Source organism: Limimaricola sp. AA108-03 (genome assembly GCF_050847355.1).
In the GTDB taxonomy this organism is placed as follows: Bacteria; Pseudomonadota; Alphaproteobacteria; order Rhodobacterales; family Rhodobacteraceae; genus Limimaricola.
In genome coordinates this window covers 1,096,386-1,206,477 of record NZ_CP193755.1, presented here as the reverse complement: position 1 = coordinate 1,206,477, position 110,092 = coordinate 1,096,386, and the positions used below count along the sequence as shown (strand labels likewise).

Annotated in this window: 108 protein-coding genes (2 of these 108 only partly in view); 37 read left to right on the top strand and 71 right to left on the bottom strand. The window is 67.8% G+C overall.

The window, feature by feature from the left end; all coding sequences use genetic code 11:
• The 8 genes from ACRAQ3_RS05915 to ACRAQ3_RS05880 form a co-directional block, all read right to left on the bottom strand.
• On the bottom strand, nt 1–278 hold the 5' portion of the coding sequence (locus tag ACRAQ3_RS05915) for an NADH:ubiquinone oxidoreductase subunit NDUFA12 (protein ID WP_432255997.1). Its footprint begins 106 nt before the window's first position; 278 of the gene's 384 nt are visible here — the first part of the coding sequence; its start codon is at nt 276–278; its stop codon lies beyond the left edge, outside the window.
• Between the two features lie 67 nt (nt 279–345).
• A complete protein-coding gene (locus ACRAQ3_RS05910) occupies nt 346–723 on the bottom strand; it encodes a RidA family protein (RefSeq protein WP_432255996.1) in 378 nt (125 codons plus the stop codon).
• 4 nt (nt 724–727) lie between these two features.
• Entirely contained in the window at nt 728–1,993 is a 1,266-nt protein-coding gene (gene clpX, locus ACRAQ3_RS05905) for an ATP-dependent Clp protease ATP-binding subunit ClpX (RefSeq protein ID WP_269397939.1), read from the bottom strand.
• A gap of 148 nt (nt 1,994–2,141) precedes the next feature.
• Nucleotides 2,142–2,783, bottom strand: a complete 642-nt coding sequence (locus tag ACRAQ3_RS05900; protein ID WP_085894854.1) for an ATP-dependent Clp protease proteolytic subunit — start codon at nt 2,781–2,783, stop codon at nt 2,142–2,144.
• Between the two features lie 424 nt (nt 2,784–3,207).
• Complete coding sequence (locus tag ACRAQ3_RS05895; RefSeq protein ID WP_432255995.1) at nt 3,208–4,875, bottom strand: hypothetical protein; 1,668 nt, start codon at nt 4,873–4,875, stop codon at nt 3,208–3,210.
• A gap of 11 nt (nt 4,876–4,886) precedes the next feature.
• Complete coding sequence (locus tag ACRAQ3_RS05890; RefSeq protein ID WP_432255994.1) at nt 4,887–6,644, bottom strand: sensor histidine kinase; 1,758 nt, start codon at nt 6,642–6,644, stop codon at nt 4,887–4,889.
• Nucleotides 6,641–7,198 (bottom strand): RNA polymerase sigma factor, encoded by a 558-nt coding sequence (locus tag ACRAQ3_RS05885; protein ID WP_085894851.1) that lies wholly within the window; start codon nt 7,196–7,198, stop codon nt 6,641–6,643. Before ACRAQ3_RS05885 ends, ACRAQ3_RS05890 begins: the two co-directional genes overlap by 4 nt.
• Nucleotide 7,199: 1 nt before the next feature.
• On the bottom strand, nt 7,200–7,415 hold the full coding sequence (locus tag ACRAQ3_RS05880; RefSeq protein WP_432255993.1) for a NepR family anti-sigma factor: 216 nt from the start codon (nt 7,413–7,415) through the stop codon (nt 7,200–7,202).
• Between the two features lie 117 nt (nt 7,416–7,532).
• Between ACRAQ3_RS05880 and ACRAQ3_RS05875 the strand changes: the two genes are divergently transcribed.
• Nucleotides 7,533–8,345 carry a response regulator gene (locus tag ACRAQ3_RS05875; protein WP_085894849.1) on the top strand — a complete coding sequence of 271 codons (813 nt, stop codon included), beginning with the start codon at nt 7,533–7,535 and terminating at the stop codon, nt 8,343–8,345.
• Between the two features lie 271 nt (nt 8,346–8,616).
• On the opposite strand, the gene ACRAQ3_RS05870 is transcribed toward ACRAQ3_RS05875, so the two are convergent.
• From ACRAQ3_RS05870 to ACRAQ3_RS05855, 4 genes are all read right to left on the bottom strand, one after another.
• Nucleotides 8,617–9,522, bottom strand: a complete 906-nt coding sequence (locus ACRAQ3_RS05870; RefSeq protein ID WP_269397935.1) for a YihY/virulence factor BrkB family protein — start codon at nt 9,520–9,522, stop codon at nt 8,617–8,619.
• Between the two features lie 237 nt (nt 9,523–9,759).
• Complete coding sequence (locus ACRAQ3_RS05865; RefSeq protein ID WP_432255992.1) at nt 9,760–11,139, bottom strand: alpha,alpha-trehalose-phosphate synthase (UDP-forming); 1,380 nt, start codon at nt 11,137–11,139, stop codon at nt 9,760–9,762.
• Between the two features lie 2 nt (nt 11,140–11,141).
• Nucleotides 11,142–11,924, bottom strand: coding sequence for a trehalose-phosphatase (gene otsB, locus ACRAQ3_RS05860; RefSeq protein ID WP_432255991.1), 783 nt, complete (start codon nt 11,922–11,924; stop codon nt 11,142–11,144).
• A 225-nt stretch (nt 11,925–12,149) separates the two neighbouring features.
• Nucleotides 12,150–13,349 carry an ROK family transcriptional regulator gene (locus ACRAQ3_RS05855; protein ID WP_269397932.1) on the bottom strand — a complete coding sequence of 400 codons (1,200 nt, stop codon included), beginning with the start codon at nt 13,347–13,349 and terminating at the stop codon, nt 12,150–12,152.
• Between the two features lie 150 nt (nt 13,350–13,499).
• On the opposite strand from ACRAQ3_RS05855, the gene ACRAQ3_RS05850 reads away from it, so the two are divergent.
• From ACRAQ3_RS05850 to ACRAQ3_RS05815, 8 genes are all read left to right on the top strand, one after another.
• Nucleotides 13,500–14,522, top strand: coding sequence for a sugar ABC transporter substrate-binding protein (locus ACRAQ3_RS05850; protein ID WP_432255990.1), 1,023 nt, complete (start codon nt 13,500–13,502; stop codon nt 14,520–14,522).
• Between the two features lie 139 nt (nt 14,523–14,661).
• Complete coding sequence (locus tag ACRAQ3_RS05845) at nt 14,662–15,729, top strand: ABC transporter permease (RefSeq protein WP_432255989.1); 1,068 nt, start codon at nt 14,662–14,664, stop codon at nt 15,727–15,729.
• Nucleotides 15,726–16,520, top strand: coding sequence for an ATP-binding cassette domain-containing protein (locus tag ACRAQ3_RS05840; RefSeq protein WP_432255988.1), 795 nt, complete (start codon nt 15,726–15,728; stop codon nt 16,518–16,520). The genes ACRAQ3_RS05845 and ACRAQ3_RS05840 overlap by 4 nt, the downstream gene beginning before the upstream one ends.
• A 25-nt stretch (nt 16,521–16,545) precedes the next feature.
• Nucleotides 16,546–17,214: a nucleoside/nucleotide kinase family protein gene (locus ACRAQ3_RS05835; RefSeq protein ID WP_269397929.1), complete on the top strand. Its 669-nt coding sequence runs from the start codon at nt 16,546–16,548 to the stop codon at nt 17,212–17,214.
• A gap of 217 nt (nt 17,215–17,431) precedes the next feature.
• Nucleotides 17,432–18,694 carry a glucose-1-phosphate adenylyltransferase gene (glgC, locus tag ACRAQ3_RS05830; protein ID WP_373568040.1) on the top strand — a complete coding sequence of 421 codons (1,263 nt, stop codon included), beginning with the start codon at nt 17,432–17,434 and terminating at the stop codon, nt 18,692–18,694.
• Complete coding sequence (glgA, locus tag ACRAQ3_RS05825) at nt 18,694–20,133, top strand: glycogen synthase GlgA (RefSeq protein ID WP_269397927.1); 1,440 nt, start codon at nt 18,694–18,696, stop codon at nt 20,131–20,133. Before glgC ends, glgA begins: the two co-directional genes overlap by 1 nt.
• Nucleotides 20,130–22,244, top strand: coding sequence for a glycogen debranching protein GlgX (gene glgX, locus ACRAQ3_RS05820; RefSeq protein WP_269397926.1), 2,115 nt, complete (start codon nt 20,130–20,132; stop codon nt 22,242–22,244). The genes glgA and glgX overlap by 4 nt, the downstream gene beginning before the upstream one ends.
• Before the next feature lie 4 nt (nt 22,245–22,248).
• Nucleotides 22,249–23,880 carry an alpha-D-glucose phosphate-specific phosphoglucomutase gene (locus ACRAQ3_RS05815; protein ID WP_432255987.1) on the top strand — a complete coding sequence of 544 codons (1,632 nt, stop codon included), beginning with the start codon at nt 22,249–22,251 and terminating at the stop codon, nt 23,878–23,880.
• A 54-nt stretch (nt 23,881–23,934) separates the two neighbouring features.
• On the opposite strand, the gene ACRAQ3_RS05810 is transcribed toward ACRAQ3_RS05815, so the two are convergent.
• The 8 genes from ACRAQ3_RS05810 to ACRAQ3_RS05775 form a co-directional block, all read right to left on the bottom strand.
• The gene (locus tag ACRAQ3_RS05810) at nt 23,935–24,894 is read right to left on the bottom strand and encodes a magnesium transporter CorA family protein (RefSeq protein WP_432255986.1); all 960 of its coding nucleotides are present in this window, start codon (nt 24,892–24,894) and stop codon (nt 23,935–23,937) included.
• Nucleotides 24,895–24,955: 61 nt separating this feature from the next.
• A complete protein-coding gene (iolB, locus tag ACRAQ3_RS05805) occupies nt 24,956–25,747 on the bottom strand; it encodes a 5-deoxy-glucuronate isomerase (RefSeq protein WP_432255985.1) in 792 nt (263 codons plus the stop codon).
• Nucleotides 25,748–25,750: 3 nt separating this feature from the next.
• Nucleotides 25,751–25,960, bottom strand: coding sequence for a hypothetical protein (locus ACRAQ3_RS05800; RefSeq protein ID WP_269397922.1), 210 nt, complete (start codon nt 25,958–25,960; stop codon nt 25,751–25,753).
• A gap of 119 nt (nt 25,961–26,079) precedes the next feature.
• Nucleotides 26,080–26,646 (bottom strand): PqiC family protein, encoded by a 567-nt coding sequence (locus ACRAQ3_RS05795; protein ID WP_432255984.1) that lies wholly within the window; start codon nt 26,644–26,646, stop codon nt 26,080–26,082.
• 3 nt (nt 26,647–26,649) lie between these two features.
• Nucleotides 26,650–29,655, bottom strand: coding sequence for an MlaD family protein (locus ACRAQ3_RS05790; protein WP_432255983.1), 3,006 nt, complete (start codon nt 29,653–29,655; stop codon nt 26,650–26,652).
• Nucleotides 29,652–30,284: a paraquat-inducible protein A gene (locus ACRAQ3_RS05785; protein ID WP_432255982.1), complete on the bottom strand. Its 633-nt coding sequence runs from the start codon at nt 30,282–30,284 to the stop codon at nt 29,652–29,654. Before ACRAQ3_RS05785 ends, ACRAQ3_RS05790 begins: the two co-directional genes overlap by 4 nt.
• Nucleotides 30,281–30,943, bottom strand: a complete 663-nt coding sequence (locus tag ACRAQ3_RS05780; RefSeq protein WP_432255981.1) for a paraquat-inducible protein A — start codon at nt 30,941–30,943, stop codon at nt 30,281–30,283. The genes ACRAQ3_RS05785 and ACRAQ3_RS05780 overlap by 4 nt, the downstream gene beginning before the upstream one ends.
• A gap of 195 nt (nt 30,944–31,138) precedes the next feature.
• Nucleotides 31,139–34,726, bottom strand: a complete 3,588-nt coding sequence (locus tag ACRAQ3_RS05775) for a hydantoinase B/oxoprolinase family protein (RefSeq protein ID WP_432255980.1) — start codon at nt 34,724–34,726, stop codon at nt 31,139–31,141.
• 163 nt (nt 34,727–34,889) lie between these two features.
• Between ACRAQ3_RS05775 and ACRAQ3_RS05770 the strand changes: the two genes are divergently transcribed.
• Both ACRAQ3_RS05770 and ACRAQ3_RS05765 read left to right on the top strand, forming a co-directional pair.
• Nucleotides 34,890–35,570 (top strand): HAD family hydrolase, encoded by a 681-nt coding sequence (locus ACRAQ3_RS05770; RefSeq protein ID WP_432255979.1) that lies wholly within the window; start codon nt 34,890–34,892, stop codon nt 35,568–35,570.
• Nucleotides 35,567–36,526 carry a sugar-binding transcriptional regulator gene (locus tag ACRAQ3_RS05765; RefSeq protein ID WP_269397915.1) on the top strand — a complete coding sequence of 320 codons (960 nt, stop codon included), beginning with the start codon at nt 35,567–35,569 and terminating at the stop codon, nt 36,524–36,526. Before ACRAQ3_RS05770 ends, ACRAQ3_RS05765 begins: the two co-directional genes overlap by 4 nt.
• Nucleotides 36,527–36,547: 21 nt before the next feature.
• On the opposite strand, the gene ACRAQ3_RS05760 is transcribed toward ACRAQ3_RS05765, so the two are convergent.
• From ACRAQ3_RS05760 to ACRAQ3_RS05735, 6 genes are all read right to left on the bottom strand, one after another.
• A complete protein-coding gene (locus ACRAQ3_RS05760; RefSeq protein WP_432255978.1) occupies nt 36,548–38,017 on the bottom strand; it encodes a mannitol dehydrogenase family protein in 1,470 nt (489 codons plus the stop codon).
• A gap of 31 nt (nt 38,018–38,048) precedes the next feature.
• A complete protein-coding gene (locus tag ACRAQ3_RS05755) occupies nt 38,049–38,822 on the bottom strand; it encodes an L-iditol 2-dehydrogenase (protein WP_269397913.1) in 774 nt (257 codons plus the stop codon).
• On the bottom strand, nt 38,819–39,823 hold the full coding sequence (locus ACRAQ3_RS05750; RefSeq protein WP_432255977.1) for an ABC transporter ATP-binding protein: 1,005 nt from the start codon (nt 39,821–39,823) through the stop codon (nt 38,819–38,821). Before ACRAQ3_RS05750 ends, ACRAQ3_RS05755 begins: the two co-directional genes overlap by 4 nt.
• Nucleotides 39,824–39,834: 11 nt before the next feature.
• Nucleotides 39,835–40,665, bottom strand: a complete 831-nt coding sequence (locus ACRAQ3_RS05745) for a carbohydrate ABC transporter permease (RefSeq protein WP_269397911.1) — start codon at nt 40,663–40,665, stop codon at nt 39,835–39,837.
• 71 nt (nt 40,666–40,736) lie between these two features.
• Nucleotides 40,737–41,609, bottom strand: coding sequence for a carbohydrate ABC transporter permease (locus tag ACRAQ3_RS05740; RefSeq protein ID WP_269397910.1), 873 nt, complete (start codon nt 41,607–41,609; stop codon nt 40,737–40,739).
• 154 nt (nt 41,610–41,763) lie between these two features.
• Complete coding sequence (locus ACRAQ3_RS05735) at nt 41,764–43,077, bottom strand: ABC transporter substrate-binding protein (RefSeq protein WP_432255976.1); 1,314 nt, start codon at nt 43,075–43,077, stop codon at nt 41,764–41,766.
• A 209-nt stretch (nt 43,078–43,286) separates the two neighbouring features.
• Between ACRAQ3_RS05735 and ACRAQ3_RS05730 the strand changes: the two genes are divergently transcribed.
• From ACRAQ3_RS05730 to ACRAQ3_RS05705, 6 genes are all read left to right on the top strand, one after another.
• Nucleotides 43,287–44,582 carry a hypothetical protein gene (locus tag ACRAQ3_RS05730; protein WP_432255975.1) on the top strand — a complete coding sequence of 432 codons (1,296 nt, stop codon included), beginning with the start codon at nt 43,287–43,289 and terminating at the stop codon, nt 44,580–44,582.
• Nucleotides 44,579–45,334 (top strand): hypothetical protein, encoded by a 756-nt coding sequence (locus tag ACRAQ3_RS05725; protein ID WP_432255974.1) that lies wholly within the window; start codon nt 44,579–44,581, stop codon nt 45,332–45,334. Before ACRAQ3_RS05730 ends, ACRAQ3_RS05725 begins: the two co-directional genes overlap by 4 nt.
• A 58-nt stretch (nt 45,335–45,392) precedes the next feature.
• Nucleotides 45,393–46,430, top strand: coding sequence for an alanine racemase (gene alr, locus ACRAQ3_RS05720; RefSeq protein WP_432255973.1), 1,038 nt, complete (start codon nt 45,393–45,395; stop codon nt 46,428–46,430).
• A gap of 138 nt (nt 46,431–46,568) precedes the next feature.
• Entirely contained in the window at nt 46,569–47,351 is a 783-nt protein-coding gene (locus ACRAQ3_RS05715; protein ID WP_432255972.1) for a DNA repair protein, read from the top strand.
• Nucleotides 47,352–47,460: 109 nt separating this feature from the next.
• Nucleotides 47,461–48,852, top strand: coding sequence for a DNA repair protein RadA (gene radA / locus ACRAQ3_RS05710; protein ID WP_432255971.1), 1,392 nt, complete (start codon nt 47,461–47,463; stop codon nt 48,850–48,852).
• A gap of 8 nt (nt 48,853–48,860) precedes the next feature.
• Nucleotides 48,861–49,421: a CvpA family protein gene (locus ACRAQ3_RS05705; protein WP_085894817.1), complete on the top strand. Its 561-nt coding sequence runs from the start codon at nt 48,861–48,863 to the stop codon at nt 49,419–49,421.
• Between the two features lie 3 nt (nt 49,422–49,424).
• Here the strand turns inward: ACRAQ3_RS05705 and ACRAQ3_RS05700 are convergent, their stop codons facing one another.
• From ACRAQ3_RS05700 to ACRAQ3_RS05690, 3 genes are read right to left on the bottom strand one after another with little or no spacing between them, the layout of a single operon-like run.
• Nucleotides 49,425–49,520: a DUF2474 family protein gene (locus ACRAQ3_RS05700; RefSeq protein WP_432255970.1), complete on the bottom strand. Its 96-nt coding sequence runs from the start codon at nt 49,518–49,520 to the stop codon at nt 49,425–49,427.
• The gene (cydB, locus tag ACRAQ3_RS05695) at nt 49,520–50,539 is read right to left on the bottom strand and encodes a cytochrome d ubiquinol oxidase subunit II (protein ID WP_269397904.1); all 1,020 of its coding nucleotides are present in this window, start codon (nt 50,537–50,539) and stop codon (nt 49,520–49,522) included. The genes ACRAQ3_RS05700 and cydB overlap by 1 nt, the downstream gene beginning before the upstream one ends.
• On the bottom strand, nt 50,539–51,975 hold the full coding sequence (locus tag ACRAQ3_RS05690; RefSeq protein WP_432255969.1) for a cytochrome ubiquinol oxidase subunit I: 1,437 nt from the start codon (nt 51,973–51,975) through the stop codon (nt 50,539–50,541). Before ACRAQ3_RS05690 ends, cydB begins: the two co-directional genes overlap by 1 nt.
• Before the next feature lie 292 nt (nt 51,976–52,267).
• On the opposite strand from ACRAQ3_RS05690, the gene purF reads away from it, so the two are divergent.
• Nucleotides 52,268–53,731 (top strand): amidophosphoribosyltransferase, encoded by a 1,464-nt coding sequence (gene purF / locus ACRAQ3_RS05685; RefSeq protein ID WP_269397902.1) that lies wholly within the window; start codon nt 52,268–52,270, stop codon nt 53,729–53,731.
• A 43-nt stretch (nt 53,732–53,774) separates the two neighbouring features.
• On the opposite strand, the gene ACRAQ3_RS05680 is transcribed toward purF, so the two are convergent.
• Nucleotides 53,775–54,257 carry a VOC family protein gene (locus ACRAQ3_RS05680; RefSeq protein ID WP_432255968.1) on the bottom strand — a complete coding sequence of 161 codons (483 nt, stop codon included), beginning with the start codon at nt 54,255–54,257 and terminating at the stop codon, nt 53,775–53,777.
• A 329-nt stretch (nt 54,258–54,586) separates the two neighbouring features.
• Here ACRAQ3_RS05680 and ACRAQ3_RS05675 point away from each other — a divergent pair, with 329 nt between their 5' ends.
• From ACRAQ3_RS05675 to ACRAQ3_RS05660, 4 genes are all read left to right on the top strand, one after another.
• On the top strand, nt 54,587–55,240 hold the full coding sequence (locus ACRAQ3_RS05675; protein WP_269397900.1) for an SDR family NAD(P)-dependent oxidoreductase: 654 nt from the start codon (nt 54,587–54,589) through the stop codon (nt 55,238–55,240).
• A 136-nt stretch (nt 55,241–55,376) separates the two neighbouring features.
• Nucleotides 55,377–56,177, top strand: a complete 801-nt coding sequence (gene surE, locus ACRAQ3_RS05670; RefSeq protein WP_432255967.1) for a 5'/3'-nucleotidase SurE — start codon at nt 55,377–55,379, stop codon at nt 56,175–56,177.
• The gene (locus ACRAQ3_RS05665) at nt 56,174–56,815 is read left to right on the top strand and encodes a protein-L-isoaspartate(D-aspartate) O-methyltransferase (protein ID WP_269397898.1); all 642 of its coding nucleotides are present in this window, start codon (nt 56,174–56,176) and stop codon (nt 56,813–56,815) included. Before surE ends, ACRAQ3_RS05665 begins: the two co-directional genes overlap by 4 nt.
• Nucleotides 56,816–56,892: 77 nt before the next feature.
• On the top strand, nt 56,893–58,176 hold the full coding sequence (locus tag ACRAQ3_RS05660; RefSeq protein WP_432255966.1) for a peptidoglycan DD-metalloendopeptidase family protein: 1,284 nt from the start codon (nt 56,893–56,895) through the stop codon (nt 58,174–58,176).
• 71 nt (nt 58,177–58,247) lie between these two features.
• Here ACRAQ3_RS05660 and ACRAQ3_RS05655 read toward each other — a convergent pair whose 3' ends face one another.
• The 4 genes from ACRAQ3_RS05655 to ACRAQ3_RS05640 are packed head-to-tail and all read right to left on the bottom strand — an operon-like array spanning nt 58,248 to nt 60,701.
• Nucleotides 58,248–59,090 carry an ATP-binding protein gene (locus ACRAQ3_RS05655; protein WP_269397896.1) on the bottom strand — a complete coding sequence of 281 codons (843 nt, stop codon included), beginning with the start codon at nt 59,088–59,090 and terminating at the stop codon, nt 58,248–58,250.
• Nucleotides 59,087–59,938 carry a twin-arginine translocase subunit TatC gene (gene tatC / locus ACRAQ3_RS05650; protein WP_432255965.1) on the bottom strand — a complete coding sequence of 284 codons (852 nt, stop codon included), beginning with the start codon at nt 59,936–59,938 and terminating at the stop codon, nt 59,087–59,089. Before tatC ends, ACRAQ3_RS05655 begins: the two co-directional genes overlap by 4 nt.
• The gene (tatB, locus tag ACRAQ3_RS05645; RefSeq protein WP_269397894.1) at nt 59,935–60,447 is read right to left on the bottom strand and encodes a Sec-independent protein translocase protein TatB; all 513 of its coding nucleotides are present in this window, start codon (nt 60,445–60,447) and stop codon (nt 59,935–59,937) included. The genes tatC and tatB overlap by 4 nt, the downstream gene beginning before the upstream one ends.
• Nucleotides 60,448–60,470: 23 nt before the next feature.
• Nucleotides 60,471–60,701, bottom strand: a complete 231-nt coding sequence (locus tag ACRAQ3_RS05640; RefSeq protein ID WP_085894805.1) for a twin-arginine translocase TatA/TatE family subunit — start codon at nt 60,699–60,701, stop codon at nt 60,471–60,473.
• Between the two features lie 172 nt (nt 60,702–60,873).
• Here ACRAQ3_RS05640 and ACRAQ3_RS05635 point away from each other — a divergent pair, with 172 nt between their 5' ends.
• A complete protein-coding gene (locus ACRAQ3_RS05635) occupies nt 60,874–61,545 on the top strand; it encodes a helix-turn-helix transcriptional regulator (protein ID WP_432255964.1) in 672 nt (223 codons plus the stop codon).
• Between the two features lie 81 nt (nt 61,546–61,626).
• Here ACRAQ3_RS05635 and ACRAQ3_RS05630 read toward each other — a convergent pair whose 3' ends face one another.
• Nucleotides 61,627–62,751, bottom strand: coding sequence for an ABC transporter ATP-binding protein (locus ACRAQ3_RS05630; RefSeq protein WP_432255963.1), 1,125 nt, complete (start codon nt 62,749–62,751; stop codon nt 61,627–61,629).
• A 61-nt stretch (nt 62,752–62,812) separates the two neighbouring features.
• Nucleotides 62,813–63,592 (bottom strand): SDR family oxidoreductase, encoded by a 780-nt coding sequence (locus tag ACRAQ3_RS05625; RefSeq protein ID WP_432255962.1) that lies wholly within the window; start codon nt 63,590–63,592, stop codon nt 62,813–62,815.
• Nucleotides 63,593–63,684: 92 nt separating this feature from the next.
• Here ACRAQ3_RS05625 and ACRAQ3_RS05620 point away from each other — a divergent pair, with 92 nt between their 5' ends.
• A complete protein-coding gene (locus ACRAQ3_RS05620; RefSeq protein ID WP_432255961.1) occupies nt 63,685–64,662 on the top strand; it encodes a Hint domain-containing protein in 978 nt (325 codons plus the stop codon).
• A gap of 51 nt (nt 64,663–64,713) precedes the next feature.
• Here ACRAQ3_RS05620 and ACRAQ3_RS05615 read toward each other — a convergent pair whose 3' ends face one another.
• Complete coding sequence (locus ACRAQ3_RS05615; protein ID WP_432255960.1) at nt 64,714–65,559, bottom strand: hypothetical protein; 846 nt, start codon at nt 65,557–65,559, stop codon at nt 64,714–64,716.
• A gap of 248 nt (nt 65,560–65,807) precedes the next feature.
• Here ACRAQ3_RS05615 and ACRAQ3_RS05610 point away from each other — a divergent pair, with 248 nt between their 5' ends.
• Complete coding sequence (locus ACRAQ3_RS05610; RefSeq protein WP_269397888.1) at nt 65,808–67,403, top strand: peptide chain release factor 3; 1,596 nt, start codon at nt 65,808–65,810, stop codon at nt 67,401–67,403.
• 61 nt (nt 67,404–67,464) lie between these two features.
• Here the strand turns inward: ACRAQ3_RS05610 and ACRAQ3_RS05605 are convergent, their stop codons facing one another.
• The gene (locus ACRAQ3_RS05605; protein ID WP_269397887.1) at nt 67,465–67,893 is read right to left on the bottom strand and encodes an OsmC family peroxiredoxin; all 429 of its coding nucleotides are present in this window, start codon (nt 67,891–67,893) and stop codon (nt 67,465–67,467) included.
• Nucleotides 67,894–68,090: 197 nt separating this feature from the next.
• On the opposite strand from ACRAQ3_RS05605, the gene ACRAQ3_RS05600 reads away from it, so the two are divergent.
• Together ACRAQ3_RS05600 and ACRAQ3_RS05595 are read left to right on the top strand one after the other, a co-directional pair.
• Complete coding sequence (locus ACRAQ3_RS05600; protein WP_432255959.1) at nt 68,091–69,635, top strand: DEAD/DEAH box helicase; 1,545 nt, start codon at nt 68,091–68,093, stop codon at nt 69,633–69,635.
• Nucleotides 69,636–69,649: 14 nt separating this feature from the next.
• A complete protein-coding gene (locus ACRAQ3_RS05595) occupies nt 69,650–70,288 on the top strand; it encodes a hypothetical protein (protein ID WP_432255958.1) in 639 nt (212 codons plus the stop codon).
• A 36-nt stretch (nt 70,289–70,324) separates the two neighbouring features.
• Here the strand turns inward: ACRAQ3_RS05595 and ACRAQ3_RS05590 are convergent, their stop codons facing one another.
• From ACRAQ3_RS05590 to ACRAQ3_RS05465, 26 genes are all read right to left on the bottom strand, one after another.
• Nucleotides 70,325–70,807 carry a GNAT family N-acetyltransferase gene (locus ACRAQ3_RS05590; protein WP_432255957.1) on the bottom strand — a complete coding sequence of 161 codons (483 nt, stop codon included), beginning with the start codon at nt 70,805–70,807 and terminating at the stop codon, nt 70,325–70,327.
• 90 nt (nt 70,808–70,897) lie between these two features.
• Nucleotides 70,898–72,565, bottom strand: coding sequence for a ribonuclease J (locus tag ACRAQ3_RS05585; protein ID WP_432255956.1), 1,668 nt, complete (start codon nt 72,563–72,565; stop codon nt 70,898–70,900).
• Nucleotides 72,562–73,335, bottom strand: coding sequence for a type III pantothenate kinase (locus tag ACRAQ3_RS05580; RefSeq protein ID WP_085894795.1), 774 nt, complete (start codon nt 73,333–73,335; stop codon nt 72,562–72,564). Before ACRAQ3_RS05580 ends, ACRAQ3_RS05585 begins: the two co-directional genes overlap by 4 nt.
• Before the next feature lie 10 nt (nt 73,336–73,345).
• A complete protein-coding gene (locus tag ACRAQ3_RS05575; protein ID WP_432255955.1) occupies nt 73,346–74,056 on the bottom strand; it encodes a biotin--[acetyl-CoA-carboxylase] ligase in 711 nt (236 codons plus the stop codon).
• A 43-nt stretch (nt 74,057–74,099) separates the two neighbouring features.
• Entirely contained in the window at nt 74,100–75,533 is a 1,434-nt protein-coding gene (gene nuoN, locus ACRAQ3_RS05570; protein ID WP_269397881.1) for an NADH-quinone oxidoreductase subunit NuoN, read from the bottom strand.
• A gap of 12 nt (nt 75,534–75,545) precedes the next feature.
• The gene (locus ACRAQ3_RS05565) at nt 75,546–77,111 is read right to left on the bottom strand and encodes an NADH-quinone oxidoreductase subunit M (RefSeq protein WP_432255954.1); all 1,566 of its coding nucleotides are present in this window, start codon (nt 77,109–77,111) and stop codon (nt 75,546–75,548) included.
• Nucleotides 77,112–77,114: 3 nt separating this feature from the next.
• On the bottom strand, nt 77,115–79,259 hold the full coding sequence (gene nuoL / locus ACRAQ3_RS05560; protein WP_432255953.1) for an NADH-quinone oxidoreductase subunit L: 2,145 nt from the start codon (nt 79,257–79,259) through the stop codon (nt 77,115–77,117).
• A 7-nt stretch (nt 79,260–79,266) separates the two neighbouring features.
• Entirely contained in the window at nt 79,267–79,596 is a 330-nt protein-coding gene (gene nuoK, locus ACRAQ3_RS05555; RefSeq protein ID WP_021693273.1) for an NADH-quinone oxidoreductase subunit NuoK, read from the bottom strand.
• Nucleotides 79,597–79,632: 36 nt separating this feature from the next.
• Entirely contained in the window at nt 79,633–80,241 is a 609-nt protein-coding gene (locus tag ACRAQ3_RS05550) for an NADH-quinone oxidoreductase subunit J (protein WP_085894789.1), read from the bottom strand.
• Nucleotides 80,238–80,648, bottom strand: coding sequence for a carboxymuconolactone decarboxylase family protein (locus ACRAQ3_RS05545; protein WP_085894788.1), 411 nt, complete (start codon nt 80,646–80,648; stop codon nt 80,238–80,240). The genes ACRAQ3_RS05550 and ACRAQ3_RS05545 overlap by 4 nt, the downstream gene beginning before the upstream one ends.
• Before the next feature lie 10 nt (nt 80,649–80,658).
• Entirely contained in the window at nt 80,659–81,153 is a 495-nt protein-coding gene (gene nuoI, locus ACRAQ3_RS05540; protein ID WP_432255952.1) for an NADH-quinone oxidoreductase subunit NuoI, read from the bottom strand.
• Between the two features lie 2 nt (nt 81,154–81,155).
• Nucleotides 81,156–82,196, bottom strand: coding sequence for an NADH-quinone oxidoreductase subunit NuoH (gene nuoH / locus ACRAQ3_RS05535; RefSeq protein ID WP_085894786.1), 1,041 nt, complete (start codon nt 82,194–82,196; stop codon nt 81,156–81,158).
• Nucleotides 82,197–82,206: 10 nt separating this feature from the next.
• Nucleotides 82,207–82,602, bottom strand: a complete 396-nt coding sequence (locus tag ACRAQ3_RS05530; RefSeq protein WP_085894785.1) for a hypothetical protein — start codon at nt 82,600–82,602, stop codon at nt 82,207–82,209.
• A gap of 2 nt (nt 82,603–82,604) precedes the next feature.
• Complete coding sequence (gene nuoG / locus ACRAQ3_RS05525) at nt 82,605–84,629, bottom strand: NADH-quinone oxidoreductase subunit NuoG (protein ID WP_432255951.1); 2,025 nt, start codon at nt 84,627–84,629, stop codon at nt 82,605–82,607.
• A 191-nt stretch (nt 84,630–84,820) separates the two neighbouring features.
• A complete protein-coding gene (locus ACRAQ3_RS05520; RefSeq protein ID WP_085894783.1) occupies nt 84,821–85,231 on the bottom strand; it encodes a DUF5333 domain-containing protein in 411 nt (136 codons plus the stop codon).
• 142 nt (nt 85,232–85,373) lie between these two features.
• On the bottom strand, nt 85,374–85,643 hold the full coding sequence (locus tag ACRAQ3_RS05515) for a hypothetical protein (RefSeq protein WP_432255950.1): 270 nt from the start codon (nt 85,641–85,643) through the stop codon (nt 85,374–85,376).
• Nucleotides 85,640–86,929 carry an NADH-quinone oxidoreductase subunit NuoF gene (gene nuoF, locus ACRAQ3_RS05510; RefSeq protein WP_432255949.1) on the bottom strand — a complete coding sequence of 430 codons (1,290 nt, stop codon included), beginning with the start codon at nt 86,927–86,929 and terminating at the stop codon, nt 85,640–85,642. The genes ACRAQ3_RS05515 and nuoF overlap by 4 nt, the downstream gene beginning before the upstream one ends.
• Before the next feature lie 4 nt (nt 86,930–86,933).
• Nucleotides 86,934–87,137 carry a DUF5337 domain-containing protein gene (locus ACRAQ3_RS05505; RefSeq protein ID WP_269397876.1) on the bottom strand — a complete coding sequence of 68 codons (204 nt, stop codon included), beginning with the start codon at nt 87,135–87,137 and terminating at the stop codon, nt 86,934–86,936.
• Complete coding sequence (locus tag ACRAQ3_RS05500) at nt 87,134–87,895, bottom strand: hypothetical protein (protein WP_432255948.1); 762 nt, start codon at nt 87,893–87,895, stop codon at nt 87,134–87,136. Before ACRAQ3_RS05500 ends, ACRAQ3_RS05505 begins: the two co-directional genes overlap by 4 nt.
• A gap of 133 nt (nt 87,896–88,028) precedes the next feature.
• Nucleotides 88,029–89,105 (bottom strand): NADH-quinone oxidoreductase subunit NuoE, encoded by a 1,077-nt coding sequence (gene nuoE, locus ACRAQ3_RS05495; RefSeq protein WP_432255947.1) that lies wholly within the window; start codon nt 89,103–89,105, stop codon nt 88,029–88,031.
• A gap of 68 nt (nt 89,106–89,173) precedes the next feature.
• Nucleotides 89,174–89,512, bottom strand: coding sequence for a hypothetical protein (locus tag ACRAQ3_RS05490; RefSeq protein ID WP_106535105.1), 339 nt, complete (start codon nt 89,510–89,512; stop codon nt 89,174–89,176).
• A 68-nt stretch (nt 89,513–89,580) separates the two neighbouring features.
• Nucleotides 89,581–90,807, bottom strand: a complete 1,227-nt coding sequence (locus ACRAQ3_RS05485) for an NADH-quinone oxidoreductase subunit D (protein ID WP_085894777.1) — start codon at nt 90,805–90,807, stop codon at nt 89,581–89,583.
• Nucleotides 90,808–90,810: 3 nt separating this feature from the next.
• Entirely contained in the window at nt 90,811–91,428 is a 618-nt protein-coding gene (locus ACRAQ3_RS05480; protein ID WP_269397873.1) for an NADH-quinone oxidoreductase subunit C, read from the bottom strand.
• A gap of 55 nt (nt 91,429–91,483) precedes the next feature.
• Complete coding sequence (locus tag ACRAQ3_RS05475) at nt 91,484–92,008, bottom strand: NuoB/complex I 20 kDa subunit family protein (RefSeq protein ID WP_085894775.1); 525 nt, start codon at nt 92,006–92,008, stop codon at nt 91,484–91,486.
• On the bottom strand, nt 92,008–92,373 hold the full coding sequence (locus tag ACRAQ3_RS05470) for an NADH-quinone oxidoreductase subunit A (RefSeq protein WP_269397872.1): 366 nt from the start codon (nt 92,371–92,373) through the stop codon (nt 92,008–92,010). The genes ACRAQ3_RS05475 and ACRAQ3_RS05470 overlap by 1 nt, the downstream gene beginning before the upstream one ends.
• 124 nt (nt 92,374–92,497) lie before the next feature.
• The gene (locus ACRAQ3_RS05465; protein WP_432255946.1) at nt 92,498–92,911 is read right to left on the bottom strand and encodes a DUF1622 domain-containing protein; all 414 of its coding nucleotides are present in this window, start codon (nt 92,909–92,911) and stop codon (nt 92,498–92,500) included.
• 94 nt (nt 92,912–93,005) lie between these two features.
• Here ACRAQ3_RS05465 and ACRAQ3_RS05460 point away from each other — a divergent pair, with 94 nt between their 5' ends.
• Entirely contained in the window at nt 93,006–93,473 is a 468-nt protein-coding gene (locus ACRAQ3_RS05460; RefSeq protein WP_432255945.1) for a CreA family protein, read from the top strand.
• Nucleotides 93,474–93,588: 115 nt separating this feature from the next.
• Here ACRAQ3_RS05460 and ACRAQ3_RS05455 read toward each other — a convergent pair whose 3' ends face one another.
• Nucleotides 93,589–94,248, bottom strand: coding sequence for an HAD-IA family hydrolase (locus tag ACRAQ3_RS05455; RefSeq protein WP_085894772.1), 660 nt, complete (start codon nt 94,246–94,248; stop codon nt 93,589–93,591).
• Nucleotides 94,249–94,362: 114 nt separating this feature from the next.
• On the opposite strand from ACRAQ3_RS05455, the gene glmU reads away from it, so the two are divergent.
• Together glmU and glmS are read left to right on the top strand one after the other, a co-directional pair.
• Nucleotides 94,363–95,715, top strand: a complete 1,353-nt coding sequence (gene glmU / locus ACRAQ3_RS05450) for a bifunctional UDP-N-acetylglucosamine diphosphorylase/glucosamine-1-phosphate N-acetyltransferase GlmU (protein ID WP_432255944.1) — start codon at nt 94,363–94,365, stop codon at nt 95,713–95,715.
• 1 nt (nt 95,716) lies between these two features.
• Entirely contained in the window at nt 95,717–97,537 is a 1,821-nt protein-coding gene (gene glmS / locus ACRAQ3_RS05445; RefSeq protein WP_432255943.1) for a glutamine--fructose-6-phosphate transaminase (isomerizing), read from the top strand.
• Between the two features lie 31 nt (nt 97,538–97,568).
• Here the strand turns inward: glmS and ACRAQ3_RS05440 are convergent, their stop codons facing one another.
• Complete coding sequence (locus ACRAQ3_RS05440) at nt 97,569–98,492, bottom strand: transposase (RefSeq protein ID WP_162620613.1); 924 nt, start codon at nt 98,490–98,492, stop codon at nt 97,569–97,571.
• 240 nt (nt 98,493–98,732) lie between these two features.
• Nucleotides 98,733–99,221, bottom strand: a complete 489-nt coding sequence (locus ACRAQ3_RS05435; RefSeq protein WP_432255942.1) for a D-galactarate dehydratase — start codon at nt 99,219–99,221, stop codon at nt 98,733–98,735.
• A gap of 105 nt (nt 99,222–99,326) precedes the next feature.
• Between ACRAQ3_RS05435 and moaA the strand changes: the two genes are divergently transcribed.
• The 4 genes from moaA to ACRAQ3_RS05415 are packed head-to-tail and all read left to right on the top strand — an operon-like array spanning nt 99,327 to nt 103,235.
• Complete coding sequence (gene moaA / locus ACRAQ3_RS05430) at nt 99,327–100,355, top strand: GTP 3',8-cyclase MoaA (RefSeq protein ID WP_432255941.1); 1,029 nt, start codon at nt 99,327–99,329, stop codon at nt 100,353–100,355.
• Nucleotides 100,352–101,638, top strand: a complete 1,287-nt coding sequence (locus ACRAQ3_RS05425; RefSeq protein ID WP_432255940.1) for a 3-deoxy-D-manno-octulosonic acid transferase — start codon at nt 100,352–100,354, stop codon at nt 101,636–101,638. Before moaA ends, ACRAQ3_RS05425 begins: the two co-directional genes overlap by 4 nt.
• Nucleotides 101,635–102,624 (top strand): polysaccharide pyruvyl transferase family protein, encoded by a 990-nt coding sequence (locus ACRAQ3_RS05420; protein ID WP_432255939.1) that lies wholly within the window; start codon nt 101,635–101,637, stop codon nt 102,622–102,624. The genes ACRAQ3_RS05425 and ACRAQ3_RS05420 overlap by 4 nt, the downstream gene beginning before the upstream one ends.
• Entirely contained in the window at nt 102,621–103,235 is a 615-nt protein-coding gene (locus ACRAQ3_RS05415) for a glycosyltransferase family 29 protein (protein ID WP_432255938.1), read from the top strand. The genes ACRAQ3_RS05420 and ACRAQ3_RS05415 overlap by 4 nt, the downstream gene beginning before the upstream one ends.
• 15 nt (nt 103,236–103,250) lie before the next feature.
• Here the strand turns inward: ACRAQ3_RS05415 and ACRAQ3_RS05410 are convergent, their stop codons facing one another.
• Together ACRAQ3_RS05410 and ACRAQ3_RS05405 are read right to left on the bottom strand one after the other, a co-directional pair.
• The gene (locus tag ACRAQ3_RS05410; protein ID WP_269398758.1) at nt 103,251–104,414 is read right to left on the bottom strand and encodes a M20 aminoacylase family protein; all 1,164 of its coding nucleotides are present in this window, start codon (nt 104,412–104,414) and stop codon (nt 103,251–103,253) included.
• Nucleotides 104,415–104,515: 101 nt separating this feature from the next.
• Entirely contained in the window at nt 104,516–105,319 is an 804-nt protein-coding gene (locus ACRAQ3_RS05405; RefSeq protein ID WP_432255937.1) for a glycosyl transferase, read from the bottom strand.
• 101 nt (nt 105,320–105,420) lie between these two features.
• On the opposite strand from ACRAQ3_RS05405, the gene ACRAQ3_RS05400 reads away from it, so the two are divergent.
• Complete coding sequence (locus ACRAQ3_RS05400; RefSeq protein WP_432255936.1) at nt 105,421–106,062, top strand: DUF1684 domain-containing protein; 642 nt, start codon at nt 105,421–105,423, stop codon at nt 106,060–106,062.
• Here the strand turns inward: ACRAQ3_RS05400 and ACRAQ3_RS05395 are convergent.
• Nucleotides 106,043–107,314: a DUF3422 family protein gene (locus ACRAQ3_RS05395; RefSeq protein WP_269398761.1), complete on the bottom strand. Its 1,272-nt coding sequence runs from the start codon at nt 107,312–107,314 to the stop codon at nt 106,043–106,045. The two genes, ACRAQ3_RS05400 and ACRAQ3_RS05395, sit on opposite strands and share 20 nt — an antisense overlap.
• 185 nt (nt 107,315–107,499) lie before the next feature.
• On the opposite strand from ACRAQ3_RS05395, the gene ACRAQ3_RS05390 reads away from it, so the two are divergent.
• Entirely contained in the window at nt 107,500–108,504 is a 1,005-nt protein-coding gene (locus ACRAQ3_RS05390; protein ID WP_432255935.1) for an LLM class flavin-dependent oxidoreductase, read from the top strand.
• 82 nt (nt 108,505–108,586) lie between these two features.
• Here the strand turns inward: ACRAQ3_RS05390 and ACRAQ3_RS05385 are convergent, their stop codons facing one another.
• Nucleotides 108,587–109,756, bottom strand: a complete 1,170-nt coding sequence (locus ACRAQ3_RS05385; protein ID WP_432255934.1) for a type III PLP-dependent enzyme — start codon at nt 109,754–109,756, stop codon at nt 108,587–108,589.
• 286 nt (nt 109,757–110,042) lie between these two features.
• Between ACRAQ3_RS05385 and ACRAQ3_RS05380 the strand changes: the two genes are divergently transcribed.
• A protein-coding gene (locus ACRAQ3_RS05380; RefSeq protein ID WP_269398763.1) for a pseudouridine synthase crosses the window boundary here: on the top strand, nt 110,043–110,092 show its 5' portion. The gene runs 499 nt beyond the window's last position; 50 of the gene's 549 nt are visible here — the first part of the coding sequence; the start codon lies at nt 110,043–110,045; its stop codon lies beyond the right edge, outside the window.

Sequence of the window (110,092 nt, the reverse complement as noted above, 5' to 3'; positions counted from 1 at the left end):
TGCGGCTTTTCCCAAGGACGGTGCACCAGCGGCCGCTCGGTCGGCGGCTGATCCCAGATCCGGTGCAGCCAGCCATGCCATTCGGGATCGATACGGCTCGCTTCGACTTCGCCGTTGAAGATGACCCAGCGCCTCGAATCGTCGGCGGTGCGATAGAAGATGTTGCCCTGCCGGTCCTCGCCCACCTTCTGGCCATTGCGCCAGGTGAAGAGCTGGGTGCCGAAGGTCTGCCCGTTCCACCAGGTGAAGAAGCGCTTGAGGGTGCTGCCAAAGCTCATGACCGGTCTCCTGTCCTGCGCCCCGTCATGCCGCAAACGGCGACCGAGGTCCAGTGGTGAGCGCGGCTCAGAGGGCCCGCGCGGTGGCCTCGATCTCGATCCGCATCTGGAGCTCCATCAGCCCGCATTCGATCATCGTCGCGGCCGGTGGCGCATCGCCCCAGGCGGCGCGCAGCACCGGCCAGCAGGCGGGGAAATCGCTCCGGTCGGGCAGCATGTAGGTGACGCGCACCACATGCCCCATGTCGGAGCCCGCAGCCTTCAGCGCCGTTTCGAGATTGGCAAGCGCCTGTTTGCACTGCGCCTCGACGCCGTCGGGCAGCGTCATCGTGGCGTAGTCGTAGCCGGTGGTGCCGGAAACGAAGACCCACCCATCGCAAAGGACGGACCGGCTGTAGCCGATCCGTCCCTCGAACTCCGATCCGGAGGTAAAGCAGCGCTGCACGGCCTCAGCCGGCCGAGGCGGCCTCTTTCTTGGCGCCGTCGGCATGGATCATCAGCGGCTTGCCATCGCTCACCGCCTCTTCGTTGACCACGACCTCGGTGACGCTCGACAGGCTCGGCAGCTCGAACATCGTATCGAGCAGGATGCCTTCCATGATCGAGCGCAGGCCACGCGCGCCGGTCTTGCGCTCGATCGCCTTGCGGGCGATCGCGGTGAGCGCATCCTCGGTGAAGGTCAGCTTGGTGTCCTCGATGTCGAACAGCCGCTGGTACTGCTTGACCAGCGCGTTCTTCGGCTGGGTCAGGATCGTGACGAGGGCCTCCTCGTCGAGATCGGTCAGCGTCGCGATCACCGGCAGACGACCGACGAATTCGGGGATCAGGCCGAACTTCAGCAGGTCCTCGGGCTCGAGATCGCCGAAGATCTCGCCGATGCCGCGGTCGTCCTGCCCGCGCACGTCGGCGCCGAAGCCCATGGCCGAGCCCTTGCCGCGCTGCGCGATGATCTTGTCCAGACCGGCGAAGGCGCCGCCGCAGATGAACAGGATGTTGGTGGTGTCGACCTGCAGGAACTCCTGCTGCGGATGCTTGCGCCCGCCCTGCGGCGGCACGGAGGCGACGGTGCCTTCCATGATCTTCAGAAGCGCCTGCTGCACGCCTTCGCCCGAAACATCGCGGGTGATCGACGGGTTGTCGGACTTGCGGGTAATCTTGTCGACCTCGTCGATATAGACGATGCCGCGCTGCGCCCGCTCGACATTGTACTCGGAGGCCTGAAGCAGCTTGAGGATGATGTTCTCGACATCCTCGCCGACATAGCCGGCCTCGGTCAGCGTCGTGGCGTCCGCCATGGTGAAGGGCACGTCGAGGATGCGGGCCAGCGTCTGCGCCAGCAGCGTCTTGCCGCAACCGGTCGGGCCGATCAGCATGATGTTGGATTTCGAAAGCTCGATGTCCGAGGACTTGGCCGCGTGGTTGAGCCGCTTGTAGTGGTTATGGACCGCGACCGAGAGCACGCGCTTGGCATGCATCTGACCGATCACGTAATCATCGAGCACGTCGCAGATCTCGCGCGGGGTCGGCACCCCTTCGGAGGATTTCAGGCCGGAACCCTTGGTCTCCTCGCGGATGATGTCCATGCACAGCTCGACGCATTCGTCGCAGATGAACACGGTCGGTCCCGCGATGAGCTTGCGCACCTCGTGCTGGCTCTTGCCGCAGAAGCTGCAGTAGAGCGTGTTCTTGCTGTCGCCGCCGGACGTGCTTGCCATATCGAACCCCCGGGCCATCGGCCCTGCTTTATCTCTCTCGGACTGCCCTTGATCAGACGATAAGGCAGCCATTTCGCGGCCACAACGCCAAAATCCCGGCGCGGTATCGGCGATCACCCCGGTTTGACGGGGGTGATCGCCCGCCGGATCAACCGGCGGTGTTGGGCGTCTTGTCCTCGCCCTGATCGCGGCTGGTCAGGATCTCGTCGATCAGGCCCCAGTCGCGCGCCTCCTCGGGCGACATGAAGTTGTCGCGCTCGAGCGCCGCCTCGACCTTTTCCAACGGCTGGCCGGTATGGTGGACGTAGATCTCGTTGAGCCGGTTCTTGAGCTTCTGGGTCTCGGCGGCGTGGATCATGATGTCCGTGGCCTGACCCTGATAGCCGCCCGAGGGCTGGTGTACCATGACGCGGGAGTTCGGCAGCGAGAAGCGCATGCCCTTCTCGCCCGCGGTCAGCAGCAGCGAACCCATCGAGGCAGCCTGGCCGATCACGAGTGTCGAGACCTTGGGCCGGATGTACTGCATGGTGTCGTAGATCGACAGGCCGGAGGTGACGACACCGCCGGGGCTGTTGATGTACATCGAGATTTCTTTCTTCGGGTTCTCGGCCTCGAGGTGCAGAAGCTGCGCGACGATGAGCTGGCTCATGCCGTCATGCACCGGGCCATTGACGAAGATCACGCGCTCTTTCAGCAGGCGCGAGAAGATGTCGTAGGCGCGCTCGCCGCGGCTGGTCTGCTCGACCACCATCGGGACGAGGTTCATGTAGGTCTCAACGGGATCGTGCATCTGCTCTGCCTTTTCGGGAACGCTTGCGTCTCGTGCGGATCTTGTCCTTCGAGAGTCTTAGTGGTCTGCCCGGGGGGTTTCAACTGCACCCCGGCGCGAGCGCGGGGTCAGCGGGCGCGGCATCGGGCCTCGGACCGGTGAACGAAGGCTGGAGATCGAGGCGGGGGACCGGGTCGCCTGCCGTACCCAAGCAGTACGGGCGCGACAGGCGACACCGGGTGACCGTCCGGCAGCGAAACGGCCATGGTGCTCCCCACCTTCCATCAGTCGTCTCCGCCCGTAAGCAGGAAGATCAGGAACGCAACCACCACCAGACCCGCAAGGGCGGCCACCATCGTTGCGATGGTCATGGCGTCCTCCTGGTCGTGTCGGGGCCAACGCGGAGTGCGGCCGGCGGTTCCGCCGCGCCGCGGCGCGGCGCCGCTCAGACCATCGCCTCTGGGATCCCCGGCAGGTTGCGCCCGAGCCGCCAGGCGGGGCGCAGCGGATAAGGCAGGAGCAGCCCCTCGCGCAGCTCCGGCACGCGGGCGCTGTCGGCCCGCACCATGCCGCGCCACCGCGCCACGAGTTCGCGGCCGCTTTCGCCCGGTCGCTGCGGCCCGGCCTCGCCCATCCAGTGACGCATGCAGGCGTCGCGCAACGGCTCCACCGCCGCCCTGCCCGCAAGCCGCACCCCGGCCTCGGTGTCCCAATGCATCGAGCGGCCGTTCAAATTGGCCGAGGACACCAGAGCGTCGACATCATCGGCGATCGCGATCTTGGCGTGGACATAGATGATCGGCGCACGCCACATGCGGGCCCGTGGTCCGACGTCCTTCTGGCCGGCGCGGCGCGGCGCGGCCGGTGACAGGATCAGGGCCCGATCCCCGAAGGCACGGCGGATCTTGCCGATGCAGCGCGCCTGCAGGTAATCGCCGTATCGCGCATCAATCCGCGCGCGGGCGAAGGCTGCATCCTCCGGCGCGGCCGGAAGCACCATGATGAGGCCGAGATCGGGGTTGGCTCGCGCCGCACGGACAAGGGACCGCGCGATGTCCCGGTCACGCATGAACTGGGTTTCGACATAGATCAGGTCGCGCCCCCCGGCAAAAAGGTCGCGATGCGCGTCGAACAGCTCCTCGACCTGCCGCTTGGGTGACATGCGCAGGATCGAGGGGGTACGATGCGCCGAGAGTGTGCGCAGGATCCGGCCCGTGGGCTCTGGCGTGGCGCCCGCGTTGATCCGCAGATAGCTGTCGAGATGCCGATGCGCATCGGCCACGGCCCCGCCGCCCATCAACAGTTGGACGTCGTGCCAGGTTTCCTGCGCGGGCCGGTCATGGCGCGGCGTGTCGAAACGACGATCGTCGAGATCGAGACCGCCGATATACAGCCATTTGTCGTCGAAGACCGCGAGCTTCTGGTGATGGGTCGCGAGATAGAGTTCCGGGATCGGCCAGGGCTTGGCCACGAGCCGGCCCCGGCGTTCGGTGATGTGATCCCTCAACCCGGGCCGCAGCTGCAGCATTTCGGCGCGGTCCTCGGGCGGCAGCCCACTCAGCTGGCAGGCCGTGCGATGCAACTCGCGCCAGGTCTTGTACCACAACAGAGCGCGCGGCACCGCGCCGACCCGCGCCGGATGCATCGCCGGTCGCAGCACCAGCCGCTCCGGGTGGCCCGAGGCCTCCCCCGCCGCAATCAGGCCGCGGATCGAATCCCATGTCATCGCGTGCATCGAGGTGACGGCGATCGGGTCGAAATCGGTGATCGCGATCTCGACCCGCAGCCCCTCGCGCAGCTTGTGGGCGATGAGGTCGAACCAGATTTCGCCGATCTTGCGGGCCGACACGGAATGCAGCTGGGTAAACGGGTCGAAGACGCGAAACGACATGCGCACCCGGTCGCGCGCCTCTAGGAAGCAGCGCTCGAACACCGGGTAGGCCTGTTCGGCGGTGATCAGGGGCAGCGGGATATCCGGGTCGTCGGGCAGCTCCGGATCGGGGAGTGCTGCACGGGCCCAACGGGCATGGGAGGGGTCGTTCTCGCCGCGATCTGTATCGGTGCGACCTGTGCCGCGCCGCTCGCGCAACGGAAAGCCCAACTCCTCATCCATGGCATCCAGCCTTAATAGTCCTGCGGATCATACTGCATTTCGCGCACCGGAAACCCGGTCGACAGGCGATATATACCTGCCTCGTGCAAGGTCTCGCTAGGTCCGCCGAGCTGCGCCGCGAAGGCCTGGATGAGGTTCATCCCCAGGCCCTGCGCCCGCGCTCCCTTGGAGGCCGTCTTCTGGTCGGGCATGGCGCTGGGCGCGGAGTTGGAAATCTCCAGCCGCACGGTCCCACCGTTTTCGCGCCGCAGCGACACCGAGACCCAAGTCGTGCCTTCGGCGTCCGGCGTGGCGTTGGCCATGGCATTGGCGAGCGCCTCGGAGGTCAGGAGCGACAGCGGTACCGCCTGATCCGGCAGCAACTCCAGATCCTCGAGGTCCAGCCGAGTGGTCATCTCGGGACGAGCGCCGGAGGCGCCGGATTGCTGCGCGACGATCTCGCGCAGCAGCCGCGCCGCGTTGACCCGACCGACATCTTCGCTCTCATAGAGGGTCCGGTGGATCGTGGCGAGGCCCAGCACCCTGTCCTGCAGGCGGCTCAGGATCTCGCGCGTGGCAGGATCCTGGGTCCGACGCATCTGCATCGACATGATCGAGGAGATGAGCTGCAGGTTGTTCTTGACCCGGTGGTGCACCTCCTTGAGCAGGATCCCGCGTTCGCGCAGCTGGTCCTCGAGCCGGGCTTCGTCCTGCAGGATGTTGCCGGCCATCTGCACGAATTCGCCCTCGATCTCGCGCAGCTCGCGCGACATGTCACCCGCCGTTCCCTGCGGCGGCAGCTGCCGGTTGGCACCGAAGCGGCGCATCGAGCGGCCCAGCCGACGCACATGGCGGATCACCAGCCGATGGATCGCGTAATAGGCCACCAGAAGGCTGGCCGCCCACATCAGGATCGGGAAGAGGTTCGTCAGCCAGGGCGTGGCGAAGCCTTCCGCAGCGGGCCAGATACCGAGCGCGAAGACCGCGCCCGTCACCAGCGGCGTCACCGCGTAGACCAGTCGTTCGCCGGAGGGCGCGCGGGCGGCGGAGGCAGTGGCGCGCAAGCCGGTCTGTTCGCTGAGATCGAACCCTTCCGGCAGCAGATCCTCGAGCGGTTTCCCGGCGTTCTGCACCGTCAGCACTTCGCCCAGCTCGTTATAGGTGACGAGCTGGATCGGTTTGCGGTCGGGCGAAACCGAGCTGACCGGTGACGCGATGCGACGCTGCGGGATCGCGAGCTGGACATAGCCCTTGAACCCGTTCCCGGTCTCGATCGGGCTGGCGACGTTGATCACCGGCTCGTCGGCGATCTCGGTGCGCTGGCTCAGCGTCACGATGGAGTTGGGCGAGACCGACATCTGCTCCCAGATGCGGGTCTCGCGCATGTCGAGCGGCGCGTCGAGCGACGAGCAGCGCAGGATGCCATCGGCATCGACCAAGCCGATCATCGCGTAGAGACGGCGCCCCTCGATGTAGCGGTCGAGATAGCTCGAACAGCTCTCGGCATCGTCGAGCTCGTCGATGACGACGCCCAGAGCCTCGGCCACGCCGAAGGCGCGCTCGATGGTCTGTTCCACCGGCGCGCCCGCCTGCGCCGTGAGCGCGAGCAGTGACAATTCGGACCGCCGCAGCGTTTCGCGCTGGAACTCGGCGGTCTGATAGATCGCGATAAGCCCGATCGGCATCAGCGCGATGGTCAGGAAGGCGACCACCCGCAACACCAGCCCATGCGCGCTGAACCAGCCGCCGGCCTGCGCCGCCCGGTTCCGCTCGCCCGTCGTTTCGGTCACAAGTGAGGCCCACCATGGGCCGCAAGAACGGCCATCGTTGCCTCATCCGTCATTCCCAGCCCGTCCTCGTCTTCGAGCTCCAGCAGCTCGGCGAGACGGACGCGCGCCCGGTTGGCACGGCTCTTGATGGTGCCGATCGCCACGCCGCACATGCCGGCCGCTTCCTCGTAGGAAAAGCCCGAAGCCCCGACGAGCGCCAGCGCCTCGCGCTGTTCGTCCGGTAGCTGCGCAAAGGCCCGCAGGAAATCGTTCATCTGCAGGCGACCGTCATGCGCTGGCTTTTCGGCCAGCGACGCGGTGAACACCCCGTCGACATCCGCCACCTCGCGCTGTGCCTTGCGACGCCCCGAGTAGAAGGTGTTGCGCAAAATGGTAAACAGCCAGGCCCGCAGATTAGTGCCGGGTTTGAACTTGTCGAAATTGGTCCACGCCTTGACCACGGTGTCCTGCACGAGGTCGTCGGCTTGGGCCCCATTGCGCGTCAGCGACAGCGCGAAGGCCCTCATGGCCGGGAGGTGCCCGACCAGCTCGTCTCTCGGATCTTGATGGCTCATTCTAGCCCCTGCCCACCTTGCCTGCATCCGCCGTTTCCCTGTCCGGCGTGGTCTGGTCGGCGTCGGACGATGCGGCAGCCGCATCCTCACCGGCCTTCAGCCGCGCCAGCAGATCGGTGAACCGGTCTGGCAAAGCCTCGTCGGTGAGCTGCTGGAAGGCGCGCTTCAAATGGGCGTCGATGTCTCCACGCGCGCTCCCCTGGTCCCTCTGTGTCATTCCCGCTTATACCCTCGTCATTGTCCGCAGCCTCGCTTAGCATGACCGCATCATGGAACCACAATGCAAGCGGCCGCGTTCGGTTCCAGAAAAAATGAATTTGGGGACTCTCAGCCGATGACGACAACCACCACCGCACCCGACCTCGCCACGGTGATCGGGCACGAGCTGCCCTATCTGCGCCGCTACGCGCGGGCGCTGACAGGAAGCCAGAACAGCGGTGATACCTACGCCGCGGCCACCCTTGAGGCGATCCTCGAGGACCGCTCCGTCTTTGACACGGACGCCTCGCCCCGCACGGCGCTGTTCCGCGTCTTCCACATGATCTGGATCAGCTCCGGCGCGCCCGTTTCGGGCGACGAGAGCGGTCTGGCCGCCGCCGCACAGGCGCATCTGTCGAAGCTGACCCCGAACACCCGCGAGGCGCTGCTGCTCAACACGATCGAGGATTTCTCGACCTCCGAGATCGCCGAGATCATGCAGACCGATCAGGAGGAAGTCGAGCATCTGGTCAAGATCGCCCGCCAGGAGATGGAAGACAGCATCTCGGGCCGCATCCTCGTGATCGAGGACGAGGCGATCATCGCCATGGATCTGCAGTCCATCGTCTCCGACATGGGTCACGCCATCACCGGCGTCGCACGCACCCGCGACGACGCGGTCAAGCTGGCCCAGCAGGAAAAGCCCGATCTGGTGCTGGCCGATATCCAGCTGGCCGACAACTCCTCGGGCATCGACGCGGTGCGCGACATCCTCGAAGCGCATGGCAGCCTTCCGGTGATCTTCATCACCGCCTTCCCCGAGCGGCTGCTCACCGGCGAACGCCCCGAGCCTGCCTTCCTGATCTCGAAGCCCTATGGCGAGGAGCAGGTCCGCTCGGCGGTCAGCCAGGCGATGTTCTTCTCCTCGACCGGCCCGCTGCACGGCTGAGGCCTAATGGATCGTTCCGGCTCCCGCTTGGGAGCCGGAACTCCTCGAACGCTGCCCGATGTGATTGGTAGCGTCTGATAAAAGCGACAAGGTCATGTCGCACTGTATTCAAGCCACACGGATCTCACGCCCCCCTTGATGGGCTCTGCATTTTTTCTCGTGCAGGCGGGATCAGGCCTAACCAGCACTCAGCTTCTGGAAGTCGAGCTGAGGTCATGCCAGCACCCAACAGCAATCGTGCAGACGTTCAGGCAAAATTACTGATAAGCCCTCAGCCGATTTCGCTCGGCCCGATATCCGGACGTATCTCGGCTGGCGCCTCCTCGGATCTGGCAATCCGGGCCCAGACGACATTGATCGCGGCGCCGAACAGCACCAGCCATGCCGAGATGAACAACCACATCAACAACGCCACCACGGCTCCGATCGAGCCGTAGACCTCGTTGTAGTTGCCGAAATTCGACAGGTAGTAGGAGAACCCCGCCGAGGCGGCGAGCCAGAACAGGATCACCAGAAAGGCCCCCGGCGTGACCCAACCGCCTCGGGCGCCACGCATGTTCGGCCCGAAACGATAGACCACGCCCAGCCCGGCCAGCACCACGCCGAAGGCCGCGATCCACCGGATGGCCTCGAGCACCCAACCGGTACGGCTGCCCAGAGGCAGTACCGTCAGGAGGATCGGTGCGATCACCACCACCAGCATCGCCAGCACGGCGATCGCGATCAGCGACAGCGTCAGAAGGATCGCCACGAAAATCTGCCGCACGCCGTTTCGGTTCGGTCGCCCGTAAATCTGGTTGAGCCCGAGGATCAGCGAAGCGACGCCGTTGCGGGCCGAGAACAATGCCACCAAGGTCGAAAGGAGCGTCGCGAAGCCGAGCGTTTCGGGCCGGGTCGACACCATCAGCGTCAACTGCTCTCGCAGGAGCCCGTAGGCCTCTACTGGGATGATCTCGCGCATCATCTCGAGCTGTGTCTCGAGCACCGCCGGATCCGCCAGCAGGCTGAAGATCGCGATGAGCGCGGCGATGGCGGGAAAGATCGCGAAAATCGAGTAGAAGGCGACTCCTGCCGCAATCAGGCCGAGCTGTACCTCGCTCGATAAAGTCCAGAGCCCGACCAGCAATCGCCAGAACCGTCGCGGAGTCAGACGCGGGCCGTACCTTCCTCGAGACATGCGCGCTCCACTCAACATGAGCGGATAGTCGCTCAACGGCAAGATTGCATGTCGATCGCAGGTTGTGAAGGCTTTGGAGGAAGGGGGGTGGCCGGCGGGGGATCTTCCCCGAGGGAATGATCAGGAAGGTCCGCCGCCGGCCTTTGGGGAATGAGAGAGGCGAGGGAACGGCGCCTCTTCATCCATCAAACCTGCGACGCCGGTGTTGGTTCCCGAAAAAAGCTGGCGTCCGATCGTTTAGTTGCCGGGACTCGCCAGCGGCTTTTGCAACGCAGCCAGATAGGTCCGCGTCCACCAGCCGATATCGGCCTCGCGAATGCTCTGCATCAGGCTCAGATGCCGCGCCTGCCGCTCATGGAGCGGCATCGACAGCGCCTGTTCGATGGCGCGCGCGGTTTCGCCCGGATCATAGGGGTTCACCATCAGCGCCGCCTCCATCTGCTCGGCGGCACCGGCGAAATGCGACAGGATCAGGACGCCCGGATCGGCCCCGTCCTGCGCCGCCACGAATTCCTTGGCCACGAGGTTCATCCCGTCGGCCAAGGGCGTCACCAGGCAGGCATCGGCCCGGCGATAGAGCCCGGCGAGGATCTTGCGACCGATGTTGCGACGGATGTAGCGGATCGGCGTCCAGTCGAGTTCGGCCATCTCGCCATTGACCCGGCCGGTGATGGTTTCGAGTTCCTGACGGATTTCGCGATAGGCTTCGACATCCTCTCGCGAAGGCGGCGCGATCTGCAGCAGCGTCGCACGGATCTGCGGATCGGGCCGATGCGACAGGTATTCACCGAAGGCCGCGAAGCGCTGCGGCAGCCCCTTGGAATAGTCGAGCCGGTCGACCCCCAGCACCAGCCGCTCGCCCGGCGACAGCCGCAGATGCTCGCCCGCATCGGCGTTCTCCTCGGCGGCCTGGATGAAGCCGTCGACATCGATGCCGATCGGGAAACTGGCAACCTCGAAGCGTCGGTCGCCCATCTTGAGCCTGCCGTTCAGCAGGATCTCGGCACCGCTGTCGCGCAGGAAATCGAGCGCGTTCGACACGTCGCGTCGGGTCTGCAGCCCGATCAGGTCGAAGGCCGAGAGCCAGCCCGGCATCAGCTTGCGCTCGGAAAGTGCCGGAAGATCGGAGGGATTGGGGAACGGGATGTGCAGGAAGAACCCGATACGGTTGCGCACGCCGCGCCGACGCAATGCCTCGGCGAGCGGGAGGAAGTGATAGTCATGCACCCAGATCGCGTCGCCGGGCTGCACCACCTCGGCGATCAGCCCCGCCACGCGCTCGTTCACCTCCCTGTAGATCCGCGCCTGATCGGGATCGACCGCGAGCAGGTCGGTGCGGTGATGGAACAGCGGCCAGAGCGTGGCATTGGCATAGCCGAGATAGAAGCCCTGATGCTCCTCCTCGGTCAGATCGAAGCTGTAGCGCTCATAGGGGGTCTCGGCGATGCGGGTCAGCCCCTTCGCTGTTTCCTCCGCATCGACACGCTTGCCCGAATTGCCGATCCACACGCCGCCGCGCTCCTTGAGCGCGTCGTGCAGCGCCACGACGAGACCGCCCGAAGGGGCGGCCTCCGTGGGGATGCGGTTCGAAACGACGATGAGACGGCCTTCGGACATGATTATGCCCCGACCCAGCGCCGCAGCGTCCTCCGCGCGGCCTCCGGATCGCCAAGCCGGCAACCGGCGGCGGTTTCGCCCTCGCCCACCTTGACGGCGATGCCGCCCTGCTCGGCCACCCAGTGCAGCGCCGGCTCGTCGGTGACGTCGTCGCCGAAGAAGATCGGCATCGTGCCCTTGAAGCCCTCGCCCTCCATCATGCGGCGCATCGAGACGTCCTTGCCGATCCCGGCGGGGCGCAACTCGTAGGCCATCTTGGAGTGATGCAGGTCGAAACCGTCATGGGTTTCCGACAGCGCCCGCAGAAATGCGTAGGCCTGCGCCGCGAGATCCTCGTTCTGGCGGAAATGCAGCACCACGCCGGTGGGCTTGCGCTCGCAGATCAGCCCCGGATGCGTCGCGGCGAAGGCGGTGGTCATCTCGCCCAGATACCTGACCGTCTCGGGGTCGGCCAACTCGTGGTTGCGGATCTCGCCGCCGACCCGCTCCTGCGCCCCGTGGCCGCCGATGATCGGGCCATCGAACCCCTTGAGATACTGGGTCACATCCTCGATCGCGCGGCCGGTGATGATCACGACGCGGCCCTGCGTCTTCTCCGACAGGCCGCGCAGCAGATCCTCCAGACCCTCGTCGACATGGATCGCGTCGGGGCGGTCCGCCAGTTCGACCAGGGTACCGTCGAAGTCGAGAAACAGGGTCGATCGATCCAGCTTCGGCTCGGGCACCCCGTCGACGGTGTGCTCGCTCTGGTGCTCCCCGTGAAATCCGATCATCTCGTAGTACATTCCCTGTCTCCAATTCGAGGGCTCGCGGCCCGTGGCCACCCGGAATCCGGACATCCGGATGGCTTCCGTTTTCAACCCCAGCGCGCCTGCGCGGGTTCCCGCCATCCCGTCATCCACGTCCTGCCGTGGCGGCAGGCCATACTCCATTTGTCGGAGATGGGCGGGCGGTTTACAAGCGCCCCATTGGGTCTGATCCAGCCGGGGGCTCGGAGCCTGATGCCCGCCTCAGCCGGTACTGACCCCCGAATGGGTGTTGAGCAGGAACTGCGCGAAGATCGGTGCGCAGGCGGCGCCGAGACCGCGCGCATTGCCACCCACCGCGCCCGCCTCGATCCGTGGTGGGATCAAGCCGCGCAGATCGACCCGGTCGAGCCCCGCCCGGACCCGTTCCACCAAGGATGCGCGCACCTGCTCGGGAAAGCCGCCATCGATCAGCACCGCCTCGAAGTCGATGACCGCACAGACCGTGGCGGCCGCGCGCGCCAGCTCCTCGCCCGCCTCGTCGAGCCATGGCTCGATCACGTCGCTCATGCCGGACCAGTCCTGCGGCAGGCTCCACAGCCGCGCCGGGTCGTGGCCGGCCGCCTCGAGCCGCCGCTCGAGCATGTGCAACGAGGCCGTGTCGATAAGCTGCGCCGGCCGACCGGCGGCGTCGCGCGTCGGCAACGACCCCATGGCCCCGGCATTGCCGCGCGCGCCCTCGAACACCGAATGGTTCAGCACCACGCCGCCGCCGATGAAGGAGCCCACGAAGAAATAGGCGTAGTCGCGAAACGCCCGCCCCCTTCCATAGACATGCTCGGCGCGGCAGGCGGCGGTGGTGTCGTTGTCGACAAAGACGGGCAAGGCCGAGAACCGGCCGATCTCGGCGGCGAAATCGAAGTCGCGCCAGCCGTCGAGCGCTGCTGGCGGCGCGCCGACCGTCTCCTGCCAGATCCAGAGCTCATGCGGTCGGGCAACGCCGATCCCGGCGACCCGGTCGCGCAGCCGCGTCGGCAGCCGTGCCAACAGATCCTCGATGCCCGCTTCGAGAAACCGCATGATGCCGGCGGGATCGGGATAGCGGTAGGTGTCGTGCAGCTGGCCACGTGGCTGGCCCAGCAAATCGACGATCAGCAGATCGGCGCTGCGACGTCCGATCTTGAGCCCGATCGAGAAGGCCCCGTCCGGATCGAGCCCCACTGGGACGCGCGGCTTGCCGACGCGCCCACGCTGCGGCGCGCCACGCAACACCATGCCATCCTCGTCGAGACGGCGCAGGATCACCGAGACGGTCTGGGGAGAGAGGCCCGAAAGCCGCGCCAGATCGCTGCCCGGCAGCGGCCCGTGCCGCTGCATCAGCGACAGCAGCAGCCGCTCGTTATGGTCGCGCAATCCACGCTGGTTGGCGCCGCCCGCGAGGCTGCGCACCTCGGAACTCTCCATCCGAATTCCTCCCTGCGAACAAGATGACTTCGGCCCGTTTAATAAATCAAGATGATTTATTTATTGACCAGCTCCGGGAATCGTCATTACCGTTGGGGCAATCCCGGATGTTGAGGAGCGTCCGGGGTCACATCTGGGAGGATATTGACGATGAAACGACTTTTCGCGGGGACCGCGCTTGCCTTGATCGCTGCGGGTGCGGCGCAGGCCGAAAGCCACATGCAGGACGTCTCGGCCTGCCTGATCACCAAGACCGACACCAACCCGTTCTTCGTGAAGATGCGCGAGGGCGCGCAGCAGGCCGCCGACGAGCTGGGCATCACGCTCAACTCCTACGCCGGCAATGTCGATGGCGACCATGAAACCCAGGTCGACGCGATCGAGACCTGCATCGCCAACGGCGCCTCGGGCATCCTGATCACCGCCTCCGACACCTCCGCCATCGTCTCGGCCGTGCAGCAGGCCCGCGACGCGGGCCTCTTGGTGATCGCGCTCGACACGCCGCTCAGCCCGATCGACGCCGCCGACGCCACCTTCGCCACCGACAACTTCCTCGCGGGCGAACTGATCGGCAAATGGGCCGCCGCCAAGCTGGGCGAAGAGGCCGCGAACGCCAAGATCGCGATGCTCGACCTCGGCGTCAGCCAGCCCTCGGTCGACGTGCTGCGCGATCAGGGCTTCCTGACCGGCTTCGGCATCGACACCAAGGATCCGAACAAGTGGGGCGACGAGGACGACCCGCGCATCGTCGGCAACGACGTGACCGCCGGCAACGAGGAAGGCGGCCGCACCGCGATGGAGAACCTTCTCGCCAAGGACCCCGAGATCAACGTCGTCTACACCATCAACGAGCCCGCTGCCGCGGGGGCCTACGAGGCGCTCAAGGCGATCGGCCGCGAGAACGACGTGCTGATCGTTTCGGTCGATGGCGGCTGCCCCGGTGTCCAGAACGTCGCCGACGGCATCATCGGCGCGACCTCGCAGCAATACCCGCTCGAGATGGCCAGGCTCGGCGTCGAGGCGATCGCCCAATATGCCGAGGACGGCACACTGCCCGAGAACACCGAAGGCAAGGACTTCTACGATACCGGCGTGAAGCTCGTCACCGACGAGCCAGTCGAGGGCGTCGAGTCGATCTCGGTCGCGGAAGGTCAGGAACTCTGCTGGGGCTGAGCCCCGCCGGGATCATTCCATCCTGTGCGTCTTCGGGCGGCGCAGGATGTCCCTGACGGGGCGGGCCCCGCGCCCGCCCCGATGACGAGGGGCCGCGCGAAAGGGCGCGCCCTGCCACACGCCACGGGAGGGGCGCGTCATGCCGACAGATACCGATCACTACGAATCTTCGGTGCGCGAGAGACGCGCCGAGACCGTCGCCGAATTCAAGAGTCACAAGGCCGGCCCGCTGCAACGGGTCCAGCATGCGCTGCACGTCACGCCGGCGCTGGTGCCGCTGATCGTGCTGCTGGTCTCGATCATCGTCTTCGGGCTGCTGCTGGGCTCGCGTTTCTTCTCACCCTTCGCGCTGACGCTGATCCTGCAGCAGGTGCAGATCGTCGGCATCGTCGCCGCCGCGCAGAGCCTCGTGATCCTGACCGCGGGCATCGACCTGTCGGTCGGCGCGATCATGGTGCTGAGCTCGGTGGTGATGGGCCAGTTCACCTTTCGCTACGGCATCCCCGCCCCCGTCGCCGTCGCCTGCGGCCTTGCCGTCGGCACGGCCTGCGGCTTCCTCAACGGCTGGCTCGTTTCGGTGATGCGGCTGCCGCCCTTCATCGTGACGCTGGGCAGCTGGCAGATCTTCCTCGCCACCAACTACCTCTATTCGGCCAACGAGACGATCCGCGCGCAGGAGATCGAGGCCGCCGCGCCGATCCTTCAGCTCTTCGGGGCCAAGTTCCAGATCGGCGGCGCGGTCTTTACCATCGGGGTGGTGTTCATGATCGCGCTGATCGTCGTGCTTGGCTGGACGCTCCGGCAGACCGCCTGGGGCCGGCACGTCTATGCGGTGGGCGACGACGCCGAGGCGGCGCAGCTTTCGGGCGTCAACGTCAAGCGCACGCTGATCTCGGTCTACATGCTGTCGGGGCTGATCTGCGCCTTCGCCGGTTGGGCCCTGATCGGGCGCATCGGTTCGGTGTCGCCGACTTCCGGCTACGATGCCAACATCGAGAGCATCACCGCCGTGGTGATCGGGGGCATCTCGCTCTTCGGCGGACGCGGCTCGATCATGGGTTCGCTGTTCGGCGCGCTGATCGTGGGCGTGTTCTCGCTCGGGCTGCGCCTGCTCGGGGCCGACGCGCAGTGGACCTATTTCTTCATCGGCGTGCTGATCATCGCCGCCGTGGCCGTGGACCAATGGATCAGGAAGGTGTCGGCATGAACATCGAACAGAAAGGCGAACCCATCCTCAAGGGCCGAAACCTCGTCAAGCGTTACGGCAAGGTGGTCGCCCTCGACCATTGCGACTTCGACCTCTACCCGGGCGAGATCCTCGCGGTGATCGGCGATAACGGGGCCGGCAAGTCGACGCTGATCAAGGCGCTTTCGGGCGCCGTCATCCCCGACGAGGGCGAGGTCTATCTCGACGGGAAGCAGGTCCATTTCCACTCGCCCAACGACGCGCGCCATGCCGGCATCGAGACGGTCTACCAGACGCTGGCGATGTCGCCCGCGCTCTCGATCACCGACAACATGTTCATGGGACGCGAACTGCGCAAACCCGGCTTTCGTGGCAAGTGGCTGCGCCAGCTCGACCGGGCCGGCATGGAGAAGTTCGCCCGAGACAAGCTCAACGATCTCGGGCTGATGACGATCCAGAACATCAACCAGGCGGTCGAGACGCTGTCGGGCGGGCAACGGCAGGGCGTGGCGGTGGCGCGCGCGGCGGCCTTCGGCTCCAAGGTGATCATCCTCGACGAACCCACCGCCGCGCTCGGCGTCAAGGAGAGCCGGCGGGTGCTGGAGCTGATCCTCGACGTGAAGTCGCGCGGCATCCCGATCATCCTGATCTCGCACAACATGCCACACGTGTTCGAGCTGGCGGACCGGATCCACGTGCATCGCCTGGGCCAGCGGCTTTGCGTCATCGACCCCAAGAATCATTCGATGTCCGACGCCGTTGCCTTTATGACTGGAGCCAAGGAACCCGAGACCGAGTTCGAAACTGCATAAATTCCAGACCCCCGTAGAGGCACGATTGCTCGACCTGACAGCCTACATCAATCCGCTGGCCGAAATGGTCCATGAGGCCGCGGCCAAGAAGCCCCGGGTCATCGTCGGCGTTGCCGGCGCGCCCGGAAGCGGCAAGTCGACATTGGCGACCGAACTGGCCCGGCGGCTCGAGCGTCAGAAGCTCAAGGCGCGCATCGTGCCGATGGATGGCTTTCATCTCGACAATGTCGTGCTGGACCAGCGCGGCCTGCGCACCCGCAAGGGCGCGCCGGAGACCTTCGACGCGCGCGGCTTCGTGCTTCTGGTCAAGCGTCTGGCGCGGGGCGAAGAGGTGGTGGCCCCGGTCTTCGACCGCGCCCGCGACATCGCCATCGCCGGGGCGCAGCTGGTCGAGGCCGACGCGCAGGTGGTGATCGTCGAAGGCAACTACCTGCTGTTCGACGAGGCGCCCTGGTCCGAACTGGCCCGGATCTGGGACGTCTCGGCCTATCTCGACGTGCCGTTGCCCGAGCTGCGGGCCCGGCTGATCGCGCGCTGGCTCGGACACGGGTTGAGCCGCACCGCCGCGACGCAGCGCGCGATGCATAACGACGTGCCCAACGCCCAGCGCGTGATCGATAGGGTCCTGCCCGCCGATCTGGTGCTGCGCCCCGCCTATGAGAGCGGTCCCGCGCAACAGCGCAGCGGCATCTGAAGACCGGCCACCCGTGTCACCGACCGCGCGCCCGGACCGCACGGCGCCGCGCGGGGGCCTTGCTGAAAAAATGCGTGAATTCCGTATCTTCCTGCACGGTTTTTAACATTGCGGCACCCCGATTCTGGCCTATGCTCGGCCTCGACGATCGCGGTCCGCGGAGGGAGCGGCGCGGCGGATCGGTTGACGAGTTCACGGGACAGGGAGGCCCATTACCATGCCACAGCCACATCGCAGACTATCCCAGCGTTCCATGGCCTTCGTCCTTGCGGGCGGACGCGGTTCGCGCCTGCGCGAGTTGACCGACCGACGCGTGAAACCGGCGGTCTATTTCGGCGGCAAGGCGCGGATCATCGATTTCGCGCTCTCGAACGCCATGAATTCCGGCATCCGCAAGATCGCGGTGGCGACCCAGTACAAGGCGCACAGCCTGATCCGCCACTGCCAGCGCGGCTGGAACTTCTTCCGCGCCGAGCGCAACGAGTTCCTCGACATCCTGCCCGCCTCGCAGCGCGTGGATGAAAGCATGTGGTATCGCGGCACTGCCGACGCGGTGACCCAGAACATCGACATCGTCGACGGCTACGACGTCGACTACGTCGTGATCCTCGCGGGCGATCACATCTACAAGATGGATTACGAGGTGATGCTGCAGCAGCACGTGGATTCGGGGGCGGATGTGACCGTCGGCTGTCTCACCGTGCCGCGCATGGAGGCGGTGGCCTTCGGCGTGATGCATGTCGACGAGAACAGCCGCATCACCTCCTTCCTCGAAAAGCCGAAGGATCCGCCTTCGATCCCGGGCCAGCCCGACAAGGCGCTCGCCTCGATGGGCATCTACGTCTTTTCTTGGAAATTCCTGCGCGAATTGCTGATCAAGGATGCCGAGGACGAGAACTCCAGCCATGACTTCGGCACCGATCTGATCCCCGACATCGTCAAGAACGGCAAGGCCATCGCGCATCGCTTCGACGATTCCTGCGTCCGTCCCGAAGGCCGCGAGGCCTATTGGCGCGACGTGGGCACGGTCGATGCCTTCTGGCAGGCCAATATCGACCTGACCAATTTCGACCCCGAGCTGAACCTTTGGGACCGCGACTGGCCGGTCTGGACCTACTCCGAAAGCGCACCGCCGGCGAAGTTCATCCACGACGAGAAGGACCGGCGCGGCTCCGCCGTCTCCTCGATGGTCTCGGGCGGCTGCATCATCTCGGGCACCGAGGTGCGCAATTCCCTGCTGTTCACGCAGGTGCACACCAATTCCTACTCGGTTCTAGACCACACGGTCGTGCTGCCCTACGTCAACGTCTCGCGCCACGCCCGTCTCAAGAACGCGGTGATCGACGCGGGCGTGATGATCCCCGAGGGCCTCGTCGTGGGCGAGGACCCTGAAGAGGACGCCAAGCATTTCCGCGTCTCGGAGGGCGGCGTTACCCTGATCACCCAGGCAATGCTCGACAAGCGCGCGGCGTCGCTCTGATGCGCGTCCTCTCGGTCGCCTCCGAATGCGCGCCGCTGGTCAAGACCGGCGGTCTCGCCGACGTGGCGGGCGCCCTGCCCGCCGCGCTGCGGGCCGAAGCGGTCGAGATGCGGACCATCCTGCCGGGCTACCCGGCGGTCATGGCCGCGCTCGCCGCGGACGCGGTGCAGGTGATGACCGAGCACGACCTGTTCGGCGGTCCCGCCCGGGTGCTTGCGGGACAGGCCGCCGGGCTCGATCTCTTCGTGATCGACGCGCCGCATCTCTATCGGCGCGAAGGGTCGATCTATCTCGGCCCCGACGGGCAGGACTGGCCCGACAATCCCGAACGCTTTGCCGCGCTGAGCCTCGTGGCGGCGCGGCTCGGCACCGAGGGCGTGACGCTGGACGGTCAGCTCTGGCAGCCGCAGCTCCTGCATTGCCATGATTGGCAGGCGGGTTTCGTCCCCGACTATCTGGCGCAGGCCGGCGGCGACTGCGCCACGGTACTGACGATCCACAACATCGCCTTTCAGGGGCTGACCGGTCACCACATGATCGAGCGGCTGCGCCTGCCCCGGTCGCGGTTTCACGCGGAAGGCTTCGAATATTACGGCAAGCTGTCGGCGCTCAAGGCCGGGCTGATGCGGGCGGACAGGCTGACCACCGTTTCACCCACCTACGCGGCCGAGCTGATGCGCCCCGAATTCGGCATGGGACTCGACGGGGTGATGCGGGCGCGCCGGCGCGATCTGTCCGGCATCCTCAACGGCATCGACGAGACCGCCTGGAACCCCGCCAACGATCCGCATGTCCCGGAGGGCTACCGCCACCCGGCGGGCAAGATCCCGAACCGCGATGCGCTGCGCGCCGAGATGGGCCTGCCGGATTCCGCCGGACCGCTATGCTGCGTGGTGTCGCGGCTGACCGAGCAGAAGGGTCTCGACCTGCTGCTCGAAGCCCTGCCGACGCTTCTGGATCGAGGTGGGCAGCTCGCGCTTCTGGGCTCGGGCGACAAGGCGCTGGAACAGGCGTTTCGCGACGCGGCGCGCGAGGATGGCGTGGCGGTGCGCATCGGCTATGACGAGGCGCTGTCGCACCGGCTCATCGCCGGGGCCGACGCGATCCTGGTGCCATCGCGCTTCGAGCCCTGCGGCCTGACCCAGCTCTACGGCCTGCGCTACGGCACGATCCCGGTGGTGGCGCTGACCGGTGGCCTCGCCGATACCGTGATCCACGCCTCGCCCGCCGCGCTCGACCGGGGGGTCGCGACCGGGATCCAGTTCCACCCCGTCGCGGCCGATCCGCTCGCCGTCGCGCTGGACCGGCTCTGCGATCTCCATGCGCAACCCGACATCTGGGCCCAGATGCAGGCCAACGCGATGCGCCAGCCGGTGGGCTGGGCGAGCTCGGCTAGGGCCTATGCGGCGCTGTACCGGGATGCTATCGCCACCGCATGAGCACCAGAACCCGGATCAGCGCCGGTCGGCCGCACCCGCTCGGCGCCACGCCCGATGCAGGCGGCGTCAACTTCGCCGTCTTCTCCCAGAACGCCACGCGCATGCAGCTGTGCCTGTTCGAGCGTTACGGCCGCGAAACCGCGCGGATCGACATGCCGGAACGCGAGGGCCATGTCTGGCACTGCTACATCCACGGGCTCAAGCCCGGCCAGCACTACGGATTTCGGGCGCACGGCCCCTACCGACCCGATGAGGGGCACCGCTTCAACCCCAACAAGCTGCTGCTCGACCCCTATGCGCGCCAGATCAGCGGCCACGCGATCTGGCACGATGCGTTGCACGGCTACGACACCCGCTCGAAGCTGCAGGATCTGAGCTACGACACCCGCGACAGCGCCCCCTACATGCCGCGCGCCGTGGTCACCGATACCTCGAAGCTGCTGCCCGCGCGGCATCCCGACCGCCCGATGGCCGATACGGTGATCTACGAGGCGCATGTGGCGGGGCTCACCGCCGATCGACCCGACATCGCCTGCCGGGGCCGGTTCCAGGGGCTCGCCTCCGACAAGATCATCGATCATCTCGGCCGGCTCGGGGTCACCGCGATCGAGCTGCTGCCGGTCCACGCCTTCGTCAATGACCGGTTTCTGGTGGAAAAGGGGCTGTCGAACTACTGGGGCTACCAGTCGATCGGCTTCTTCGCGCCGGAACCGCGCTATCTCGCGAGCCACGACATCGCCGAGTTCCGCGCCATGGTCGACCGGTTCCACGCGGCCGGGATCGAGGTGCTGCTCGACGTGGTCTACAACCACACCGGCGAGGGCAACCAGCTCGGTCCGACCCTGTGCTTCCGCGGTCTCGACAACGCCAGCTACTATCGGCTCGCCGAGAACCGACGCTACAATATCGACGACACCGGCACTGGAAACACCCTCAACATCGAGCATCCGATGGTGCTGCGCATGGTGATGGACAGCTTGCGCTACTGGGTGGAGGTGATGGGGGTCGACGGCTTCCGCTTCGATCTGTGCACCACGCTGGGTCGCAGAGCCCATGGTTTCGACCGCAACGCCCCGTTCTTCCAGGTGCTGCGTCAGGATCCGGTGCTGGGCCGGGTCAAGCTGATCGCGGAGCCGTGGGATATCGGCCCCGGCGGCTACCAGCTGGGCGCCTATCCCGCGCCATTCGCCGAGTGGAACGACAAGTTCCGCGACGAGGTGCGCGACTTCTGGCGCGGCACGCCCTCGATGATCGGCAAGCTCGCGGCCCGGATCTCCGGCTCGGCGCAGCAATTCGACCATGACAACCGCCCCGCGACCTCCTCGATCAACTTCCTGACCGCACATGACGGCTTCACGCTCATGGATGTCGTGTCCTACAACGAGAAGCACAACGAGGCCAATGGCGAGGACAACCGCGACGGCCACTCCGCCAATCACAGCGACAACATGGGGGTCGAGGGGCCGACCGACGACAGCAGCATCAACGCCGCCCGCGCCCGCAGACGCCGCAACATGCTGGCGACCCTGATGATCAGCCAGGGCACGCCGATGATCCTCGCCGGCGACGAGCTCGGCAATTCCCAGCAGGGCAACAACAACGCCTATTGCCAAAACAACGAGATCGGCTGGGTGAACTGGGACGCCACCGACCCCGAATTCCTCGGCTTCGTGCGCAAGCTCGTGGCGTTCCGGCGGCTGCACCCGATCCTGCGGCAGAAGCGGTTCCTGCATGCGCGCAGCCGCAAGATCGACAACCGCACCGACCTGTTCTGGCGCCGCGCCGATGGTCGCCCGATGACCGAGGCCGACTGGGAGGATCCCGAACGGCGGCTTCTGGCCTTCGAGCTTCGCACCGCTTCGGGCACGCCCGATTACGCGGCGCTCGAATACGCGCTCTTCGCCGTGATCAACAATGGCGGACCCTGCTCCGTCACCCTGCCGGCCCCGCCCGAGGGCCATGTCTGGGTGCGTCATATCGACAGCGCCCGCCCGCAGGCCGACCCCAGACCGCATGGCGGCCGGACCCGGGTCCGGGGCCGGTCGGTTGTGGTCATGGTGCTGGAGCCGTCGCAAGATGCCCCGAACGAACCCGCAAGCCGAGGAGATTGAACCAGTGGAACAGATCACGGTGAACACGAAGCCCATTCAGGGCCAGAAGCCCGGCACCAGCGGGCTGCGCAAGAAGACCCGCACCTTCATGGAGCCGCACTTCCTCGAAAACTACGTGCAGTCGATCTTCGACGGCATCGGCGGCATCGAGGGCAAGACACTCGTGCTCGGCGGCGACGGGCGCTACTTCAACGACCGCGCCAGCCAGGTGATCCTGCGCATGGCCGCCGCCAATGGCGCCGCCAAGGTGATCGTCGGGCAGGACGCGATCCTTTCAACCCCCGCCGCCTCGAACCTGATCCGCAAGCGCGGCACCGATGGCGGGCTGATCCTCTCGGCCAGCCACAACCCCGGCGGCCCGGACGAGGATTTCGGGTTGAAATACAACACCCCCAATGGCGGCCCGGCGCCCGAGAACATCACCGACAAGATTCACGCCGCGACGCAGGGGCTGACCCGATACCGCATCACCGAGGCGCAGGACATCGATCTCTCCTCGCCGGGCATCACCACGCTCGGGCAGATGGAGATCGAGGTGGTCGATCCGGTGGCGGACTACGCCATGCTGATGGAAGAGATCTTCGACTTCGACGCGATCCGTGAGCTGCTGGCGGGCGGCTTCCGCATCCGTTTCGATGCGATGCACGCCGTGACCGGCCCCTATGCGGTCGAGATCCTCGAGAACCGGCTCGGCGCGGCCTCGGGCTCGGTCGTCAATGCCACTCCCTCGCCCGATTTCGGCGGCGGCCACCCGGACCCGAACCCGATCTGGGCCAAGGATCTGGTGGACGCGATGATGTCGGACGATGCCCCCGATTTCGGCGCGGCCTCGGATGGCGACGGCGACCGCAACATGATCATGGGGCGCGGCGTCTACGTCACCCCCTCCGACAGCCTCGCGCTGCTGGCGGCCCACGCGCATCTCGCCCCGGCCTACAAGGGCGGGCTCAAGGGCGTCGCGCGATCCATGCCGACCTCCGCCGCGGTCGACCGCGTCGCGGAGAAGAAGGGCATCGCCTGCTACGAGACGCCCACTGGCTGGAAGTTCTTCGGCAATTTGCTCGATGCCGGGCGCGCGACGCTCTGCGGCGAGGAAAGCGCAGGCACCGGTTCGGACCATGTGCGCGAGAAGGATGGGCTCTGGGCTGTGCTGTTGTGGCTCAACATTCTCGCCGAAACAAAGAAGAGCGTGAAGGACCTGCTGTCGGAGCATTATGCCGAGTACGGGCGCAACTACTACTCGCGCCATGATTACGAGGATGTCGAGGCCGAGAAGGCCAACGCGCTGATGGACGGTCTCCGCGGCAGGCTGGGCGAGCTTCCCGGTCAGAGCTTCGGCGGCCTGACGGTGAAGACCGCCGACGAGTTCTCCTATGACGACCCGGTCGACGGCTCGCGCGCCACGGCGCAGGGGCTGCGCGTCGGCTTCGAGGATGGCGGTCGCGTCGTGTTCCGCCTCTCCGGCACCGGCACGGTGGGCGCGACGCTGCGGGTCTATCTCGAATCGCTCGAAACCGATCCCGCGAAGTGCGACCGCGACCCGCAGGAGGCTCTGGCGCCGATCATCGCGGCCGCCGACGAGATCGCCGGTATCAAGTCCCATACCGGGCGCGATGCGCCAAACGTCATCACCTGATCCTGCCCCCTGCGAGGCCCCGGCGCATATGCGCCGGGGCCTCGCGGCCAGCCCTCAAAGCCAGCCCTTGGCCTTGAACCAGATCCAGGTCCCCGCCGCCGAGGCCACCATCGCGCCGAGCGCGATGAAATAGGCGTTCTGGTTGTCCAGCTCCGGCATATGGGCGAAGTTCATCCCGTAGATCGAGGCGATCAGCGTCGGCGGCAGGAACAGCGCCGCGACGACCGACAGCGTGCGCACCACCGCGTTCTCGTCGAGATTGATCATGCCCAGCGTCGCGTCGGTCGCCAGCGCCACGCGGCTGTTGAGGAAATCCAAATGCACCTCGAGCGCGTTGATGTCGCGCATCTGCGCCTTGGCCAGCGTCGCGATCTGCGGGTCGCGGTGCTTCATCGTGCCGTTCCAGACGATGAAGGTCGAAAGCATCCGCTCCATGGTGAACAGGGCCAGCCGTACCTTGGCCGTCAGCTCCCCCTGCTGGCCGATGTCGCGCAGCGCCAGCCGCAGCCCCTCCACGTCGTTCATCTCCTCGCCGAACACCTCGCCCGCCACCCGGTCGAGCACCCGCCCCGTCGCTTCCAGCAGGTCGGCCTGTCGGGCGATGATCTCCTCGACGAGGCCAAGGAAGATGCGCACGGGGGTGCTGCTGCCGGAACTCGACCGCTCGGCGCGGCTGCCAAAGGTCTCGAACGGGCGTGGCGAGTGGTGGCGCACAGTGACGAGCCGCTCCGGCGTCAGCATGAAGGTGACGGGCGCCGAGAACTGCCGCCCCTCGGCGTCGCGGCCGGGCAGCATCACCGTCATCACCTGGCAGTCGCCTTCCCGGTGCAGCCGGTTGGAGATCTCGATCTCTTCCATGTCCTCGAGCGTGGGCACGCTCAGACCGAAGGCCTCGACCTTTTCGACCTCGGCCGCGTCGGGGGCGAAGAGATCGATCCAGAGCGCGTCACCGATATCCTTGGACGGTCCGAGCGGGGCGAGGCCCTTGCCCTCTGGATGATAGGCGGCGAGCATCGGCGGTCTCCTCTTTCCTGCGTCGAAAGAAGCAGATAGCGCCCTGTCGCCCCCGTCCAGTTCAGTCCTCGAATCTCGTGAAGGCCGGATCGGTCTCGACCCGGAGCGCGCGCAGCGGCCCCGCCATGACGATGAGCGAATAGAGTTCGACCCCGGGCGGCACCCCGCGCGGATGGTGGCCGCGTGGCACCAGCGTCACGTCGCCGTCGCGGATCGTCAGCGTCACGTCGAGCCCGTCGCCGTCGAAGATACGCTGCACCGCGAACCCGCCCTCCGGTGCGACCCGGTGATAGGAAATCTCCTCCAGCCGCGTGATACGGGGGAAATCATCCTCGTCATGCCGGTGGCCGGGCCATGAGGCCCAGGCGCCGCCCGGCGTGACCACCTCGCGCACCAGAAGCGTGTCGGCTCCCTCCTGCGCCTCCATCGCGATCTCGGTGACGCGGCGAGCGAGGATGCCCTCGCCCCGGCTTACCGGGTGCAGCCCCTTGGGTCCGAGGCAGCGCGCCGCATGGCCCGGCCGCGCGGGCGCGGAACAGACGGCGATGACGCAGTCGCTCGTGGCGCGCGCGCTCCAGTCGCTCTCGGCCGGCACGTAGAGCGCATGCGGCAGCCCCTTGAACGGGCTCGTCCGGTCGCCCATCTCGCCGAACCGTTCCTCGCCCGCCGACATCTCGGCCCGGCCCTCGATCAGCACGAGGATCGCTTCGCGGTCCTTGGTGGCGCGCGACAGCCCTTCGCCCTGCCTCAGCCGATGCACCGCGAGACCGGCATGGTCCCAGCCCGCGCTTTCCGGCGTGATGTCGTGAAGGGTTCCCGTGGCGGCCACGGGCCGACGCAGCAGATCCGTCATGGCTCAGCCCTCCCCGGCATCCTTTCGCGGCGGATCGAAGACGACGAAGAACTGGTAGGCACACCACATCCCCGCCGCGCCGAACAGCAGCGCCCATCCCGGCGCGCCATGGGTCAGCTCGACCAGCGCCCAGCCGAGCGCCAGCCCGACCACGAGCAACCGCCGCCACAACGGGATGAAGAACGGGCTCTGGACATCGAACAGCTTGCCCATGGGGTCTCCTCGCGGCTTTGCCTCGATCCCATCATGGCGCGCCCGGGGGGAGCCCTGCAAGGGCTGCGACGGGGGTGCCGAACGAAGCGACCCCTCTCTTTCCGTCGACCACGAGTTTCCTAGCGGAGGCCGGTCCTTGCGATGATCCCGGCCAACTCGGTCATCGCCGCGGCGCGCGCCGCGGCGAGGCCGCTGGCGCCGCTGCCTTGCGCGATCGGCACCGCGATCTCGAAGGTCTCGGCGCGGTCGCGGCCCAACGCATCGCGCGTCGCCACGAAATACTGTCCCGCCACGCGGAAGCGGCCCTGCGCGTCGGCGAGGAACTCCTCGACGCGCACCTCGACACGGGCCTCGGCGAAATCGTCGAAGGGCCAGGGTTCGGAGGCCACCCGCGCCCCGGTCGACAGTCTGAGCGCGCGGGCAAGCTCGAGCGTCGCCGCACGCACCGGATCATCGGCCCAGAGCAGGTCATCGGCCGGGGTGATCACCCCTTCGGGCGTCTCGACATAGATCTCCTCGAGCGCCGCGTAGGTCGGCAGGGTGATCTCGCGCAGTTCGACCGAACCGAAGGCGATCGCGACCTTCTCGGTCGGCACGACCTGCGGCACCGCGTAGCGCAGCTCCGGCCCGCCGCAAGCGGCGAGGCCGGTCATGAGGGCCATGGCGGGAAGGATGCGGTTCATCATGGCCTAGCGTCCTGTCAGAAGCGAGTTGGGGCGGCGTTCGATGGCGCGGGCAAGGGAACCCACGGCCTCGGCGGCCTTTGAGACGTCGCGCAGAGCCGCGCGCAGGTCGCGCAGCGCCGGCTCGGTGCCGCTGCCGATCGTGCCGATGGTGCCGTTCGAGGTCACCAGCAGCGCCTCGGCGCGGCTGACCAGCGACGGCAGCGTCCGCGCCGCTTCGGCCAGCCGGTCGGCGGCATTGGCGGCCGAGGCAAAGGTGGCGTTGGCGTTCTCGACCACGCCGCCCTCGCTCACCTGAGCGAGGATCACCCGCAGCTCGGACAGCGCGCCGTTCAGCTCGCCCGGCAGCGCCCGCGTCGTGTCCTGCTTGAGGATGCGGTCGGCGCTGTTGAGCAGGCTGTTGGCCTCCGCGACCAGCACCTCGAGCGGCAGGTCGGCGGCCTTGCCGGCAACCGCGTTCAGGCTGTCGATCAGCTGCGGCGCGCCCGCAAGAGAGCGGTCGAGGCTGTCGGCGGCGCGAGCGGCGCTGTCGATCGCGGCGACGAGGCTTTCGCCGCCACCACCCGCATTGACCTCGGCCAGGAGCGTCCGCGCTTCGGCCACGCCCAGCTCCAGCTCGCCCGCGAGCGTGCCGATCTGACCGGGCAGCGCCCGCGCCGCATCGGTGCCGATCAGGGCGCGCGCGTCCTGTGCGAGCCCCGACACGCGGTCGAGCAGAGCTTCCACCGGCAGGTCCTGCGCCATCGCCGCGACGGCATCGATCCGTTCCACGAGCTGCGGGACACCTTCGAGCGAGGCGTCGAGCGAGGCCGCCGCCGCGCCCGCCGCATCCACGGTCTCCAGAAGCCGCGCCACGCCCTGCTCCTCGTTGAGGCTGGCGATCAGGCTGCGCGCTTCGGCGGTGCCGCCCTCCAGCTCGGCCAGAAGCGCGTTGACGCGACCCGGCAGGGCCCGCGTTTCGTCGGTATCGATCAGACCGCGCGCCGCACCGGCCAGCCCCGACACCTCGGTCAGCAGCGTCTCGAGCGGCAGCTCGTTCGCGGTGGCGACGAGCGTGTCGATCCGGCTCACCAGCTGCGGCACGCCTGCGAGCGAGCGATCGAGCGTGGTGACGGCGGCATTCGCGGCATCGACCGTTTCGAGCAGTCGCGTCACCGCCTGCTGTTCGTTCAACCCGGCGATCAGGGTCCGGGCCTCGGCGGTGCCGCCCTCCAGCTCGGCCAGAAGCGTGTTGACGCGGCCCGGCAGCGCCTGCGTCTCCTCGGCTCCGACCAGCGCACGCGCCTCCTCGGCCAGCCCCGACACCTCGGTCAGAAGCGTCTCGAGCGGCAGCTCGGCCGCGGTTTCCGCAACGCGGTTGAGATTGCCGATCAGCTCCGGCACGCCGTCGAGCGCGGTGTCGAGATCGGCGGTCACGGCGGCGGCGCCGTCCACCGCCTCGAGCACCCGGCGCACCGCCTCGGCCTCGCGCACATCGTCGAGGATCAGCCGGACATCGTTCACCGCCAGCTCGATCTCGCTCATCACGGTGCCGATCTGCTCGGGAACCGCCTGCACCTCGTCGGAGCCGACAAGACCCCGAATGTCGCCCAGGAGCGCGCGCACGTCGCCCGGCGTCTGCTGCAGGTCCTCCGAACCGATGAGCCGGGCCGAGTTCTCGAGGAAGCTGGTGGCCGAGGCGAGCAGTTCCTCGATCGGCAGGTTGTTGATCCGGTCGAGCGTGCCTTGCGCCGTCGCCTGCACGTCGGAAATCTCGCTGTCGGTCACAGGGACCGAGGGATAGGGCAAGGCATCGACATTGAGCGCCGCAGGCTCGGCGCCCGGCACGTCGATCAGCTGCACCTTGAGACCGCCGGTGAGGATCGAGCCGGTCACAAGCCGGGCGCGCAGCCCGTCGGCCACCTCGTCGACGAAATACTCGAGCGCCTGCTCGACGCCGCCCTCATCCGCCATGCCAAGCCGCGAAGGCAGGATGTTGAGCACGGTCTGCAGCCGCACGCCGCGATCGCCGAAGCGTTCCTCGTCGACCAGACCGTTGAGCCCCGAGACGGAGCCGATGCGCACGCCGTCAAGCTCGACCGGCGCGCCCACGGCGAGACCCGAGACGTTGCCGTCGAACACGGCGACGAGGTTGAGCGAGGGCCCGTCGGGGGTGTTGAACACCGAGTTCCGCGCGGTCTCCTCGGCGTCGTAGACTTCGAAGGTCTGGCCGTCCTCGGCCAGCGTCGCGCCCGAGACGAAGGTGTCGAAGGCCAGCCCGCCCGCGAGCAGCGCCGCGACGCTGTCGAAGTCGATCTCGGCGCCGCCGGTGCCGATCTTGACCGAGAAACCGGAGGTGTCCCAGAACCGCGTGGTTTCGGTGACGAGGTTGTCATAGGGCGCGTAGATCACCGCCGGGGCCTCGACGTAGAAGCCGTCGGTCGAGACGCCCGCCGCGCCGATCCGGCCCGCCTCGACGCCCTTGTAGAGGATCGGGCTGTTGCCCGACAGCACGCCCTCGGTCGCGCGCAGCGTGATTTCGATGCCCTGCTGGTCGGGTCCCAGCAGCGGTGCCCGCGCCAGCCCCTCGAAACGGGTTTCGGCGGTCCCGGGGCGCCCGTCCCACTGGCCGCGGATATAGACGCCCGACAGCACCGTATCGAGACCGGTGACGCCTTCGGTGCTCACCTCGGGGCGAACGATCCAGAAATCGGATCCGGAATCGATGTAGGGCGCGACGTCCTTGTCCACCCGGATAGCGATGCGGACCTGGTCCAGCCCTGCGGTGAAGCCCACCTCCTCGACGACACCGACCGCGACGTCGCGAAACCGCAACTCGGTCTCGTTCGCCAGAACACCGCCCGCATCCTCGAAAAGCACCTCGATCAGGGGGCCCTGCTCGCTCCAGCTTTTCCAGCCGATGCCCAGCGCCACGGCGAGCGCCCCCACCGGCACCAGCCAGACGATGGAGACACGGCTGCGCAGGGAACGCTTCTCGCCTTCCACCGGGACCTCGGGCAGATCAGCGCTCACGCGCGGTCGCCCGTGTCGTTGTCGTCATCCGCGCGATCCCAGATCAGGCGCGGGTCGAAGGATTGGGCGGAGAGCATCGTGAAGATCACCGAGAGTGCGAAGGCGAGCGCCGCCGGGCCCGGCTTGATCGAGGCGGCGAGATTCAACTGCACCAGCGCCGTCAGGATCGCAACCACGAAGACGTCGATCATCGACCAGCGCCCGATATACTCCACGATTTCATAGAGCCTGTGGCGCGCATGCGGCGTCGCGACCGAGCCGCGGCGCACCGAGATGGCGAGCCAGGCGATGGCGGCGAACTTGCCGATCGGGATCGCCACGGATGCCACGAGGATGATCAGCGCGACGAAGGGCGCGCCATGCAGCGCCAGTTCTATCGCGCCGCCGACGATGGTGTCCTCGGAGACGGTGAACAGCACCTGCGTACGCAGCATCGGGTAGAGGTTGGCCGGGAAATAGCACATGAGCCCCGCGACCCACCACGCCCAGACCCGGCTCAGGCTGTGGGTGTCGCGCGACACCAGGGGCTTGCCGCAGCGACCGCAACGCTCCGTGCCCATCGGCCAGACGCGGGTGCAGCGGGTGCAGGCGACGAACCCCGCCTCGCGCGCGGTGACGGCGGCGCTCATGCCGGGACCTTCCGCTGCCGGGCGGTGTAGCCATGCTCCAGCGCCTCCCAGACCGACCAGCGGCACATCCAGCGATCATGGATCACAGTCAGAAAGACCAGCGCCGCGAACATCCAGAAGGCCGGGCCGAAGCTCAGATTCGCAAGATCCGCCACCTTGACCAGCGCCACGGCGCAGCCCAGCGCGAAGATCTCGGCCATCGACCAGGGTCTGAGCGCCTCGGCCAGGGCGAAGAGCCGCAGCGCGCCCGGAGGCGCGGGGCGGTCGAAGACCAGCGGGCCCAGCACGTAGATGGTGAGGATGGCGCGGGCCAGCGGCACCAGCACGATGAGAGCGGTCACCGCCAGCGACAGCACCAGAAGCGGCCCGCCCGTGAAGCTCAGCGCCGCATCGAGGAGTGTCGCCTCGTTGACGAAGCCCTGCCGGCTGATCTTGAGAAAGGGAAACCAGACCGCGCCCAGCACCAGCACCAGCGAGGCGGCGGAAAGCGCGATGATGATCATGCCGGCCCGTCTGCGGGGCGCGATCAGCACCGTGTGGCAGCGCGCGCAGACCGCGCGCTCGCCATGCGCGGGCATCTTCGCGCGATAGAGCGCGTCGCATTGCGGACAGGCGATCAGTTCGGCCGGGTCGGCGCGCGCGATATCGATGCGGGGCATGGGATCCGTCCGTCAGCCATCGTTCGCGCGGATGATAGGAGCCTGCGAAGGGAATGACCACGGGCGCCGGCGCACGCTGCCGTGACGCGGGAGCGTCACGACATTGTTGCCACCGGTCACCCACACGCGGCGCAGGTCAGGCCATCCACAGCGTAGGGAAGAGCAGCGCCCCCGCCCAGCTGCGCCTGCTCCGGCCTAGGCCTTGCCGATCCCGCCCGGCGTCGGTGTCACCACCGTCACCGCCTCGCCCGGCTTCAGCCGGGTCTGCGCGCAGGCGGGCAGCGTCTCGGTGGTGCCGTCCAGCCGCCGGATCTCGGTGCGCCCGACCTTGCCCGCGCCGCCGCCATCCAGCCCCTCCGGCGGGCGATGACGATGCGAGGACAGGATCGACAGGTCCATCTCCTCGAGAAAGCGCAGCGTCCGGCGGGTGCCGTCGCCACCCGGGAACGCGCCCGCGCCGCCCGAGCCCGGCCGAAGCGCGAAACTCTCCAGCAGCACCGGAAAGCGGGTCTCCAGCACCTCGGGATCGGTCAGGCGCGAATTGGTCATGTGGGTATGCACCCCCGACGTCCCGGCGAAGCCGCGCCCGTCATTCATCCGCCCCGCCGGGCTGCCCGAGCAGATCGTCTCGTAATACTGGTGCCGCGCATTGCCGAAGGTAAGGTTGTTCATCGTCCCCTGCGCATTGGCCAGGGCGCCCAGCGCCTGGAACAGCGCGTTCGTCACGTGCTGCGAGGTCTCGACATTGCCCGCGACCACGGCGCGCGGATAGGCGGGCCGCAGCATCGAGCCTTCTGGGATCACGATATCGATGGGGCGCAGACAGCCCGCGTTCATCGGGATCGGCTGCTCGCACATCACTCGGAACACGTAGAGCACGGCGGCGCGCGCCACCGGTTCGGGGGCGTTGAAGTTGTTCTCGCGCGCCTTCGAGGTGCCGGTGAAATCGACCTTCGCCCGCCGCGCCTCGCGGTCGACGGTGATCCGCACCCGGATCACCTGTCCGGTATCGGTCTCGTAGTCGCATTCGCAGTCCGAGAGCTGGCCCAGCAGCCGCGCCACCTCCTCGGCGGCATTGTCCTGCACGTGCCCCATATAGGCGCGCACCACGTCGAGACCGAACTCGGCCACCATGCGCCGCAACTCCGCCGCGCCGCGCGCATTGGCCGCGACCTGCGCCTTGAGATCGGCGATGTTCTGTTCGGGGTTGCGACAGGGCCAAGGGTGATCGGTCAGCAGGTGGCGCAGCGCCTCCTCGCGAAACTCTCCGCGATCCACGAGATGGAAGTTGTCGATCAGCACCCCCTCCTCGTCCACCGTGGTCGCCAGCGGCGTCATCGAGCCGGGTGCGGTGCCGCCGACATCGGCGTGGTGGCCTCGGCTGGCGGTCCAGAACAGGATCTCGCGGCCCGCCTCGTCGAAGACCGGCGAGACCACCGTGATGTCCGGCAGATGCGTGCCGCCATTGTAGGGCGCGTTCAGGGCAAAGACGTCGCCCGGGCGGATCACCTCGTTCTGCCGGATCACCGCCTCGACCGAGCGGTCCATGGAGCCCAGATGCACCGGCATGTGCGGCGCATTGGCGACCAGCGCGCCATCCTGGTCGAACACCGCGCAGGAGAAGTCGAGCCGCTCCTTGATGTTCACCGACTGCGCGGTGTTCTGAAGCGCCACGCCCATCTGCTCGGCGATGTTCATGAAGAGGTTGTTGAACACTTCGAGCAGGATCGGATCGGCCTCGGTCCCGGCGGCGAGCTGGCGCGGCGCGGCCTCGTGGCGCGCAAGCAGGATGTCGTCGCGCCCCGTGAGCCGCGCGGTCCAGCCCGGCTCGACCACGATGGTCTGGTTCGGCTCGATGATCAGCGCCGGTCCGCGCATCTCGTGGCCGGGCGCGATCCCCTCGCGCCGATGCACCATGGCCTCGTGCCATTCCCCACCGGAGAAGAAGCGCGCCGTCTCCGCCGGGTGCGCCTCGCCCCGATCGATCACGTCGCCACCGGTCTCGGCCAGCGCATGCGGCGGCTCCGTGCCTTCCACCTCGACCGCCTCGATCACCAGCCCCCGCTCGGGGCTAAGAAAGCCGAACTGCGCCTCGTGCGCGGCCTCGAACGCGGCGCGCGCCCGCGCCATGTCGCCCTCGAAGGGGATCTGCAGCGCGGTATCCGTGCCCTCGTACCGCAGGTGCAACCGCGTGGCGTAGCTCTCATCCGACACGCCCTGCCCGGCCAGATCGTCGCGCACCTGCGCCGTCAGATCCGCGATCACCGAGTCCAGCGCGGCGCGGCTGTCCTCGGCGAGCGGTCGCACCAATCCCTGCTGGCGGCTGGCCGAAACGGTGGCGAGGCCGATGCCATAGGCCGAGAGCAGACCCGAGAGCGGATGCACCAGCACCGCCTCCATGCCCAGCGCGTCGGCGACGAGACAGGCATGCTGCCCGCCCGCGCCACCGAAGGAATTGAGCAGGTAACGGGTCACGTCGTGACCGCGCTGGACGCTGATCTTCTTGATCGCGTTGGCCATGTTCTCGACCGCGATCCGCACGAAGCCTTCCGCCGCCTCTTCCGGGCTCCGATCGCCCGCGACCTCAGCGAAAGCCGCGCGTACGCCGTCCCTGTCGAGCTTCTGGTCCTGACCGGGGCCGAAGATCGCCGGAAAAAGCTCCGGGTCGAGCTTGCCCAGCATGACGTTGGCATCGGTCACGGTAAGCGGCCCGCCGCGCCGGTAGCAGAGCGGCCCGGGATCGGCGCCGGCGCTGTCGGGGCCGACGCGAAAGCGGCCGGGATCGGCGTGCAGCACCGAACCGCCCCCCGCCGCCACGGTATGGATGCGCATCATCGGCGCGCGGATGCGCACACCTGCCACCTCGGTGTCGAAAGCGCGTTCGTACTCGCCGGCGCAATGGGCCACGTCGGTGGAGGTGCCACCCATGTCGAAGCCGATCACCTTATCCCAACCGGCGGCACGGCCGGTCTCGACCATGCCGACGACACCGCCCGCCGGGCCGGACAGGATCGCGTCCTTGCCCTGGAACGCCTCGGCCGCGGTCATGCCGCCCGAGGACATCATGAATTGCAGCGTCGGCCCCGCCTCGCCCGGCGGCGTCGCGCCGAGGGCCTTGGCCACCCGTGCCACGTAGCGCCGCAGGATCGGCGAGAGATAGGCATCGACCACCGTGGTATCGCCCCGCCCCACGAGCTTCAGCAGCGGCGAGACCTCGTGGCTGACCGAGACCTGCCCGAACCCCATGCCACGCACCATTTCCGCGAGCCGTGCCTCATGCTCGGGCGCGTTCCACGAATGCATCAGCACGATGGCGACAGCGTCGATGCCATCTGCGCGCAGCCGCTCCAACTCCGGGCTTAGGGCCTCGGCGTCCAAGGGTGTCTCGATGGTGCCGTCCGCGTGCACCCGTTCCTCAACCTCGATCACCCGCTCGTAGAGCTGTTCGGGCAGCAGGATCTCCTTGGCGAAGATGTCGGGCCGCGCCTGATAGGCGATCCGGAGCGCATCGCGGAAGCCGCGCGTGATCAGCAGGGCGGTCCGGTCGCCCTTGCGTTCGAGCAGCGCGTTGGTGGCGACGGTGGTGCCCATCTTGACCGTGCCGATGCGCGCGGGCTCGACGGTGCCGCCCAACAGCCTGCGAATGCCCTCGATCGCGGCATCCTCGTAAGCCTCAGCGTTTTCGGACAAAAGCTTCAGCGGATGCAGCGTGCCATCCGGGGCTCGGCCGACCACGTCGGTAAAGGTGCCGCCACGATCCACCCAGAAATCCCAAACACTCATACTCCACCCCCTTGTGCTGTCCGCCAAGGGGTGCGCAATCCACCGGAAGCGGTCAAGACGTCTGACCGCCTCGCGCATAAGCTCAGGCTATGGGCAAATGCTCGCGATTGTGGCACTCTCCAGCCGGAGGAGACGAATTGTGGCGAACTGCAGGGAGGGCGGCATGACGCGCAACTGGGATCTGATCATATTCGACTGCGACGGCGTGCTGATCGACAGCGAGTTGCTCAGCGCCGAAGTTCTGATCGAGCTTCTCGCCGCAGACGGGGTGGAAATCGATTTCGATCACGTGCGTCGCAACTTCCTCGGCCGAAGCTTTCCGACCGTGGCGCGGCATATCCGCGAAGAGCTGGGCCATCCCCTCGCCCCGGATTTCGAAAGCCTCTATCGGGCGCGGCTCCTGAGGCGCTTCGAGGACGAGCTGAAGCCGATGCCGGGCATCGCCGAGGCCGTCGCGATGCTGACCGCGCGCGGCGTGCCGCTTTGCGTCGCCACCTCGTCCTCGCCACCGCGCGTCGCGCGATCGCTGGCCATCGCCGGCCTGGCCCAGGCGTTGCCGCATGTCTTCACCGCGAGCCAGGTGGCGCGGGGCAAGCCCGCCCCCGACCTGTTTCTTCTCGCGGCCGAGACCATGGGCGCGAAACCGGCACGCTGCCTCGTGATCGAGGACAGCCTTCCGGGGCTCGAGGCGGCGGCGGCGGCGGGAATGACCGCCGTGCGCTTTCTGGGCGGCAGCCATCTCGCCACCGCCACGCTGCGCCACGATCCCGCCCTACCACTCCTGCACCGCTGGACCGATCTGCCCGCGCTTCTCGACAGCCTGCCCGCGCCGGAGGTGGTATGAGCCAGTCGCGCTTTACTCCCGAGACGACCCGCCTCGACGATGCGGCCCGCGCGGGCTGGCTCTACTATGTCGCGGGCAACACGCAGGACGAGATCGCCAAGAAGCTCGGCGTCTCGCGCCAATCGGCGCAAAGGCTGGTATCGCTCGCCGTGTCGGAAAAGCTGGTCAAGGTCCGGCTCGATCACCCGATCGCGCGCTGCATGGATCTTTCCGGCGCGTTGTCGGAACGCTTCGGCCTGCGGGTGATCGAGGTGGTGCCCTCCGATCCGTCGGTCCCCGAGCTTCTCACCGGCATCGCCATCGCCGCCGCCGCGGTGCTGGAAAAGACCCTCAAGAGCCCCGATGAGAAGATCATCGCGCTGGGCACCGGCCGGGCGCTGCGAGCCTGCGTCGAACAGCTGCCGCGCATGGATTGTCCGCAGCACCGCATCGTCTCGCGGCTGGGCAACATGATGTCGGACGGCTCGGCCACCCCCTACAACGCGGTGATCCGCATGGCCGAGCGCGTCGGCGCACGGCATTACCCATACCCGCTCCCCGTGGTCGCGCGCGACGAGGAGGAGTTGCGGGTCATGCATGGCCAGGAGGCGGTGCGGCACACGATGGAGCTGTGCACCCGTGCCGATCTGACCCTGGTCGGGGTCGGCCAGATCGGCCTTAACGCGCCGCTGCGGGTCGACGGCTTCATGACCGCCGAGGAGATGGAGGCCCTCATGGCCGAAGGCGCGGCCGGCGAGATCACGAGCTGGGTCTACGACGCCGATGGCCGGGTCATGGATTGCGCCTTCAATCGCCGCGTGGCCTCGGCACCGCTGCCGGTGCCCGGCAGCGGTCCGGTGGTCGGTCTCGCGGTCGGGAAGGACAAGGCGGGGGCGATCCGTGCCGCCCTGCGCGGCCGGTTGATCAACGGGCTGATCACCGACGAGGCGACGGCCGAGCGGCTGCTGAAGCAGTAGCCGCCCGGCCCTCGAGGCGCCTCAGCCCCGCGCGTAGCGCTCGAGCGTGGCGGCGACGCCGTCGTTCCACAGGGAGGCCAGCTGGCCCGCGAAGGCGTCGGCGAAGGCAGGCTGCCGCCCCAGATCGCCGAACACGGTCTCGTTCGAGAGGAAGGCCGAAGGATCGTCCTTGGCGGCGAGCGCGCGGGTCTTCAGCTCTTCGGCATTGTCGTCATTCGGCGCGATCGCCTCGCCCGCATCATTGGTGCCGGCGCAATAGCGGCACCACAGGGCCACCTCGAGCGCGAGCCCCTCGACGTCACGACCCGCCGCGAGCGCGTCGCGGATCACCGGCAGCACGAATTTGGGCTGGCGGTTCCATCCGTCGAAACATAGCCGCGGGATCGTGTCGCCGATCTCGGGGTTGGAGAAGCGCTCCTCGACCTTGCGGCGATAGGCTTCGAAATCGACGCCCTCGATCGGCTCGAGCGTCGGGATGATCTCGCGCGTTTCCAGCGCCTCGAGCCAGGCGCGGATGCGGGGATCGGCCATGGCGTCATGGACGAAGTGATGCCCCAGAAGCGCCGAGGGATATGCGATGGCCGCGTGGCCGCCATTGAGGATGCGCAGCTTCATCAGCTCGTAGGGCGCGACGTCGGCGACGAACTCCGCCCCGACCGTCTCCAATGCCGGACGGCCCTGCGGGAAGTTGTCCTCGAGCACCCATTGCCGGAACGGCTCGCACACCACGGGGGCGGCGTCGGTGATGCCGAAACGATCCTTCACCAAGGCTCGCTCGCGATCCGAGGTGGCGGGCGTGATGCAGTCCACCATGGTGTTGGGGAATGCGACGTTCTCCGCGACCCAGTCGGCAAAGGCAGGGTCGGCAAGCTTGGCCAGCCCCACCACCGTCTGCTTCGCGACATGCCCGTTTTCGGGCAGGTTGTCGCAGGACATCACGGTGAAGGGCGCCTCTCCCGCGTCGCGGCGGCGACGCAGCGCGGCGAGGATCATGCCGAAGGCGGTTCTGGGCTGGTCCGGCTGCTCGGCGTCGTGGCGGATGTCCGGGTTCGAGGTGTCGAGGCCGCCGGTGCGCGCATCGACGAACCAGCCACCTTCGGTCACCGTGAGCGAGACGATGCGGATCGCGGGGTCCGACATCCGGGCCACGAGCTTCTGCGCGTCGATCTCGGTGAACTCGATCATCGCGCCGGTGACGCGGGCCGAAAGCCCGGCCGGGTCGAGCTCGACCACCGTGGTGAGGAAGTCCTGCTTCTCCAGCGCCTCGCGCATCTTCGCGTCGCCGGGCCGCACGCCGGCGCCGCTGATGGCCCAGTCGTGTTCGGCACCGGTGCCGAACAGCCGGTCGAGATAGACCGCCATATGCGCGCGATGAAAATTGCCGACGCCGATATGCACGATGCCGGCGGAGAGCTTCGCGCGGTCGTAATCGGGTCCGGCGACGCCTTCGGGAAGGCGGTCGAGAGCCGCGGCGTTGAGATCAATGGCCATCATCAGCCTCCTGTAGAATTGTAACGAGCCGTCAGCTCATCCATTGGCCGCCATCGACGTTGTACGTCTGCGACACGATGTAATCGGCCTCGTCCGAGGCCAGGAACACGGCCATGCCGGTCAGATCCTCGGGCGTGGCGAAGCGGCCGGCGGGCACGCCGGCGGCGACCTCGGCCTTCTTCTGGCCGGGCTGCTTGCCTTCGAGCTTGGCGAACATGCTGTCGACATGCTCCCAATGCGCGCCGTCGACGACGCCCGGGGCGATGGCGTTGACGTTGATGCCGTGCTTGATGAGGTTCAGCCCGGCCGACTGGGTCATCGAGATGACCGCCGCCTTGGTCGAGCAGTAAACCAGCACCAGCGGCTCGCCGCGGCGTCCGGCCTGACTCGCCATGTTGATGATCTTGCCGCCATGGCCTTGGGCGATCATCTGCCGCGCGGCGGCCTGCATGGTGAACAGCGTCCCCGCGACGTTGACGGCATAGAGCCGGTCGAAGCTTTCGCGGGTGATGTCGACGGTCTCGGCCGCGTCGAACAGCGCGGCGTTGTTGACGAGGATGTCGATCTTGCCCGCGCGCTCCACCACCGTGGCGATGGCGGCGTCGATGCTGTTCTGACGGGTCACGTCGATCTGTACCGCGTAGGCGCCCGCGCCGATCTCGGCCGCGGCGGCCTGCGCCGCGTCTAGATTGATGTCGGCGATCGCCACCGTCGCGCCTTCGCGCACGTAGCGCTCGGCGAAGGCGCGACCGATGCCGCGTGCGGCACCGGTGATCAGCGCGGATTTTCCCGCCAATCGGCTCATGCGATGCGCAGCCCCTGCGCGTCGAAGCGGTGGATCTTGTCGGCCTGCGGGGTCAGGAACACGGTGTCGCCGTGGCGCAGCCCGACCTCGCCGCTGGCGCGGATCGTGAGCGTCTCGGCCAGACCGGTGTCGTGCACGTGGAAGAAGGTGTCCGAGCCCAGATGCTCGGCGACGCCGATCCGGCCCTTCCAGGTGCCCTCGCTGGCCGAGACGTCGATATGCTCGGGCCGCACGCCGATCGTCTCGGCGCCGTGCTTCCTGGCCTCGGCGCCCTCGATCAGGTTCATCTTGGGCGAGCCGATGAAGCCCGCCACGAAGGTGTTGCGCGGGTTGCGGTAGAGCTCGAGCGGGCTGCCCACCTGCTCGATGTTGCCGGCGCGCAGCACCACGATCTTGTCGGCCATGGTCATCGCCTCGACCTGGTCGTGGGTGACGTAGATCATCGTGGTGTCGAGCCGCTTGTGCAGTTCCGAGATCTCCAGCCGCATGCCGACGCGGAGCGCCGCGTCGAGGTTCGACAGCGGCTCGTCGAACAGGAAGGCCGCCGGTTCGCGGACGATGGCGCGGCCGATCGCGACCCGCTGACGCTGGCCGCCCGAGAGCTGGCCGGGGCGCCGGTCGAGATAGTCGGTGAGGTTGAGCGCGCGCGCCGCGTTGTCGATGCGCCGCTTCTGCTCGTCCTCGGGCATGCCAGCCATCTTCATCGGGAAGGCGATGTTCTTGCGCACCGACATGTGCGGGTAGAGCGCGTAGCTCTGGAACACCATGGCCAGGCCGCGCTTGGCGGGCGGCAGGTCGGTGGCGGGTTGGCCGTCGATGCGGATCTCGCCGTCGGTGACGTCTTCGAGCCCGGCGATCAGCCGCAGCAGTGTGGACTTGCCGCAGCCCGAGGGGCCGACGAAGACCACGAACTCCCCGTCATCGATGGTCAGGTCGAGCGGCGGGATGACCTCCACGTCGCCGAATTTCTTGGTCACCTTGTCGAGCGTGATGCGTCCCATGGGTATATTCCTTATTTCACTGCGCCGAAGGTGAGCCCGCGGACGAGCTGCTTCTGGCTGAACCAGCCGAGGATGAGGATCGGCGCGATGGCCATGGTCGAGGCGGCCGAGAGCTTGGCGTAGAACAGGCCCTCGGGGCTCGAGTAGCTGGCGATGAAGGCGGTGAGCGGGGCGGCCTTGGCGGCCGTGAGGTTGAGCGTCCAGAACGCCTCGTTCCAGGCGAGGATGACGTTCAGGAGCAGCGTCGAGGCGATGCCCGGCACGGCCATCGGCGTCAGCACGTGGATGATCTCGTCGCGCAGGGAGGCGCCGTCCATCCGCGAGGCCTCGAGGATCTCGCCCGGGATCTCCTTGAAGTATGTGTAGAGCATCCAGACGATGATCGGCAGGTTGATCAGCGTCAGCACGATCACCAGGCCGGTCTTGGTGTCGAGCAGGCCGACGTCGCGGAAGATCAGGTAGATCGGGATCAGCACGCCGACCGGCGGCAGCATCTTGGTGGAAAGCATCCACATCAGCACGTTCTTGGTGTGCTTAGCCGGGACGAAGGCCATCGACCAGGCGGCGGGGATCGCGATGATCAGGCCCAGCACGGTCGAGCCCAGCGAGATCACCACCGAGTTCCAGAAGTGACGGAAGTAGTTCGAACGCTCCATGACGGTGGAGTAGTTCTCGGTGGTCCACTGGAAGAACAGGAACGAGGGCGGCGAGGAGATCGCCTCGGCCTCGGTCTTGAAGCTGGTCAGGATGGTCCAGAGGATCGGGAAGAAGATCGCGAGACCGATGATCCATGCGGCGATGGTATAGCCGACCTTGCGGCGGGTGGAGACGGCGCGGGCCATGTCAGGCGCTCCCTCTGTTCGGCGTGCGGGGCGGGCGCGGGGTCAGGCCCCGCGCGGCGAAGGTGATCTGCTCAGGCATCGAGGTTCTTTCCGATCATCCGCATCAGGAAGATCGCGACGATGTTGGCGAGGATGATCGCGACCACGCCGCCGGCCGAGCCGCCGCCCACGTCGAAGTTCAGGAGCGAACGGGCGTAGACGAGGTAGGTCAGGTTGGTCGAGGCGTTGCCCGGACCGCCATTGGTGGTCACCAGGATCTCGGCGAAGACCGACAGCAGGAAGATCGTCTGAATCAGGATCACCACGGTGATGGCACGCGACAGGTGCGGCAGGGTGATGTACCAGAACCGCGACAGCGGCGAGGCCCCGTCCATCTCGGCGGCTTCCATCTGCTCGCTATCGAGCGACTGGATCGCGGTGAGCAGGATCAGCGTCGCGAAGGGCAGCCACTGCCACGACACGATGCCGATGATCGAGGCCAAGGGCGCGTGGGTCAGGAAGTCGAAGGGTTGCAACCCGACCGCTTTTGAGAACTCCGCGAAGAGCCCCGAGACCGGGTTCATGAACATGTTCTTCCAGACCAGCGCCGAGACGGTCGGCATCACGAAGAACGGCGCGATGACGAGGATGCGCACGATCCCCTGCCCCCACATCGGCTGATCCAGCAGGATCGCGAGCAGCACGCCGCCCACCACCGTGACGATCAGCACGCCCCCGACCAGCAGCAGCGTGTTCAGCATCGCGGTCCAGAAGGCTGGGTTCTGGTAGAACAGCTTGTAATTGAGAAAGCCCACGAAGCGTTCGGTGCCGGGCATCAGCAGGTTGTAGCGCAACAGCGAGAAATACACCGTCAGCACCAGCGGCACGATCATCCAGGCGAGCAGCAGGACGACCGCTGGCGAGATCATGATCCGGGCGGCGGATCGGGAATGTTGGGTAGCCATCGGTCTCTCCGGTTGTCAGAACGGGCATCGCGTGGTCCGGCCAGCCGCGCGAAGGGCGGTTGGCGGAGGCGGCAGGCGAAGGCCCGCAGCGATGGGGTCGATCCAAAGGGGCGGGGCCGGCCGGGAGGGTCCGGCCCCGCCTGTCAGGCGCGGCTTACTGGATGTAGCCCGCCGCCTGCATCTCCTGCATGGTCAGGTCCTGCGCGGTCTGGAGCGCCTCCTCGGCCGACTTCTGTCCGGCGAGCGCCGCGGCGAACTGCTGGCCGACCGCGGTGCCGATCCCCTGGAACTCAGGGATCGCGACGAACTGGATGCCGGTATAGGGCACGGGATCGACAGTCGGATTCTGCGGATCGGCCGCATTGATGCTCTCAAGCGTCATTTCTGCGAAGGACGCCGCCTCGAGATAGGCGGGGTTCTCGTAGAGCGAGGTGCGGGTGCCCGGCGGCACGTTGGCCCAGCCCTCGTTCTCGGCGACGAGCTCGGCGTATTCCTTGGAGGTCGCCCAGGCCACGAAGGTCTTGGCGGCATCCTCGGCATCGGTGCCGGCCGGGATCCCGAGGCTCCAGGCCCAGAGCCAGTTGCCGCGCTTGCCCAGCCCGTTGTCGGGCGCCAGGGCAAAGCCGACCTTGTCGGCCACGGTCGAGTCGTCGGGGTTGGTCACGAAGGAGGCGGCGACGGTGGCGTCGATCCACATGCCGCACTTGCCCTGCTGGAACAGCGCGAGGTTCTCGTTGAAGCCGTTATTGGCCGAGCCCGGCGCGCCGTACTCGTTCTGCAGCATCAGGTAATCGCTGAAAGCGGTCTGCCAGGCCTCGCTGTCGAATTGCGGCATCCAGTTCTCGTCGAACCAGCGCGCGCCGTAGCTGTTGGCCATGGAGGTGATGAAGGCGGTGTTCTCGCCCCAGCCGGCCTTGCCGCGCATGCAGATGCCGTAGACCTCGTTCTCCTTGTCGGTCATCGCCGCGGCGGCTTCCTTGATGAAGTCCCAGGTCGGCGCCTCGGGAAACTCGATCCCCGCCGCTTCGGCCAGGTCGGTACGATACATCACCATCGAGCTCTCGCCGTAGAACGGCACCGCGTAGAGCGTGTCATCGACCGAAAGGCCGGCACGGATCGAGGGCAGCAAGTCGTCGACGTCATACTCCTCGGGCAGATCATCGAGCGGTACGAGCCAGCCCTGCGCGGCCCAGATCGGAACCTCGTAGGTGCCGATGGTCATCACGTCGTATTGGCCACCCTTGGTGGCGATGTCGGTGGTGACGCGCTGGCGCAGCACGTTCTCCTCGAGGGTCACCCAGTCGAGCTCGATGTCGGGGTTCTGCTCGGTGAAGGCCGAAGACAGCTCCTGCATGCGGATCATGTCGCCGTTGTTGACGGTGGCGATCGTCAGCGTCTCGGCCTGCGCGACGGCGGCCATGCCGCAAAGCGCGGTGGCCCCCATGAGGGCGCGGGTGGTCTTGGTCATGTCTCTCCTCCCATTCACTGCCAGGGCATTTGCCTAGCCGATGGGCAATTACTCACTCATTTGCCGAGTCGAGTCAAGGGCGGCGCATGACGGCATTGCGCTGGACGCATGGTTAACGCAGGGTTAATGGCCGGAACGTGATCCGGCCCGGCTTCGCAAGCCACGAGGTCGCCGTTAGGCTTTCCCGGCTGCAGCGAGGGGCATGACGGATGAACGAGAGCGGAACGACGAGCCGGGCGGAGGCCCGCGGGCTGCGCCAGTCGCGCGAAATCGAGGGCCATCTCGCCTGGCTCGACAGCTTCACCGGCACCGCGCTCGGCGTGCTCGCCGTGGCAAGCGGCATCTACACCTATCTCGGCGTGTCGTCGCTGCTCGACGACACCGGGGCGCTCTCGGTCTTCGCGGCGATGGCCTATTCGATCGCCGTCTCGGTCGGCATCTTCGTCTTCTGGTCCTACATGCTGCGGCTCCTGCCCGCCGTCCGCTCCGCCTCCTCGCGGATCGGCCTTCTGGCCTCGATGGGCTTAGGCTCGCTGGCGATCGTCGCCATGTCGTCATGGCTCAACGCCGCGGCACTGGCCGGCGCCGCCGCGGTGGAGCAGCACCTCGCGACGACGGTGCAGGACTACCAGGGCGCGCTCGAGCGGGCGAACACGATCGCGGTCTCGGCGCAGGGGCTCGGACGCGACGTGTCCCGGGTGCGCACGAGCTTCGAGGATCTGGGCGAACAGGAGGCGTCCGGCGGGCTGTCGGGCCTGGCCGGGCGCGGCGCGGTGTTCCGACTGCTGCGCCAGAAATCGGACGAGCTTTCGGCGCTCGAGGCGCAGATCGCCAGCCAGCAGCCGCTTCTCGACGCGGCCTTCGCCGAGGGCAACGCGATCCTGAGCCGGATGCGCGCGCTCACCGTCGCGCCCGGCCCGGTCGAGGCACGTTCCGTCGAGTTCTCGGAAGAGGCGGTGCGGCTTGCCGGCGTGATCACCACGCTGCGCCAGCTCTCGGTCGCGCCGCTGGTGGTGCGCGCGGCGAGCGATCTCTCCGCCTCGGTGGTGCTGCCGCAGCTCGATGGCGGCGACGACGCGGCCCGCTCGGGCCAGCAGGCGACCATCGAGTCGGTGCTGACCGTGCTGGGCCAGCGCGCCGAGACGCTGCGACAGGCCGCCGAGGCGGTGATCGCGATGCCGCCGCCCGCCGACACCACCTATACCCCGATTTCGGCCGCCGACGCCGTGATCCTCTATGCCCGCAACTTCGTGCCCTCCTGGGCCGGCGCGATCGCCATCGACCTGCTGCCGGCGGTGCTGGTGCTCATCGTCTCGGTGGCGCAGGCGGCGATCCGAACCGGGCGCGACGGCGTCGCGGTCGAGGACCAGATGACGCTGGCCGAGCTGCGCGGCGCGCTGATCGCGCTGCGAGAGATCGAGGCCGCCACCCCGGCCGAGGCGCCGCAGGAGCCAAACGCACCTGCCGCGCCGACCCCGGTCGACATCGCCCGGCCCGCCGAATGAGCACGCCGCGCCGCTGGCTCGTGGCCGTGCTGATGGCCGAGATCGCCATCGGCGCGCTGCTGTTCGGCGGCGATCTCGCGCGGGCCCTGCCGCGGATCGCCTGGCCTTCCAGCGCGCCGCAGATCACCGAACCGGTGCGCCCCGGCGACCAGACCCGCCGATTCCGCCCCGACCGCCTGCCCGCGCGCGAGCGTCCCGACGGCACGCCGATGCCGGATACCGGCGACATGCCCGACCGGCTCGCGATTGACCTGCGCGACGAGGCGCTGTTCCTTCGGGGGCGCATCGCGCACGGCGATGCCGCCCGTCTCACCGCCGCGCTCGATCTCGCCGAGACGACGCCGGGCACCGCCTGGCTCGACAGCCCCGGCGGCTCGGTCATCGACGCGCTGGAAATCGGGCGGCTACTGCGCGAGGCCGCGATCGACACGCGGATGAGCGCCGAGGCGATCTGTCTCTCGGCCTGCCCCTACATGCTGGCGGGCGGGATCGAGCGCCGCGTGGCCGAGGGCGCCTGGGTCGGCGTGCATCAGCACTATTTCGACCAGAACACCGCCCTGCCCGCGATCTTCGCGGTCGAGGACATCCAGCGCGGGCAGAGCGAGGTGATGGGCTACCTGATCGAGATGGGTGTCGATCCGGCACTGATGCGCCACGCGCTCGCCACGCCCCCCGACGAGATCTACATGCTGCTGCCCGAAGAGCTGGAACGGTACCGGCTGAGCCACGCCGCGCCCGATCCCGCCGGTTGAACGCCACCCCCGGCCCCTCCCTCTTGACGCCGCGCCTGCGCCTGTCACAAGGCGGGCCATGAGCACCGGCGCCCTTACCATCGATCTCGACGCGCTCGCCGCCAACTGGCGCGCGCTTGACGCCATGACCGCCTGCGAGACGGGGGCGGTCGTCAAGGCCGACGGCTACGGCCTCGGGGCCGGGCGCGTGGCCCGCAGGCTCGCCCATGAAGGCGCGCGGCGCTTCTTCGTGGCGGTGGCCGAAGAGGGTGCGGCGCTGCGCAAGGCGCTGGGCCCGGCGCCCGAGATCTACGTCTTCTCGGGGCACATGGAGGGGGATACGCGCCGCCTTGCCGGGGCCGCGCTGATCCCGATGCTCAATTCGATCGATCAGCTCGCGCGCCATCTCGAGGCGCTGCCGGGCCATGCCTTCGGCATCCAGCTCGACACCGGGATGAACCGGCTCGGCTTCGAATGGTCCGACTGGTCCGAGGCGGCCGGGATCGCGCTCGATCACGCGCCGGTCTGGCTGATGAGCCATCTCGCCTGCGCCGACGAGCCCGACCACGAGATGAACCCCTACCAGCTCGACATCTTCCGGCAGATGACCGACGGGCTCGGCGTGCCGCGCTCCCTCTCGGCCACCGGCGGCATCCTGCTTGGCCGCGATTATCATTTCGACATGACCCGCCCCGGCATCGGCCTTTACGGCGGGCTGCCCTTCGATGCGGCCCAGCCGGTGGTCCGGCTCGACCTGCCGGTGGTGCAATGTCGCGATCTCGTCGTGGGCGAAGTGGTGGGCTACGGCAATTCCTGGCAGGCCGATCGCTCCAGCCGCATCGCCACGATCTCCGGCGGCTATGCCGACGGGCTGATCCGGGCGATGTCGGGGCGCGCCACCTTCTGGCACGGCGACACGCCCTGCCCGCTCGTCGGGCGTGTCTCGATGGACCTGATCACCGTGGATGTCACCGATCTGGGCGAGGACCCCGAATATCTGACCCTGCTCGGACCGCATCAGGGCGTCGATTCGCTGGCCGAGGCCGCGGGCACGATCGGCTACGAAATCCTCACCTCGCTCGGCTCGCGCTACGCCAGGCTTGAAATTCCGGGGTGATGAAGGGCGTACAACCCGCATCGATTACGGTTTAGCGACAATACCGTCACAATTTTTGGTGATACGACGCTTTGAGGAACCGGCAAAGAGCCGCCGAGGTTAGAGTGGAAACTGACACATCCGTGCCGGAGACCGCTCGTGACCAAGTCCAGCCCCGCCGCCCTCGCCACCCGCGCCCTGCAGATGATCGCGATGACCGTGCTGGCGCTTGCTGCCGCCGCAGCCCTCGCCGCCACCATCGCCGCCACGCTGGGATACCTGCCATGGCTACAGCTGAGCGCCAGCTTCGGCGAGACCGCCCTGCCTTGGGCCGGCATGGCGCTGCAGATCTTCCTGACCGGCCTGCTGGTCACGCTGGTCTTCTTCCTGCCCTCTTCGGGACGTGTCCTGTCCCTCGAAAAGAGCCACCGCGATTTCCGCATCTCGATGGATGACGTGGCGCGGGCCTACCACGTGGCCCATACCGCCGACCGCGCCGGTGTCTTCACCATGTCCTCCGAATTCGACGCGGTGCGCGAGCGCCTCGCCTTCCTGCGCGACCACCCCGATCTGGGCCATCTCGAGCATGACGTGATGGAGGTCGCCGCGCAGATGGGCGAACAGGCGCGCAATCTGGCGGATATCTATTCCGACGAGAAGGTGGCCCGCGCCCGCAAGTTCCTCACCCAGCGCCAGGAGGATGCCGAGCGCCAGCAGGAACGCATCGTCGAGGCGCTGCATATCTGCCGCGAGCTGAAGCGCTGGTCCGATCAGGTCGAGCTCGAGGAAAGCGTGGTGGCGAGCCAGCTGGCACAGCTCGACGATCAACTTCGCACCATTCTGCCCGAGCTGGGCTACGACGCGACCAGGCGCGATGCCGAGGACGATCGGCCCTCGGACGACCTGCCCAAGGTCGTGAACATGAAGCCCGCCGCCGAATAACTCATGGCGCCGGTGGCGGCGCACGCCGTCAACGTAAGGTGAACACCAATGGCCCGGCGCATCGCGCCGGGCCATTGCTCGTATGACCGGGATCGGCGAAAAGAGCGGCATGGCCAAGGATCTCAATTTCGTCTGCACCGAATGCGGCGCGACCCATTCGAAATGGTCGGGGCGCTGCGACGCCTGCGGCGCATGGAACACCATTCAGGAAGAGGCGCCGCTGACCTCGGGTCCCGGCGCCAAGGCGCTGGGGGCGCAGCGCGGCCGCAAGATCACGCTCACCGATCTCGCCTCCACGCCCGAGGCGCCGCCGCGCACCATTTCCGGCGTGGCCGAGCTTGACCGGGTGCTTGGCGGCGGCCTCGTCGCGGCTTCGGCGCTGTTGGTCGGCGGCGATCCGGGCATCGGCAAATCCACGCTGCTGTTGCAGGCGGCGGCGCGCTTCGCCCGGGGCGGGCTCAAGGTGATCTACGTCACCGGCGAGGAATCGGCGGCGCAGGTGCAGATGCGCGCCCAGCGCCTCGGCCTGACCGAGAGCCCGGTGACGCTCGCCGCCGAGACCAACCTGCGCGACATCCTGACCACGCTGGATGCCGAGCGACCCGACCTCGTGATCATCGACTCGATCCAGACCATGTGGTCGGACAAGGTCGAAGCCGCGCCGGGATCGGTCAGCCAGGTGCGCACCGCCGCGCATGAGCTGACGACATTCGCCAAGACCCGCGGCATCGCGGTGATCATGGTCGGCCACGTCACCAAGGAGGGCACGCTCGCCGGCCCCCGCGTGGTGGAGCACATGGTCGATTGCGTGCTTTATTTCGAGGGCGAGCGCGGCCACCAGTTCCGCATCCTGCGCGCCCACAAGAACCGCTTCGGCCCGGCCGACGAGATCGGTGTGTTCGAGATGACCGGCAAGGGGCTGGCCGAGGTCAAGAATCCCTCGGCGCTGTTCCTCTCCGAGCGCGACACCGCGACGCCGGGCTCGGTGGTCTTCGCGGGCATCGAGGGCACGCGGCCGATCCTGTGCGAGATCCAGGCGCTGGTCTCCCCTGCCCAGCCCGGCCAGACCCGGCGCTCGGTGGTCGGCTGGGATGGCGGGCGGCTGGCGATGATCCTCGCGGTACTCGAGAGCCGCTGCGGCGTCTCCTTCGCCGGGCTCGACGTCTATCTCAACGTCGCGGGCGGGCTGCGCATCGGCGAGCCCGCCGCCGATCTCGCGGTGGCGGCCGCGCTGATCAGCGCCCGCGAGGACAGTGCGTTGCCGGTGGATTGCGCGATCTTCGGCGAGATTTCTCTCTCCGGCGCGGTGCGACCGGTGGCGCAGATGGAAAACAGGTTGAAAGAAGCCGCGAAACTTGGTTTCACGCAGGCCATCCTGCCGCAGCGCCCGAAGCGTCGCGCCGGGGCGGAAATGGCAGCCGGGCTCGACCTGCGCGAGATGCGCGACCTGCCGGGCTTCGTCGACACGGTGTTCGGACTGGCGCCCGGCGAACGGGAATAAGGGTTCTCATGGAAAGTTTCACGATCATCGACGGCATCGTCGCGCTCATCGTCGTGGTGTCGGCGCTTCTTGCCTATTCACGCGGATTGGTGCGCGAGGCACTGGCCATCGCGGGCTGGATCGGCGCAACGATCCTCGCCTTCATCTTCGCCGATCAGGTTCGGCCGCTGGTGCGGCAGATCCCGGTGGTGGGCGACTTCATCGGCGACAGCTGCGAGCTGTCCATCATCGCCGCCTTCGCGGTGGTCTTCGCCATCGCCCTCGTGCTGTTCTCGATCTTCACGCCGGTCTTCTCCGGCGCGGTACAGCGCTCGGCGCTGGGCGGCATCGACCAAGGTCTGGGCTTCCTGTTCGGCGTGGCACGCGGCATCCTGCTCGTGGCGGTGGGCTTCTTCGTCTACGAGGTGATCCTCTCGGCGCAGCAGATCCCGATGGTCGAGAACAGCCGCGCGGCAGCCGTGTTCAGCCAGATCACCGAGGGCTTCTCGACCGAGGAACCGCAGGCGGCGCTGGCCTGGGTGACGCTGCAATACGAGCAGCTCGTCGGCCTCTGCGCCGCCCCGGCCTGAGCCTCACAACAGAACGGCGCGGATGGCATAGGCCACCGCGCCGACCGCCGCGACCCCCGCGGCCCAGAGCACCACGAACCAGACCACCCGCCTCAGCATCAGTGATATCCCTTCTCGGGGTCGAGCTTGCCGCGAAAGACCCAGTAGGCGTAGCCGGTATAGGCGAGGATGATCGGCACCAGCACGATCGCGCCCACGAACATGAAAAGCTGGCTCTTGGCCGGCGCCGCCGCCTCCCAGATCGTGATCTCCTGCGGGATGGCCAGCGGCCAGATCGAGATCCCGAGTCCCAGGAAACACAGGGCGAAGAGCACCAGCCCGAGGATGAAGGGCAGCCGGTCGCGCGTCGGGTGGAACAGCGAACGCAGCAGCAGCAGCGCGATGCCGCCGATCAGGATCGGTACCGGCGCGGTCAGCGCGATCTGCGGCCAGCCGAACCAGCGCGCGGCATAGCCCGCCCCGAGGAACGGCGTGGCGAGGCTCACCGCGACGATGCCGATGATCGTCGCCACGAAGAAGGCCCGGGCCATGACCCGAACCCGGTGCTGGATCTCGCCTTCGAGCTTCATGTTGAGCCAGCAGGCGCCGAGGAAGGCGTAGCCCGCGACCACCGACACGCCGCACAGGATTGAGAACGGCGTGAGCCAGTCCCACCAGCCGCCCGCATAGGCGCGCCCCTCGACCTCGATCCCCTGCAGGAAGGCGCCGAGGATGATCCCCTGCGCCAACGCCGCCGTGACCGAGCCGCCGATGAAGGCCGCGTCCCAGGCCCGCTTGGACAGGCGCGAACTGGCGCGCCAGCGGTATTCGAACGCCACGCCGCGAAAGATCAGCGCCAGCAGCATCGCGATGATCGCCGGATACACGGCGGGCATGATGACCGCATAGGCCAGCGGAAAGGCGGCGAAGAGACCGCCGCCCCCCAGCACCAGCCATGTCTCGTTGCCGTCCCAGACCGGCGCGACCGAGTTCATCATGATGTCCCGGTCCGACTTCTCCCGGAAGAACGGGTAGAGGATGCCGATGCCCAGATCGAAACCGTCCAGCACGACATAGACGAAGACCGAAAAGGCCAGCAGCAGGGCCCATGCGACGGTGAGATCGATGGAATAGAACATCAGCTGGTCTCCGGTGCGATGTCATGGCCGCTTTCGCGCATCTGCCGATCGGGGTTGATGCCCGAGGTGCGGATCGGCCCGGGCTCCACCCGCACGCCGCGCTCGCCCAGCGCCGGGGCGTGATGCATGAGCTTGAGGATATAGGCCACGCCCGCGCCGAAGATCACGAAGTAGATCACCACGAAGGCGATGAGCGAGGTGCCGACCGCGCTGGCGCCCAGCGGCGAATGCGCTTCGGACGTCCTGAGCACGCCATAGACCACGTAGGGCTGGCGACCGACCTCGGTGGTGATCCATCCGGCGATGACCGCGACGAGCCCCGAGGGCCCCATCACCAGCGCCGCGCGATGCAGCCACTTGGCCTCGTAGAGCCGCCCGCGGAACCGCGCCCAGAGCGAGAACAGCCCCACCGCCAGCATCGCGAAACCCAGACCCACCATGACCCGAAAGCTCCAGAACACGATGGCGACGGGGGGCTGTTCATCGCGCGGGATCGTGTCGAGACCGGCCAGCGGCGCGTTCAGGTCGTGCTCGAGAATCAGCGAGGACAGCTTCGGGATGCCGATCGCGTATTTCAGCTCCTGCGCCTCCTGATCGGGAATGCCGAACAGGTAGAGCGGGGCGCCATGTTCGTGGCTTTCGAAATGCCCCTCCATCGCCATCACCTTGGCCGGCTGGTGCTCCAGCGTGTTGATGCCGTGCATGTCGCCGAGGAAGATCTGCAGCGGCGCGACGATGGCCGCCATCCACATCGCCATGGAGAACATGGTGCGCACGCCGGGGTTCTCGCGCTGCCCGCGCAGCAGATGCCATGCCCCGACGCCGCCGACGATGAAGGCGGTGGTCAGATAGGCCGCCGTGAGCGTGTGCGCGAGCCGGTAGGGGAAGGACGGGTTGAAGATGATCGCCCACCAGTCCTCGGGCAGGTACTGCCCGTTCTCGCCGATCGAGAAGCCCTGCGGCGTCTGCATCCACGAGTTCACAGAGAGGATCCATGTCGCCGAGATCGCGGTGCCGACCGCCACCATCAGGCAGGCGAACATGTGCAGCCCCGGCCCGACCTTGTCGCGCCCGAAGATCATGATCCCGAGGAAACCCGCCTCCAGAAAGAAGGCGGTCAGAACCTCGTAGGCCATGAGCGGCCCGATCACCGGTCCCGCGATGTCGGAAAACACCGACCAGTTGGTGCCGAACTGGTAGGACATGGTGATGCCCGAAACGACCCCCATGGCGAAGGTGATCGCGAAGATCTTCAGCCAGTACTTGAACAGCCGGAGATAGGCCTCGTTCCTGGTCCACAGATACAGCGCGTTGAGCACCGCGAGAAAGCTCGCCAGCCCGATCGAAACCGCCGGGAAGATGAAGTGGAAGGCCACGGTGAAGCCGAACTGCATCCGCGCCAGCGTGACCGCGTCGAAGCCAAGAAAGGTGTCCATGGGCGAAATCCTTCTGCCTTCTTCTGACTTAGGGACAGGGTGCGCAGAGGCAACGCGACATCCTGCCTCCAAGGGAGAAGGCGACATCGTGCCTCGTTGGGTGCCCGTGCGGCGGGCCATGATCGCCGGCGGGCGCGACAACATGACCTCGAAGCGCAGCCTTCGCCTTGCGTAACGGCGCGCGACAGGGCATTGGGCGACCCGACGGAAAGGATGATATGATCCTTTCGTGACACTCGGACGCGAAGGCCGTAAACGGTCCTCGCAACGCACCGTATTCGGAGCCAGCCAGATGCGCGATTTTCCCGCCCACCCCTTCGACGACGACAAGCTCAAGGAGGAATGCGGCGTATTCGGCGTCATCGGCGTCTCGGACGCCGCGAACTTTCTCGCGCTGGGCCTGCACGCGCTGCAGCATCGCGGACAGGAAGCCGCAGGCATGGTCACCCACGACCCCGAAGCGGGGTTCTGCTCGGCCCGCCGGATGGGCTATGTGCGCGACAACTTCACCTCCCGCGAGGTGCTCGAAACCCTGCCCGGCACGCTCGGGATCGGCCATGTCCGCTACTCGACCTCGGGCCACAAGGGTCAGACCGCGATCCGCGACGTGCAGCCCTTCTTCGGCGAATTCTCGATGGGCGGCGCCGCCGTCGCGCATAACGGCAACCTGACCAACGCCGCCGCGCTGCGCCGCGAGCTGATCGAACGCGGCTCGATCTTCCAGTCTTCTTCTGACACCGAATGCATCATCCACCTGATGGCGCGCTCGATGGGCCGGTCGATCCCCGACCGCATGGAAGAGGCGCTGCGCAAATGCGAGGGCGCCTTCTCGATCGTGGCGATGACCCGCACCAAGCTTCTGGGCTGCCGCGATCCGCTGGGCGTGCGGCCGCTGGTGCTGGGCCGGCTGGGCGATGGCTGGGTGCTGTCCTCGGAGACATGCGCGCTCGACATCGTCGGAGCCGAATTCGTACGCGAGATCGAGCCGGGCGAAATGGTGGTGATCACGCCCAAGGGCGTCGAAAGCAACTTCCCCTTCAAGAACCGCGCCTCGCGCTTCTGCATCTTCGAGCATGTCTATTTCTCGCGGCCCGACAGCATCCTCGGCGGCCGCTCGGTCTACGAGACCCGGCGCCAGATCGGCGTCGAGCTGGCGCGCGAGGCCCCGGTCGAGGCGGATCTCGTCTGCCCGGTGCCGGATTCGGGGACGCCAGCGGCGATCGGCTACAGCCATGAGAGCGGCATCCCCTATGGCATGGGGATCATCCGCAACCAGTATATGGGCCGGACCTTCATCGAGCCCTCCGAGCAGATCCGCAACATGGGCGTGCGCCTCAAGCTCAACGTCAACCGCGCCCTGATCCGCGGCAAGCGGGTGATCCTGGTCGACGACTCCGTGGTGCGCGGCACCACCTCGCGCAAGATCAAGGAAATGATCCTCGACGCGGGCGCCGCCGAGGTGCATTTCCGCATCGCGTCCCCGCCGACCGCCTGGCCCTGCTTCTACGGCGTCGACACGCCCGAGCGCGAGAAGCTGCTGGCCTCGCATATGAGCGAGGAGGAGATGCGCCGCCATCTCGATGTCGACAGCCTCAAGTTCATCTCGCTCGACGGGCTTTACCGTGCCGTGGGCGTGGCCGAGGGGCGTGACGCCAAGGCGCCGCGCTATTGCGACGCCTGCTTCTCGGGCGACTACCCGGTGGTGCCCGCCGACATGGTCGACAAGGGCTTCCAGCTCAAGACCGCGGCCGAATAGGCCCTTGGGCCCGCGCCGCTTCGGTGGCGCGACGGCCCTCGCGTCAAGCCTGATGCAGGCCGGTATCGTCGAAGGCGGCCTCGAGCTCGGCGATCTCGATCCGACCCATCTCCAGCAGGCGCTGCGCGACCCGCCCGGCGGCATCGCGATCCGCCTCGGCCAGCAGGCGCGGCAGCGCCTCGGGCAGAACCTGCCAGGGCAGACCGAAACGGTCGCGCAGCCAGCCGCAGCGCCCACCCTCGCCGCCTTCCGCGATCAGCGCGTTCCAAAGCCTGTCCGTCTCGGCCTGATCCCGGGTCAGGACCGAGATCGGCACCGCCTCGGTAAGCCGCAGATGCGGCCCGCCGTTGATGGCGAGATAGCCGATGCCGCCCAATCGGAACTCGACGATGTTGACGGTGCCGCTTGCGGGATCGCGCAGCACCCTTTCGATCCGGCTGTCCGGTAGCAGCGAGACGTAGAACCGCGCGGCCTGCTCGCCCTGTGTATAGAACCAAAGGCAGATCCGCTGTTGCGCTGGTGCCATCAACGCGCCTCCCCACCCGGTCAGGCTAGGGCTGGCGCGGGCCCCGCGCAACTGTCGCAAGGTCACGACGAGTTTGCGATAGCGGAGATCCGCCCAGCCACCGGGACCGTGAGGCGACGCGGCAGGTCGCGTCGATGCGATGCGCACCACCCTTGCCGCACGGCGCGATATGCTTCACATGCAGGGCGAATGAGCCAGCCGCACTCCCCTTCCCTTGCGCCCCATCGCCCCCGATCGTGTTCTCGTCTCGTGGACCGGGCGCTGCGGCTCGACGCCGCCCGTGCCGAACCGGCGCGCCGCCTCAACGCGATCCAAGGAGACCTTCCGGCATGACCGAGACTGCAAAGCCCATCCTGATCACCGGCGCCAGCCGTGGCCTCGGCGCCGCGATCGCCGAGGCGCTGGCGCCCGGACGCCACATCCTCGCCGTGGGCCGGACCACCGGCGCGCTCGAGGAACTCGATGACCGGATCCGCGCCGCGGGCGGTCAGGCGACGCTGGCGCCGATGGACATCACCGTGCCCGAGGCGATGCAGCAGCTCTGCCGCTCGATCCATGACCGCTGGGGCGGCATCGACATGTGGATCCACACAGCGATCCACGCGGGCCCGCTGGCCCCCGCGCCGCATCTCGCGGACAAGGATCTCGACCGCTCGATCGCGGTGAACCTGCGCGCCACGGCGCGACTGATCGCCTATGTCGCGCCGCTTCTGGGCCAGACCGGCCGCGCCGTCTTCTTCGACGACCCGCAGGGCGGCGAGAAGTTCTTCGGCCATTACGGGTCGACCAAGGCGGCGCAGATGGCGCTCGTGCGGTCCTGGCAGGCCGAGACCGTGAAGACCGGCCCCGAAATCCGCATCCTCGCGCCGCGTCCGATGCCCACCGCCACCCGCGCGCGGTTCTACCCGGGCGAGGACCGGAGCGATCTGACCGATATCCGGGCCGAGGCGGCGCGGCTGCTTCCCGAGCTACTCGAAGACTGAGAGGTTGACGGCCGCACGCCGCTCGCCGTCGTTTTCCGGGCGTTACCCGAGGCGATCCGCACGATCGCCTGCGCCCCGTCTTGCAATGCTTGCCGCCCCCCTGCCGCTCCCGTAACAAGGGGCCAAAGGGGGCCGCATGCGCATTCTCATCACCAATGACGACGGCATCAACGCACCGGGGCTGAAGGTGCTCGAGGAGATCGCGGCCGAGATCGCCGGTCCCTCGGGCGAGGTCTGGGTCGTCGCACCCGCCTTCGAGCAGTCCGGCGTGGCGCATTGCATCTCCTACACCCACCCCACGATGATCGCCGAGCTGGGCCCGCGCCGCTTCGCGGCCGAGGGCAGCCCCGCCGACTGCGTCATGGCCGGCCTGCATGACGTACTGGCCGACGGGCGCCCCGACCTCGTGCTCTCGGGCGTCAATCGCGGCAACAACGCCGCCGAGAACGCCATGTATTCGGGCACCATCGGCGGCGCCATGGAGGCGGCGCTGCACGGGCTGCCGGCGATCGCGTTGTCGCAGTTCTACGGGCCTGCCAACGTCTCGCTCGATGATCCCTTTGACGCGGCAAGGCGGCACGGCGCGCCCACGGTCAGGCGGCTGCTCGACCACGCCATCTGGGATTCCGAGGCCGATTACCGGCTGTTCTACAACGTCAATTTCCCGGCCCTGCCCGGCGCCGACGTGCGCGGGTTGCGGGTCGGACGGCAAGGGTTCCGGCGCGACACCTCATTCGGCGTCGAGCCGCATGTCTCGCCATCGGGCCGGCGGTTCCTGTGGGTGCGCGGCGGGCGGCAGGACGTGCCGACCGGACCCGGCACCGACGCGCAGGACAATCTCGACGGCTATATCTCGGTCGTGCCGATGCGCGCGGATCTGACCGCCCACGACGCGCTCGACGCGGTGACGGCCGCGCTGGGAGATGCCGTGGCATGAGCTTCGACGCCGACGCCAAGATGCGCTTTCTCTACGCCCTGCGCTCGCACGGGGTGACGGATGCGCGGGTGCTCGACGCGATGGAGAAGATCGACCGCGCGCGCTTTGTGAAGGGACTTTTCGCCGAGCGCGCCTATGCCGACATGCCGCTGCCGATCGCCTGCGGCCAGACCATTTCGCAGCCCTCGGTGGTCGGCCTGATGACGCAGGCGCTCGACGTGCAGCCGCGCGACAAGGTGCTCGAAGTGGGCTGCGGCTCGGGCTACCAGGCCGCGATCCTGAGCCAGCTCGGGCGCCGCATCTACACCATCGACCGGTTTCGCAGCCTCGTGGCCGATGCGCGCGCCGTGTTCGAGGCGATGGACCTGCCCAACATCACCGCGATCACCGCCGACGGCTCCTTCGGCCTGCCCGAGCAGGCACCGTTCGACCGAATCATCGTGACCGCCGCGGCCGAGGATCCGCCCGGCCCGCTCTTGGCGCAGCTCAGGGTGGGCGGTATCATGGTGCTTCCCGTCGGCCAGTCCGACACGGTGCAAAGCCTGATCCGGGTGACCCGCAAGGATACGGGCTTCGACTACGAGGAATTGCGCGCGGTGCGCTTCGTGCCCCTGGTCGAAGGGCTGGGACAGGACTGAGACGGAGCGGGGCGGCGCGCCTCGCATATACGAACCCCCGGAGAACAGGGGGGCAGAAGGGATACGAGGACAGATCGATGCAGAACACATCTCTCCGCCGGGCCTGGCGCCTGCTGTCTTGCACCACGGCGCTGGCGTTGCTGGCGGCCTGTGCCGAACCGTTCGACCCCGACCTGCGCGACATGGGCAACGGCTTCGACACCTCGGCCGCCGCGCTCAACCCCGCGCCGCGACCGCGCCCCGATGATCGCGGCGTGATCTCCTACCCGAACTACCAGGTCGCCGTGGCGCGCGAGGGCGACACGGTCGTCACCTTGGCCAACCGGCTCGGGCTCGAGGCCGGGGCGCTGGCGCGCTACAACGGCGTCTCGGCCGATGCCAGCCTGCGCGGCGGCGAGGTGATCGCCCTGCCCAGCCGCGTCGCGGAACCCTCGCCCGCCACCGGGGCGAGCGTCACCGGCCCGATCACCCCCTCGAACACCGGCACCCCGCCCGTGAGTACCGGTCGGATAGATGTCACGACGCTGGCCGGCGCCGCGATCGACCGCGCCGCGCCGCAGACGCAGACGCAGAGCCAGCCCAGCTTCCCGCCGCAGACCCCCGCGGCCAGCAGCGCCGCCAGCTCGGCCTCGGTCGCGACGCCGCGCGCCCTGCCCAGCGGCGAGGAGCCGGTGCGTCACCAGGTCGGCCGGGGCGAGACCGCCTATTCCATCGCCCGCCTCTACAACGTCCCGGTGCGCAGCCTCGCGGAATGGAACGGTCTCGGCTCCGATCTCGCGGTGCGCGAGGGGCAGTTCCTGCTGATCCCGCCCGCGGGCGCCGCCCCCGCGGCCCCGGCCACCCCGACGCCGACCGCCGTGACCCCGCCCGGCGCCGGCAGCCCGACGCCGACCCCGCCCTCCGCCGCCGCCCCGCTGCCGCAGGAAGAGCCCCCCGCCGCCGCGCCGGCCCCTGCCGCGCCGGCCCCCGCCCCGGAGCCGCAGCCCGTGGCCGAGCAGGCCCAGCCGAAAGCGTCGGCGATGGCGATGCCGGCACAGGGCAGCATCATCCGCGCCTATGCCAAGGGCCGCAACGACGGCATCGACATCGGCGCGCCGGCGGGCAGCGCGGTGAAGGCCGCCGCCGCGGGCACCGTGGCCGCGATCACCACCAACACCGAGGGCATCCAGATCGTGGTGATCCGCCACCCCGACGAGCTGCTCACGGTCTACACCCATGTCGTCGACCTGACGGTCGAGCGTGGCGCCAGCGTCACCAAGGGCCAGACCATCGGCAAGGTGAAGGCGGGCTCCCCGAGCCTGCTGCATTTCGAGGTGCGCAAGGGCATGGAGAGCCAGGACCCGACCGATTACCTGCCCTGAGCTTCGGGCACGCCAATGCGAAAAGGGCCGCCCCGAGGGGCGGCCCTTCTTCGTTTCAGCTCAAGGCCTCATCAGCCGATCTTCACGCCCTCGCGGCCGGCGAGATCGGTGAAGAACTGCCATGCCACCCGGCCCGAACGCCCGCCGCGCGTGGCCTGCCATTCGATCGCCTCGGCGCGCAGCCGCGCATCGTCGATGGCGACACCGAAGGCGTCGCAATAGCCGCGGATCATCGACAGGAACTCGTCCTGGTCGCAGGGGTGAAACCCGAGCCAGAGACCGAAGCGATCCGACAGCGACACCTTTTCCTCGACCGCCTCGGAGGGGCTGATCGCGGTGGACCGCTCGTTCTCGATCATGTCGCGCGGCATCAGGTGGCGCCGGTTCGAGGTGGCATAGAGCACCACGTTCTCGGGCCGCCCCTCGATGCCGCCATCGAGCACCGCCTTGAGCGACTTGTAATGCGCATCGTCATGGGAAAACGACAGGTCGTCGCAGAACAGGATGAAACGCTGCGGCGCCGCGCGCAGGATCGACAGGCAACGATCAATGCTCTGGAGATCCTCGCGCTGCACCTCGACGATCTTCAGGTCCGGAAACTCGGCCTCAAGAGCGCCATGCACCGCCTTGACGAGGCTCGACTTGCCCATGCCGCGTGCCCCCCACAGAAGGGCGTTGTTGGCCGGCAGCCCCTGCGCGAAGCGGCGGGTATTCGACAAGAGCGTGTCGCGGGCCCGGTCGATACCGAGCAGCAGTTGCAGCGCCACCCGGCTCACCTTCGGGACGGGCGCGAGCCGGTCCGGGTCCGGCTGCCACATATAGGCGGGCGCGCCGCGCAGCGAAGCGGCGGGCTGGGGCGGCGGGCTCATCCGCTCCAGTGCCGCCGCGATGCGATCGAGCGCGTCGCCGCTCATTTCGCATCCTCCGCGTCCTCGTCCTCGATCCAGAGGCCTTCGGCCCGCAGCCGCGCCTCCCGCTTGCGCTCGACACGCGCCACCAGAAGGATCGAGACCTCGTAGAGACCGTAGACCACGGTGAACAGGATCACCTGGCTCACCACGTCCGGCGGCGTCGCGACGGCGGCGAGCAGCAGGATGGCGACCACGGCATATTTGCGGACCGAGCCGAGACCCTTGGCGGAGACCAGCCCCGCCTTGCCCATCAGCGTCAGCAGAACCGGCAGCTGGAAGCACAGCCCGAAGGCCACGATGAACTTGATGGTCAGGGCGAGATAGGCCTGCGCCGAACCCTGGAAGGCGATGCCGGCCACCGCCGTGTCGCTTTCCACGCCGGTGGCCAGGCTGCCGGGCTGTTGGAAGCCGAGGAAGAAGTCGAAGGCCAGCGGCGTCACGACGTAATAGGCGAAGGAGGCGCCCAAAAAGAACATGAAGGGCGAGGCGATCATGAAGGGCAGGAATGCGCCCTTCTCGGACTTGTAGAGCCCCGGCGCCACGAAGCGCCACATCTGGAACGAGATCACCGGGAAGGCCAGAACCAGCCCGCCCAGCATCGAGATCGACACCGCGACGAAGAAACCTTCCTGCAGCGCGATCAGGATCAGCCCGCAATCCTCCTGCCCCCGCGTCGCCATCGCGGCGCAGAGCGGCCGGGTCAGGAAGTCGAAGATCGGGTTCCAGACGGTGAAGCAGACGATCATCCCCGCCACGAAGGCGAGCACGGAGCGGATCAGCCGCATGCGCAGCTCGGCCAGATGCTCGATCAGCGGCGCCGAGCTGTCCTCGATCTCATCCACGGGGCTCATGATGTCGTGTCGTCCTTTCGCGCGGGCGAAGCGGGCTTGGCAGGCTTGGCCGACTCGACCGGCTCCGCCGGGGCGCTGATCGGCTCGGGCTCCAGCTCGGGTTCGAAATCGGGCTCAAGATCGGCCAGCTCCTCGTCGGTCGGCGCCGCGGCCTCGCGCGCCCGCCGCTCGGACGCGGCCTTGGCCGTCGCCTCCTCGACCTTGCGGCGCGTCTCGGCCCGCTCCTCGGAGAGCTTTTCGGTGGCGCCGCCCGGCTTCAGGTTCTTCTTCAGCGCGTCGGTGCCAAAGCCCTTGGGATCGGCGGCCGCCTTGATCGTCTTCTGGATATCCCGCACGCCGCTCTCGTCGGCCGCGTCCTCCATGGCGCGGGAGAATTCGCGCGCCATCGCCTTGGCCTTGCCGGTGAAGCGGCCGATTTCACGGAACATCCCCGGCAGGTCCTTGGGGCCGACAACGATCAGCGCCACGACCCCGATCAGCAGAAGCTCGCTCCAGCCCAGATCGAACATCTCGGTCTATCCTGTCTCGGGCCTCAGACCCGGTCCTTGTCCTCGGCGGCGTGCGGCTCGTGCACGGTGCCGGCCTCGTTGATGGTCTTCGACTGGTCGTCGATTTCCTTCTTGCCGTCATCGACGCCGCGCTTGAAGGCGGTGATGCCCTTGCCGACCTCGCCCATCAGCGAGGAAATCTTGCCGCGGCCGAACAGCACCAGCACCACGACGGCGATCAGAAGGAGGCCCGGAAGGCCGATATTGTTGAGCATGGCGTGTCTCCCATCCCGGCGGCCCGCTCCGGACCGCGCCTTGTCTCGCAGCCTCCAGATACGCGCCCCGGGGGCCGGGTGAAAGGGCGGAAACCCCTTTCGCGCGGAAGCCCGCCGCTTTTATTGACACGAAGTTGTCAGTTGGCAAGTTAGCGGCAGGAGGACCCTGCCCATGCCCCGTGCCGACCGACTCGTGGAAATGATCCGCATCCTGCGCGATGGCCGGCTGCACCGGGCCGAGGATCTGGCGCAGCGGCTCGGCACCTCGCTCAGGACCGTCTACCGGGACATGGACCGGCTCATCGCCTCCGGCGTGCCGGTCGAAGGCCGGCGCGGTTTCGGCTACCGTGCCACGGCCGCGGTGACGCTGCCGCCCATGAACCTGACCATGACCGAGTTGGAGGCGCTGCATCTGGGGCTTGCGGCGGTGGCGCAGGGCGGGGATTCCGAGCTGAGCGCGGCGGCGCGGTCGCTCTCGGGCCGGATCGACGCGGTGCTGCCGGAGGACCGCGACCACCCCGGCGGCTGGAGCTTCGCAACCCCGCCCCTGGGCGACGCGGTGGCCGGATTCCGGCACATGAGCAGCCTGCGCGCGGCGATCCGAGCGCGCCAGAAGCTGCAGATCACGATGCGCGACGCTTCGGACCCGATGGTGCTGCGGCCGCTCCGGCTCGACTACTGGGGCCGGGTCTGGACCCTGACGAGCTGGAGCGAGACGACGCGCGGCTTCGCCGAGTTGCGGGTCGACCGGATCGCGGCGCTGCGCGTGCTGCCGCAGCTCTTCGTCGATGAGCCGGGACGGACGCTCCAGGATCTGGAAGCGCAGCGCCTCGCCTCGACCTAGCGTTTGCGTATTTGGAGGAAAATGAACCCGGGAGGCGCGCCCTTCGGTTCATCTTTCCTCAAATGCGCAGATCCCGGGGCCTCAGCCAGCGCGTCGTTTCGGGAAGACGAAGCAGCGGTCGCGTCGCATCATCAGCCAGAGCCGCGTGCCGGGCTTGGGCAGGAAGACCGAAGGCACCGAGGCACGCAGGATCTCGCCGTCATGGTCCATGCGGAACTCCACGAGGCTGGAGGCCCCGAGAAAGCGCGCACGTTCGACCGTGCCGGCGGCGGGGGTGCCCTCGCGGGTGGTCGGGTTCGGGCCGCGCCCCTGCCGGTCGAAATCGATCTTCAGATGCTGCGGCCGGATCACGATCTCGACCTCGGTGCCATCCGGCAGGCCCGGCGTCAGGAAGTCCCCGAAGGGGGTGTCGCACAGCGCGCCCTGAACGCTGCCCTCGATCACGTTGATGTCGCTGAAGAAGGCGGCCGCCTCCCGGTCCTTGGGCGCGTTGTAGATGTTGTAGGGCGCGCCGTACTGCACGACGTGGCCGTCGCGCATCAACGCGATCTCATCGGCCATGCGCATCGCCTCGGCGGGCTCGTGCGTGACCAGCAGCACCGCCGTGCCCTCGGCCTTGAGCACGCCGAGCGTCTCGTCGCGGATATCGTCGCGCAGCCGGTCGTCGAGCCCCGAGAACGGCTCGTCCATCAAGAGGATGCGTGGGCTGGGCGCCAGCGCCCGCGCCAGCGCCACGCGCTGCTGCTCGCCCCCCGAAAGCTCGTGCGGGTAGCGGTCGATGTGGCGGCGCATGCCCACCTTGTCGAGCAGCGTCTCGACCCGGGCCCGGATCTCGGGTTTCGGCCCCTTGAGGCCGAAGCCCACATTGCGCGCCACGTCGAGATGCGGGAACAGCGCGAAGTCCTGGAACATCAGGCCGATGCCGCGCGCCTCCGGCGGCATGTGCAGCGCGCCCTCCGAGATCGGTCGGCCATCGACATAGACGCCGCCCGCATCCTGCCGGTCGACGCCGGCGATGATCCGGAGCGTGGTGGACTTGCCGCAGCCCGACGGGCCGAGCAGGCAGGTCACCTGCCCCGGCATCACCTTGAGCGACACGCCGCTGACGACCTCGCGGCCCGAAAAGACGCGGGTCAGGTCGCGGATCTCCAGCCGCGGGGCGGGCGCGATCTGCTGCGGCGTACGGGGCGGGGAGGTCTCGAACAAGGGCCAAATCCCGATCAATTGCGTCGGAATGCCCTAGCAATCCCGCCCCGCGCCCGCAAGCTCACATGGTCTGGTTGCCGGCGCCGCCATCCAGAAGAACGTTCTGCCCGACCATGAATCCCGCATGCTGCGAGCACATGAAGGCGCAGGTCGCGCCGAACTCGGCCGCGGTGCCGTAGCGCCGGGTCGGGATCGTCGCCTCGCGGCGGGCGCGGGCCTCCTCGACGCTGATCCCCTCCTTCTTCGACACGCCGCCATCGAGCGAGGCGGCCCGGTCGGTGTCATGGATGCCGGGCAGCAGGTTGTTGATGTTCACGCCCGAGGGCGCGACCTGCCGCGAGGTGCCCGCGACATAGCCGGTGAGACCGGCACGGGCCGAGTTCGACAGGCCCAGCGCCGGGATCGGCGATTTCACCGATTGCGAGGTGATATTGACCACCCTTCCCCAGCCGCGATCCATCATGCCGGGCACCAGCGCCTTCATCAGCGCGATCGGCGTCAGCATGTTGGCGTCGAGCGCGCGGATGAAATCCTCGCGGTCCCAGTCGGTCCACATGCCCGGGGGCGGGCCGCCCGCATTGGTGACGAGGATGTCGACACCCTGCGCCGCCTCGATCACCTGCTTCTGCCCCTCCGGCGTGGTCACGTCGCAGGCGACGGTGACGACCTCGACCCCGAAACGGTCGCGGATCTCCTGCGCCGCCTGTTCCAGCGCCTCCTGCCCCCGCGCGTTCATCACCAGATCGACGCCCGCTTCGGCCAGCGCCTCGGCGCAACCGCGCCCCAGCCCCTTGGACGAGGCGCAGACCAGCGCCCGCTTGCCCCTGATACCCAGATCCATCAGATCTCTCCCTGTTTGCATGGCTGGCCTAGCATCGGCAACCGGGCCGGGCAATGATGTCGCGCGCATGCAATGCCGCTGGGGAGACGTGCATGGAAACCGGCCAGCTCCAACACCTCGCCGTCATCGACGCCGCCGATTTCACCGTGTCTCAGGGCGTGGCCCGTGGCGAGGCGCTGAGCTTCGCCGACGAATTGGTCCCCGACGACATCTATCGCCTCGCCCCCGGCGCACGACGCCGCGAACTGGCCCTGCGCCCGGACGCCGAAGGCGGCTTTCGGATCGAGGCGGGCGGCGTGGACGGCCATGCAGGCCGCCCGGTGCATATCGACAGCTGCCTGTCGCTGTCCGCCCGGGACGGCAGCATCGGCGAGGCGGTGGTGCTGGTCGAGGTCGAGGCGGGGGCCGCCGTCGCGATCTACCTGTTGCCGCTGGGCCGGCTGAGCGAGGGCGAGGATTACCGCCTCGTCGGTATCGACCGCCATGCGGGCACCGCCCGGCTGGCGCAGGTGGCCTGCGCCTCGTTCACCCGCGGCACGCGGATCGCCTTGAGCAGCGGCGCGCAGGTGCCGGTCGAGGAGCTTGTGTCCGGCGACCGCATCCTGACCCGCGATGACGGACCGCAGGCGCTGCGCTGGATCGGTCGGACCACCTTGCGCGCCACCGGCCGCTTCGCGCCGGTTCTGATCCGGGCGGGCGCGCTGAACAATGCGCGCGACCTGCTGCTCAGCCCGGAGCACCGGGTCTTCGTCTGGCAGCGCGAGGACCATCTCGGCACCGGCCGGTCCGAACTGATGATCAAGGTCCGCCACCTGATCGATGGCGACAGCGTGGTCCAGGTCGAGGGCGGCTTCGTCGACTATTTCCAACTGGTCTTCGACGATCACCAGATCGTCTATGCCGAGGGGATCGCCGCCGAATCCCTGCTGGTGGACCGGCGCAACGCCGCGGTTTTGCCCGACGGCATCGCACGCCATGGCCATGCGCGCGGGCTGTCCTACGAGGTCTCCGAAAGCCTGCTGCCCGGCGCCGACGCAGTGGCGCTGCTGCGCCGGGCTTCCGGGCTCTGAGCCGGGCCACAGGGACGGCCCGGCGCTGGACAAGTCGGGGTCCGCCGGAGGCTAGCCGCCCAGGCCGACCTTTACATCGGCGTCGAGCAACCGCCCCGAATCCCGCTTCGATCCGCCGGCGGACAGATCGGCCTCGACATCGACCAGCCCGCCGGAGCCGCCGCTGGATCGCGTTCCGCCAACGGAAACATCGGCACCCGCTTCGGCCAGCCCGCCAGATGCGCCGCCGCCGTCACCGCTGCCCGAGTTTGATCCGCCGACGGAGGCATTCTCCTCCGCATCGACGAGGCCACCGGAGCCACCGGTTCCGCCCGAGCCGCCGACCGAGACGCCGGCCCCGGCATCGACGAGACCGCCAGAACCACTCGTGTCCTGGCCCCCGGTTCCTCCGCTTCTACCGCTGGAGTCACCATTTTCGCCCGAGCCCGCGCTACCGACCGAGGCCCCGACATCGACGCGGCCGCCCGACCCACCGCCACCGCTTCCTCCATCGCCGCCGCCTTCGGCACCGTCCCCGCTGCCGCCCGCCACACCACTGCCGGACCCGGGGCCCGAACCGCCGCCGGTGCCCGCCCCACCGCTACCGCCGACGCTGCCATTGCCGGAAATGCTGCCGCCAGCTCCGGAACTCCCGTGACCGCCTGTCGAGCCGCCCCCGTCGGCGCCCCTCGCCCCGGAACCGCCACCAGCGCCGCCCCCCGCCTGGCCGCCGTTCCCGCCGTCGCCCTGCCCCTCGACAGCACGGATGCCGCCATCCCCGTCGCTTGACGCGTGCGCGAGGGAGGTACCGACACCCGTTCCGCTCCGGAAGGCCAGCGCCTCCGGTTCGCCGCAGGCCGTCAACGCGGTCCCTGCCAACAAGAGAGTCACGGTATTGCGAATGGTCTTCGAAACCATGGTTCGATCCTTTCGTGTTCACGCAGAAGGCGCGTTCCACCTTCATCTTATGACCCCGGAGGTTGAGAGCGAATCGTGGCAGATCCATGGCAGCCAGAATCACAAACCATTGATAAGTTTACGACTTATTGGAACGCCATCCGGAACGAAGCGTGGACTGAAGCGTTAGGAAACGTGGTGCGTGGTTTGCGTCGATCGGTTCGATCCGGGCAATTGTTCTACCGTCCGGAAATGTCTATAGCCCCCGCATGAACAACCGCCCCGCCCTCCCGCCCGAAATCGCCCGCCGTCGGACCTTTGCGATCATCTCGCATCCGGACGCCGGCAAGACGACGCTGACCGAAAAGTTCCTGCTGTTCGGCGGCGCGATCCAGATGGCCGGACAGGTCCGCGCCAAGGGCGAGGCGCGGCGTACCCGCTCGGACTTCATGCAGATGGAAAAGGACCGGGGCATCTCGGTCTCGGCCTCGGCGATGTCCTTCGACTTCAAGAACTTCCGGTTCAACCTCGTCGACACGCCCGGCCACTCGGACTTTTCCGAAGACACCTACCGTACGCTGACGGCCGTGGACGCCGCCGTGATGGTGATCGACGGCGCCAAGGGCGTCGAGAGCCAGACCCGCAAGCTGTTCGAGGTCTGCCGGCTGCGTGACCTGCCGATCCTGACCTTCTGCAACAAGATGGACCGCGAGAGCCGCGACACCTTCGAGATCATCGACGAGATCCAGGAGAACCTCGCCATCGACGTGACCCCGGCCTCCTGGCCGATCGGCGTCGGGCGCGATTTCCTGGGCTGCTACGACCTGCTGCGCGACCGGCTGGAGCTGATCGACCGGGCCGACCGCAACCGCGTCGCCGAGAGCATCGCCATCGACGGGCTCGACGATCCGAAGATGGCCGATCACGTGCCTGCCCATCTGCTGGAAAAGCTGCGCGAAGAGGTCGAGATGGCGCGCGAGCTCTTGCCCGCGCTCGACCCGCAGGCGGTGCTCGAGGGGCACATGACGCCGATCTGGTTCGGCTCGGCGATCAACAGCTTCGGCGTGCGCGAGCTGATGGAGGGCATCGGCACCTACGGCCCCGAGCCGCAGGTCCAGAAGGCGCAGCCGCGCGAGATCGCACCCGAAGAGGGCAAGGTCACGGGCTTCGTCTTCAAGGTGCAGGCCAACATGGACCCCAAGCACCGCGACCGCGTGGCTTTCGTCCGTCTCGCCTCGGGGCATTTCGAGCGCGGCATGAAGCTCACCCATGTGCGCTCCAAGAAGACCATGGCGATCACCAACCCGGTGCTGTTCCTCGCCTCCGACCGCGAGCTGGCCGAGGAGGCCTGGGCCGGCGACATCATCGGCATCCCCAACCACGGCCAGCTGCGTATCGGCGACACGCTGACCGAGGGCGAGATGCTGCGCGTCGCGGGCATCCCCTCCTTCGCGCCGGAACTGCTGCAGACCTGCCGCGCCGGCGATCCGATGAAGGCCAAGCATCTCGACAAGGCGCTCTCGCAGTTCGCCGAGGAAGGAGCCGCCAAGGTGTTCAAGCCGACCTTCGGCTCGGGCTTCATCGTCGGCGTCGTCGGTGCGCTGCAATTCGAGGTGCTCGCCAGCCGGATCGAGATGGAATACGGGCTTCCGGTGCGCTTCGAGCCGTCGCAGTTCACCTCGGCGCGCTGGATGGCGGGCGACAAGGCGGCGGTCGAGGCCTTTGCCGCCAAGAACAAGCAGCATCTCGCCACCGACAATGACGGCGACCTCGTCTATCTCACGCGGATGCAGTGGGACATCGACCGGGTGGAGCGGGATCACCCCGAAATCCGGCTCACCGCGACCAAGGAAATGATGGTGTAGAACCTCGAAGAGGCGGCCCCCTTCGGGACCGCCTCTCCTGTCTCGGGCGGGATCGGGCCGATCAGGCCAGCTTCGCATCCATCGTGATCTCGGCCGCCTTCAGCAGTTTCGAGACCGGGCAGCCGGTCTTGGTGGCCTCCGCCGCCTTGCGGAACTGCTCGTCCGAGGCGCCGGGGACCTTCGCGGTCACGTCGAGGTGGATCCTGGTGATCTCGAACCCCTCGCCCACCTTTTCCAGCGACACCGTGGACTGGACGTCGATGTCATCGGCGGTCAGCTCGTCCTTGCCCAGTTCGAGCGACAGCGCCATCGCGTAGCAGGCCGCATGGGCCGCGCCGATCAACTCCTCGGGATTGGTGCCGGGACCGCCTTCGAAGCGGGCATTGAAGCCATAGGGCTGATCCTTCAACACGCCGGTCTGGGTCGAAATTTCGCCACCGCCCTCCTTGATGCCGCCGCTCCAATGCGCCTTGCCGTGTTTCTTGATCATCGCCGCCTCCATCTCGTGGCGCCCCGGTCACGGGGCTATCGGGCCCAACGCTCGCGCTCCGGGGCCGTTCCGCCGCCAAACTTGACCCGTGCGGGCTTTCGGCATATGGCGGGCCAAGTCGAACGACCCGGCAATCCGGCCGGGCGGGCCGCGCCTGCTCCTGCGGCCAATCGGTGCCGCAGTCTCGAAAGGCTCACATGACCCAGTTCAACGATCTCAATCTCGACCCCAAGGTGCTCAAGGCCGTCTCCGAGGCGGGCTACGAGACCCCGACCCCGATCCAGGCCGGCGCGATTCCGCCGGCGCTCGAGGGCCGCGACGTGCTGGGCATCGCCCAGACCGGCACCGGCAAGACCGCGAGCTTCACGCTGCCGATGATCACGCTTCTGGGTCGTGGCCGCGCCCGCGCCCGGATGCCGCGCTCCCTCGTGCTCTGCCCGACCCGCGAACTCGCGGCGCAGGTGGCCGAGAACTTCGACACCTATGCCAAGCACACCAAGCTCACCAAGGCGCTGCTGATCGGCGGCGTCTCGTTCAAGGAGCAGGATGCGCTGATCGACAAGGGCGTCGACGTGCTGATCGCCACCCCGGGCCGGCTGCTCGACCATTTCGAGCGCGGCAAGCTCTTGCTGACCGGCGTGCAGATCATGGTCGTGGACGAGGCCGATCGGATGCTCGACATGGGCTTCATTCCCGACATCGAGCGGATCTTCGGCCTGACGCCCTTCACCCGCCAGACGCTGTTCTTCTCGGCCACCATGGCGCCCGAGATCGAACGGATCACCAACACCTTCCTGTCGAACCCCGAGAAGATCGAGGTGGCCCGCGCCGCCACCACGGGCGAGAACATCAAACAGGGCGTGGTCATGTTCCGCGCCAGCCGCAAGGACCGCGAGGCGGGCGAGAAGCGCGACCTGCTGCGGGCCCTGATCGATGCCGAGGGCGAGGCCTGCACCAACGCGATCATCTTCTGCAATCGCAAGATGGATGTCGACGTGGTGGCCAAGAGCCTCAAGAAGCACGGCTACGACGCCGAGCCGATCCATGGCGATCTCGACCAGAGCCAGCGGACCCGCACGCTCGAGGGCTTCCGTGCCGGCGAGGTGAAGATCCTCGTGGCCTCCGACGTTGCCGCGCGCGGCCTCGACGTGCCCTCGGTCAGCCACGTCTTCAACTTCGACGTGCCGAGCCACGCCGAGGACTACGTGCACCGGATCGGCCGCACCGGCCGCGCCGGTCGCAAGGGCACCGCGATCATGATCTGCAGCCCGCGCGACGAGAAGAACCTCGACGACGTCGAGCGCCTCGTGCAGAACGCGATCCCGCGTCTCGACGATCCGCGCGGTGCGGCGAAGCCCGCCGCGGCCGAAGCGCCCGCCACCGAGACCACCGGCGAAGAGGAGCGCCCGCGTCGCGCCCGCTCGCGCAGCCGGTCGCGCAGCCGCGACGAGGCGAAGCCCGAGGCCAAGCCCGAAACCGCGGCTCCGAAGCCGGTCGAGGCCAAGCCCGAAGCCGAGGCGAAGCCGGAGCCCAAGACCGAGCCGACGCCCGAGCCCAAGACCGAGAAGGCCGCCGAGCCCGCCCCCGTCGAGTCCCGCCGCAACGAGCAGCGCGGTGGCCAGCGGAGCCATCAGGGCCGCGATCGTCGTCGCCAGGAGAGCCGCGAAGAAGAGGTCGTCGGCATGGGCGAAGACACGCCCGCCTTCATCCTCAAGAGCTTCGAGGAGCGGCGCGCCGGCTGAGGCGCGCCACCACGATGCGGGTCCTTCTTTCCCTCGCTCTCGCCGCCGCGATCCCGGCCCTGCCCGCGCAGGCCGAGGAGACGCATTGCCGTGCCTCGGTCAACGGCCGCGAGACGGTCGTGACCTACGATGATTCCATCGATTTCGAGACCGAGCTGGGCACGCGTGAGCGGATGTCGCGCTGGCCCGGCAAGGTCTGGAACAAGGCGTGGGGCAGCCCGCCCGCCTGCGACAGCCGGGTGCTGTTCACCTATCTCGCGGTGGAACTGCCTCCCGAGGAGACCGACGGCTACTGCCTGCAGCCCGATCCGGACGATGATGGCTGGCTGCTGGTGCCCGGCACACGCGGCACCACCGCGCAATGCAGCATCACCACCTGCGACCGGGTCAACGCCGCGGTCGATACCGGCACCACCCTGGCCGGGCTGATGCTGGCACCGCCGCCGACACCCGCCGAGGCCGTGGCCGAGCCCGAGCGCCTGCTGCACAGTTCGGGCGCGCTGGTCCTGAAGGGAACGGCGGAGTGGCTTGCCACCAGCATCGGCACCGCCGCACCCGGCGTCACCGCCGCCCTGACCGGCCCCGTCGCACTCGGCGCCGCCGCCGCCTCGGTCGTGGTGATCGGCAGCGCAGTCTATGTGTGCAGCGGCTAGTGGCCGGATCTCAGAACCAACGACACGGCGCGTCCGTCAGCAAGTGACAGTCTTGGCAAATCGCCAGAGATAAAGGACATTCGGCCGCGATCCGTGCTCGATCATGGTCAGCCCGTCGCGCCGCCAGCCATGTCGTTCGTAGAAGCTGCGCGCCCGGTCGTTGCCCCGCACCACCGTGAGCCAGGCTTCGTCGTAGCCGGAGAACGCAATGCGCCGCTCCGCATCGGCAAGCAACACTCGGCCGACGCCGAGGCGCCGCGCGGTTGCATCGACGAAAAGCCGGGAGATTTCGGCCCTACTGGTCAGGCAAAGGCCGATGGGTCGATCTTCCAACCGGACCATTCGTCCGGACGGACGCTCACGGCGAAGTCGGTCAGCAAACTTCACTCGGGAGCGGGTGGCGGCGTCGTATGACGGCACGAGATGGTCATGCGCCTCGTGCCAGCCATCGTGCCATAGCGTCGCCAGCGGAATGATCGCCGCTCCGGGGATCGTTTCGACCTTGAGTGGCCCCGTCATCACGGCGCTCCGGACGGCCTCGCCGCTCGCCCTTGCGAGCAGTCCATCGGTGGGGGACGAGCGCGCGATGCACCCATCCCCCTCTTGGGATCAGCTCAGCCGGCTCACCACGACGTTGACCTCGGGCTTCTTGCCGGTCTCGGCCTGGGTGGTGGAGCGCGCGATTCGCTTGAGTTCGCGGTCGAGCTTGTCCTCGTCGCGCAGCATCCGGCGGCCCGCCTTGTTGACGAACTGCGCCAGGTCACCCTCGAGCGTTTCCACCAACGGCGCGTTCGAGCGGCCCTTCTCGGGCAGGCCCATGATCTCGCACCACGGATCGCCGAGCGGCTCGTCGTTCTCGTCGATGATCATGGTCACGGTGACGTGGCCGTTGAGCGCCATCCGGATCCGGTCGCGCACGATGCCGTCCGTCGCGCCGATCATCACCGAACCGTCGAGATAGCTGCGGCCGGTGTCGATGTACTCGGCCACCTTGGGCGCGTTGCCCGACAGGTCGAGCATCATGCCGTTGACCGCGACGATCCCCGGCAACCCGCGCTCGAGGCCGAGCTTCACATGCTCGCGCAGATGGCGGTGCTCGCCATGCATCGGCACGAGGAACTGCGGCCGCACGATGTCATGCAGCAATTGCAGGTCGGGGCGGTTGGCATGGCCCGAGACGTGGAACAGCCCATGCGTGTCCTCGATCACGTCCACGCCCTTTTCCGAGAGCTGGTTCATGATCTTGATCACGCCGCGCTCGTTGCCCGGGATGGTGCGCGAGGAGAACAGGAAGCTGTCGCCCTCCTGCAGCTTCAGCCCGAGATAGGAGCCCTGCGCCAGCTGCGCGCTGGCGGCGCGGCGCTCGCCCTGGCTGCCGGTGACCAGCAGGAGCAGGTTCTCGCGCGGGATCGAGGCGGCCTCTTCCGGGCCCACGGTCTTGGGAAAGCCGTGCAGCAGCCCGCATTCGGTCGCGGTCTCGACCATGCGGCGCATGGCGCGGCCCAGCAGGCAGACGGTGCGCCCGGCCCTGTCGGCGGCGATCGCGATGGTCTTGAGGCGCGCCACGTTCGAGGCGAAGGTGGTGGCCACCACCATGCCCGGCTGCGCCGCGATCAGCTTCTCGATCTCGGGCGCCAGCGTCGCCTCGGAACGGCCCGGCAGCGGCGAGAACACGTTGGTCGAGTCGCAGACCAGCGCCTTGACGCCACCCTTGGAGATCTCGGACCAGAGGTCGGGGTTGAAGGGCTCGCCCACGACCGGGGTGTGGTCGACCTTGAAATCGCCCGAATGCAGCACCCGGCCCTCGGGGCTGTCGATCACGAGGCCTGAGCTTTCGGGGATCGAGTGGCTGATCGGCACGAAGCCCACCTTGAACGGCCCGGCATCGACCGTCGCCGGCCAGGGCTCGACCACGTTCAGGATGCTTTCGGGGGCGCCATGCTCGTCGAGCTTGTGGCGCGCGATCGCGGCGGTGAACTTGCGCGCGTGGATCGTGGCGCCGAGGCGCTTCCAGAAATGGCCGACCGCGCCGACATGGTCCTCATGCGCATGGGTGATGAAGATCGCGTCGATGCGATCCTTGCGCGCCTCGAGCCACGAGATGTCGGGCATGATGAGATCGACGCCCGGCGTCGTGTCCATGTCGGGGAAGGTCACGCCGAGATCGACGACGATCAGCCGTTCCTGCCCCGGTTTGCCGTAGCCGTAGACATAGGCGTTCATGCCGATCTCGCCGGCGCCGCCGAGAGGAAGGTAGATCAGTCTTTCGCCGCTCATGCGGTCTCCTTGTTGTAGCTGTGGATGACGGTCAGCCCGTGCATCGTCAAATCGTCTTCGATATCGTCGAAGAGCATGTCGCCCTGCGCGAAGAGAGGCGCAAGCCCCCCGGTTCCGATGATCCGCATCGGACGGTCGCGCTCCGCCCGGATGCGGTCGCATATGCCGCGTACGAGGCCGACATAGCCCCAGAAGATGCCCGACTGCATGCAGGCGACCGTGTTGGTGCCGATGACCTTCTCGGGCTTGCTCACATCGACATGCGGCAGCGCCGCCGCCGCCTGGTGCAGCGCCTCGAGGCTCAGGTTCACGCCGGGCGAGATGACGCCGCCGACATAGGCGCCATCGGTGTCCACCACGTCGAAGGTGGTCGCCGTGCCGAAATCCACCACGACGATATCGCCGCCATGCCGGTCCCAGGCGCCCACCGTGTTCACCAGCCGGTCGGGGCCGACCTGGGTGCCCGCGTCGACGCGCGGTGCCACCGGCAGGCGGCAGTCGGGCTTGCCGACCACGAGCGGGCGGCAGTTGAAGTAGCGGTCGCCCAGGACCCGCAGGTTGAACACCACGCGCGGGACGGTCGAGGAGATGATCATCTCGTCGATCTCGGCCTCGATGCCGCGCATCTTCATCAGCGTCGAGAGCCAGACGAAATACTGGTCCGCCGTGCGCTGCCACTCGGTCGAGGTGCGCCAGGTGGCGAGGAACTCGGTGCCGTTCCAGATCGAGAACACGGTGTTGGTGTTGCCGCAATCGATGGCGAGTAGCATCTCGGGACCTTCAGAAAAACACGTCGGCGGCGCTGATCGCGCGCAGGCCCTTGGGCGTCCTGAGCATCAGGTTGCCGGCCTCGTCCACGTTTTCGAACACGCCGGTGATCTCGTCGGCCCCGGTGCGCGCGGTGATCACCTCGCCCAGCCGTGCCGCGTGGCGCAGCCAGTCCTCGCGGATCCGCCCGAAACCGAAGGCGTCGAGCTTGCCCTCCTCGGTGGCGAAGGCATCGGCGAGGTGGGTCAGGAACTCTTCCGGGTCGACCAGCGGCCCGCCGTCATCGGCGACCGCGACCGGCGGAAAGGCCGCGTCGCGCAGCCCCGCCGGGTGCGAGGCGAGGTTCACCCCGACACCGATGGCGAGCCAGTCGACATAGGGCCCCTGACCGGCGCTCTCCAGCAGGATGCCCGCGACCTTGCCGCCGTCGAGCAGCACGTCGTTGGGCCATTTAAGCGACAGACGGGTCCGGTCGACATGGATCGCCAGCGCCTCGAACAGCGCCACCGCGGCGAGGAAGCTGCGGCGCGCGGCCTCGGCGGGCGTGGCCTCGGGCTTGTAGACCAGCGTCGCGGCAAGGTTGCCGGGCTGGCTCGACCAGTCGCGGCCACGGCGGCCGCGGCCGGACGTCTGCTCATGCGCCATGATCCAGGTGGGTCCGGCAAGGCCAGAGGCCGCGCGTCGCGCGGCCTCGGCCATGGTGCTGTCGACGGTGTCGAGCACGACCCGTTCCCACCCCTCGGGCCAGAGCCCGCGGGATGTGGCGTCAGTTGACAAGGGTCGCCGCCGCGGCAGCGGCCAGGGGCTCGATGCCGAAGAGGTTGATGACGCCGAACACCATCACGGCGGCAGAGGCCATGAGAACGCCCCAGAGCAGCGGCGAGGTGCCGGTGTCGAGCGCTTCGCGCTCTTCGCCGAAATACATGTAGTAGACGATGCGCAGGTAGTAGAAGGCACCGATCACCGAGGCGATCACGCCGAGCACCGCGAGCCAGGTCAGCCCGCCCTCATAGGCCGCGCGCAGCACGTAGAGCTTGCCGAAGAAGCCGACCATCGGCGGCACGCCGGCAAGGCTGAACAGCAGCACCAGCATCGCCAGCGCGCGCATCGGCGCGTAGCGCGAATACATGTGCAGGGCGCCGATATCGGTCACCGGGCGGCCGTCGCGCTCCATCGACAGGATGAAGGCGAAGGTGCCGATGTTCATGGTGACGTAGATCGCCATGTAGATCAGCATCGCCTGCACGCCGAAGGCGGTGCCCGAGGCGAGACCCATCAGCGCGAAGCCCATATGAGCGATCGAAGAATAGGCCATCAGGCGCTTGATGTTGGTCTGACCGATCGCGGCGACGCCGCCCCAGAACACCGAGACCACCGACAGGAAGGCCACGATCTGCTGCCAGTCGCCGACCACGCCGCCGAAGCCGTCGAAGACGACCCGGGCGAAGAGCGCGATGGCGGCCATCTTGGGCGCGGTCGCCATGAAGGCGGTCACGGGGGTCGGCGCGCCCTCGTAGACGTCGGGGGTCCACATGTGGAACGGCGCGGCCGAGACCTTGAAGGCGAAACCCACCAGCAGGAAGACGAGGCCGAAGATCAGGCCGAGCGGCACGTCCACGGCGGTTGCCAAGAAGATGCCCTCGAACTGGGTGGTGCCGGCGAAGCCGTAGACCAGCGAGGCGCCGTAGAGCATCAGGCCCGAGCTGAGCGCGCCCAGCACGAAGTATTTGAGGCCGGCCTCGGTCGATTTCTCGCTGTCACGGCGCAGCGAAGCCACCACATACATGGCGAGCGACTGCAGCTCGATGCCCATGTAGAGCACCATCAGGTCGCCCGCAGAAACCATCACCATCATGCCGACCACGGCGAGGGCCACGAGCACCGGGTACTCGAACCGCAGCAGGTTGCGACGCGCCAGGTATTCCTGGCTCATCACCAGCACCACGGCGGCCGAGAGCAGGATCGTCACCTTGGAGAAGCGGGCGAAGCCGTCATCGACGAAGCTGCCGAAGAAGGCCGGGTCGGTGCCCTCGCGGGTGGCGATCAGGAACGCGACGAGCGCGAACATCGCCGCGGTCGCCCAGATCAGGAGACCGGCGGACTTGTCCTTGGTGGTGTAGACGCCCGCCATGAGCGCGACCATCGCATAGACCGAGAGGATCACCTCGGGCAGGACGGTCTGGAGATCGAGTGAGAACATGTGTCCTGGTCCTTAGTGCTGTGCCGGGGCCGCGACCTCGGCCGAGGCGATGGCGCTCTCGGAGCCATGCGCCGCGACCGCGACCTCGACCTGGTCCACGAGCGCCGCGACGCTCGGTCCGGTGATGTCGGTGACGAGGCTCGGATAGACGCCGAGCAGGATCGTCATGGCGACGAGCGGTGCGAAGATCCACTTTTCGCGGGCGGTCATGTCGGTGATCGACTTCAGGCTTTCCTTGATCAGGTCGCCCATGACGACCCGGCGGTACAGGTAGAGCGCGTAGGCCGCCGAGAAGATGACACCGGTGGTGGCCACCGCCGCGACCCAGGTGTTGGCCTGGAACATGCCAATCAGCGTCAGGAATTCGCCGACGAATCCGCTGGTGCCCGGCAGGCCGACATTGGCCATGGTGAACAGCATGAACACCGCCGCATAGGCCGGCATCCGGTTCACGAGGCCGCCATAGGCGTCGATGTCGCGGGTGTGCATCCGGTCGTAGATCACGCCGACGCCGAGGAAGAGCGCGCCGGAGATGAAGCCGTGGCTGATCATCTGGAACACCGCGCCGTCGAGACCCTGCTGGTTCAGCGCGAAGATGCCGGCGGTGACGAAACCCATATGGGCGACCGAGCTATAGGCGATCAGCTTCTTGATGTCCTTCTGCACCAGCGCCACCAGCGAGGTGTAGACGATGGCGATCGCCGAGAGCCACAGCACCAGCGGCGCCCAGATGTCGGAGGCGACCGGGAACATCGGCAGCGAGAAGCGCAGGAAGCCGTAGCCGCCCATCTTCAGCAGGATCGCGGCCAGAACCACCGAACCGGCGGTCGGCGCCTGCACGTGGGCGTCGGGCAGCCAGGTGTGCACCGGCCACATCGGCATCTTCACCGCGAAGCTGGCGAAGAAGGCGAACCACAGAAGCGTCTGCACGCCGCCGACGATCTGCACCCCGAGGATCGGGAAGCTCTCGGACGAGAAGTTGTAGCCCATCAGCGTCGGGATGTCGGTGGTGCCCGCCTGCGCGAACATCACCACCATCGCCACCAGCATCAGCACCGAGCCGAGGAAGGTGTAGAGGAAGAACTTGAAGCTCGCATAGATGCGGTCCTTGCCGCCCCAGATGCCGATGATCAGGAACATCGGGATCAGGCCCGCCTCGAAGAACAGGTAGAACAGCACGAGGTCGAGCGCCACGAACACGCCGATCATCAGCGTCTCGAGCACCAGGAAGGCGATCATGTATTCCTTGACCCGGTGCGTCACGTCCCAGCAGGCGGCGATGACGAGCGGCATCAGGAATGTGGTCAGCATCACGAACAGAAGCGAGATGCCGTCGACGCCGAGCTTGTAGCGCATGCCCAGGAGCCACTGGCGATCCTCGACGAACTGGAAGCCCGGCGCCTCGGCGTCGAAGCCCGCGAGGATGAACAGCGACACCACGAAGGTGAAGACGGTGGTGGCCAGAGCCACCCACTTGGCGTTGCGCTGCGCGGCCAGGTCATCGCCGCGCAGGAACAGCGCGAGGATGCCGGCGCCCAGAAGCGGGATGAAGGTGGTCAGAGAGAGAAGGTTGCCCATCTGTTATTCGGCCCCCCCGGCCAAGGTCATCCAGGTCAGGATCAGGGCCAGGCCCAGAACCATCGCGAAGGCGTAGGTAAAGACGTATCCGTTCTGCGCGCGGCCGGCGAGGCGGGTGAAGAAGGGCACGATGCCCATCGCCACGCCGTTGATGCCGCCGTCGATGACGCTGCCGTCGCCCTTGGTCCAGAAGAACCGGCCGATGGCCTGCGCGGGCCGAACGAAGACGAAGTCGTAAAGCTCGTCGAAGTACCACTTGTTGAGCAGGAAGTTGTAGAGCGGCCGCTGGTTCGCCGCGAGCTGCGCGGGCAGCTCCGGACGGCGGATATACATCAGCCAGGCGAGGCTCAGGCCAAGCAGCATGGCGACGAAGGGGCTGACCTTGACCCAGACCGGCGCGTGGTGCGCGTCGTCGAGGACATGGTTGTCGGGCGCCATGTAGATCGCCCCCTGCCCCGGCGCCGCGATCGTGGCGACGGCGCCATGACCATCGGCCTCGACGGCGTGGCCCGCATCGTCCTCGGCCACCGCCTCGGCGGCGTGCTCGAGATCGCCCTCGGCCAGCTCGTCGGTCGCGGCGACGACGCCCTCGCCGTGGCCGTCACCGGCCTCGGCATGGGCCGTCGGAATGCCGAAATACTGCGAGACCCGGGCGTGATCGCCGAAGAAGGGCGCGTACCACAGCATGCCGGCGAGGACCGCCCCGAGCGACAGCACGCCCAGCGGCACCAGCATCGTGCCGGGGCTCTCATGCGCATGGTCATGCGTGTGATGATCGCCGCGCGGCTTGCCGAAGAAGGTCATGAAGATGAGCCGCCAGGAATAGAAGCTCGTCATCGCGGCGGCGACCACCAGCAGCCAGAAGGCATAGGGCGTGGCACCGGCATAGGCGCTTTCGATGATCGCGTCCTTCGACAGGAAGCCCGCGAAGCCGATATGGGTCAGCGGAATGCCGACGCCGGTGATCGCCAGCGTGCCGATCATCATCGCCCAGAAGGTATAGGGGATCTTCTTCCGCAGACCTCCATAGTTCCGCATGTCCTGCTCGTGATGCATCGCATGGATGACCGAGCCGGCCCCGAGGAACAGCAGCGCCTTGAAGAAGGCATGGGTGAAGAGGTGGAACATCGCCACCGAGTAGACGCCCGAACCGGCCGCCACGAACATGTAGCCCAGCTGCGAACAGGTCGAATAGGCGATCACGCGCTTGATGTCGTTCTGCACCAGACCCACGGTCGCGGCGAAGAAGGCGGTGGTGGCGCCGATGAAGACGATGATCGCCTTGGCGTCGGGCGCGAATTCGAGGATCGGCGACATCCGGCAGACCAGGAACACGCCCGCCGTCACCATGGTCGCGGCATGGATCAGCGCCGAGACCGGGGTCGGGCCTTCCATCGCGTCGGGGAGCCAGGTGTGGAGCAGCAGCTGCGCCGACTTGCCCATCGCGCCGATGAACAGCAGCAGCGAGACGATCTCGAGTGCCCGGAACTCGAGGCCGAGGAATTCGAGCTCCATCCGCGCCATCACCGGCGCCGCGGCGAAGATGTCGGAGAAGTTGATCGAGTCCGCGAGGAAGAACAGCGCGAAGATGCCGAGCGCGAAGCCGAAATCGCCGACGCGGTTGACGATGAAGGCCTTCATCGCGGCGGCATTGGCCGAAGGCTTGCGGTAGTAGAAGCCGATCAGCAGGTAGGATGCGACGCCGACGCCTTCCCAGCCGAAGAACATCTGAACGAGGTTGTCGGCGGTCACCAGCGCGAGCATCGCGAAGGTGAAGAAGGAGAGATAGGCGAAGAAGCGCGGCCGGTAGCTTTCGCCCGGCCGGAAGTTCTCGTCATGCGCCATGTAGCCGAAGCTGTAGAGGTGCACGAGGAACGAGACCGTGTTGATCACGATCAGCATGATCGCGGTCAGACGGTCGAGCCGGATCGCCCAGTCGGTCGAGAGCGAGCCGCTCTCGATCCAGCGCAGGATCTGGATCTGCTCCATCTGGCCGTCATGGCCGAGGAACACGATCCACGACAGCAGGCAGGACAGGCCGACCAGCGAGGTGGCGACCCATTGCGCGCCCGCCTCGGAGATCAGCCGCCAGCCGAAGCCCGCGATCAGTGCGCCGACGAGGGGCGCGAAGAGGATGATCGTTTCCATGCGCCCCTCAGCCTTTCATCACGTTGACGTCTTCGACGTCGATGGTGCCGCGGATCCGGAAGAAGCAGACCAGAATGGCGAGGCCGATCGCCGCCTCGGCGGCCGCGACGGTCAGCACGAAGAGCGTGAAGACCTGGCCGACCAGATCGCCCAGATAGGCCGAGAAGGCGACGAAGTTGATGTTCACCGCGAGCAGCATCAGCTCGATCGACATCAGGATGATGATGACGTTCTTGCGGTTCAGGAACAGCCCGAAGATGCCGATGACGAACAGCGCCGCCGCGACGGTGAGATAATGTTCGAGCCCTATCGGGGCTTCAGCGAGATAAGCGTCCATCAGTGTCCCTCCGGGCTTTGGCCCGTTCGCGGTCTATCAGAGGCCCTGGCCGGGCTTCACGTCCTTGAGTTCCAGCGTCTTGGCCGGATCGCGATACATCTGCGCCAGGATGTCCTGCCGCTTCACGTCCTTGCGGTGCCGCATCGTCAGCACGATCGCGCCGATCATCGCCACCAGCAGCACGAGGCCCGCGAGCTGGAACAGCAGGATGTAGCGATCGTAGATCAGCAGGCCGAGAAGCTGCGTGTTCTCGACGTCGAAGACGAAGGGCGCGGCGAGGCGCTCGTCATAGCCCTCGGAGTAGTCCCAGACGCCGAAGGCTAGGGCCAGCTGCATCAGGAGGATGACGCCGATCAGCAGCGCCAGCGGCATGTATTTCGCCATCTCCGCCTTCAGCTCGGCGAAATCGACGTCGAGCATCATCACCACGAAGAGGAACAGCACCGCGACGGCGCCGACATAGACGATGACCAGCAGCAGCGCCACGAATTCGGCGCCGACCAGGATGAACAGCCCGGCCGAGCTCAAGAAGGCGAGGATCAGCCACAGCACCGAATGCACCGGGTTGCGGGCGATCACGGTGAACAGCCCGCCGACGATGGTCGACAGCGCGAAGAGGTAGAAGATGATGGCGGCGGCGGTCATCGTGCGGTGTCCTTTCCGGTGTCCTCGTCCATGACCTCGGTGGCAAGCTCCATCGCCTTGGTCATCGCGGGCACGCCGCCGAACATCCCCGCTTGGGCGATGGTCTCGGCGATCTCCTGTTTCGTGGCGCCCGCCTCCCGCGCGTGGCGCACGGTGAGACGGATCTGGGCCTCGGCCTGGGCGCCGAGGATGGTCAGACCGGTCAGCGTCAGCAGCAGCCGGGTCTTGGCGTCGAGCCCCTCGGGGTTGAGGGTGCGCCCCATGAACGCCTCCATCATCTCCTTGGGCATGGTCGGCCAGAGCTGCTCGAAGCCCTTCGGCGTGAAGCTCTCGAGCGCGGGATTCATCCGACGGGCCCAGTCCTGGCCCATCTTCATCATCTGCGCGAAGGGGTTCTGATCGGTCACGGCGTGGTCCTCAGCGGTACGGCGCGTCGAGCTCGAGGTTGCGGGCGATCTCGGCTTCCCAACGGTCGCCATTCGCCAGCAGCTTCTCCTTGTCGTAGTAGAGCTCCTCGCGGGTCTCGGTCGAGTATTCGAAGTTCGGCCCCTCGACGATCGCATCGACCGGGCAGGCCTCCTGGCAGAAGCCGCAATAGATGCACTTGGTCATGTCGATGTCGTAGCGCGTGGTGCGGCGCGAGCCGTCCTCGCGCGGTTCGGCATCGATGGTGATCGCCTGCGCCGGGCAGACCGCCTCGCACAGCTTGCAGGCGATGCAGCGCTCTTCCCCGCTGGGATAGCGGCGCAGCGCGTGTTCGCCCCGGAAACGGGCCGAGAGCGGGCCTTTCTCGTGCGGGTAGTTCACGGTCGCCTTGGAGCCGAAGAAGTACTTCAGCCCCAGCTTCATGCCCTTGGCGAAATCCTGGAGCAGGAAATACTTGGCGGCGCGGGTGTAGTCGATCTGCGTCATGCTCAGACTCCCAGGGTCCAGCGGGCCCAGAACCCGCCAAGGACCTCGAATTTCGCGAGGAAGGCCACGATCACGACCCAGGCGAGCGACAGCGGCAGGAACACCTTCCAGCCCAGACGCATCAGCTGGTCGTAGCGGTAGCGCGGGGTGATCGCCTTCACCATCGCGAAGATGAAGAAGACGAAGAACATCTTGAGGACCATCCACAGCACGCCGTCGGGCAGGCCGGGGATCGGCGACAGCCAACCGCCGAAGAACATCAGCGACACCAGCGCGCACATCAGCACGATCGCGACGTATTCGCCGATCATGAACAGCAGGAACGGCGTCGAGGAATACTCGACCTGGTAGCCGGCGACGAGCTCGGATTCGGCTTCGGGCAGGTCGAAGGGCGGGCGGTTGGTCTCGGCCATGGCCGAAATCAGGAACAGGAACAGCATCGGGAAATGCGGCAGCCAGTACCAGTTGAACAGGCCGAAATCGCCGTCCTGCGCCGCCACGATGGCGCCGAAGTTCAGGCTCCCCGTCGAGATGATGATGCCGACGATGATCAGGCCGATCGAGACCTCGTAGGAGATCATCTGCGCGGCCGAGCGCAGCGAGCCGAGGAACGGGTATTTCGAGTTCGAGGCCCAGCCGCCCATGATCACGCCGTAGACCTCGAGCGAGGAGACGGCGAAGACATAGAGCAGCGCCACGTTGAGATCGGCCAGCACCCAGCCATCGGCAAAGGGGATCACCGCCCAGGCGATCACCGCCATGACGAAGGAGATCATCGGCGCCAGGAAGAACACCGAGCGGTCGGCGCCGGCGGGCACGACCACCTCCTTGACGATGTATTTTAGGAAGTCGGCGAAGCTTTGCAGCAAGCCGAAGGGGCCGACAACGTTGGGCCCCTTGCGCATCTGCACCGCGGCCCAGACCTTGCGGTCGACCAGCAACAGGAACGCCAGCGCCACGAGCAATGGCACGATCAGCAGCAGAGACTGACCGAGGATCAGCAGCACGGCTCCGATGCTGGTTTCGGTGAAGAATTCGACCATGGTGCTTCCCTCAGACCGTCGGGATGCCGTTCAGTCCGCAGTTCTGGACGGTGACTTCGGCATCGATCGTGCGCAGCCCCTCAGGCAGGGCCGGCGAGATGGTGTAAACAGCATCGGCGCGCCAGTTTCCAGCCGATTCATCGAGTTGGGTGCGGACATGACGGGCAAATCCATAGCCCCGGATCAGCGCATATTGCGCCGCCGCGCATTCCGCATAGGCGATCACGTCCTCGGCCTTGGCGCCGCCGCTCATCGCGACGTGGAAGTTCACGAGGTCGCCGTCGAGCAGCCGCGTCTCGACGCCGTCATGCCGCGGCGCGCCGCGCTCCCCCCGCCCCGCCGCGGCATCCGCCTCGGCGCAGCCGGCCACCAGGGCCGCCAGGGGCAGGAGGAGAGCGGCCCGCATCCTCACTCGGCCGCGATCTTCTGCTGCCGGCGGGTGCGGGCATTGCCCGCAAGCTCGCCCATCAGCTCGCTGGCACGGGCGATGGGGTTGGTCAGGTAGTGCTCGGCGACGATGCTCTCGAAATCGCCGAGCGCCTCGTCCATCGAGCCGAGCTCCAAGGGCTGCCATTCGTTCTCGGCCACCTCGTCGATCCGTGCCAGATGCGGATGCGCCGCCACCAGCGCCTGCCGCAGCTGCGCGAGGCTGTTCCAGGGCTGGGTCGCACCCAGCTCGGCCGAAAGCGCGCGCAGGATCGCCCAGTTCTCCTTGGCCTGGCCCGGCGCGAAGCCGGCGCGCAGCGCGAGTTGCGGGCGGCCTTCGGTGTTGACGAAGAGCCCCTGCTCCTCGACCCAGGCCGCCGCGGGCAGGATCAGGTCGGCGCGATGCGCACCGCGATCACCATGGCTGCCCTGGTAGATCACGAAGGCGCCCGAGGGCAGCGCGATCTCGTCGGCGCCCATGTTGTAGATCACCTCGGCGCTTTCGAGCGCGGTCTCGACGCCGCCCTCGGTGGTGGCGCCGACATCCATCGCGCCGACGCGGCTCGCGGCCGAATGCAGCACCAGAAGCTTGCTCTTGCTGCGGGCGGCCAGTTCCATGGCATGAGCGAGAACCGCCTCGCCATCGGCACCGGTCAGGGCACCCTGCCCCACCACGACGACCGAAGCCTCGTCCAGCACCGCGCCGAACTCGTGGCCGAGCAGGTCGGACAGCGCCTTGCGGCCCGTGCCCGCATGATGCGCATCATAGGTCAGGTCCGCCGGCACGCCGACATGGCCGACATTGGCCCCGGCGAGCCAGGCCTTGCGGATGCGGGCGTTGAGAACCGGCGCCTCGATGGCGGGGTTGGTGCCGACCAGCATGATGTGGCGCGCGGTGTCGAGATCCTCGATCCGGGCCGTGCCGACATAGGCCGAGCGATTGCCAGCAGGCAATTTGGCACCGTCGGTGCGACATTCGACGACACCGCCCTGCCCCTCGATCAGCTGCTTGAGCGCGAAGGCGGCCTCGGTCGGGGCGAGATCGCCGACGAGACCCGCGACCTTGCGGCCCTTCATGGCGGCGGCGGCGGCGGCGAGCGCCTCGGGCCAGTCGGCCTTCCGCAGCTTGCCGTTCTCGCGGATATAGGGCGTGTCGAGACGCTGGCGCGCGAGGCCGTCCCAGACGAAGCGCGCCTTGTCCGACAGCCATTCCTCGTTCACGCCGTCATGGTTGCGCGGCAGGATGCGCATCACCTTGCGTCCCTTGGTGTCCACGCGGATCGACGAGCCGAGCGCGTCCATCACGTCGATGGTCTCGGTCTTGGTCAGCTCCCAGGGGCGGGCGTTGAAGGCGTAGGGCTTGGAGACCAGCGCGCCCACCGGGCACAGGTCGATGATGTTGCCCTGCAGGTTCGAATCGAGCGTCTGGCCGAGATAGGAGGTGATCTCCGCATCCTCGCCGCGCCCGGTCTGGCCCATCTGGGAAATGCCGGCCACCTCGGTGGTGAAGCGCACGCAGCGGGTGCAGGAGATGCAGCGCGTCATGTGCGTCTCGACCAGCGGGCCGAGATCGAGATCCTCGGTCGCGCGCTTGGGCTCGCGATAGCGCGAGAAGTCGACGCCATAGGCCATCGCCTGGTCCTGCAGGTCGCACTCGCCGCCCTGGTCGCAGATCGGGCAATCGAGCGGGTGGTTGATGAGCAGGAACTCCATCACCCCCTCGCGGGCCTTCTTGACCATCGGCGAGTTGGTCTTGACCTGCGGCGGCGCGCCCTCGGGCCCGGGCCGCAGATCCTTGACCTGCATGGCGCAGGAGGCGGCGGGTTTCGGCGGGCCGCCCACGACCTCGACGAGACACATGCGGCAATTGCCGGCGATGCTCAGCCGCTCGTGATAGCAGAAACGGGGGATTTCGATCCCCGCGGTCTCGCAGGCCTGGATGAGCGTCATCGCCCCCGGCACCTCGATGACCTTTCCGTCGATGCTGACTTTGCGCAAATCGGACATGGCAGGCCGCCCCTTTCCTCGCGTCGGACGCATGCCTCCGGGTCGGGGGCTGCGATCGAGGGGGGTTCTAACGCGGCTCGCCCGGCGATGCCAGACGCATCCACGCGCCGGAACGGGGAAAATGCCGCTCTGGCGCGTGGATGGGCTGCGGCACGCGCGCACAGCCCATCATCGGTCGGATCGGCGACGGGTTACTGGAGCAGCGTGCCGATCCGGCTGCCGGCCGCCATCTCGCGGCGGCCGACCTCGCAATAGGTCTCCCAGTCGCCCTCGACCCCGCCCTTTTCGCGCAGGAGGGCCCGGGCCTCGGCCTCGAGCCGGTCCTTTTCCTCCTCGTCGTCGATGAAGGCGCTGATCTGGGCCCGGGTATAGCCCAGATCCAGGGCGTGGCTCCGGAGCGAGTTGAGAAAGCCGATGCCGGTCAGCCAGCGCGAGTCGAGGCTGTCGCACTTGCGGCCGATCTCGTAGGCGATGGCGGTGGAAATCAGCCCGTCGCGGATCTTGGCGTTCTCGCGCAGCGCCGGCAGCGCCGCCGTCGCGCCCGCCGCGATGGTAAAGCCGAGGATCAGCGCGGCGGTGCGCGCGAGATGCGGGATGGTCATGCGTGGTCTCTCCTATCGGGCCGGTTCCGGGGCCTGCTCGCCCCCGTCCGGCGCTTCTGGCCGAGAGCTTGGCCCCGGAAGGCCGATATTCAATATCACGCTGTGGAGAGTGGCCTCGCGATGGCGGATCGCCGCCCGGTCCTCAGGCGTCGCGGCCGCCCTCGGCCTGTTCGGCCTCCTCGCGTTTCAGCTCGGCCGCGCTTTCGCCCTTGGCATGGGCAAGGCGCTTTTCGACCCACGGCACCGCCACATAGGAGATGAGCGGCACCGTGAAGGTGGTGGAGATCAGGATCTCCAGCCAGAGCGGCACCCCCGGCGCTAGCCACGAGAACAGGTAGCTGGAGATCAGGACCGCCGGGTAGACCGCGAGCCAGACGCCGAAATTCTTCAGCGCCTGGTCGCGCCAGGTCATTGGGCCGCGATGGTCGCCGCGACGCCGCGACCGCGAATGCGGTCCTCGATCTCGTCGCGGAAGTTGCGGATCAGGCCCTGGATCGGCCATGCGGCGGCGTCGCCGAGCGCGCAGATGGTGTGACCCTCGACCTGCTTGGTCACGTCGAGCAGCATCTCGATCTCCTCGATCGCCGCGTCGCCGCGCACCATCCGCTCGAGCACCCGCATCATCCAGCCGGTGCCTTCACGGCAGGGCGTGCACTGACCGCAGCTCTCGTGCTTGTAGAATTTCGACAGCCGCCAGATCGCCTTCACCATGTCGGTGGACTGATCCATCACGATGACGGCGGCGGTACCGAGGCCGGAACGCTGCTCGCGCAGCCAGTCGAAATCCATGATCGCGTCTTCCATGGTCTCGGCGCGCAGCACCGGTACCGAGGAGCCGCCCGGAATCACCCCCTTGAGGTTCTTCCAGCCGCCACGGATGCCGCCGCAATGCTTGTCGATCAGCTCCTTGAAGGAGATCGACATCTCCTCCTCGACCACGCAGGGCTTGTTGACGTGGCCCGAGATCGCGAAGAGCTTGGTGCCGGTGTTGTTCGGACGACCGAAGCCCGCGAACCATTCCGGCCCACGGCGCAGGATCGTCGGCGCGACGGCGATGGATTCGACGTTGTTCACCGTGGTCGGGCAGCCATAGAGGCCCGCCCCCGCCGGGAAGGGCGGCTTCATGCGCGGCATGCCCTTCTTGCCTTCGAGCGACTCCAGCAGCGCGGTTTCCTCGCCGCAGATATAGGCGCCGGCGCCGTGATGCAGGTAGAGATCGAAATCCCAGCCCGACCCGGCGGCGTTGCGGCCCAGAAGCCCGGCATCGTAGCACTCGTCGATCGCCTGCTGGAGCGCCTCGCGCTCGCGGATGTACTCGCCGCGCAGGTAGATGTAGCTCGCATGCGCGTTCATCGCGAAGGAGGCGATCAGGCAGCCCTCGATCAGCGTGTGCGGATCGTGGCGCATGATCTCCCGGTCCTTGCAGGTGCCGGGCTCGGATTCGTCGGCGTTGACGACGAGATAGGCGGGCCGCCCGTCGCTTTCCTTGGGCATGAAGGACCACTTCAGACCGGTCGGGAAGCCAGCGCCGCCACGACCGCGCAGGCCGGACGCCTTCATCTGCTCGACGATCCAGTCGCGGCCCTTCTTGATGATGTCGCCGGTGCCGTCCCAATGGCCACGGGCCTGCGCACCCTTCAGCGTGCGGTCGTGCATCCCGTAGATGTTGGTGAAAATGCGGTCCTGATCCTTGAGCATCGGCTCACCTTTCGTCGTCCCGGCGCGCGCGCCAGGTTTGATATGTCATCCACAATCCCATGACGAACCCCGCGAGGGCCATCAGGTCGAACAATCCGCGCCAGCGATGCGGTAGGTCGAGGGCGTTGCCCGCGAAGATCGCGATCACCCAGAACACGCCGGTTCCGGCGAGCACCAGCGCCGCGCGTCGACCTGCCGCGCCGCTCATGCCTCGTCCTTCGTCAATTCACGGGCCTGGCCGATCCAGTCGTCGCGCTGGATCCGGCCCTTGAACCCCTCGAGATGATCGTCGATCCAGGCCGCCTCGCCCTCGCCCCAGGATGCGATCTGGCGCAGATGCCAGACGCCGAGACGGTTCAGCTGTTCCTCGAGCCGCGGGCCGACGCCGCGCAGCTGCTTGAGATCGTCGGGCTGGCCCTGCGGCGCATCGAGCAGTTCGGGCTTCTCGCGCAGGCCGGCGGCGACGCCGTCGGGCATGTCGGGTTCCGCCGCAGCCTCGGCCTCTCGGTCGAGAGACTGGGTGCGCGCGACTTCCTCGCCGAGGTCGCCCTCACGGCTGTCCGCATCCGCATCGCTATCGTCGAGCACCGCCGTGTCGTTCACGACCGGCTTGCCGCCCTGCCCCGGCGCGGCGCTGGAGGCGGCGCGACCGCCCGTGTCCTCGGCCGGCGACGTCGCGGGCGCGGGCGTCTCTTTCGGCGCGGCGGTCGCCGCAGGAGCGGCCGCGGTCTCGGGAGCGGCGGTCTTCTGGTCGAGCGGTGCCGGGCTCGCGGCGGTCATGTCCTCGACCTCGTCGCGGCAGACCAGCGCCAGAAGCAGCAGCGCCGCCGCGACGGCGATCAGCGCCGCGATGAGGAGCGACGAGAACCAGCCGCGCTCGCCCAGAGCGAGCAGGATCCACAGCAGCAGCCCGCCGATCGCCGCGCCGCCGATGCTGATGGTCCGACAGTTTCCGATGTTGTTCATGCCGCGTCCTCCAGATGGCCGGAGCCTAGCGCCCCGTCATTCGTCATAGGACGCAACGCCGTCGAATCAAACGGATGCGCGGGCCGAACCGGCCCGCGTGCCCTCCGCTCCGATCCGGCAGCGCGCTTTGGCATCACTCGCCTTTCGAAGGCTTCTTGGGCTGGCCATCCTTGGCGGGATCGCCGGGTTTCTGCGTCCGGGGCGCGTTGTAGGCGCCGCCCGGTGCCGCCGGATCGGCGGTGCCGGTCTTGTCGTCGGTCGCGTCTTCGGCATCGGTCGCCGGTGCGGCCTCGCCCGACGGCGCGATCGGCTTGCCGCCCTCGGGCGCCTCGTTACCGGCGGTCGCGTCCTGCGGCTCCTCGGCCGGGAAATCGGCGGAGACCGGCTTGGCCGCGCTCGAGGCCGGGGCCTCCTGCTCGGTGACGCCGGAGGCATCCGCCGGCCGGTCATGCGCCGGCATCGGCTCCTGCGGATCCTCGTAGCCCTCGGCTTCGTGATCGTCCTGACGCTGCCACGGCGCGGTCAGCGGCACCTCGGTGCCGTCGATCCGCTTGATCGTGTCGCCCAGCTTCACGGCGAGCGCGACGGCGGCGTTGTGCTCGTCCCGGTTCTCGGCGCCCTCGGCCAGCGAGGTCAGGTTGTCGATCGGCTCGGCGGCGTAGCGACCGTTCTGCGGGCCGGGCGTCGGCACGCGGCCCGCGGCCATCTCGTCGATGATCTCGGCCAGCCGCTCGGTGGTCAGGTCCTCGTAGTAGTCCTTGCCGATCTGCGCCATCGGCGCGTTGGCGCAGGCGCCGAGGCACTCGACCTCCTCCCACGAGAACTTGCCATCGGCCGAAATCTCGTGCGGCTTCGTCGCGATCTTTTCCTGGCAGACCTTCATCAGGTCCTCGGAGCCGCAAAGCATGCAGGACAAGGTACCGCAGACCTGGATATGCGCGACCGAGCCGACCGGCTGCAGCTGGAACATGAAGTAGAAGGTCGCGACCTCGAGCACCCGGATATAGGCCATGTCGAGCATCCGCGCGACTTCCTCGATCGCGGGGCGCGACAGCCAGCCTTCCTGCTCCTGCGCACGCCACAGCAGCGGGATCACCGCGCTGGCCTGACGCCCCTCGGGATATTTCGTGATCTGCGCCTCGGCCCAGGCCTGGTTGGCCGGGGTGAAGGCGAAGCTCTCGGGCTGTTCGGGGTGAAGTCTGCGCAGCATTCGCTCGTTCCGGTGTTCTGGGCGCCCCCCGTCGGGCGGCGCGGATCATGTCAGGAGGGCGCGCGCCCTCAGATGCAGTTCTCGGTCAACACCCGGATGGTGCCGCCATCGGAGACCTCGGCGCGGCCCTGGGCGGAGAGCTGCGGCGCGATCTCCAGCAGCTGCTGCTGCGTGAGGTTCGCCTTGAGCAGCACCTGCGCCACGTTGTCGGAGGTGATCACGCAGCCCTGCGCCTCGATCGCGGCGACGAGCCGGTCGGCCGGTGCCATCGGCGCCGCCGCGGCGGCGGCGGGGCCGACGCTGCCGACGCGCCCCTGCGCGCCGATGCCGCCGATCTGCGCCCCGGCCGTGCAGGCCCCCAGCGCGCCGAGCGCCACGAAACCCATCATCATCCGCATCGCCGTCATCTTCGAACGTCCCCGTCCTGTCTGGGGCCGATGGCAGAGCCGCCGGCCGGTTGCCTCGGATCGCCGCCTCAGCGGTCGACCTCGCCGAACACGATGTCCATTGTGCCGATGATCGCCGCCACGTCGGCGAGCTGGTGGCCGGAAGCCACGTGGTCCATCGCCTGCAGGTGCAGGTAGCCCGGCCCGCGCAGCTTGGCCCGGTACGGCTTGTTGGAGCCGTCGGCCACGAGATAGACGCCGAACTCGCCCTTGGGTGCTTCGACCGCGGCATAGACCTCGCCCGCGGGCACGTGGAAGCCCTCGGTGTAGAGCTTGAAGTGATGGATCAAGGCTTCCATCGAGGTCTTCATGTCCGTGCGGGTCGGCGGCGTGACCTTGCCCCGCGCCAGCACGTCGCCCTTTTCGTGGCGCAGCTTCTCGCAGGCCTGACGGATGATCTTGGTCGACTCGCGCATCTCGGCCATCCGGACGAGATAACGGTCGTAGCAGTCGCCGTTCTTGCCGACCGGGATCTGGAAGTCGAACTCGTCGTAGCACTCGTAGGGCTGCGCGCGACGTAGGTCCCAGGCGAGGCCGGAGCCGCGCACCATCACGCCCGAAAAGCCCCAGTCGGTCGCTTCCTGCTCGGTCACCACGGCGATGTCGACGTTGCGCTGCTTGAAGATGCGGTTCTCGGTCAGCAGCCCGTCGATGTCGTCGAGGAAGGCCGGGAAGCCCGCGGCCCAGGCATCGATGTCCTCGATCAGCTCGGGCGGCAGGTCCTGATGCACGCCGCCGGGCCGGAAATAGGCCGCATGCAGGCGCGCGCCGGAGGCCCGCTCGTAGAACACCATCAGCTTCTCGCGCTCTTCGAAGCCCCATAGCGGCGGCGTCAGCGCGCCGACATCCATGGCCTGGGTGGTGACGTTGAGCAGGTGGTTGAGAACCCGGCCGATCTCGGAATAGAGGACGCGGATCAGCGAGGCGCGACGCGGCACCTCGGTGCCGGTCAGCCGCTCGATCGCCAGACACCAGGCATGCTCCTGGTTCATCGGCGCCACATAGTCGAGCCGGTCGAAATAGGGCAGGTTCTGCAGGTAGGTGCGGCTTTCCATCAGCTTCTCGGTGCCGCGATGCAGCAGGCCGATATGCGGATCGCAGCGCTCGACGATCTCGCCGTCGAGCTCGAGCACGAGGCGCAGCACGCCGTGCGCCGCCGGGTGCTGGGGCCCGAAGTTGATGTTGAAGTTGCGGATCTTCTGCTCGCCGGTCTTCGTGTCTTCGAAGCCCTTGGCGTTGATGGTCGAGCCGTCCATGACTTACCCCTTCGCGCCGGTTTCGGCAGCCTTGTCATCCCCCGGAAGCACGTATTGCGCGCCTTCCCACGGGCTCATGAAATCGAACTGGCGGTATTCCTGCACCAGCTTCACCGGCTCGTAGACCACCCGCTTCTGCACCTCGTCGAAGCGCACCTCGGTATAGCCCGTGGTCGGGAAGTCCTTGCGCAGCGGGAAGCCGCGGAAGCCGTAATCGGTGAGGATCCGGCGCAGGTCCGGATGGCCCGAGAACAGGATGCCGAACATGTCGAACACCTCGCGCTCGAACCAGTTGGCCGAGGGGTGGATCTCGATGATCGAGGGCACCATCTCGTCCTCGCGCACCTGCGTGCGCACGCGGATGCGCTGGTTCTGGTACATCGACAGGAAGTGGTAGACCACGTCGAAGCGCTTCTCGCGGCCGGGGTAGTCCACGGCGGTGATGTCGACGAGCGTCGAGAAGCGGCAGGTCGGGTCGGTCTTCAGCAGCTCGACGAAACCGGGGATCGCCTCTGGCGTCACGGTGACGTTGAGCTCGCCGAAGGCGATCTCCCAACCGGTCACGCAGTCGGGTCGCTTGGCTTCGAGATGCGCGCCCAGGTCGTTCAGTGCCTCGCTCATGGCGATTCCCCCGAAAAAATGGTCTTGGCCGGCGCGTGGTCGCGCCGGCGGGGCCTCAGCGGACGATCGTGCCGGTGCGGCGGATCTTGCGCTGCAGCTGCAGGATTCCGTAGAGCAGCGCCTCGGCGGTCGGCGGGCAGCCGGGAACGTAGACGTCCACGGGCACGATCCGGTCGCAGCCGCGCACCACCGAGTAGCTGTAATGGTAGTAGCCGCCGCCATTGGCGCAGCTGCCCATCGAGATCACGTAGCGCGGCTCGGGCATCTGGTCGTAGACCTTGCGCAGCGCCGGGGCCATCTTGTTGGTCAGCGTGCCGGCGACGATCATCAGGTCGGACTGGCGCGGCGAGGCGCGCGGCGCGGTGCCGAAGCGCTCGAGATCGTAGCGCGGCATCGAGGTGTGCATCATCTCGACGGCGCAGCAGGCCAGACCGAAGGTCATCCAGTGCAGCGAGCCGGTGCGCGCCCAGTTGATCATGTCCGCGGTCGAGGTGACGAGGAAGCCCTTGTCGGTCAGCTCGCGGTTGAGGTTCTGCGTGGCGACCTCGCGGTCGGCCCCCGCCGTATTGGCGCCGGTCATCACTCCCATTCGAGAGCCCCCTTCTTCCATTCGTAGGCGAAGCCGATGGTCAGCACGGCGAGGAACACCATCATCGACCAGAACGCCAGCATCGACACCTCGCCGAAGGCCACCGCCCACGGGAACAGGAAGGCCACTTCGAGGTCGAAGATGATGAACAGGATCGAGACGAGATAGAACCGCACGTCGAACTTCATCCGCGCGTCGTCGAAGGCGTTGAAGCCGCATTCGTAGGCCGAGACCTTCTCCGGGTCGGGCCGGCGCACGGCGAGCACGACGGCGGCGAGGATCAGGATCGCACCCAAGCCGATGGCAAGGCCGAGGAAGATCAGGATGGGAAGGTATTCCGCAAGAAGCAGTTCCACGTCGGGTCCTTTCGCGCGGGAGCTGTCGATCGATTGGGCGATCCATAAACCCCGGTCCGGGAAGGGTCAACCGAGCCCGGCACCCCGGAGATGCGTCCGATGCGCGCGGCGGCGTCGCCAAGTGTCAGTCATCCTCGGGATTCTGGCTCAGCTCGTGCTTCACCTGCTCCAGCTCGCGATCGAGAAAGAAGGAGATCAGCGACCGGATGATCACCAGAAGCCCGAGGAACACCAGGTCGGCGAGTTCGAGGCTGAGCGCGGTATGGATGATGTCAGAGACGATGAAGAGCTCCAGCCCGGCGAGGATGTAGCGGCCCAGTTCGATCCGCTCGCGGTTGACGCCGCGCACCCGCGCCGCGTCCTCGCGCCGGATCTCGGCCCAGCTCACGCCGATGATGAAGCGCACCGCGCCCACCAGCAGCAGCGCGATGGCGAAGAGATCGATGATGGCCGCGACCCATTCGAGCGCGCTCACCAGCCAGCCGAGATGGTGGTGCAGCACGCCGCCTTCGGATCCGAATTCCCAGATCGACCCCATGACCGGCCTCCCTTTCCTATTGCCCCGCAACTGGCCCGGCCTGGGCTTCGGTCAAGCCGGCGGAACCCGTCCCGCCGCACCGCGTTGGCCGCGCATGACATGCATGTTCCGACTTGCCGCGCTCGCCCTCGCCCTCATCCCTGCCACCGCCCATGCCGAGGTCGTCGGCAAGGTCGGCGTTGACTGGGTCGGCAACGACGTCATCGTCGAAGCGATTCCCGACCCGGACGTCGAGGGGGTGACCTGCCACATCGCCTATTTCGAGCGCTCCGAGATCGACCGTCTCAGCCAGGGCAACTGGTTCGAGGACCCGTCCAACGCCTCGATCGACTGCCGCCAGACCGGGCCGATCACGTTGGGCGACATCGACCGTTCGCGCGGCGGCGAGGCGGTGTTTCGCGAAAGCCGTTCGATCATCCTGAAATCGCTCAGGATCACCCGCATCTACGACGAGACGAACCAGGTGCTGATCTATCTCGCCCATGGCAGCGAACTGACCCAAGGCTCGGCCAAGATGTCGCTTTCGACGATTCCTCTCTACGACACCGAAGCCGCGCAGTAGAAGCGCTGCGCTCAGCGGACAGGGTGCTCACGGCTTATGGTCGCGCGGGCACCGAACCCTATTGCGGCGTCTCCACGGGCACCACGAAGACGCTGCCCCTTACCAGGAGGTGGCCTCAGCCCAGCGCCTGCACCGCCGCCACCAACTCGTCGTAATGACCGATCAGCGCCTCGGGATGCAGATCCGCCGTGCGATGGCCATTGGGGCCGAACTTCACGAGGATCGAGGGCACGCCGGCGGCGCGGGCCGTGATACGGTCGGTCTCGGTATCCCCCACCAGCACGCAATGCGCCGGATCGCCGCCCGCGCGTCGCACGGTTTCACGCAGGCATTCGGGATCGGGCTTGCGCATCGTCAGCGTGTCCGCCCCGACGAGACAGACGAAATGTTCGCGCACGCCGAGCCGGGTCATCAGCTTCTCGGCCAGCGCCTCGGGCTTGTTGGTGCAGATCGCCACCGGATGGCCAAGCCGCTTTAACTCCGCGATCGCCTCGATCGCGCCGGGGAACAGCGTCGAATGCCGGTCGATCTCCTCCTCGTAATAGGCGAGCAGCCGGGGATACTGCCGATCGACCTCGGCCTCCTCGACCTCGCCGACCCGGCTCAGTCCCAGCCGCAGCATGGCACGCGCGCCATGCATGGCGGTGGCGGCATCCTCGCGCGGGTCGAGCAGCGGCCCGAGGCCGAGATCCTCGAAACAGCGATTGGCGGCCGCGATCAGGTCGCCGCTGGTTTCGGCGAGCGTGCCGTCGAGGTCGAAGATCACGGCGCGCATGGGCACCTCCCCTGTAATGATGCGTAGCGGTAATTGATCCCGCCGGTGGGCCACCGGGCTTGTGCCCCTAGATGCGGCTAGTAGAAGACGGATCAAGCAACAAGAGGGGCAGCAATGGGCACGGCACTGATCGTTCTGGCCGCGGGTCGGGGCACGCGGATGAATTCGGACCTGCCGAAGGTCCTGCACGAGATCGGGGGTGCGCCGCTGCTGCATCACGCGATGGCCGCCGGCATGGCGCTGGAGCCGTCGCGGATGATCATCGTGGCGGGGCATGGCGCCGAGGCCGTGGAGCGCGCCGCGACCGGCTTCGACGCGGGCGTCGTCACGGTGCGCCAGGAAAGCCAGGACGGCACCGGCCACGCGGTGCGCCAGGCCCGCGCCGCGCTCGAGGGCTTTTCGGGCGACGTGATCGTGCTCTACGGCGACACGCCCTTCATCCGGCCCGAGACGCTGGAGGCGATGCGCCGGGCCCGGACCCGCGCCGACGTCGTGGTGCTGGGCTTCGAGACCGCCGATCCGGGCCGCTACGGGCGGCTGGTGACGTCGGGCGACAGCCTCGAGCGGATCGTCGAGTTCAAGGATGCCGACGCGGCCACCCGCGCCATCACCCTGTGCAATTCCGGCGTGATCGCCGCGGATTGCGAGACGCTGTTCGAGCTGCTCGACCGGGTGACCAACGACAACGCCGCGGGCGAGTACTATCTGACCGACATCGTGGGCCTCGCGCGCGAGGCCGGGCTCGGGGCCGAGGTGGTGCGCTGCGACGAGGCCGAGACGCTGGGCATCAACACCCGCGCCGAGCTGGCCGCCGCCGAGGCCGCGTTCCAGTCCCGCGCCCGGGCCGGGGCGATGGAGGACGGGGTGACGCTGGTGGCGCCGGAGACGGTGAGCTTCGCGCGCGACACGGTGGTTGGCCGCGACACGGTAATCGAGCCCAACGTGGTGTTCGGCCCCGGCGTGACGGTGGAGAGCGGCGCGCGGATCCGCGCCTTTTCGCATCTCGAGGGCTGCCACATCTCGCGCGGCGCGACCGTCGGCCCCTTCGCCCGGCTGCGCCCCGGCGCCGAGCTGGCCGAGGAGGTGCATGTCGGCAACTTCGTCGAGATCAAGAACGCGCAGATCGGCACCGGCGCCAAGATCAACCACCTGACCTATCTGGGCGATGCCGATATCGGCGCCGGCACCAATGTCGGCGCGGGCACGATCACCTGCAACTATGACGGCGTGTTCAAGCACCGGACCACGGTGGGCCGCGACGCCTTCATCGGCTCGAACACCATGCTGGTGGCGCCGGTGACGCTGGGCGACGGCGCGATGACCGCGACCGGCACGGTGGTGACCCACAACGTGCCGGCGGGCGACATGGCCGTGGGCCGGGCGCGTCAGGACAACAAGCCGGGCTTCGCGACCCGGTTCTTCGAGAAGCTGCGCGCCGCGAAGGCCGCCAAATCGAAAGGCGAATGAGATGTGTGGGATCGTAGGCGTTCTGGGCAATCACGAGGCCGCGCCGCTGCTGGTCGAGGCGCTCGGCCGGCTCGAATATCGCGGCTATGACAGCGCCGGCATCGCGACGCTGAACGAGGGCCGTCTCGACCGCCGCCGCGCGGTGGGCAAGCTGGTGAACCTGTCCGACAAGCTTGTGCATGAGCCGCTGCGCGGTCTCGCGGGCATCGGCCACACCCGCTGGGCCACCCATGGCGCGCCGACCGAGGCCAATGCGCATCCCCATGCCGGGGCCCGCGTGGCCGTGGTTCATAACGGCATCATCGAGAACTACCGGGCGCTGCGCGCCGAACTGTCCGAGGCGGGCATCGGCACCGCGACCGACACCGACACCGAGACCGTGGCGCTGATCTGCCAGCTGCATCTCGACCGCGGGCTGGCGCCGCGCGACGCGGCGGCGGCCACCATCGCCAAGCTCGAGGGCGCCTATGCGCTGTGCTTCCTGTTCGAGGGCGAGCCCGACCTCCTGATCGCCGCGCGCAAGGGCAGCCCGCTGGCCATCGGCCATGGCGAGGGCGAGATGTTCGTGGGCTCGGACGCGATCGCGCTCGGCAACCTGACCGACCGGATCACCTATCTCGAGGAAGGCGACCGGGCCGAGGTGACCCGCGCGGGCGCGGTGATCTTCGACGCGCAGGGCCGCGAGGTCTCGCGCCCCGAGAAGCGCATCGCCCGGGCGGCGGCGCAGGTCGACAAGGCCGGGCACAAGCACTTCATGGCCAAGGAAATCGCCGAGCAGCCCCGCGTGCTGGCCGAGGCGCTGGGGCACTACCTGACGCCCGAGGGCCAGATCGCCCTGCCCGAGCCCGGCATCGACTTCACCGCCATCGACCGGCTGACGCTGGTCGCCTGCGGCACCGCCTTCTACGCCTGCAACGTCGCGAAATACTGGTTCGAGCAGGTGGCGCGGCTGCCGGTCGAGATCGACGTCGCCTCGGAATACCGCTACCGCGAGCCCCCGGTGCCGGCCCGCTCGGCCGCGCTCTTCGTCAGCCAGTCGGGCGAGACCGCCGACACGCTGGCGGCGCTGCGCTATGCCAAGGACAAGGCCTCCAGCATCCTGTCGGTGGTCAACGTCACCGAGAGCTCGATCGCGCGCGACAGCGACCTCGCGCTGCCGATCCTCGCCGGTGCCGAGATCGGCGTCGCCTCGACCAAGGCCTTCACCTGCCAGCTCCTGGTGCTGGGGATCCTGGCGCTCGAGGCGGCGCGGCAGCGCGGCACGCTCGACGCGGCCGAACTCGCCGGGCATCTGCGCGGCCTGCGCGAACTGCCGGGACTGATCCATCAGGGATTGACCATCGAGGCCGAATGCCAGCGCGTCGCGCGCGGGCTTTCCGAGGCCCGCGACATCCTGTTCCTCGGTCGGGGCCGAATGTATCCTCTGGCGCTGGAAGGCGCGCTGAAGCTGAAGGAAATCAGCTACATCCACGCCGAAGCTTACGCGTCGGGCGAGCTCAAGCACGGGCCCATCGCGCTAGTGGACGAGCACGTGCCGGTGATCGTCATGGCGCCGCATGACGAGCTGTTCGACAAGACCGTGTCGAACATGCAGGAGGTGATGGCGCGCGGCGGCAAGGTACTGCTGATCACCGACGCCACCGGCGCGCGGATCGCCGGCGAGGGCGCTTGGGAGGTGATCACCCTGCCCGAGATCGACCCGCTCTGGGCGCCGATCCTCTACGCCCTGCCGGCGCAGCTCCTCGCCTACCACACCGCCGTGGCCAAGGGCACCGACGTCGACCAGCCCCGAAACCTCGCCAAATCCGTCACCGTCGAGTGAAACGACAAAAAAGGGGCAACTGTGTCGTTTCTTAGAGGCGAATGGGCTGTTTGTTTCGGATCATGGCGTTGAGGATGACGAGGAGCTGACGGGCAACGGCAATGAGAACTGTTTTGGGGGCTTTGCCGGCAGCCTTCATTCGATCTCGCATGGCAATCAAGAGCGGCACGCGGCGGGACGCGCTCAAGGCCGCGATGTAGAGAGCCTCGCGGACTTTGCGTCGTCCTCCCCATATACGTCGTGTGCCGCGCCATGTGCCGCTCTCGCGGGCATGTGGAGCGAGCCCGGCGAGAGAGGCGATCCGACGCCGACAGAGCGTGCCGAGTTCGGGCAGTTCGCCGAGAAGCGTTGCCAGCACCGTCGGTCCAATCCCAGGCACGGCGCGAAGCAACTCCGCATGCTCGGTAAGTTCGGGGCTGTCTCCGATCAGAGCCGCAATCTTGCGATCCATGATGACAATGCGGCGGTCGAGCAGCGCGATCATCGTCTCGATCTCGCGCAGGATTGCTGGCTGGCCGGCGCTGTGGCGACGCACCTTTTCGGCTTTCCGCATTTCGACCAACTGCCTGCGGCGACGAAGGAAATCAGAAAGTCGGGCCCGATCCGGATGAGGCGGCGCGGTAACCTCGAGAGGCAAGAGGCGCCCCATATCAGCCAGTATGCGCGCATCGACCCGATCCGTTTTGGCCAACACGCCCGTCGCGCGGGCGAACTCTCGGGCTTGGCGCGGATTGACCCGTGCGAAGCGAAGGCCCCGGTCGCAGAGTGCCTTGATCAAAAGAGTGTCGCAGCCGCTGGTGGCCTCGAAGACGACTAGAGAGTTTGCAGGCAAGGACGCGGTCCAGCGGGTAATGCTGTTCGGATTGTTATCGATCCTCACCACCACCTTGGTCGGCAGGGCGTGCGTATCGATCCAGCCGCGGGCAAGGTCGCAGCCGATGACGGTCTGTGGCATGGTAAAAGCTCCTGTCCATGTCATGCGGGATCGGAGTCAGCCGTCCCAAGCAACTGTTCAGGTTGATCGCGACGCGGAAGGGACCCTTGCTCCCACACGGGCTCTCGACCCTGGGGGGGGACGGGCTCCCTTCCGCACCGCCATTCTACTCCATTCGCAACAGACAGGGGGGGCAAGATATGCCCCCCCCTTTTTGCATCTCGTCACCAAGCATCGCCCGGAAACCCGGCCGGTTGCCGCTCAGCCGCTATAGACCGTCAGTTCCGGCAGAGACGTCAGCGACAACTCCAAAAGACGCATCGCCGGCAGGCTGATCTCGCTGCCCGATCCGGCAGCCCCGCCCGAGGGGCGCAGTTCGAGCTTCACCGATTTGCCATTCGCCGCCTCGACCCGGCCTTGCGTGACGCTGCTCACCAGGGGCGTCTCGATCCAGAGCCCCGGATCGGCGGGCGATCCCAGCGAGGCGATGGTCGTGCCGAGCCTCTGCTCGCCCGCGGGTTCCGGCGCCGCCGTGGCCGCCGCGCGCTGTACCGGCGTCGTGGTGTCGAGCGCGGCCGCGCTTGCGGCCTCGGGCGGCGGCGGTGGCGCGCTTTGTACCGCCGGTTGCGGCGCGGCGGCGGTGGCCTCCGATGCCGGGGCCGCAGAGGGGGCGCTGGCCTGTTGCATCTCTGCGCAGGCGGACAGGAGACCGAGCGCGGCGAGGGCGGTGGGGATCATGAGGCGTGTCATGCGCTGGAGGATAGCGGCGCGCCCTGCCCGGACAAGTGCCTGTACGGCCCGGAGTTCACCGGCAGTTTGCTTGCCATCGCCTCCCCCCGACCCTACCTTCGCGCCATGACAATCGCACCCGTTCCGCCCCCGGCAGCCCCGTTGATCGATCCCTACGCCCGGGCGATCCGCTACCTGCGGGTTTCGGTCACCGATCGCTGCGACTTTCGCTGCGTCTACTGCATGTCCGAGAAGATGCAGTTCCTGCCCAAGGCCGAGTTGCTGACGCTCGAAGAGCTGGACCGGCTTTGCTCGGCCTTCGTGCGGCTCGGGGTCGAAAAGCTGCGCATCACCGGCGGCGAGCCCTTGGTGCGGCGCAACATCATGGAGTTCTTCCGCTCCATGACCCGCCACCTCGAATCGGGCGCGCTCAAGGAACTGACGCTGACCACCAATGGCAGCCAGCTCGGCAAATACGCGACCGAGCTCTATGCGGCCGGCGTGCGGCGGGTGAACGTCTCGCTCGACACGCTCGACGAGGCGAAATTCGCCCGCGTCACCCGCTGGGGCCGCCTGCCTCAGGTGCTGGATGGCATCGACGCGGCGCTGGCCGCCGGGCTCAAGGTCAAGATCAACACCGTTGCGCTCAAGGGCTTCAACGAGGACGAGCTGTTCGCGCTGACCGAGTTCTGCGCCGCACGTGACATGGACCTGACCTTCATCGAGGTCATGCCGATGGGCGATATCGGCAACGAGGACCGGATCGGCCAGTACTGGAACCTGCGCGAACTGCGCGAGACTCTGGGCGAGCGTTACTCGCTGCACGACCTGCCCGACCGCACCGGCGGTCCGGCGCGCTATGTCATGCTCGGAGAGACGCGCCAGCGTGTGGGCTTCATCACCCCGATGAGCCATAATTTCTGCGAAAGTTGCAACCGGGTGCGTGTCACCTGCACCGGCGAGATCTATACCTGTCTCGGGCAGGAGGGCCATTCCGACCTGCGTGGCCCGCTGCGCGCGAGCGAAGGAGATGCCGGGCTCGAGCAGGCGATCCGCGCCGCCATCGCGCTCAAGCCCAAGGGGCATGATTTCGACTATGACCGGCAGGAGGTATCTGGCCGGGTCAGCCGTCACATGAGCCATACCGGCGGATGAGCGCTGAGCCCTGGCCGCTGCGGCTCTGGCTCGGGGGAACGCTGGCGCTGCCGCGCATGGCCGAGTTCGCCCTGGCGCGCCGCGTGCATCGCGGCCAGAACTCCGCCCCTGCCCGCTTGGGCGAGCGGTTGGGTCGAGCCGGTCTTCCCCGTCCGCAAGGTCGCCTCGTCTGGATCAATGCCGCCTCGGTCGGCGAAGTCGCCTCGGTGGCCGGGCTCGCCCGTGATCTCATGGACGAGGGAAACCACGTCCTCGTTACCACGACGACCACGACGGGCGGAGTGAGGGCGCGTGCCATCGAAGGTGTGCTGCACCAATACCAACCGCTCGATAGCGCCCGCGCGACCCGGCGATTCCTCGATCACTGGCGCCCCGATCTCGCCTGCTTCGTGGAGGGAGACCTCTGGCCACGCCTGCTGGCCGAGACCTCGGCGCGACGGGTGCCGCTGGCCCTGTTGAATGCCCGTCCCTCGCGGTCGCGGGTCCGGGCGCCGAAGCTCAGCGCCGCGATGCTGGCGCGGTTCGACCTTGTCACCGCGCAAAGCGAGGCGGTGCGCGAGGAGATCGTTTCGCTCGGCCTGCCCGAAAGCGCGGTGCTCGCGCCCGGCGATCTGAAATCCGCCGCCGCCCCCCTGCCCGCCGATCCGGCACGGCTCGCCACGCTGCGCGCGGAGTTCGACGGCGCCCCGCTCTGGGCCGCCGTTTCCACACATGCCGAGGACGAGCCCGCGGTGATCACCGCGCATCTGGGGGCGCGCGAGCGGCATCCGGGCCTGCGGCTGATCCTCGCGCCGCGTCATCCCGAACGGGGCGAGGCCGTGGCGCGGGCGCTGGAACAGGCCGGGCTCGGTGTGTCGCGGGGCGAGACCCCGGGCCGGGCCGAGGTCTGGCTGGTGGACCGGCTGGGAGAGACCGGGCTGATCTACCGCCTCGCGCCGCTGGTGTTTCTCGGCGGCTCCTTCGGGCCGCAGGGCGGGCACAACCCTTGGGAGGCGGCGGCGCTGGGGGCCGCGTTGCTGCACGGGCCACGCGTCGGCAATGCCCGGCAGGCCCATGCCGCGCTCGACGCGGGTGGTGCGGCCCGCGAGGTGGCCGAGGCGCAGGCGCTCGGCGAGGCGGTGGCGGAGTTGATCGGCACGCCCGAGCTGGACGCCATGCGCGCTGCGGCACGTCGGATCATGTCGGATCGCGGTCAGGCGCGGCCAAGGACGCTGGCGGCGCTGCGGCAGCTCATGTCCGAGCGGGTTGCGCCGGACGGTCCTTCCTCTAAGGCGATGCCATGACCCTGCGCGCCGTGATCCTCAACGACACCTCGACCCGCTATCACCATGGCTGCGCGCGAGTGATGCGGCTTCTCGTGGAAGGGCTGGAGCGCCATGGCCTGACCGTCACCGCCCGCAGCCCGGCAAGGCACGACTGGGCCTCGGATGCGGGTTTCCTCGACGCGATGCGCGCCGCGCATGTGATCGTCGTCAATGGCGAGGGCACGCTGCATCACGGTCGTCCGGCCGGTGCCCGCCTGCTCGATCTGGGCGGGCACCCGGCGCGGGGCGACAGGCCGCTCGTGCTCGTCAATGCGCTCTGGCAGGACAATCCGGAAAGCTGGTCCGCGCCGCTATCCCGCTTCGACCTTATCGCCGCGCGCGACAGCGCCAGCGCCCGCAGCATGTCGGAGGCTTCTGGACAGGAGGTGCGATGGCTGCCCGATCTGTCGCTCTCCGCCCCCGCCCGCACCGTTGCCGCACCCCGTCACGGCGTGATCGTCGGCGACAGCGTGAAGCCCGGCCCCCGCCGGGTGCTGGGTCGCGCGGCTTCCCACCTCTCCAATGCGACGCTGGTGCCGACCAAGACGCTCTCCGGGGGTCTCTGGCGGTTTGCGCCGGCCCGCGCGGCGCTGGCGGCGGCATGGTACGGGGGGCTCGGCCTTCCGCCCATGGAGATGCCGGCCAATGAGACCGCCTATCTCGATCGCATCGCCCGTGCCGAACTGCACATCACCGGGCGGTTTCACGCCGTCTGCCTGTCGATGCTGACGGAAACACCTTTCCTGGCGCTCGGCTCCAACGCCTCGAAGATCGAGCGCCTGCTCGCGGATGCGGATCTCGGGCCAGAGCGGCTGCTGCAGGCGGACGCGCTGTCGCCACCCCCCGAAACCGCCGCGTTCACGCAGAGCGAACTGTCGGCGATCCGTGCCTTTCGCGAGATGGCCCGGCGCCGGGCCGACACGCTCTATGCGGACATTGCGGCGCTGGCCGGAGGAGCCTCATGAACAGGATCGTCTTCGAGATCGCCAAGCGGCGCGGTGACGAGATGCGACTGTCGCGGCTCGGGCTGTCCGAAGCGGCGCTGCTGTCGCGGCTCGCGGGGCGCCGCGTGGCGCTGGTCGGCAACGCGCGGTCGCTGGCCGAAAAGGCGCAAGGCGCGGAAATCGACGCCGCCGACATCGTGATCCGCCTCAACACCGCGCCGATGCCAGACCCCGCCTCGCATGGGACCCGCACCGACTGGCTCGCCATGTCGATCCCGGTGCCACAGGAAGCGATCGCGGCGCGGGCACCCGAATTGCTTTTGTGGATGACGCCCAAGCGCAAGCGGCTGCCATGGCGCGTAGTCCAGGCGCCGGGCTTTGCGCTGTTGCCCGCGATCCGTGCGGCGGCGCTGCGCGACGAGTTGGGCGCGCGCCCCACCACGGGCATGCTCGCCATCGATCTTCTCGCGCGATCGGATCTGGCCTCGGCGCGGCTTCACGGCTTCGATTTCTTCGCGTCGAAATCGCTCTCGGGCGGTCGTGGCGCGGCGGACGTGCCGCATGATTTCGCCGCCGAGCGCGACCGGGTGGCGGCGCTCATCGCCGCCGACCCGCGCTTTTCGCTGGCCTGAGATTCTGGCCTGAGCTCAGGCCGCGGGCATCCGGCGCTCGACGACGCCCGCCCACCACGAGCAGCCCGCCGGGATCGCCTCGTCCGAAAAATCGTATTCGGGGTGATGCACCGAGGCCGTGTCGCCATTGCCCACGAGGATGTAGGCGCCGGGGCGCTCCTCGAGCATGTAGGCGAAATCCTCGCCGCCCATGATCAACGGCGCCTCGGCGCAGTCGCCGGAAACCTCGCGCGCCACTTCGGCCGCGAACTCGGTCTCGGCCCCGTGGTTGATCATCACCGGGTAGCCCTTGATGTAGTTGACCTTCGCTTCGGCGCCGTAGGCGCGCGCCGTGGTCTCGGCGATGGCGGTGAGCCGGTCCTGCCCCAGCTTGCGCAGCTCGGGCGACATGGTGCGGACCGTGCCCTTCATGTGCACCCGCTGGGCGATCACGTTGAATGCCTTGGACGAGGTCTCGAAGGAGGTGACCGAGACCACGATCTGCTCGGTCGGGTCGGCGTTGCGGCTGGCGATCGATTGCAGGGCAAGGACCACATGGCTGGCCACCAGCGTCGAATCGACCGTCTCGTGCGGCTTGGCGGCGTGGCCGCCCTTGCCCTCGATGGTGATCTCGAACTGGTCGGTCGAGGCGAAGAAGGCGCCCGGGCGGATCGCGAAGCTGCCCAGCGGCAGGCCGGGCCAGTTGTGCATGCCATAGACCTCCTGGATGCCGAAGCGCTCCATCAGCCCGTCGGCGCACATCTCGCGGCCACCGCCGCCACCCTCTTCGGCGGGCTGGAAGATGACCACCACCGTACCGTCGAAATTGCGCGTTTCGGCAAGGTATTTCGCCGCGCCCAGCAGCATCGCCGTGTGCCCGTCATGGCCGCAGGCATGCATCGCACCCGGCGTCTTGGAGGCATAGTCGCGGCCCGTCTGCTCGTGGATCGGCAGCGCGTCCATGTCGGCGCGCAGGCCGATCACCTTGCCCGAGCCCGTGCTCTTGCCCCGGATCACGCCGACCACGCCGGTGCGGCCCAGCCCCTCGACCACGTCGTCGCAACCGAAGGCGCGCAGCCTTTCGGCCACGATGCCGGAGGTGCGGTGCGTCTCGTAGAGGATCTCGGGGTTCTCGTGCAGGTCGCGCCGCCAGGCGGTGATCTCGGGCAGAAGCTCGGCGAAGCGGTTCTTGATCGGCATGATGCGTCCTCAACGACGGAATTTCGGGTGCGGCGCGAGACTGCGCCCAAGCGCGGCCCGGTGCAAGCCGGTGCCAGGGCTGCCGCGCCGTCAGCGACGCCTCAGGGGCGCCAGTGCTCGCCCACCCATGGTGCGGGCCGGATGTAATGGCGCAGGTAACGCAGCGGCCCGTCCTGCCGCACGTCCGAGAACAGGCCTCGGAGATGCTCGCCCGCGCTGTCGGGGGCATAGGGCGGGTAATGCCCGTCGATCGCGTGGCTCGGATGCAGCCCTCCGGGAAAGATCACGATGCGTGCGTCGGTGGGCAGCTTGGGCGCGACCAGGTAGTTGAGCGGGAACGGCCTGCGGCAATGCATGCGGAAATGCCGGACCCAGGCCTTGGGAAACAGCTTGGCTCCGCCCGGCGCGTTGCGGGTCACGAAGCGCTGCTCGAAGCGGTACTCGTCGGCGATGCCCTGCGGGTCGGCGCGGAATCGCTCCTGCAGCGGCACCAGCTTGCCCACCGGGAAACGGAACACCGAGGTCTGGCCCAGCTTTTCGAGCGGCGTGTTCGGGTTGCGCGACAGGATCACCTCGTCGGGGTCGCCATGCGTGAAGAAATCGTCGAGCGAGCCGGTGACGACGAGGTCGAGATCCATGAACAGTACCGGGCCGGTCAGATCGCCGAGGCGCGGCCCCCAGAGCCGGGCCTTGGGCCAGATGCCCTTGGAGTTCTCCGGCATCTCGACATCCAGCGGCGGCAGGTCCTCGCACCGCACTTCCGGGCGGATGCCCTCGCGGTTGTCGGTGAAGCAGGTGAAGCTGAAGGGCGGCGTGATGTTTCGCGCCACCATGCCGTAGAGGCGGTTGATGAAGGGCGCGCCGTACTTGGTGCCCCAGTTGATGCAGATCACCTGCTTGATCATCGCGTGCGCCCTTTCTCGTCCTCGCGCCTAACTAGCGCGGCGGGCGCGAAACGGCCAGCCGGGCGCTGGGCGGCGGCGGGGCGCGGCCTAGATCGCCCCGAATGGACGCCCTGCCCCCGATCCCCGCCCCCTATGCCACCGCCGACTGGCGCCGCCGCATCGCCGATCTCTATGCCGCGATCCGCGCCGAGCCCGACCCGCAGGCGGGTTGGCGGCTTTGGCACGAAACCCGATCGCGGCTGTTTCGCGATCACCCCGCCTCGCCGCTGTCGGCCGAGCAGAAGGCCCGGTTCGAAGGCATCGCGCTCTGGCCCTATGATCCAGGCCTGCGCTTCGAGGTGGGGCTGTCACCTCAGGACGGCCCGGCCATCGATTTCGAGCTGGGTCCGGATGGCCGCATGCGGGCCCGCCCGGTGGCCCGCACCGAGGGGCTCGGCGACAGGCTCGGCGCCGAGCTGAGCCTGTGGTGGATCGAGGGCTATGGCGGCGGGCTGTTCCTGCCGTTCCGCGACGCGACCTGCGGTGCGGGCAGCTATGGCGGCGGGCGCTACGCGATCGATGCGATCAAGTCGTCGGATCTGGGCCTCGCCGCCTCGGGCCGGCTGATCCTCGACTTCAACTTCGCCTACTCGCCCTCCTGCGCCTGGAGCCCGGACTGGGTCTGCCCGCTGGCGCCGCCGGAAAACCGGCTGGAGGCCGCGATCGAGGCGGGCGAGCGCGACCCTAGTGGAGCCGCTTCCTGATCCGCTGCAGCATCAGCCAGACCAGCGCCACCACAGGCAGCACCAGCGCCGCCGTCAGCGCCGTCTTGTCGATGCCCATGGGATAGGCCAGCGGCCCGAACAAATAGGTGGCGAGGCTGACGGCGTAATAGCTGATCGCCACGACGCTGAGCCCCTCGACCGTGTGTTGCAGCCTGAGCTGCGCGTCGGCGCGGCGGTCCATCGAGGCCAGCAGTTCCTGGTTCTGGGCCGAGCGTTCGACATCGACCCGGGTGCGCAGCAGGTCGCCCGCCCGGGCCGCCCGTTCGGACATGGCGGCGAGCCGGCGGTCGGTCGATTCGACGGTGCGCATCGCCGGGTCGAAGCGGCGCATCATGAACTCCGCGAAGGTCTGCCGTCCGCCGAAACGCCCCTCGCGCAGCACGCCGATGCGCTGGTTGACCAGCGTCTCGTAGGCCCGCGTGGCGCCCGAGCGGAACCCCGACTGCGCGCGCAGCTTCTCCAGCTCGGCCGAAACCTCGAGCAGCACGGCGAGCGTGGCGGCGGGATCGCCGGGGCCCGCCGCCATTTCGGCCACGAGATCCGACAGGCGGGTCTCCAGCGCACCGATGCGCGGTCCCATGGCGCGGGCCTGCGCCAAGCCCAGCATCGCCATGGTTTTGTAGGTCTCGATCTCACACAGCCGCTGCACCACGCGGCCGATCCGCCGCTCGCCCGTGCCGGGGCGCGCGAAGACGGCAAAGCGCATGTGGCCCGCCGGATCAATGCGGAAATCCCCTGCGACGATCAGCTGGTCGTCGAGCACCCGGCTCATCGCCATGCTCTCGGCCACGAACCACGATTCCGCCCGCCGCGCGATCTCTTCCTCGCCGGTGGCGAGTTCGACCCGGATCAGGGCCGAGGTGAGCCGCCGGCCCGGGATCGCCGCAAGCCATTCCGCGGGAAACCCCGCCAGCCCGTCACGAAACGGTGGCTCGGAAGGGCCGTCGCTCAGGATCATGTAGGTGACGAACTCGGTATGGCTTTCCCATTTCAGCCGGTGTCGCCCGATCTGGCCGGACCAATGCGTGGCGCCAGGCTGAGGGTGCGGCGCCCCGAACCAATCGAGCAGCGCCAGCAGATGCGCCCGCTCGGCCTCGATGTCGCGCGGCGCGCCATCGGCCGGGCCGATCGCCAGAAAGGATGCCTGCCCCGGCGCATTGAGGCTCGGAAAGGGCCGCGCATGCAGTTCGTTGGCCAGTTCCTGGCGTAGCGGATGATCGGCGAGGGTCATGGCGGCTCCGGCGATTGACGTCGGGGGAAGATGGCCGCGCGGCCCGCCGGTGTAAACAGGGGAAAAGGTCGCATGAACAGCCGCTAGGCGCATGCGTTCGCATACCGCGTCCGGGTTGTGCAGCGAGGGTGGTTTTCGCCAAGCCGGAAGGCACCCATATCGGGTCCGACCGCAGGAGCCATGACATGCAGACGTTTTCCCTACTCGATCTCGCCCCGGTGACCGAAGCCGAGACCCCGGCGCAGGCCTTGGCCAACGCCGCCGATCTCGCGCGCCATGCCGAGCGCTTGGGCTATCACCGCTACTGGCTGGCCGAGCATCACAACATGCCCGGCATCGCCTCGGCCGCCACCGCCGTGGTCATCGGCCACGTGGCGCAGGCGACATCGACGATCCGCGTCGGTGCGGGCGGCATCATGCTGCCCAATCACGCGCCGCTGGTCGTGGCCGAGCAGTTCGGCACGCTCGACGCGCTCCACCCGGGCCGGATCGATCTCGGGCTGGGCCGGGCGCCCGGCACCGATGGCGCGACGACGCAGGCGCTCCGGCGCTACCACCAATCGGCCGATGCCTTCCCGCAGGACGTGGTCGAACTGATCTCCTATCTCGACGATGACGAGGGCAAGGCACCCGTGAGGGCGGTGCCGGGCATGGGCTCGCATCTGCCGGTCTGGATCTTGGGCTCCTCGACCTTCGGGGCGCAGCTGGCCGCCTATCTCGGCCTGCCCTACGCCTTCGCCTCGCATTTCGCGCCGCAGATGCTGGAGCCCGCGATTCAGGCTTACCGCGAGGGATTCCGCCCCTCGGAGCGGCTCGACAAGCCCTATTTCATGATGGCCGCCGGGTTGCACGCGGCCGATACGGACGAGGAAGCGCGCTATCACCGCTCCTCGCAGATCCTCTCGTTTGCACGGCTCAGGACCGGGACACCGGGCCGCCTGTCGCGCCCGGTCGAGAACCTCGCCGACCACGTTCCGGCCAGCGCCATCGCGGGCGCCGAGGCGGCGCTCTCGGTTTCGGCCACCGGCGGCCCCGACACGGTGCGCCGCCAGCTGCGCGAGATCATCGATCGCTACCGGCCCGACGAGTTGATGCTCACCGGCATGATGTTCGATGTCGACGCACGCAAACGCAGCCTCGAGATCGGCGCCGAGGTGCTGTCCGACATGAAAACGCCCGCCATGACCTGAGGATCATGGCGGGCGCAGACCTGACCGGGAATGCAGCCCCTTGGGTCGTCGTCACCCGGGCGGCAACGCCGCCCGGTATCTCTTACAGAACCACCACGTCCAGCGGCGGGAAGCCGTTGAAGCAGACCGAGGAGTAGGTCGAGGTGTAGGCGCCGGTGTTGCGGATCAGCACCCGGTCGCCGGATTTGAGGTTCAGCGGCAGGTTCATCGGCCGCTTTTCGTAGAGCACGTCGGCGCTGTCGCAGGACGGGCCCGCGAGGATGCAGGGACCGGTGGCCTCGCCGTCATGCGGGGTCACGAACTGGTAGCGGATCGCCTCGCCCTCGGTCTCGGCCAGACCCGAGAAACGGCCGATCGAAAGATAGACCCAGCGATGCATGTCGCGATCCGACTTGCGCGAGGTGAGCATCACCTCGCAGGCGATGACACCGGCCTCGGCGACCATGCCGCGGCCCGGCTCGGCCATCACCCGCTCGGCGCCCGGGAAACGGGCCTCGACCAGCTCCATCACGGCGGCGGCGTAATCGGTGGGGGCCTGGATCTCCTCGCCGTAGAAGGCCGGGAAACCGCCGCCGATGTTCAGAAGCTGCAGCTTGTGACCAGCCTCCTGGGCGGCGGTCCAGATGCGCGACAGCTCGTCGAGCACCGGCACCCACATCTCGGCATGCCGGGTCTGGGAGCCGACATGGAACGAGAAGCCCAGCGGCTCGAGGCCCAGCTCGGTCGCCCGGTCGAGCAGCTTGAGCGCGGTGTCGCGGTCGCAGCCGAACTTGCGGGTCAGCGGCCAATCGGCCGAGGAGGTCTCGACGATCAGGCGGACATAGACCTGCGCGCCCGGCGCGTGCTCGGCGATCTTCTCGAGCTCTTCCTCGGCATCGACCGCGAACATGCGAATGCCGGCGCCGTAGGCGAAGGCGATGTCGGAGACGCGCTTGATGGTGTTGCCGAAGGAGACGTGCTCGGGGCGCGCGCCCTGGGACAGGCACAGCTCGATCTCGCCGCGCGAGGCCGCGTCGAAATGCGAGCCGAGTTGCGCGAGGCGCTCGATGATCGCGGGATGCGGGTTGGCCTTCACGGCATAATGGATGTCGGCCCGGCCGAGGCCCGCCTTCAGCGCGTCGTACTGGGTCTCCACGCGGTCCACGTCGATCACCAGCGTCGGCCGGTCGAACTCGGCACTGGCGGCAAAGGCCTCCAGGCGGTTGGCGACGGCGAAAGAGGGGGCGCTGGCGCCCGCGTAATATGCAGTCATGTGCATCTCCGATAGACAGACGGGGGCCCCGTGAGGCCGGCGGTTCCAAGGGAGACGTTACCGTCGCTGCATAAACGCGTGCTGGGTCTGTGCGTAGGCCCCCGAGGAGGGGCTTGCGTCCAGGCGTGGCCAGAGGCGCGTGCGTTGGCGTCTTGAGGGGGCATTTGGGGCAAAGCCCGAGTCGGATCAAGGGGAAATCTCGGACAAAGCCCAATTTTTTGGCGGCCATCGTTTTGCATGCCGATCCCCCTTGTTCTATAGGGGTTCACCGTCTTCCGGAGGGCCCATGCCGCGTCTCGTCCTGTTCAACAAGCCGATGAACGTGCTGTCGCAGTT

Bases quoted from the DNA above. Each gene is read 5' to 3' on its own strand.
- ACRAQ3_RS05850 (WP_432255990.1), top strand. From the start codon at position 13,500: ATGAAACGACTTTTCGCGGGGACCGCGCTTGCCTTGATCGCTGCGGGT.
- nuoN (WP_269397881.1), bottom strand. From the start codon at position 75,533: ATGTTCTCACTCGATCTCCAGACCGTCCTGCCCGAGGTGATCCTCTCG.
- ACRAQ3_RS05405 (WP_432255937.1), bottom strand. From the start codon at position 105,319: ATGATCAAGCAGGTGATCTGCATCAACTGGGGCACCAAGTACGGCGCG.
- nuoH (WP_085894786.1), bottom strand. From the start codon at position 82,196: ATGGTCGAATTCTTCACCGAAACCAGCATCGGAGCCGTGCTGCTGATC.
- ACRAQ3_RS05875 (WP_085894849.1), top strand. From the start codon at position 7,533: ATGACGACAACCACCACCGCACCCGACCTCGCCACGGTGATCGGGCAC.
- ACRAQ3_RS05770 (WP_432255979.1), top strand. From the start codon at position 34,890: ATGACGCGCAACTGGGATCTGATCATATTCGACTGCGACGGCGTGCTG.
- ACRAQ3_RS05460 (WP_432255945.1), top strand. From the start codon at position 93,006: ATGACATGCATGTTCCGACTTGCCGCGCTCGCCCTCGCCCTCATCCCT.
- ACRAQ3_RS05665 (WP_269397898.1), top strand. From the start codon at position 56,174: ATGAGCTTCGACGCCGACGCCAAGATGCGCTTTCTCTACGCCCTGCGC.
- ACRAQ3_RS05810 (WP_432255986.1), bottom strand. From the start codon at position 24,894: ATGCTCGCCGCCTATCATCCAGAGGGCAAGGGCCTCGCCCCGCTCGGA.
- ACRAQ3_RS05750 (WP_432255977.1), bottom strand. From the start codon at position 39,823: ATGGGACGCATCACGCTCGACAAGGTGACCAAGAAATTCGGCGACGTG.
- ACRAQ3_RS05475 (WP_085894775.1), bottom strand. From the start codon at position 92,008: ATGACCGGCGCCAATACGGCGGGGGCCGACCGCGAGGTCGCCACGCAG.
- ACRAQ3_RS05565 (WP_432255954.1), bottom strand. From the start codon at position 77,111: ATGGGCAACCTTCTCTCTCTGACCACCTTCATCCCGCTTCTGGGCGCC.
- tatC (WP_432255965.1), bottom strand. From the start codon at position 59,938: ATGAGCCCCGTGGATGAGATCGAGGACAGCTCGGCGCCGCTGATCGAG.
- ACRAQ3_RS05505 (WP_269397876.1), bottom strand. From the start codon at position 87,137: ATGAGCGGCGCGGCAGGTCGACGCGCGGCGCTGGTGCTCGCCGGAACC.
- ACRAQ3_RS05530 (WP_085894785.1), bottom strand. From the start codon at position 82,602: ATGCGGGCCGCTCTCCTCCTGCCCCTGGCGGCCCTGGTGGCCGGCTGC.
- ACRAQ3_RS05795 (WP_432255984.1), bottom strand. From the start codon at position 26,646: ATGATGAACCGCATCCTTCCCGCCATGGCCCTCATGACCGGCCTCGCC.
- ACRAQ3_RS05595 (WP_432255958.1), top strand. From the start codon at position 69,650: ATGCGGGTCCTTCTTTCCCTCGCTCTCGCCGCCGCGATCCCGGCCCTG.
- ACRAQ3_RS05610 (WP_269397888.1), top strand. From the start codon at position 65,808: ATGAACAACCGCCCCGCCCTCCCGCCCGAAATCGCCCGCCGTCGGACC.
- ACRAQ3_RS05675 (WP_269397900.1), top strand. From the start codon at position 54,587: ATGACCGAGACTGCAAAGCCCATCCTGATCACCGGCGCCAGCCGTGGC.
- ACRAQ3_RS05765 (WP_269397915.1), top strand. From the start codon at position 35,567: ATGAGCCAGTCGCGCTTTACTCCCGAGACGACCCGCCTCGACGATGCG.
- ACRAQ3_RS05865 (WP_432255992.1), bottom strand. From the start codon at position 11,139: ATGTCCGAAGGCCGTCTCATCGTCGTTTCGAACCGCATCCCCACGGAG.
- cydB (WP_269397904.1), bottom strand. From the start codon at position 50,539: ATGTTCTATTCCATCGATCTCACCGTCGCATGGGCCCTGCTGCTGGCC.
- ACRAQ3_RS05900 (WP_085894854.1), bottom strand. From the start codon at position 2,783: ATGCACGATCCCGTTGAGACCTACATGAACCTCGTCCCGATGGTGGTC.
- ACRAQ3_RS05845 (WP_432255989.1), top strand. From the start codon at position 14,662: ATGCCGACAGATACCGATCACTACGAATCTTCGGTGCGCGAGAGACGC.
- ACRAQ3_RS05885 (WP_085894851.1), bottom strand. From the start codon at position 7,198: ATGAGCCATCAAGATCCGAGAGACGAGCTGGTCGGGCACCTCCCGGCC.
- ACRAQ3_RS05760 (WP_432255978.1), bottom strand. From the start codon at position 38,017: ATGGCCATTGATCTCAACGCCGCGGCTCTCGACCGCCTTCCCGAAGGC.
- ACRAQ3_RS05680 (WP_432255968.1), bottom strand. From the start codon at position 54,257: ATGGCACCAGCGCAACAGCGGATCTGCCTTTGGTTCTATACACAGGGC.
- glgA (WP_269397927.1), top strand. From the start codon at position 18,694: ATGCGCGTCCTCTCGGTCGCCTCCGAATGCGCGCCGCTGGTCAAGACC.
- ACRAQ3_RS05500 (WP_432255948.1), bottom strand. From the start codon at position 87,895: ATGAACAACATCGGAAACTGTCGGACCATCAGCATCGGCGGCGCGGCG.
- ACRAQ3_RS05755 (WP_269397913.1), bottom strand. From the start codon at position 38,822: ATGAGCCGATTGGCGGGAAAATCCGCGCTGATCACCGGTGCCGCACGC.
- ACRAQ3_RS05515 (WP_432255950.1), bottom strand. From the start codon at position 85,643: ATGACCTGGCGCGACCAGGCGCTGAAGAATTTCGGCGTCTGGCTCGCG.
- ACRAQ3_RS05705 (WP_085894817.1), top strand. From the start codon at position 48,861: ATGGAAAGTTTCACGATCATCGACGGCATCGTCGCGCTCATCGTCGTG.
- ACRAQ3_RS05640 (WP_085894805.1), bottom strand. From the start codon at position 60,701: ATGCTCAACAATATCGGCCTTCCGGGCCTCCTTCTGATCGCCGTCGTG.
- ACRAQ3_RS05590 (WP_432255957.1), bottom strand. From the start codon at position 70,807: ATGACGGGGCCACTCAAGGTCGAAACGATCCCCGGAGCGGCGATCATT.
- clpX (WP_269397939.1), bottom strand. From the start codon at position 1,993: ATGGCAAGCACGTCCGGCGGCGACAGCAAGAACACGCTCTACTGCAGC.
- ACRAQ3_RS05730 (WP_432255975.1), top strand. From the start codon at position 43,287: ATGAACGAGAGCGGAACGACGAGCCGGGCGGAGGCCCGCGGGCTGCGC.
- ACRAQ3_RS05625 (WP_432255962.1), bottom strand. From the start codon at position 63,592: ATGGATCTGGGTATCAGGGGCAAGCGGGCGCTGGTCTGCGCCTCGTCC.
- ACRAQ3_RS05745 (WP_269397911.1), bottom strand. From the start codon at position 40,665: ATGGCCCGCGCCGTCTCCACCCGCCGCAAGGTCGGCTATACCATCGCC.
- ACRAQ3_RS05490 (WP_106535105.1), bottom strand. From the start codon at position 89,512: ATGACGGCGATGCGGATGATGATGGGTTTCGTGGCGCTCGGCGCGCTG.
- glgX (WP_269397926.1), top strand. From the start codon at position 20,130: ATGAGCACCAGAACCCGGATCAGCGCCGGTCGGCCGCACCCGCTCGGC.
- ACRAQ3_RS05435 (WP_432255942.1), bottom strand. From the start codon at position 99,221: ATGACACGCCTCATGATCCCCACCGCCCTCGCCGCGCTCGGTCTCCTG.
- ACRAQ3_RS05840 (WP_432255988.1), top strand. From the start codon at position 15,726: ATGAACATCGAACAGAAAGGCGAACCCATCCTCAAGGGCCGAAACCTC.
- ACRAQ3_RS05425 (WP_432255940.1), top strand. From the start codon at position 100,352: ATGAGCGCTGAGCCCTGGCCGCTGCGGCTCTGGCTCGGGGGAACGCTG.
- ACRAQ3_RS05415 (WP_432255938.1), top strand. From the start codon at position 102,621: ATGAACAGGATCGTCTTCGAGATCGCCAAGCGGCGCGGTGACGAGATG.
- ACRAQ3_RS05870 (WP_269397935.1), bottom strand. From the start codon at position 9,522: ATGTCTCGAGGAAGGTACGGCCCGCGTCTGACTCCGCGACGGTTCTGG.
- ACRAQ3_RS05485 (WP_085894777.1), bottom strand. From the start codon at position 90,807: ATGGACGGCTCGACCATCAACGCCAAGGGCTTCGAAGACACGAAGACC.
- ACRAQ3_RS05480 (WP_269397873.1), bottom strand. From the start codon at position 91,428: ATGAGCGAGGCACTGAACGACCTGGGCGCGCATCTCGAAGCCAAGCGA.
- ACRAQ3_RS05455 (WP_085894772.1), bottom strand. From the start codon at position 94,248: ATGCGCGCCGTGATCTTCGACCTCGACGGCACGCTCGCCGAAACCAGC.
- moaA (WP_432255941.1), top strand. From the start codon at position 99,327: ATGACAATCGCACCCGTTCCGCCCCCGGCAGCCCCGTTGATCGATCCC.
- ACRAQ3_RS05615 (WP_432255960.1), bottom strand. From the start codon at position 65,559: ATGGTTTCGAAGACCATTCGCAATACCGTGACTCTCTTGTTGGCAGGG.
- ACRAQ3_RS05400 (WP_432255936.1), top strand. From the start codon at position 105,421: ATGGACGCCCTGCCCCCGATCCCCGCCCCCTATGCCACCGCCGACTGG.
- ACRAQ3_RS05410 (WP_269398758.1), bottom strand. From the start codon at position 104,414: ATGCCGATCAAGAACCGCTTCGCCGAGCTTCTGCCCGAGATCACCGCC.
- glmU (WP_432255944.1), top strand. From the start codon at position 94,363: ATGGGCACGGCACTGATCGTTCTGGCCGCGGGTCGGGGCACGCGGATG.
- ACRAQ3_RS05580 (WP_085894795.1), bottom strand. From the start codon at position 73,335: ATGCTACTCGCCATCGATTGCGGCAACACCAACACCGTGTTCTCGATC.
- ACRAQ3_RS05440 (WP_162620613.1), bottom strand. From the start codon at position 98,492: ATGCCACAGACCGTCATCGGCTGCGACCTTGCCCGCGGCTGGATCGAT.
- ACRAQ3_RS05735 (WP_432255976.1), bottom strand. From the start codon at position 43,077: ATGACCAAGACCACCCGCGCCCTCATGGGGGCCACCGCGCTTTGCGGC.
- otsB (WP_432255991.1), bottom strand. From the start codon at position 11,924: ATGTACTACGAGATGATCGGATTTCACGGGGAGCACCAGAGCGAGCAC.
- nuoI (WP_432255952.1), bottom strand. From the start codon at position 81,153: ATGACGCAGATCGACTACACCCGCGCCGCCAAGTATTTCCTGCTCCAG.
- glmS (WP_432255943.1), top strand. From the start codon at position 95,717: ATGTGTGGGATCGTAGGCGTTCTGGGCAATCACGAGGCCGCGCCGCTG.
- ACRAQ3_RS05385 (WP_432255934.1), bottom strand. From the start codon at position 109,756: ATGACTGCATATTACGCGGGCGCCAGCGCCCCCTCTTTCGCCGTCGCC.
- ACRAQ3_RS05465 (WP_432255946.1), bottom strand. From the start codon at position 92,911: ATGGGGTCGATCTGGGAATTCGGATCCGAAGGCGGCGTGCTGCACCAC.
- ACRAQ3_RS05785 (WP_432255982.1), bottom strand. From the start codon at position 30,284: ATGAGCGCCGCCGTCACCGCGCGCGAGGCGGGGTTCGTCGCCTGCACC.
- iolB (WP_432255985.1), bottom strand. From the start codon at position 25,747: ATGACGGATCTGCTGCGTCGGCCCGTGGCCGCCACGGGAACCCTTCAC.
- purF (WP_269397902.1), top strand. From the start codon at position 52,268: ATGCGCGATTTTCCCGCCCACCCCTTCGACGACGACAAGCTCAAGGAG.
- nuoL (WP_432255953.1), bottom strand. From the start codon at position 79,259: ATGGAAACGATCATCCTCTTCGCGCCCCTCGTCGGCGCACTGATCGCG.
- ACRAQ3_RS05880 (WP_432255993.1), bottom strand. From the start codon at position 7,415: ATGACACAGAGGGACCAGGGGAGCGCGCGTGGAGACATCGACGCCCAT.
- nuoK (WP_021693273.1), bottom strand. From the start codon at position 79,596: ATGGACGCTTATCTCGCTGAAGCCCCGATAGGGCTCGAACATTATCTC.
- ACRAQ3_RS05620 (WP_432255961.1), top strand. From the start codon at position 63,685: ATGGAAACCGGCCAGCTCCAACACCTCGCCGTCATCGACGCCGCCGAT.
- ACRAQ3_RS05740 (WP_269397910.1), bottom strand. From the start codon at position 41,609: ATGGCTACCCAACATTCCCGATCCGCCGCCCGGATCATGATCTCGCCA.
- ACRAQ3_RS05655 (WP_269397896.1), bottom strand. From the start codon at position 59,090: ATGAGCGGCGACGCGCTCGATCGCATCGCGGCGGCACTGGAGCGGATG.
- ACRAQ3_RS05585 (WP_432255956.1), bottom strand. From the start codon at position 72,565: ATGAGCGGCGAAAGACTGATCTACCTTCCTCTCGGCGGCGCCGGCGAG.
- ACRAQ3_RS05660 (WP_432255966.1), top strand. From the start codon at position 56,893: ATGCAGAACACATCTCTCCGCCGGGCCTGGCGCCTGCTGTCTTGCACC.
- nuoE (WP_432255947.1), bottom strand. From the start codon at position 89,105: ATGCTGCGCAGACTTCACCCCGAACAGCCCGAGAGCTTCGCCTTCACC.
- surE (WP_432255967.1), top strand. From the start codon at position 55,377: ATGCGCATTCTCATCACCAATGACGACGGCATCAACGCACCGGGGCTG.
- ACRAQ3_RS05800 (WP_269397922.1), bottom strand. From the start codon at position 25,960: ATGGGCAAGCTGTTCGATGTCCAGAGCCCGTTCTTCATCCCGTTGTGG.
- ACRAQ3_RS05775 (WP_432255980.1), bottom strand. From the start codon at position 34,726: ATGAGTGTTTGGGATTTCTGGGTGGATCGTGGCGGCACCTTTACCGAC.
- tatB (WP_269397894.1), bottom strand. From the start codon at position 60,447: ATGTTCGATCTGGGCTGGAGCGAGCTTCTGCTGATCGGGGTCGTGGCG.
- ACRAQ3_RS05395 (WP_269398761.1), bottom strand. From the start codon at position 107,314: ATGACCCTCGCCGATCATCCGCTACGCCAGGAACTGGCCAACGAACTG.
- ACRAQ3_RS05855 (WP_269397932.1), bottom strand. From the start codon at position 13,349: ATGGAGAGTTCCGAGGTGCGCAGCCTCGCGGGCGGCGCCAACCAGCGT.
- alr (WP_432255973.1), top strand. From the start codon at position 45,393: ATGAGCACCGGCGCCCTTACCATCGATCTCGACGCGCTCGCCGCCAAC.
- radA (WP_432255971.1), top strand. From the start codon at position 47,461: ATGGCCAAGGATCTCAATTTCGTCTGCACCGAATGCGGCGCGACCCAT.
- nuoF (WP_432255949.1), bottom strand. From the start codon at position 86,929: ATGCTCAAGGATCAGGACCGCATTTTCACCAACATCTACGGGATGCAC.
- ACRAQ3_RS05690 (WP_432255969.1), bottom strand. From the start codon at position 51,975: ATGGACACCTTTCTTGGCTTCGACGCGGTCACGCTGGCGCGGATGCAG.
- ACRAQ3_RS05550 (WP_085894789.1), bottom strand. From the start codon at position 80,241: ATGACCGCCGCCGCCATCATCTTCTACCTCTTCGCGCTGTCGACCATC.
- ACRAQ3_RS05700 (WP_432255970.1), bottom strand. From the start codon at position 49,520: ATGCTGAGGCGGGTGGTCTGGTTCGTGGTGCTCTGGGCCGCGGGGGTC.
- ACRAQ3_RS05895 (WP_432255995.1), bottom strand. From the start codon at position 4,875: ATGGATGAGGAGTTGGGCTTTCCGTTGCGCGAGCGGCGCGGCACAGGT.
- nuoG (WP_432255951.1), bottom strand. From the start codon at position 84,629: ATGTCCGATTTGCGCAAAGTCAGCATCGACGGAAAGGTCATCGAGGTG.
- ACRAQ3_RS05520 (WP_085894783.1), bottom strand. From the start codon at position 85,231: ATGACCATCCCGCATCTCGCGCGCACCGCCGCGCTGATCCTCGGCTTT.
- ACRAQ3_RS05390 (WP_432255935.1), top strand. From the start codon at position 107,500: ATGCAGACGTTTTCCCTACTCGATCTCGCCCCGGTGACCGAAGCCGAG.
- glgC (WP_373568040.1), top strand. From the start codon at position 17,432: ATGCCACAGCCACATCGCAGACTATCCCAGCGTTCCATGGCCTTCGTC.
- ACRAQ3_RS05635 (WP_432255964.1), top strand. From the start codon at position 60,874: ATGCCCCGTGCCGACCGACTCGTGGAAATGATCCGCATCCTGCGCGAT.
- ACRAQ3_RS05780 (WP_432255981.1), bottom strand. From the start codon at position 30,943: ATGCCCCGCATCGATATCGCGCGCGCCGACCCGGCCGAACTGATCGCC.
- ACRAQ3_RS05605 (WP_269397887.1), bottom strand. From the start codon at position 67,893: ATGATCAAGAAACACGGCAAGGCGCATTGGAGCGGCGGCATCAAGGAG.
- ACRAQ3_RS05420 (WP_432255939.1), top strand. From the start codon at position 101,635: ATGACCCTGCGCGCCGTGATCCTCAACGACACCTCGACCCGCTATCAC.
- ACRAQ3_RS05600 (WP_432255959.1), top strand. From the start codon at position 68,091: ATGACCCAGTTCAACGATCTCAATCTCGACCCCAAGGTGCTCAAGGCC.
- ACRAQ3_RS05725 (WP_432255974.1), top strand. From the start codon at position 44,579: ATGAGCACGCCGCGCCGCTGGCTCGTGGCCGTGCTGATGGCCGAGATC.